Genomic DNA, 115,343 nt, shown 5'->3' on the forward strand with positions numbered 1-115,343 from the left:
CTACTTGAGATTAACACACTGGGCAAGTTTAACATGAATGGTGATTTCTCTGTAAAAGAAGGTGTATATAATTTTAAATATGCAGGTCTCTTTGATAAAGAGCTGACCGCAAGGCCGGGTGGGTATATCAGTTGGGCGGGAGACCCTACCAGGGCTATACTAAACCTTGAGGCAGTCTATAAAACACAGGCAAACCCATCAGTGCTTTTAGAAAATGCATCGTTTAACAGGAACATCCCTGTAGAGGTTGTTATTCAGCTTACCGGAAACCTTATGCAGCCGCAACACGAGTTCCAGATTAATTTCCCTAACGTGAGCTCTGTGGTGCGTTCTGACCTTGAGTACAGGCTTACCGACCCTGACATGAGGCAGAAGCAGGCGCTCTCACTATTATATCAGCGTGCTTTCCTCAGCCCTAATAACGCCAATTCACTTGCTTATGCACCACTTCTGGAAACAGCAAGCAGCCTGTTTAATGATATTTTGAGCGATGATGACAGTAAACTTCAGGTAGGTGTAAATTACGTTCAGGGAGAGCGTAACCCTTATGTAGAAACCAACAGCCAGCTTGGGGTAACCCTTTCTTCTCAGATTAGCGACAGGATAACGGTAAACGGACAGGTGGGTGTGCCTGTGGGAGGGGTAAATGAGTCGGCTATAGTGGGCAATATAGAGGCTCAGTTCCGCCTTAATGAAGAGAATACCTTCAAAGCAAGGGTATTTAACCGTGAAAATGACATTAACTTTTTAGGAGAGGGCATAGGCTATACGCAAGGTGTAGGTTTAACGTATGAAGTCGATTTTAATACACTGAGTGAGCTCTGGCAAAAGCTGTTTAAGGAAAAGCCGGAGGTGAAGCAGGATAATAACGATGGTACGGATATACCTGATTCTGAACTTTCTCCCGAATTTTTAGAGTTCGCAGAGCGCAGGAACAGGAAGAAGCCAAACACCGAAGAAAAAGAACCTGAACGCATCCCTGAAACGGATTAATCATTAATAAGACAATACTATAAAGGCAGCTTGATGTTAAATTTAGCTGTCTGTTTTATTTTAAAATGCTAAATAAGAGAAAAAACTTATTAACGAAAACGTTTGAAATGTTATAGAATTATTAATGGATTGCATTTACAGATAAATTTATTGTATTAAATTATTAATTTTACAATTAAATATTAAAAAATGTCTGTAAATATCAAAAAGGTAGGCGTGCTAACTTCAGGAGGTGACTCACCCGGAATGAATGCCGCAATAAGGGCCGTAGTGCGTACCTGCGCTTTTCATAATATAGAGTGTGCCGGTATATACCGCGGCTATCAGGGAATGATAGAAGGTGATTTTAAAGAGATGAACGCACGTAGCGTTAACAACATAATAAACAAAGGCGGAACAATACTTAAATCGGCAAGGTCTAAAGAATTCATGACAGCCGAAGGCCGCAAAAAAGCCCACCAGAATTTAGTAGATAATAATATAGATGCCCTTGTGGTAATTGGCGGTAACGGCAGCTTTACAGGCGCCCTTATCTTTAACTCTGAATATAACTTCCCTGTAATAGGCATACCCGGTACTATAGATAATGATATTTATGGCACCAGTTTTACGCTTGGTTATGATACCGCGCTTAATACCGTGGTTGAAGTTATAGATAAGATACGCGATACTGCCAGTTCGCACAACAGGCTTTTCTTTGTAGAGGTAATGGGGCGCGATGCAGGACATATTGCACTTAATGCAGGTATTGGTGCCGGTGCCGAGGAGATACTCATTCCTGAAGAAGATATGGGGCTCGACAGGCTGTTAGAATCATTAAGGAAGAGTAAGGCTTCAGGTAAATCATCAAGCATAGTGGTAATTGCCGAAGGCGATAAAATAGGTAAGAACGCCTTTGAGCTTAAAGATTACGTGGAAGAGAATATGCCTGAATATGATGTGCGTGTATCTATATTAGGCCACATGCAGCGCGGTGGTACCCCAAGCTGTTTTGACAGGGTACTGGCGAGCCGCCTTGGTGTAAAAGCTGTAGAAACACTGCTCGACGGCAAATCGAATTATATGGTGGGGCTTATCAAAGACGAAGTGGTGCTTACCCCGCTTGAAAATGCCGTAAAAGGCAAATCTTACATAGATAAAGAACTTATCCGCGTGAGTGATATTGTATCTATATAAAACAACGAAATAAAACTGTAAACTAAAATCACAAAAATGGCAAAAGTAAAATTAGGAATTAACGGTTTCGGCAGGATTGGCCGTATCGTATTCCGCGAAACAATAAACAGGGATAATGTAGAGGTAGTGGCAATTAATGACCTTTTAGAGGTTGACCACCTTGCCTACCTTTTAAAATATGACTCTGTACACGGTAACTTTAAAGGAGAAGTTGAGGTGAAAGACGGTAACCTTTACGTGAACGGTAAGCATATCCGCGTTACGGCAGAGAAAGATCCATCTGTACTTAAATGGGATGAGGCAGGAGTTGATGTGGTTGCCGAATGTACAGGTATCTTTACAACGCTTGAAAAAGCACAGCTGCACATAGATGGTGGCGCTAAAAAAGTGGTAATATCGGCACCATCGGCAGATGCGCCAATGTTTGTAATGGGTGTTAACCACGATAAGGCTACAGCTAACGATACAATAGTATCTAACGCATCTTGTACCACAAACTGTCTTGCACCGTTAGCTAAGGTTATTAATGATAACTTCGGCATTGAAGAAGGTTTAATGACAACTATACACGCTACAACAGCTACACAGCTAACTGTAGATGGCCCATCTAAAAAAGATTTCCGCGGTGGCCGTGCTGCATTGCTTAACATCATACCGGCAAGTACAGGTGCTGCCAAAGCGGTAGGTAAAGTAATACCGGAACTTAACGGAAAGCTTACAGGTATGTCTATGCGTGTTCCCGTAGCAGACGTTTCTGTAGTAGACCTTACGGTTAAGCTGAAAAAAGAAACTTCTTACGAAGAAATAATGAGTGTTCTTAAAAATGCTTCTGAAACCGATATGAAAGGCATACTTGGCTTTACGGAAGATGATGTGGTTTCTCAGGATTTTATATCAGATTCAAGAACGAGCATTGTAGATGCAAAAGCGGGAATTGGCCTTAACTCAACTTTCTTTAAGCTGGTTTCGTGGTATGACAACGAGTATGGCTACTCAAGCAAGCTAATAGATTTATCAGTGCATATCGCATCATTGTAATATATTTTTTAATTTATCCCGTCTTTTACAGGTAAAGACGGGATTTTTATTTTTTTGCAGAAAACAACTTAACATAACCCATACCTAAAAATACCAATACTTTAATATTGCGAACTTAACTTAACTATAAACTAACTCTCAATCATTATGAAATTATTAGTTGACAGTGGTGCTACAAAGGCTGACTGGATTGCGCTGGATGAGAACGGCGACAGGCTTTTTACCACACAAACGCTTGGCCTTAGCCCTGAGGTTATAGACAGGGAAGAAGCCATAGAGCGCCTTGAAGCACGTTTTGACATATATAATAACCGTAACGATGTAACCAGCCTTTTCTTTTATGGGGCAGGCTGCGGTACCGACAGGATGAAAAAATTCATGACAGAAATTTTTCAGGAGTTTTTCCCGAATGCCGAAGTTACCGTTAAGGAGGATACGTATGCAGCGGCCTATGCCACTAACCCTACTAACGAAAAAGCGATTATATGCATACTGGGCACAGGCTCTAACTGCAGCTATTTTGATGGCGAGGAGCTGCACCAGAAAGTTCAGTCATTAGGCTATATTGCAATGGACGATTGCAGCGGCAATCGTTTCGGGCGCGACCTTTTGCGTGCTTACTACTTCAATAAGATGCCGAAGGAACTGTCTGAAAAGTTTGAGAAGGAGTATAATCTTGACCCTGATGTTATAAAGCATAACCTTTATAAAGAACCGAACCCTAATGCCTACCTTGCCACTTTTGCAAAGTTTTTAATACAGCACAGGGAGCACACCTTTATTAAAGGTATTATTACAGATGCCATGCAGGTTTTTGTAGATAACTATATTACCCAGTATGATAATGCGCATGAGGTACCTGTACATTTTGTAGGCTCTATTGCGTTTTACCTGAAAGCAGAGCTTGCAGAGGTTTTACAGAAAAACAACCTTAAGCTGGGCAACGTGCTAAGGAGGCCAATTGACGGGCTTATAGAATATCACGAGCTAAACTAACTGCTATATTATATGGAAATAGCCATCATAGCACATGACGGTATGAAAGCCGGGATGGTTCAGTTCTTAAACAAGCATAAGGATATTCTCATAAACGAGAATATCCGGCTTGTAGCTACCGGGACAACCGGTAGTAAGGCCGAAGAGGCAGGTTTTACTGTAAACAAAATGCTGTCGGGTCCTTTGGGTGGTGATGCGCAGATTGCGGCACGTGTGGCAGAGGGCAAAACCAATATGGTATTCTTTTTTAAAGATCCGCTGGCAAGCCACCCGCACGAGGCAGATATCAATATGCTGATAAGGGTTTGCGATGTGCACAATGTGCCGCTTGCAACAAACCCTGCAACTGCTGAACTGCTGCTTCTGGCTATTTCACAGCAATCATAGAAATCTCTACATTTACATTCTTAGGCAGGCATGCCACCTGAACCGTTTCTCTTGCAGGAGCGGTTTTTTCATTAAAATAAGCACCATAAACGGTATTTATACGAGCAAAGTCGTTCATGTCGCTTATAAATATGGTAGCTTTTATCACGTTTTCAAAATCCATTCCGGCAGCTTCAAGTACCGCTTTCATGTTCTCCATAACCTGGCGCGTTTCATCTTCGATAGTGTCGGTTACAAGCTCTCCGTTTTCAGGATTAATAGCTATCTGTCCGGATGTATAAAGTGTGTTGCCGCTAAGTACAGCCTGGCTGTATGGTCCTATTGGTGCAGGCGCTTTTTCTGTAAATATAATTTTTTTCATAGTATGGTTAAAGTTAGTTTCCAAGTACACGGTCAGGCACCTGGCGCTTGTCATATTTAATATCACTAAGTACAGATGATTTTATCCCGATAAAAAAGCCCCAGTAGGTATTATCGCCAAACGGAACCCAGTTAAAATCCATACGCCAGCTAAGCAGGTCGCGCTCAAAGCGTAGCTGGGTAAATGTTACCCCCTGTTGCACAAAATCATAACCTGATGAAAAGCCCATCTTCCACCTCGGGGTTAAATCAATATTACCCGATACCATTATAGAGTTACCCGTTATTTTGCTTTGCCTGTTAGCGTTGCTGTAGGTGAGGGAATAGGCAAAGCGCAAATCCCAAGGCAGTTTTGCATTAAAGAAAGTACCTCCTGTCTTGTCTTCCGCATCGGCATCCTCGTCATCATCAAACATACTCTGTCGCCTGTCGCTCAGGTCAACCGCAGTACCAAATAGGTCATCTTCGCGCCCACCATTGCGTGCTGTCTGGCTGTCCCCGTCCTTACCTTTTCCTGTCTTGCCATCTTTGCTGGATACAGAATAGTTAACCGTAAAGTTGGCACTTGTCATCCTGAACAGGCTACCGCCGTTATCTATGTTGTAACGCTCAATCCTGTTACCATTATTATCTATTGCATAAGGGTCTAACGTAGTACCAAAGTTAATATTCATTTTTTGGTTAAGCAGGTTGGTTCCTGCTGTAATGCGCAAAGGCGACCATGCAAGCGAGTCGGCAGCTATGTTATATGTGGTGGCAAGGTTAAGGTTGTTAAGCAGCATTATTTTTTTAGGCTCTTCTGCTGTTTCGTCATCATTCCTCACTTTGGCTTCAAAGGTGTTGTTTACCGAAAGTCCTATGTTATTTGCGAGATTATTACCGGGTGCCCCAAACAGGCCGTTTTCAAATCTTGTATAATCCCTGTAATTTCCTGCTGCATCAAGCTGATAAGTATCCCAGTACTGGTCAAAAGCAGGGGTGTAGCTGTATGATACTGCCGGGCGCATAACGTGCCTTATGGCCTGTACTTTTTTATCTTCCCCGAAATTAAAAGTACCATATATAGTAGTACCTATGCTCGATGAAAAGTTATAAGTGCGGTAGCTGTCAAAACCTTTCAGGTCGCGTATTTCAGCCTCGTTAGTATTAGTGTTATAAAAGCGTTCAACAGTATTCATTACCCAGGTTTCCTGGTAATTTGTACCTGCCGATACACTAAAATATTTAAACACTTTAAAATTAGTGCTTAAAGGTATGCTATGCTGTAGGCCCGAACGCGCATCCCTGAACATTTCCGGCTTAAAGAACAGCGAATCGGTTGTGGTGATCCTGTTTTCTCCCCTCAGGTTATATTGCAGGTTTAAATTTTTGATGAATCCTTTTTTTGGCGCATCTGCCGGGGCAAAAGGGAAAATCCTGTCAACGCTTGCCTGTAAAGTAGGCAGCGTCATGTTTATAACCTCGGTGTTCGTATTCTGGCTATGTGTGGCACTTAGCGAAAAGTTAATTTGAGGTACTGTCTGGAATGTTTTGGAATACGATATTGATGACTGTAATGTGTTGTTAAGGCTTGCCCCAATATTGGCAAGGTTTTGCGACTGCCTGTAATACTGGCTGGAACCGAGGTTAACACTTGCAGCAAAACGCGAGTTAGGGTTGGCCTTGGCGTCCTGATTGTGCGACCATTGAATGTTATATTGTCTTGAGCGCGCATAGTCTGGGAAACCGCGTTCGCTCTGCACCGTATTTTCAAACCTCAGGTTAACGTTACCGCTAAACCTGTACCGTTTTGCATAGCTCGACTGAAAGCGCAAACCATAGCTGCCGTTGGTAAAATAATCTCCTAATACAGTTAAGTCATAATAATCGCTGAGAGCAAAGTAATATCCTCCGTTTTGCAGGAAGTAACCCTGCCGGTTATTCTCCCCGAATGTTGGCACTATAAAACCCGATTCAGCCTCGTCTGTCATCGGGAAAAAAGCAAACGGTAATGCCACGGGTGTGGGTACATCGGCAATAACCATATTGGTAAAGCCAACCACTACTTTTTTGTTTGGTACCAGCTTAATTTTGTCGGTATAAAAATAATATTCGGGGTTATCTATATTTTTAGAGGTGGTAAAGCGTGCCCCTTTTATAAAGTATACAGAATCGTTTTCTTTCTTGGTTATTTCACCCTTAACACGAAATTCCCCCTGATCGGTGCGTGAGTTCCAAACCCTTGCCTTTTTGGTTACTGTATTAAAATGTATCGAGTCTGCTTCCACAACATTTGTACCCTGCTTAAAATAGGGCATTTGGGTGTAGTTGCCTAATGAGTCTTTAATACGCCCGGCATACACCTCATTTTTTTCATAATTCATTTTTATGATACCGGCTTTCAACTCTATATCCTTATAATACAGCTCGGCTTCATTATACAGTGTAAGCTCTTTTGTTTCCTGGTTTAGCTCTTCATAGTCTTTTGCCACGCGGTGCACTTCGCCATCCAGTGCCGATTTGCTTCTTTTTACCGTGTCGGGAACTTTTACTGTGCTGTCTGCAGACTTTATTGCCTCTTCTTCCGTTTTAAGTATAAGGGGTTTATTAGTGTCATTTTTTTCCTGCGGAACGGTTACAGACTTTGGTGTTTCCTGTGCCCATAGTGCTGATGTGCCCACTGTTAGGAAAATTGCTGATAAAACGATATGGAGAAAGTTTGCGCGCAACTGTATTAATACTATTTTTGTAAAAAAGTGGCTTATTTTTTGGAGTGTCAAACTTACGATAATTTTGTGAAAATATTCCACCGATTGCATTTTAACACTTACACGTAAATTAACGCTTTAGCATAATGAAAGGGATTAAGGATATTAAACTGGCATTTGTAGTTTTTATTATATTCAGCAGCATTTGCCTGGGGCAATCCGGCTCTAAATTTAAAGTGGTGCTAGATGCCGGGCACGGCGGCAAAGACTATGGCGCCATATACCACGGCTTTGCCGAAAAAAACATTGCACTTAATGTCGCGCTAAAGGTAGGTAAGCTTTTAGAAAAGCATTCTGATGTAGAGCTTATTTATACCCGGAAGTCAGATGTTTTTATAGAGCTGAACGAAAGGGCCAACATAGCTAATGATGCAAAGGCGAATATATTTGTTTCAATCCACTGCAACGGCGCGGTAAACCAGTCGGCATTTGGTACAGAAACGTTCGTTATGGGTTTAACCCGTAATGCCAGTAACCTTGAGGTGGCGAAGAAAGAGAATGACGTGATTTACCTTGAGTCCGATTATAAGGTTAAATATAAGGGGTATGATCCTAATAAGCCTGAAACGGCAATAGGTTTTGAGATTATGCAGCAGGAATACTTAGACCAGAGTATAGACCTTGCGAGTAAGGTTCAGGATGCTTTTACGTATGACCTTAAAAGAAAGAGCAGGGGCGTTAAGCAGGCGGGCTTCCTGGTACTGAGGAATATTTACATGCCCCGCATTCTTATCGAGCTTGGGTTTCTTTCGCACAAGCCTGAAGGGGAATACCTTAATTCAGAAGCAGGGCAGGACAAGCTGGCAAAAGCCATTGCAGATGCAATACTGGCTTATAAGAAAGAATATTTCATACCACTGGCCCAGAGCACTGTTAAGCCTGAGCCTGCAAAAGTAATAAAGCCTGAACCCGAAGCAGAACCGGTGGCTGTAAAACAATCTAACGACAGCAAAGCAACTGCTGACGGCGTTATTTATAAAGTACAGATTGCTGCAAGCAGCAAAGACCTTGAAACAGTACCTTCTAATTTTAACGGGTTAGATGATATAAGTAAAGATACAAGCACATCCGTAATCAAGTATTTTTACGGCAGCACTGGCAGTTATGACCAGGCTAAAGAGTTGCAGGCGCAGGCCAAAGCAAAGGGCTTCGATTCTGCATTTGTAGTAGCCTTTGCCAACGGCAAGAAAATATCTGTGCAGGAAGCATTAAAAATTCAGGGTAATTCTAAACGATAGCATATCAATAAAGTAGCAGGTGTTTGGATATTATTAATTTTTTATTCACACTTGTATATAATTTATTATCCTACTTTTGTTAAAAAAACAGTCAGATTTTGAAAGTAACAAGAGAAGTTAAAACAGCAATACTGGTTATCGGCGCGGTACTGGTATTTATTTGGGGGTACAGTTATTTAAAAGGCAGGGATTTATTTAATTCCAGCCGTACATTTTATACTATATATGAAAACGTAGAAGGGCTTTCACCTTCGGCACCCGTTACCTACAACGGGCTTGTTATTGGTAAGGTAACCTCTATAACTCCGGAAGCAAAAGGAAAGCTGCTTGTAAAAATGCAGATAAGCAACAATGAAGTTTTTATTTCTGAAACCAGCAGGGCGGTTATGAACCAGCCAAGTATAGTGGGAGGAAAAGAAATAGCGATTTTAGCCGATTATAAAAACACCAAGCCTGCCGAAGACGGCGCTTACCTTGAAGGTACCGAAGAACCCGGAATGATTTCGAGTGTGGGGCAGCAACTGGCACCACTGCAAAACAAAGTTGAATCAACTGTTGTTACTGCCGATTCATTACTGCACAACCTTAATAATGTTTTTGATAATCAAACACAGCAAAACCTTCGCAGCAGTATTGCAGACCTTAGCAAAACCATGAAGGAGTTTAGCCGTGCCACTACATCATTAAACAACATGATTTCGGGCAACAGGGAAAAAATTGACGGCACTTTTGAAAACCTTGATAAAACTACTGCCAACCTTGCACAGATAACAGATTCTATAAATGCGGCAAACCTTGCGCAAACCGTAAGGCAGTTAGAGAGCACGCTGGCTAATGTAGATAACATTCTTAATGATGTGCAGTCGGGTAAAGGTACTCTTGGTAAGTTTATGAAAGACGAAGAGATGTACAACAACCTGAACGACGCCTCTAATGAGCTGAAGGAATTACTGGCAGACATAAAGAATAATCCGAAAAGATATGTACATTTTTCTGTTTTTGGAAGAAAAGGTACACCATATGTGGAAACAGAATAATAACTTTGCAAAAAGAAGTACAGGGCTACTATATATTTATGAGTTATATCGACAATATTTTATTTGTTTTACTCCTTGCGGCAGGCTTTGGTTATTTTGCAGTTAATGTAAAAAAACTTGTACGCAATATTAAACTGGGGCGTGATGCCGACCGTAAAGACAATCCTTCGGAACGCTGGTCTAATATGGCTATGATTGCCCTTGGGCAGTCTAAAATGGTACGAAGGCCGGTTGCGGGTATATTGCATATAATTGTATATGTAGGCTTTGTAATTATAAATATAGAGCTGCTCGAAATAATAATCGATGGTATATTTGGCACACACCGCCTGTTCTCTTTTATGGGAGGTTTTTACGGCTTCCTGATAGGATTTTTTGAGGTGCTTGCTTTTGCCGTTATTGTTTCAGTAGTAATTTTCTGGTTGAGAAGGAATGTGGTAAAGCTATGGCGTTTTGCACATGGCGACCTTAAAGGATGGCCGCATAACGATGCCAATTATATATTGTACTTTGAAACGGTGTTGATGATACTGTTCCTTACCATGAATGCTGCCGATTATTATTTGCAGGGTGTAGGGGCAGAGCATTACACGCAGGCTGGTGCATTTCCTGTTTCAGGGTTTATATCCCCTGTTTTTGAAGGTATGGCTACAGATACGGTAATATTAATTGAACGTGCTGCATGGTGGCTCCACATAATCGGTATACTCATTTTTATGAATTACCTGTATTTCTCTAAGCACCTGCATATACTACTTGCATTCCCGAATACCTACTATGCTAACCTTAAGCCTAAAGGGCAATTTGAAAACCTTGAATCGGTAACAAATGAGGTTAAGCTAATGATGGACCCGAATGCCGACCCGTTTGCCGCAGCGCCTGCACCTGCCGAAGGTGAAGTGCCTGCCAAGTTTGGCGCCAGCGACGTGCAGGACCTTAATTGGGTTCAGCTAATGAATGCCTATACCTGTACCGAGTGCGGCAGATGTACGGCATCTTGCCCGGCGAACCTTACCGGTAAAAAGCTGTCTCCGCGAAAAATTATGATGGATACCCGCGACAGGCTTGAAGAGGTAGGCAGGAACATCGATAAAAATAAGGGTACATTTGTAGAAGACGGTAAAACACTTTTGTTTGATTATATAACACCAGAAGAAATTTGGGCCTGTACTACCTGCAATGGCTGCGTGGAAGCCTGCCCGGTAAATATAGACCCGCTTTCAATCATCATGGATTTAAGGAAGTTCCTTGTAATGGAACAAAGTGCCGCGCCAACAGAGCTTAACGGCATGATGGCTAACATAGAGAACAACAGTGCTCCGTGGCAGTATAACCAGATGGACAGGCTGAACTGGAAAGAGGAAGCATAAAATGAATAAGGATAATACAGATAATAACCTGCTGGCGCATACAGAGAATGGCGAAAGTGTTAGTCCTGTATTGCCCGAGGGGATAAAAAATTATCTTATAGATATAGACGGTACCATTTGTGATGACATACCTAACGAAGAGCCGGAACGTATGGTTACCGCAGCCGTTTACCCTGATGCGCTGGAAACGCTTAACAGGTGGTATGATGAAGGGCATGTAATTTATTTCTTTACATCCCGCACAGAGGCACACCGCGCAATAACCGAAGAGTGGCTAAACAGGCACGGCTTTAAATACCACGGTATGATAATGGGCAAGCCCCGTGGCGGCAATTACCACTGGATAGATAACCACCTTGTTAAGGCTACACGTTACAGGGGCAAGTTTACAGATTTAATTGATAAAGAAGTTACCATACAGGTTTTTGATGATGGTAAACATGATACATAAAATATGAGCCAGGAAGAATTAAAAGTTCCCACTATGGCCGAAATGATGGCACAGGGGCAGCAGCCGGAAGTATTATTCTGGGTGGGCTGTTCCGGTAGCTTTGACGACAGGGCCAAAAAAATAACCAAAGCTTTTGTGCGCATACTAAACCGCGCAAACGTATCGTTTGCAGTATTAGGTACTGAAGAGGGCTGCACGGGTGATCCCGCAAAAAGGGCAGGAAACGAGTTTCTTTTCCAGATGCAGGCCATGATGAATATTCAGGTATTGGACGGTTATGAAGTAAAAAAAATAGTTACGGCATGCCCACACTGTTTTAATACTATAAAAAATGAATATCCCGGCCTTGGCGGAAAATATGAGGTTGTACACCACACACAGTTCCTTAAGTCATTACTTGATGAAGGCAGGCTTACAATAGAAGGCGGGCAGTTTAAGGGTAAAAAAATTACCTTTCATGACCCTTGCTATCTTGGGCGTGCCAATAATGTTTATGAAGCGCCGCGTGATCTTATAGAAAAGCTGGATGCTGAACTGATAGAGATGAAGCGCTCACGCCGTAACGGCCTTTGCTGCGGTGCAGGCGGTGCACAGATGTTTAAAGAGCCCGAACCGGGCAGGAAAGATGTAAACGTAGAGCGTACAGAGGAGGCGCTGGAAACCCAGCCGGAGATTATTGCAGCCGGATGCCCTTTCTGTAATACCATGCTTACCGATGGCGTTAAAGCCAAGAACAGGGAAGCTGATGTAAAAGTACTTGATGTGGCAGAGCTTATTGCCAATGCACAGGATTTATAAAAACAGGAGACAGAGATATGTATGTTCCGTTTGAAACATTACCCGAAGATGCGCGCATCTGGATATACCAGGCAAACAGGAAGCTTTCGGATGAAGAGGTAGCTGAAATTGAGCAGGCGCTACAGACGTTTACAGATGGCTGGGCGGCACACGGTACAGGGCTTGAGTCAAGTTTTCTTGTGCGCCACAACCGTTTTATAATACTGGCCGTAAACCAGGAAGTGCAGGCGGCATCGGGCTGCTCTATAGATGCATCTGTACATTTTATACAGGAACTGGAAAAGAAATATAACATAGAGCTGCTCGACAAGATGAATGTAACGTTCAGGCTTGGTGAGCACATTGCGCATAAGCCTCTTATAGAATTCCGCAAAATGGCTAAGAACAAAGCCGTTAGCCCCAAAACCATTGTGTTTAACAATCTCGTAAATACAGTAGGCGAATGGCAGGAATATTGGGAGGTACCTGCCGGGGAAAGCTGGCACAGCCGTTTCTTTTAAGCGGTTTTCCCTGCTAAAGCATTAAAAATCATCATTAACGGCTATTCGATAATGGTGATTTATTATTTTAAAACTATTTGATTACAATGCGGTTAACGGTTTTTTACTTATTGTTGTTCATACAGGTTGCTGTCGCCCAGCAACAGGTTAAGGTTTTTGAGGATTATAAAACCCCTGCCGAGAAAAAATGGGTAGACAGTATTTACAGCAGCATGACCTTTGAAGAAAGGGTAGGGCAGCTTTTTATGGTGGCTGCATACTCTAATAAAGATACCTCTCACATACATGGTATAGATAAGCTTGTAAAAGACTATAAAATAGGTGGCGTTATCTTTTTCCAGGGCGGGCCCGTAAGGCAGGCGCGGCTTACCAACCGTTACCAGGCAGAATCTAAGCTTCCGCTTTTTGTGGGTATAGATGCCGAATGGGGCCTTAGCATGCGTTTGGATTCAACCTATCGCTACCCGTGGAATATGACCCTTGGCGCTGTTCAGGACATGGATCTTATAGAGACGATGGGAGAGCAGATGGGCATGCAGTCTAACCGCATGGGCATACATTTTACATTTGCCCCGGTACTGGATATTAACACCAATCCACTAAATCCTATAATCGGCAACCGCTCTTTTGGAGAAAGCAAAAAAAATGTTACCGAAAGGGCGCTTGCTTATATGAAAGGACTGCAAAGCCAGGGCGTTTATGCAACCGGTAAACACTTTCCGGGACATGGCGATACCGCTGCCGACTCGCATTATTCATTGCCATATCTGCCTTTTTCAGTAGAAAGGCTCGAAGACCTTGAGTTTTATCCGTATAAAAAACTGATTGATGCAGGGCTTGCCAGTGTTATGGTGGCTCACCTTAATGTGCCAAGCATAGAACCAACGCCTAATTACCCTACCTCATTATCCTATAATGTTATTACTAAAATATTACAGGAGCAGATGGGCTTTAAGGGCTTGATTTTTACGGACGCCCTTAACATGAAAGGTGCCAGTAGTTTTTTACAGCCGGGCGCTATTGACCTTGAAGCATTTCTTGCCGGTAATGATGTATTGCTTTTCAGCGAAAATGTACCTGTAGCTATAGAAAAATTCAGACAGGCATACAGCAGCAAGGTGCTCACAGAAGACAGGCTGGCTTATTCCGTACGCAAAATACTTGCACATAAATACAGGTCAAGGCTTAACAAATACAAGCCAATTAATATGAATAATCTGTATGCAGATTTAAATGCCTACGAGTATGACGACCTGAATTACAAGTTATATGAATCGGCGGTAACGGTATTAAAGAATGATGCTGATATTGTTCCGGTTGAGGATCTTGAAAATGAAAATATTGCCTATGTAAAGTTAGGTGATGACAATGGCAACGATTACTTAACCACATTACAAAAATATACTGCAGTAACTGAGGTAAAAGAAGACACACTTCCTAAATTGATGCGTGAACTTGAGAATTACACTAAGGTTATAATCGGTTATCATAAAGCCGATGGCGCATGGAAGAAACATAACTTTTCGGATACAGAGCTTGCCTGGCTCGATACAATAGCAAAACACAAGAAAGTTGTGCTTACAGTGTTTGCTAAACCTTATACCCTGATGTCAGTAAAAGATTTTACGAATATTGAAAGTGTTATACTGGCATACCAAAATAATGCATTTGCCCAAACGGTAGCCGCCGAGATTGTATTCGGTGCTTTGGGTGCTAAAGGTAAAATTCCGGTAAGCATAAATAATGCCTTTGCTGTTAATGACGGCTTACAGACCCGTGAGTTAGGCAGGCTCGGCTTTACCACGCCTCATAATGTGGGTATGAACACCGCCATGCTCACAAAAATAGACCTCATTGCACAAAAGGCAATTAATGAGAAAATGACTCCGGGCCTTCAGGTGCTGGTGGCGCGCAAAGGCAAAGTCATTTACCAGAAATCCTTCGGTTATCATACGTATGATAATGAAATGCCGGTGAAAAATTCAGATATATATGATGTGGCATCTTTAACCAAGATACTCTCTACGCTGCCTGACCTTATGCAGTTATACGACAAGGGAGAAGTAAAGCTTGATGCCAAGCTGGGTAAGATGCTGAAGGAATTTTCACGCACCGATAAAAAGAATATCACACTTAAAGACATGCTGTTGCATCAGGCGCGTTTCCAGCCGTGGATGGCATTCTACCAGCAGACACTGGACAGCAACAAGCAGCCTGACTCTGCCTATTACAGGAAAACATATAGTACTGAGTTCCCGTACCAGATTGCGGAAAACCTTTATATAAGGCGTGATTATCCTGATACTATTATCGCTCAGATTGCCGACAGCAAGCTCCTGCGCAAAAAAGAATATAAGTACAGCGATTTTTCTTTTATCCTGCTTAAGGAATATATAGAACGTAAAACCGGTAAGCCTTTAGATAGGCTTAGTGATGCTGCTTTCTATAAGCCTTTAGGAGCTTCTTACACAACATATAACCCGCTGCGCAAGTTTGATATGTGCATTATCCCGCCAACGGAAGTAGATACTTATTTCCGCCACCAAACCATACAGGGTTATGTGCATGATATGGCTGCCGCCATGCAGGATGGTGTTGCGGGCCATGCCGGTCTATTTTCGAATGCCATGGATGTTGCCAAGATTATGCAGATGTATCTTAATAAAGGCGAATATGGCGGTAAACAATACTTTTCTAAAGAGACCTTTGATACCTTTAACACCTGCTACGCCTGCAAAGACGGCAACAGGCGGGGACTTGGTTTAGACAAGCCACAGATTGAGAAATCAGGGCCAACCTGCGGATGCGTAAGCAAAGAAAGTTTCGGTCACACGGGCTTTACGGGAACAATGGCCTGGGCCGACCCTGAAACAGAGATAGTATATGTTTTTCTTTCTAACCGAACTTATCCTGAAGCAGGTGAAAACCGGTTATCGAAGAACAATATAAGGGAAGATATACAAAAGATAATTCAGGAAGCGATAATGGATGAAACGCCGCAGACAGAACCTGAAGATAATAACACCAAATAGTTTATATGCAATCTGAAGCTGTTACACCACAAGATTACATACAGTCATTACCTGAAGACAGGCAGGCTGCCATGCAGCAATTAAGGCAGGTAATACAGGAAAATCTGCCGGAAGGTTTTAAAGAATGCATGGCCTATGGCATGCTTGGCTATGTTGTGCCGCATGAAACCTATCCGCCGGGCTATCATTGCAACCCTAAGACACCGCTGCCGTTTTTAAGCATTGCTTCTCAAAAAAACTTTATAGCACTGTACCATATGGGGCTCTATGCCGATAAGGAGCTTTATGAATGGTTTGTTGGTGAATATCCCAACAACAGTAAGTACAAACTTGACATGGGAAAAAGCTGCATACGCTTTAAAAAGCCGGAAGCCATACCGTATGAACTAATAGCTGAACTGCTTACTAAGATGACACCACAGCAATGGATTACACTTTATGAAGCAAATTATAAGCGCTGATTTTAGCAGGTTTTATATTACGTTAATTTCATATAAAAACAGGTTTAGCCTGTTTTTTTTATTTAAATTCGTTACTTTATTCTGATACGTTTTATGAAAATCGCAATAGTATGTTATCCAACCTTTGGCGGTAGCGGTGTTGTAGCTACAGAGCTGGGGCTGGAACTGGCGCGCCGCGGGCACGAAATACATTTTATAACCTACAGCCAGCCCGTAAGGCTAGCCCTGCTAAACCCGAATATATTTTATCATGAAGTGCACGTACCGGAATATCCGTTGTTTCTTTACCAGCCGTATGAGCTTGCACTTTCCAGTAAGCTTGTAGATATGGTTAAGCTGCACGGAATAGAGCTGTTGCACGTGCATTATGCCATACCGCATGCTTATGCAGGCTATATGGCAAAAAAAATGCTGAAAGAGCAGGGCATTAAAATACCGATGGTTACTACATTGCACGGTACCGATATAACCCTTGTGGGCAATCACCCGACTTATAAGCCTGCGGTAAGCTTTAGCATTAACCATTCGGATATTGTAACATCAGTATCGCAAAACCTGAAGGATGAAACCTACAGGCTTTTTGATATTAACAGGGATATAACGGTTATCCCGAACTTTATTGAAATCGATAAAAAGAAAACAGACATAACATCTGAGTGCCACCGCAGCATGATGGCTACAGAAACACAGAAAATAGTAACTCACATCAGTAACTTCAGGGAGGTAAAAAGGATACCCGATGTTATAAAGATTTTCAACCGGATACAAAAGGTCATGCCTGCCAAGCTGATGATGGTGGGTGATGGTCCTGAGAAAGCTCCTGCTGAACGTTTGTGCCGCGATCTGGGTATAACCGATAAAGTGATATTTTTTGGCAACAGCAGCGAAATTGATAAGATTTTGTGCTTTACCGATTTATTCCTGCTGCCTTCCCAAACAGAGAGTTTCGGCCTTGCAGCACTTGAGGCTATGGCCTGTGGCGTACCTGTAATATCGAGTAACACCGGAGGCTTACCTGAAGTGAACAGGGAAGGTTTTTCAGGCTATCTGGGTAATGTTGGTGATGTGGATTATATGGCACAAAAAGCCATATCTATTTTAAGTGATGATAATGTATTATATCAATTTAAGTCTAACGCTTTAAAAGTGGCACAGGAGTTTGATATACACCAGGTAATGCCGATGTATGAAAACCTGTACCGCAAAGCTTTAAAACAACCCGTATGAAACAGTTAACCTTGATATGCCTTATGGCGATAACACTTTTTAGCTGCAACACCAAAAAAGCAGCTACTAACGGAGAAGAATTTACAATACTCGCCCAAAACGGCTATGGAGGGCGTGATACAGAATCACACGAGCTTGTAAAAAATGAGCAGCAGTTTTTGGCACTTTGCAAGGAGCTTAACATAGAGACCATACCACAGGTAGATTTTACCAAAAATAATGTAGTAGCGGTATTTATGGGGCAAAAGAGAAGCGGTGGCTACAGCATCACTGTAGAGAAAGTAGTTGTAGATGACAATACCGCACAGGTGTTGGTTAAAAACACTCTTCCTGAACAGGGCGCTATGGTAACTATGGCGCTTACGGCACCATACTGCATAGCTGCCATACCTAAAACCGATAAGGTTACTGTTAAGGAAAATCCTGTATTGATAGAAAAATAAACTATTGCAGTTCTAATTCCGCATATACGGGCAGGTGATCTGACAAGTAGCGGCAGTTTTGAGAGTCGCTTAAAACAGCATACTTTTTCACCTCCATGCTTTTAGGTACAAAAATATAATCAATTCGCCTTGTTACGGGTTTAGTAAACTCAAAAGCGTTGAATGTGCCCTCGGGCCCAAATACAAGGCTTGCAACATCTTTAGTATCGTTAAGCTGTTGCTTTATAATGGTTACAGGCTCGCTGTCAGGTTTAAGATTGAAATCTCCAGTAAGCACAAAAGGCAGGTTATCTTTATTGACTTCTTTTATTTTTTGGAGGATTAGCTTTGCGCTTTCGGCTCTTGCCTTTTCACCCACATGGTCAAAGTGCGTATTAAAAACCCAAATCTTTTTACCATTTTGTTTATCCTGAAATAACCCGTAGGTACAGATACGGTTAAGTGCGGCATCCCATCCTGTAGAGGGTACATCGGGGGTTTCAGAAAGCCAGAAAGTAGATTGCCTTAGTAGCTTATACTTTTGGGTATTGTAAAATATAGCTGAATATTCACCTTTGTTTGCCCCGTCATCCCTGCCTACGCCAATGGCATCATACTGGTTATTGAACTGCGATAGAAGGTAAGCCATCTGGTTAGGCAGTGCTTCCTGAACGCCCATAAAATCGGGTTCATAAAACTTTACCTGCCCGGCAAGCTGCTCTTTACGGTTATCCCACCTGTTATCGCCATCGCCTGCATGATCCAGCCTTATATTGTAGCTCATTACCTTTATGGTTTGTGCCTCTGTAGCTGTAAAAGTAACTACTGTTAGAATCAGTGCGACAGACATATTTCGGGTAATAAATTTCATAACCGTCAGAAGTTTTATATCACAAATATAATTTTAGCAATTAGACCTGTATTACACCCAGGTTAAATTGTTTTTCTATCGGGGCGTGGTTGGCAGCCTCTATACCCATAGAAATCCAGGTACGGGTTTCCAGCGGGTCTATAATAGCATCCGTCCATAATCTTGCTGCGGCATAGTATGGCGATACCTGTGCATCATAGCGGGCTTTTATCTTGTCAAAAAGTTCTGCTTCTTTCTCAGGGGTAATCTCTTCGCCACGGGCTTTTAAAGAAGAGGCTTCTATCTGTAATAAAACCTTTGCTGCCTGTGTGCCGCCCATGACGGCAAGCTCTGCGCTTGGCCATGCAAATATAAGGCGTGGGTCATAAGCCTTACCGCACATGGCATAATTACCGGCACCGTATGAGTTACCCACTACAACGGTAAACTTAGGCACTACAGAGTTACTAACTGCATTTACCATTTTGGCGCCGTCTTTAATAATGCCGCCATGTTCTGATTTACTGCCTACCATAAAGCCTGTAACATCCTGCAGGAATACAAGCGGTATCTTCTTTTGGTTACAGTTGGCAATAAAGCGTGTAGCTTTATCTGCACTGTCGGAGTATATAACACCGCCAAACTGCATTTCGCCTTTTTTAGATTTTACCACTTTACGCTGATTGGCAACAATACCTACAGCCCAGCCATCTATACGAGCATACCCTGTAATAATGGTTTGCCCGTAACCAGCCTTATACTCTTCAAACTCGCTGTTATCTACCAGGCGGTTGATTATTTCCATCATATCATACTGCTCCGTGCGCGACTTTGGCAGTATGCCGTATATTTCTTTTGGGTCTGATGCCGGCTTTTGAGGCGCTGTGCGGCTAAAGCCTGCCGCGGTATAATCGCCTATCTTATCTACAATATTTTTTATAGTATCAAGTGCGTCCTTATCATCCTTTGCCTTATAATCGGTCACGCCCGATATTTCGCAATGGGTGGTTGCGCCGCCCAGCGTTTCGTTATCAATGCTCTCGCCAATGGCTGCCTTAACAAGATAACTACCCGCAAGGAATATACTGCCCGTTTTATCTACAATCAGGGCTTCATCACTCATAATCGGTAAGTAAGCCCCTCCGGCTACACAACTGCCCATAACAGCTGCAATCTGGGTAATGCCCATGCTGCTCATTATGGCATTGTTGCGGAATATGCGCCCGAAGTGTTCTTTATCCGGGAAAATTTCATCCTGCATTGGCAGATAAACCCCTGCGCTATCTACAAGATAAATAATAGGCAGCCTGTTTTCCATGGCTATTTCCTGTGCACGCAGGTTCTTTTTACCCGTTATGGGAAACCATGCCCCGGCTTTTACTGTAGCATCATTAGCAACTACAATGCATTGCTTTCCGCGAATGTATCCCATTTTTACCACCACACCACCCGAAGGGCAGCCGCCGTGCTCGGCATACATGCCATCTCCAACAAAAGCACCAATTTCTATACTTTCTTTTTTAGGGTCTAACAGGTAATCAATACGCTCGCGGGCTGTCATTTTGCCTTCGCTGTGTAGTTTGGCTATCCTTTTTTCACCGCCTCCCAGTTTTACCTGTGCCAGCTTACGCTTCATGTCAGAAAGTAACAGCTTATTGTGGTCTTCGTTCTTGTTGAAGTTGATATCCATGGTGTCTTGTGTAAATTTTATTGATATAACAATTATCGGAGTGCTAAAATACGAAAACGTTTGATATTGTTTTATACTGCATGCTAATACTTATAAAAATGCAAAGGAACCGCATTTGCAGTCCCTTTATTATTAATGCATTATGTAAATCTATCCTAAACCGAAAAATGAAAGCAGGTCCTGCTTGATTGCCGGGTTAACGGTTGCTGCGAGCATTACCGATATCAATAACCCTATTGTTGCATAAAGAAAATCCTTCCCGATAAGCCTCATTGCTTTCTTTTTGTGCTTTTTGCCTTTTTTTAAGCGGGCAAGGTTAATAGCAATTTCCCTTCCGCCGATAAGCCCCAGGAATACCCACGTAGTACTCATAGGTACTGTACTGATAAACAATTTGTATATAAGGATAAGCGCGTAGGTAAAGTCTATTAATGTTGCAGCACGCACATCTGATATGCGTACTTTTTCGCTCACTACCTGCTGAATTTTATCGCCCCTTAGGTAAAACAGTAACCCAAGCCCTAAAAATATTACCAGAGTAAATATAGAGAATTGCAGCACGTCAAGTTTTCTGGGTAGGAACACGGCAACGTTAGCGCCATCCTGCATTACCCAAACCGACCATAACAGCCCGCTTACCACCCATTGGGCAACCATCCAGCCGGGATGTATTTTCCTGCTCTTGAATTTTTTGCGGATATAGTTGTAGCCAAAATACCACACAAGTGCCGATACTATAAATGCTATAAGATAGCCCGATACACTTTTGGTAACCATTGATGTTATGCCGCTTGAAGATGAGCTGAATACACTTAGCATAAGGAAAGTTGTAGATACCGGCATACGCAGGCGGGTGAGTATCAGCAGCACGAGTGGCGCCATAAGCATAAAGAACGAAAAGTTTTCCGGGTGGGGGTACTCGCTGCTTCCATCGGGTTTTAGCAGCCGCTGGTAGGTAACATCACCGTCAAAAATTATCCAGCTTATGGTAACGGTAGCAATAAATATGACACCGGTGTAAAGCCATAAAATATACCATTTTCGCTGCTTATTGCTCTCTATAAATGTTCCTAAAGACTGTATGCTGTCATTAGATACTGTTGCATAGGCAGCCGTAAAGAAGCCTATCCACATGGCAACCTGTGGCTGTCCGTAAAAAAGAGCACTTAAAATAAAAATGCTGAAGATAATTATAAGGAATACCTTTTCATTAGAAAAACGCTCAATAACGCTTAAGGGCGGAGTTTTTTTCCTGTACTTCAGTTTCATCAGGCAGAACTTTTTAAGATTAATGCAAAGGTAGCCTTTTATTAACGGTATCTCCTAACATGATTTTTTAAGTAAATGTTAACGGCGGCTTTTGCCACCCGCAAAAAATAATCATAAAAAATTACCTTTAAATAGTTGCTAAACAATATGTTTTAGCCGAATTTTGTCGTTTTAGCTGTTTTCAAAAAAAATCTTTATATAACACTCGGTTTATTATTAATTAACCATTTGTTAACATTACATGGTTACATTTGCGCCATAAAAATATAACTAATGTCCATAAACAGTATCTTTCAGTTTCTTGTACCAAAGGACAGGAAATTTTTCCCGCTATTTGAACAGGCTACACAAAACTTAGTGCTTCTTGCAGAAAAACTTCATGAAGCTGTGAACACTCCAAAAGAAAAAAGGGAAGAATACCTTTTGGAAATAGAGCGTCTGGAAAATGTTATAGAGGGCATTGCGCACCAAACTAACCTTGAGCTTAGCCGTAATTTTATAACCCCTTTTGACAGGGAAGATATACATGCGCTTATAACGGCTATAGATAATGTTGCCGACTATATGTATGGTGCTGCCAACAGGATGCGTTTGTACCAAGTGGAAAAAATTACAAAGTCGATCAGGAAAATGACTGAAATTAATCTTGAGGCATGCCAACTTATACAAACAGCCGTAGCCGACCTTAAAGACATGAAGAACCTGAAAGGCATAGCAGACTGCTGCAAAAGGATTAACAAGCTTGAGAGCAAATCTGACAATGTTTTTGATAAAGCTGTTGCCGATATTTTTGAAAATGAAACCGATGCGCTTAACGTAATTAAATACAAAGAAGTTTTAGCGGCGCTGGAAACCGCAGCCGACAAATGCAAAGGCGTGGCAAATGTTTTAGAATCTATTTCTGTAAAGCATTCTTAATCACGTTTTTTCAACCTTTTTTATATGACGTTACTCATCATAATTATAGTTTTAGCTTTTGCGTTTGATTACATTAATGGTTTTCATGATGCTGCAAACTCAATAGCCACCATTGTTGCCACTAAAGTACTTACACCTTTTCAGGCAGTATTGTGGGCAGCTTTCTTTAACTTCCTTGCCTATTTTATTTCTAAATACATAATAGGCGAATTTAAAATTGGTAACACCATAGCCAAAACCGTAAGCGAAGATTTTATTACGCTCGAGGTTATTTTTGCCGGGCTTATAGCTGCCATAACATGGAACCTGCTTACCTGGAAACTGGGTATACCGTCATCATCATCCCACACGCTTATCGGCGGATTTATGGGTGCTGCACTGGCTCATGCCTTTACAGTAGATGGCGCCGACTTAAATACTGTTATCAACTATGCCAAGGTTATTCCTATAGTGCTGTTCATCTTTCTTGCACCGCTGATTGGTATGTTTGTAGCTTACATGCTAACCATACTGATACTTAATATTTGCAGGAAGGCAAACCCGTCAAAAGCTGATAAATGGTTTAAAAGGCTACAGCTTGTATCTTCGGCACTTTTCAGCCTAGGGCACGGTGCTAACGACTCGCAGAAAGTAATGGGTATTATTGGTGCGGCGGTAATTTTTTACCATACCAATATCGATTTAGACCCTAATTATATTGCTTCAGATAATCCATTTAAATACTTTGTAGAACATTATGCATGGGTGCCGCTAACGAGTTTCCTTATGATGGGCCTTGGTACTATGAGCGGGGGATGGAAGATTGTAAAAACGATGGGCTCCAAAATTACAAAGGTTACATCTCTTGAAGGTGTTGCCGCCGAAACTGCCGGTGCAATAACCCTATATACTACAGAGCATTTAGGTATTCCGGTATCTACTACCCATACTATAACAGGTTCTATTATAGGTGTTGGTGTAACCAAAAGGGTGTCAGCGGTTCGTTGGGGCGTTACCATAAGCCTGCTTTGGGCATGGATTTTAACCATACCTGTATCAGCAGTATTGGCTGCCCTTGTTTACTATCTTGTAAGTATTTTCTAAAAGAAATTATAAACCTTTTAGATGTGGCATAGTGTAATGTTATATTTGTATGTAACATTATATTATGCCACATTTTTTATTTTCAGGCATTTACAGATTTGTTGTGCCGTTACTGCTGCTCATGGCCTTTACAGCCCGTGCACAAAACCGAACGCTTTTTAATGCCAAGCGCCAGCAAACAATGGCGCAGCGCTGGGAACTTGACAGCGCATCACGACAAGGGACTTTCATAATTACACCCTACAAGGCGGTTTATGTATTACCTGCACGATGGTCGAGCAGCCCTAATGAAGACCCTGTGAGCGGTAACCCGTCTGAAGAGTATGATTATGACGGGCAGATTGACTACAACAATATTGAGGCGCGGATTCAGCTAAGCTTTAAAGTTAAGGTGTTAGAATCTATCTTCTGGGGTTATGGCGACCTTTGGGCAGCTTACACCCAAAAGAGCCAGTGGCAGGTTTATAATAAATCGCTCTCGCGCCCTTTCAGGGAAATAAATTATGAACCTGAGGTAATACTCAACTTCGCTACTAATTATCAAATACTGGGCTTTACTGGGCGTATGGCGGGTATTTCATTTAACCATACATCTAATGGTAAGGAAACTCCACTATCGAGGAGTTGGAACAGGGTTATTTTTCATGCAGGTTTCGAAAAAGATAACTGGCAGGTATTGATAAGGCCCTGGTTCAGGGTTAGGGGAGAGAAAAAAGAAGATGACAACCCCGATATTGAAGAATATGTGGGCAGGGGAGACCTGACCCTTATTTACAGTGCCGGGCGTAATTCATTCGCCTTTACCGGCAGCCATAACCTTAACTTTAACGAGCACACAAAAGGTTATGCAGAGTTGTCTTGGTCTTATGCATTAAAAGGAAACCTGAAAAGTTTTGTGCAGGCAGGATACGGTTATGGCGAAACCATGATAGATTATAACAACAGCCAGTTTACTATTGGTGTAGGTGTGTCGTTAATAGAGTGGCTGTGAAGAAATTCGGTTATTAGTCAATTAATTGTTGTGCCTGCCTGTGTACAGGAAGCTTAACGATAAATGTCGTGCCTCTGTCTTTACCGGCGCTAACAGCCTCTATAGTACCGTTATGCAGTTCTACAAACGATTTTGTTATAGATAGGCCAAGCCCGTTTGATGTTTCTTTGCCGGTGGGCTTAGAGCTTAAAACGGCAAACTTTGTAAACAGCTTGCTCATGTCTTCATTACTTAATCCCTGGCCTTCGTCTTTAACCATTATTTTTACAAAGCCTTTTTCTTCCGTAGCGTCTATAGATATTACAGAACCTTTGTAGCTGTACTTTATGGCATTGCTTACAAGGTTGTGCAGTACATCTGATATTTTTGCCTTATCGGCATATATAGACGGAAGGTTATCCTGGCAATGAAGCTCTATAATCTGCTGCTTTTTATTGGCAAGCAGCTCAAAATTATTAAGCAGCCTTACAAAAAGCTCCATCAGGTTAAGTTCCTCGCGCGCCAGTATCGGCTCTTTTTCCTCTTCCTGGGATTGTTTCAGCAGGTCAGAAAGCTTATTCTGGATGCGCATAACCGACGATTTTATCATTTCGCCCATTTTCTGTGCTTTGCCAGGATCTTTTAATATGATATCATTCGCCAGGTTTATAGAAGCCAACGGGTTTTTAATTTCGTGCAGAGCCATGCTCATCAGGTTTACCTGAGATTCTATGTTTTTGCGGTAGCGCAGCCTGTTCTCTAATTTATCAATCACCAGTTTGCTCAGCGATTTAAGCATTTCAAGCTGTTTTTTTGTAGCCTGCCTGGGTACGGTATCAGTCACGCAAAGCATACCCATATTATAGCCTTCGGGAGAGCGTAATGGTGCACCTGCATAAAACCGTATGCCGTTCTCGCAATTAACAAGTGGGCTGCAAAGCAAATCAGGGTGCTGGTGAGTATCGTTAAATACAGTTACCGACTCATTTAAAACAGCAATTCCGCACAGGTTTTCATGCCTGTCTAAACGTAATGTTTGAGGTAGTCCGCTTAAATTGGATTTCAGGAATATACGGTCGGTATCTACAAATGATATTATTGCATCGGGCGCATCAAAAATCTGAGCTGCCATTAAAGCGATATTATCAAAATTATCTTCAGGGTGTGTGTCAAGCACATGATAAGCATGCAACTTTTCTATTCGTTGTGCCTCAGCTTCGGCGGTATATTTTAAAGTGCTGCTTATCATTTTGTTACGAGGATTACCTTTACATCATATTCCACGGTAATCCACGTATCGAAAGTACAACAAAAAAATTATTGCTGCTAATTTTTACTTAATGTTGTAATAAAGTGTGTTAAAAATTATAAAGTATTTATTTTGCTGTTATCTTCATTTTTGCTGTGCAGGGGCAGCAGTACAAAGAATGAAGAGCCTTGATCTTTACCCGGGCTTTCGGCGAATATTTTACCTTTGTGCATCTCAACAAGCGACTTACAGATAGACAGCCCCAACCCGTTAGAAGTCTCTTTGCCGGTGGGTTTGGCACTTAGCTTGGCAAATTTGCGGAACAGTTTATCTATATCATCACTGCTAAGCCCCTGGCCCTGGTCCCTAAATTCAATGCATACCATACTGCCCTCCATCTTTACAATGATTTTTATTTCAGAATCCTGGTAAGAATATTTAATGGCATTGCTGAGCAGGTTAAAAAATACATCAGATATTTTTGCCTTATCGAGAGGTATTGTTGGGGTAGCAGGGTCAAATTCAAATTTAACCTGCTGGTTTTTGCGCCTGGCCAGAAGTTCGAAATTTTTTATAAGCCCGCTGATTAATTCTTCAAGGTTAGTTTCTTCAATATTCAGTTTCAGCTCTTCTTCGGTTTCTGATTGTTTTAGCAGTTCGTGCAGCTTGTCCTGCATTCTTAATACGCTCTCCTTTATCATGTCCGTCATAGGCTCAAGCCTTGTCGGCTCCTTCTTCATAACTTCATTTGCAAGCTTGATTGATGCAAGCGGGTTTTTAAGTTCGTGAAGTGTAAGGCTCATCAGCTCGTTTTGCGAGCGGAGCAGCTTTTTATAGCGGAGCCTGCTTTCAAGTTTATTTACTACAACCTCTGATAGCGATTTTAATATATTAAGCTCTACATCATTTAGCGGTGTCGTCCTGGGTTTAACATCCGCTACGCAGAGCGTGCCCAGTAAAAAACCTTCGGGAGATTTTAGTGGTGCAGCGGCATAAAAACGCACACCACCTTCACCACATATATAACCTTCTTTTAGGTAATCAATATCATGGGTGTCATAAAAAATGCTGAAGCCATCGTTAAGGATTGCCAGCGAGCACGGAAAGTTTTCGCGCGCAGCTATATTGCCCTGGAAATCGCTAATGTTCGATTTAAAAAATACCCTGTCTTCATCTACAAAAGTTAAAAAAGCATAAGGTGTTTTAAGCACCTGCATGGCAACAAAAGTAATTTTGTCGAAAGTATCTTCAGGATGGGTATCCAATACCTGATAGTCATACAGCTTTTTAAGCCTTAATTTTTCATTATGGGGTATTATGGTTTCAGGTACTGCAAACATATTTAAGAATAAATGTTAACAAACGTTAAAGCAACACCCTAAAGTACAACTAATTTTTAGAAAGAAACCGTGCTTTAGGGTGTTAAAATCTGTTAAATAAAAATTTATGCGGAATTATTCCTCTTTTTTCTGCCCCATCATCATTAAATAGGCTTTAAGGAATTCATCAATATCGCCATTCATCACAGCATCTACATCGCTGGTTTCATGAGCGGTACGTACGTCTTTTACCAGCTTGTACGGGTGCATAACGTAGTTGCGTATTTGAGAACCCCACTCAATTTTCATCTTGTTTGCTTCAATTTCGTCTCGCATTGCCTGTCGCTTTTTAAGCTCAATCTCATATAACTGCGATTTTAAGAGCTGCATGGCTTTTGTCTTGTTATCAAGCTGGGAACGGGTTTCCGAGTTCTCGATAATAATACCAGTAGGGTGGTGGCGAAGCCTTACGGCAGTTTCTACCTTGTTCACATTTTGCCCGCCCGCACCGCTGGATCGCATGGTTTCCCATGATATATCAGCAGGGCTGATTTCTATCTCGATGGTATCATCGGCAAGCGGGTAGACATAAACAGAAGCAAATGAGGTATGGCGCTTGGCGTTGCTGTCAAAAGGTGAAATACGCACCAGCCTGTGAACACCGTTTTCGCCTTTCAGATACCCGAAAGAAAATTCACCGTCAAACTCAAGGGTCACGGTTTTTATTCCGGCAACCTCGCCTGCCTGATAGTTAAGCTCTTTTACCTTATAGCCGTGCTTTTCGCCCCACATAATATACATACGCATAAGCATGCTTGCCCAGTCGCAGCTTTCGGTACCGCCGGCACCGGCTGTTATCTGTAAAACCGCGCTCATGCTGTCGCCTTCATCGCTAAGCATATTACGGAATTCCAGGTCTTCTAAATGGGTAACGGTTTGCTCATACTGTGCATCAAGTTCTTCTTCGGTGGCATCGCCCTCCTTAAAAAACTCATATACTATTTGCAGCTCTTCACCTAAGTTGTTGGCTTTGTTATAGTCTTCCACCCACTTTTTCTTAGAGCGCAGCTCTTTCACGATCTTTTCTGCCTCGCGGGCATTGTTCCAGAAATCAGGGGCAAAAGTCTTTTCTTCTTCGTTGGCAATTTCTATTAACTTCCTGTCGATGTCAAAGATACCTCCTCAGCGCACCAAGGCGCTCCATAATACCTTTTATTTGTTCGGTATTTGTCATAAATTCATGTAGTTTTGTATTGCAAAAGTAAGCCATCCTTTTCATAATATGGAAATAAATTTAATTAGCGACACGGTTACCAAACCCACACACGAAATGCTGCAGCAAATGTTCAGGGCTAAAGTGGGTGACGATGTGTATAAACAGGACCCTGCGGTAAACGAACTGGAGGAAACCGTTGCCGACCTGTTTGGAATGGAGGCTGCTTTGTTTTTCCCTTCGGGCACTATGGCAAACCAGACAGCTATTAAACTGCATACCAACCCGGGGGAGCAGGTTATATGTGATAAATGGTCGCATATTTTCCATTATGAGGGTGGAGGTGCATCGTTTAACAGCGGTGTGTCGTGCTGTCTTGTAGATGGCGACCGCGGCATGATAACTGCACAGCAGGTAGAGGCGGCTATAAACCCGCCTGATTTTTACCACAGCCCGCTAACAAGCCTTGTAAGTATAGAAAATACAACCAATAAAGGTGGCGGTGCCTGTTATGAAATAGAAACCCTGAAAGAAATAAAAGAGGTATGCAGGCAGCATGACCTGAAGTACCACCTTGACGGCGCGCGCCTGTGGAATGCACTAGTGGCAAAACGGCAGCACCCTAAGCAATTCGGGGAGCTGTTTGATACCATTTCGGTTTGTCTTTCTAAAGGGTTAGGCGCTCCGGTTGGTTCGCTGCTTGTAAGCGATAAAGAGACGATTAAGAATGCACTTCGGGTGCGTAAGATACTGGGCGGCGGCATGCGCCAGGCCGGCTACCTTGCGGCAGCAGGATTATATGCACTGCAAAACAACGTAGGCAGGCTGGAGAACGACCATAAACGCGCCAAAGAGCTTGGTGCTGTACTGGCACAAAGGCCTTGGGTTGAAAAGGTAGAGCCTGTAGAAACTAATATCCTGATATTTTCGGTTAAAGAGGGATATAGCGAAACAGCCCTGATAGAAAAGTTAAAGCAAAAAAATATTGCCATCAGTTCGTTGGGAAAAGGTAAGCTGCGAATAGTTACTCACCTGGATTATAAAGAGGTAATGCACCATTATGTGGTAGAGACACTGAGTAAGCTTGCGCTTTAAGTAAATAGGGATTAGGAATAGGCAATAGGGAAGAGCCAAGAGGGAAAAGGCAAGAGGGAAAAGGCAAGAGGGAAAAGGCAATAGGCAACAGGCAATAGTAGAAAGTAGTAAAGCTATTTAACTGAAATTAAATAAATATAAAACGCCCAATCAATTACGATTGGGCGTTTTCGGATTTTACTATTGCCTTATGCCTAATTCCTGATTCCTATTATTAAGAAAACATATCCAGCCCCGGTATGTTTGGCATGCCTTCTTTTGCTACCGCGCCAAGCTCAGCTTCATTAACAGCAGATGCTTTATCAAGGGCTTTGTTCATCACCATGATAAGGTAGTCTTCCAGTTGTTCTTTATCTTCCAGTAGTGAATCATCTACTGTAATGGCTTTTACCTGCCTGTTTGCTGTAAGAGTTATCTTAAGCAAACCATCATTGCTTTGCTCATCAACAAGTACTGTGTCGAGCCTTTTTTTAGTTTCTTCTATCTTTTGCTGGGTTTCTTTAATTTTACCCATCATTCCCATAATATCTCCAAACATTTTTACGAATTTTATTAAATGATTATATCACAAAAATATTAAATTGCGAGGTTATATGCTAATTCATTAAAAGAATGAAAAAACACTTATTTTTAAGCTGTGTTTGTGTTATTTTTGCCGCCAACGCGCAATCGAAAAAAACACCAATGACGGAAATACCCACTCCACCAAAAGCAGCTATAAAGCCAAAGAAATTAGAAAAGCACGGCGATGTGCGTACCGATAACTACTACTGGCTTAATGAAAGGGAAAACCCAGAAGTGATAAGCTATCTTGAGGCGGAAAATGAGTATTATGAAAAGATGACCGCCCATACCAAAAAGTTCAGGGAAGACCTTTTTGAAGAGATGAAGGCAAGGATTAAGGAAGACGATTCGTCTGTACCTTATTATTACAACGGCTACTACTATATTACACGCTACGAAAAAGGAAAAGATTACCCAATATATTCCCGTAAAAAAGGAAGCCTTACAGCCCCCGAAGAAATAATGTTTGATTGTAATGAAATGGCTAAAGGCCATTCTTATTTTCATTTAGGTGGTTTAAATGTAAGTGAAGATAATATCTGGGTGGCTTTTGGTGTAGATACCGTTTCGCGCAGGCAATACACTATTCAAGTTAAAAACCTTAAAACAGGAGAAATACAGCCTGTAAAAATTGAAAACACTACCGGTGGCTCTACCTGGGCAGGTGATAACAAGACTTTGTTTTACAGCCGTAAAGATCCTGTTACCCTGCGTTCAGAGTATATTTACAAACACAAGCTGGGGACCCCTGCTAAAGAAGACAAAGTGGTTTTTCATGAAGAGGATGAAACATTCGCGACATTTGTTTATAAAGAAAAATCAAAAAAATACCTTGTTATCGGCAGCAGCAGTACGCTGACTTCTGAATTCAGGATACTGGATGCCAAAAAGCCTGATGGCGAGTTTAAGATATTCCAGCCCCGCACACGTGGTTTAGAATACAGCATTTCGCATTATCAGGATAAATGGTATGTACTTACTAATAAAGACAAGGCAACTAACTTTAAGGTAATGGTTACTCCTGAAGGAAAAACCGGAAAGGATAATTGGAAAGACCTTATACCGCACCGTAAAGATGTATTGGTGGAAGACCTCGATATATTTAAAGATTATCTTGTAATTTCTGAACGTTCTAACGGGCTGAACAAAATACGCATACGCCCATGGAAAGGGGAGGAGTACTACCTGCCTTTTGAAAGCGAAACTTATACTGCGGGAACAGCGTCTAACCCGGACTTTGATACCGATATACTACGCTACAGCTACCAAAGCCTTGCAACGCCATCGTCTGTTATAGACTTCAATATGAAAACGAAGGAGAAGACTGTAATGAAAGAGCAGGAAGTGTTGGGCGGCAAGTTTGACAAAAACAATTATGTTGAAGAGCGTATTTGGGCTACTGCAAACGATGGTACTAAAATACCAATCTCTATGGTGTACCGTAAAGGAATTGAGAGAAATGGTAAAAATCCGTTGCTGCTATATGCCTACGGTTCTTATGGCGCAAGTATGGATCCTTACTTTTCATCTGTAAGGTTAAGCCTTTTAGACAGGGGCTTTATATATGCCATTGCGCACATACGCGGGGGAGAAGACCTCGGCCGTGAATGGTATGAAGATGGCAAGCTGCTTAAAAAGAAAAATACATTTACCGATTTTATAGATTGCTCTGAATTTGTTATAGCCGAAGGCTACACTTCTCCAAAACATTTATATGCCGAAGGCGGTTCAGCCGGAGGATTGCTTATGGGAGCAATTGTAAACATGGCGCCACAGCTATATAACGGCGTTATTGCACAGGTACCTTTTGTAGATGTGGTTACCACAATGCTTGATGACAGCATACCGCTTACCACAGGCGAGTATGATGAGTGGGGTAACCCTAATGACAAAGTTTACTACGATTATATGAAGTCATATTCACCTTATGATAATGTTACTGCACAGGCATATCCTAATATGCTGGTTACAACAGGCCTGCACGATTCTCAGGTGCAGTACTGGGAGCCTGCAAAATGGGTTGCAAGGCTAAGGGTTATGAAAACAGATGATAATGTGCTGTACCTCGATACCAATATGGAGGCAGGCCACGGCGGCGCTTCGGGCCGTTTTGAGGCGCTTAAGGAAGTAGCCAAAGAGTACAGTTTTTTGTTAGATTTAGAAGGAATTAAAAAGTAATTAAATTTTTTTTGTTAGATTTGCAAGGTTTTGAGGTTTAAAAACTTTGTGCACGGTTTACCTTGATTAACTTATTTTTTATGAAAGAAGAAATAAACGCCTATAATAATGTATTGGAATTAATTGGTAACACACCGCTGATTAAGATCAATAAAATTACCGAAGGACTTAAAGGAAATTTTTACGCTAAAGTAGAAGCTTTTAATCCGGGCCACTCCACAAAAGACAGAATTGCCTTATATATAATTGAAGAAGCCGAAAGAAGGGGAATCCTTAAACCGGGAGATACAATTATAGAAACCACTTCGGGCAATACAGGCTTTAGTGTGGCAATGGTAAGCATTATTAAAGGATATGACTGTGTACTTGCAGTAAGCTCTAAATCTTCTAAAGACAAAATTGATATGTTACGCGCCATGGGGGCAAAAGTTTATGTTTGCCCGGCACACGTTAGTGCAGATGACCCGCGCTCTTACTATAATGTCGCAAAAAGGCTTCACGAAGAAACAAAAGGTTCGGTTTACATAAACCAGTATTTTAATGACCTTAATGTTGATGCCCATTACAAAACCACCGGCCCGGAGATATGGGAGCAAACCAAAGGAAAAATAACCCACCTGATAGCCTGTAGCGGTACAGGAGGAACTATATCGGGCGCGGCGCGTTTCCTTAAAGAAAAAAATCCGGATATTAAAGTGCTTGGTGTAGATGCCTATGGCTCTGTACTTAAAAAATACCACGAAACAAGGGAATTTGACAGTGACGAGATATACCCTTACAGGATAGAAGGACTTGGCAAAAACCTTATACCAACCGCTACTGATTTTGATGTTATTGATAAATTCATTAAAGTATCTGACGAAGACAGTGCCCATGCTGCGAGGCATATTGCCAAAACAGAAGGTTTATTTGTAGGCTACACCAGCGGAGCTGCATTTCAGGCAGTAAAGCAGTATGCAGAACTGGGCGAGTTTGATGAAAAAAGTAATGTTGTGCTAATCTTCCCTGACCATGGTTCGCGCTACATGAGCAAAGTATTCAGCGATGAGTGGATGAACGAGCAGGGCTTTTTTGACAGTGTAAATCTTGAAGAAGCACAAAAAATTGAATTTATAAAGTAAGTAAGACAGAAAACACAATTATACAATCGGCCTCTTTTTAAGAGGCTTTTTTATTTATTTATATATTGGTACAGGCCGAATGACTAATTAAAACTTCAACAGGTTATAAAGGTTTTTTAACAACTATTATTATATTTTAAATGTTAAAGTTTAAGTTACACCTTGTATTTAACAAAATATTTATATTATATTTGGCTTATAATTAATTCAAAATTAACGTTTGCCTATAGACAAAACTACTTTTTAGAACCGGCTTGCCGGTATTTATCGAAAACCCAATTTCAAAACTAAAAAGTGTTGCTATGGCTAATGTTGTAATCCCGGACGCTGTGCTGGTTAAGAATTATATTTGCGGAGATGAAAATGCTCTTGCATCTTTAATTAACAGGCACCAATCAAAAATTTATGGTTTTATCTACTCTAAGGTAACCGACAGGGATATCGCAGATGATATCTTTCAGGATACTTTTATCAAAGTGATAAAAACATTAAAGGCGAACTCTTACAATGAAGAGGGTAAGTTCCTTCCGTGGGTAATGCGTATTTCGCATAACCTTATTGTAGATCACTTCAGGAGAAATAAGAAAATGCCGATGTTCCGTGAAACGGAGGAGTTCTCTATTTTTTCTATAATGAGTGATAACAGCCCTAACATTGAAAGCCGTATTATTACCGACCAGGTAGAAAATGACGTGCAAAGGCTTATTGAAGAATTGCCTGAAGACCAGAAACAGGTACTGCAAATGCGCATTTACCAGGATATGAGCTTTAAAGAAATAGCTGATGTTACCGGGGTTAGTATTAACACCGCGCTGGGCAGGATGCGCTATGCGCTTATGAACCTGAGGAAAGTAATTGAAAAAAATAATATTATTTTGACAAATTAGGCAATATAGGGCACGGGGTTGCGTTATGTATAAAACTAAACCAATAATTTTATATATGGCAAAACTCTACTCTAAAAAAAAATTAGAAGCTCCTAAAATGTTACCTAAAAAAGAGACTATTGATTTTATACTGAGCTACTCTAAAGCGCTTAAAATACTTAAAACTTCTAACGGAATGTTTGAAAGCGTTGCGAACTAACTAATAAGCCTCCTATTTACGGGAGGCTTTTTTGTAATACTCTTCAAGTACGGTTTTTCTGCCTATAGTGCGGGTTATAATATCTTTTTCAAGGTTCCAGCCACGTGCCGGGCTGTACTCGCGCCCATACCATATTATCTGCAAATGTAGCTTGTTCCACAACGCTTCAGGAAAAAGCCTTTTGGCATCTTTCTCGGTTTGCTCTACATTTTTGCCATTGCTAAAGCCCCAGCGGTACATAAGCCTGTGTATATGGGTATCTACCGGAAAGGCAGGAACACCAAAAGCCTGGCTCATAACAACACTAGCCGTTTTATGCCCTACAGCAGGCAGGGCTTCAAGGTCTTTAAAACTGGCGGGTACTTCGCCATTGTGCTTTTCAATCAAAATTTCAGATAGCCCGTGTATCCCCTTAGCTTTCATAGGCGAAAGACCCACAGGCTTTATAATTTCCCTTATTTCTTCTACAGATAGTTTCACCATTGCATAAGGGTTATCGGCACGTTCAAACAACAGGGGCGTGATTTGGTTTACGCGAACATCGGTGCTTTGCGCCGACATTAATACGGCTATCAGCAGGGTGTAGGGGTCTCTATGGTCGAGTGGTATCGGTACCGTTGGGTATATTTCGTCAAGAGTGGTTATAGCAAATTGTACCTTTTCTGATTTTGTCATTTTTCGTACATTTATGAAAACAAATATAATACTATGACAACATTAAAAAAAGGAGATAAAGCGCCTGAGTTTTCAGGTAAAGACCAGGATGGTACTACCCACACGCTTAGCGACTATAAAGGTAAAAAGCTTGTTGTATTTTTTTACCCTAAAGCGAATACACCTGGCTGCACCGCCGAAGCATGCGATTTGCGTGACAACTATGAACGTTTTCAGGCTGCCAACTATGCACTGTTAGGAGTTAGTGCTGACAGCGCAAAAGCCCAAGGAAAATTCAGGGATAAATTTAGTTTTCCGTTTCCGCTAATTGCCGATGAAGATAAAGAGGTTATAAATGCTTTTGGCGTATGGGGGCCTAAAAAATTTATGGGCAAAGAGTATGACGGCATACACCGTATCACCTTTATTATAAATGAAGAAGGTATAATTGATGATGTAATTACCGATGTAAAGACAAAAGCACACGCAGCGCAGATATTAAAATAAAAAATGCAGCCTCAGGCTGCATTTTTTATTTATTTAATACATCCTTGTGAAGCCGTTAATATTTAAGATAAATAATATGTGGTAATTTTATTAAAAACCATCATAATGACCACACTAAGGGCTTCTTCATCAAAATTTGAATTTATTGCCAAAGCAGGCTTTGTTGCCAAAGGAATTGTTTATTCTTTATTGGGTTTGATAACATTAATGGCAGCTTTTAATATCAACGGAAAATCTACCGGTGATACAGATAAAAACGGTGTGTTCAATTTTTTATACAGGCAACCGGGCGGGCAAGTACTGTTGGGTTTATTGGCTATTGGGCTGATATGCTATTGTATATGGAGGCTCATCCAGGCATTTAAGGGAAGCAGCAGCAACAGTGGCGATGATAAAAAGAAGGAATATGCCAAAAGGGCCCGTTATCTTTTTAGCGCATTAGCCTATGGCAGTATTACCTTTCAGGTGGTGCGGAAATTATTTATAAGTGCGTCTGCTGGTGGTAACGACAGTAAGGAAAGCATGGCAAGAGAGTTGCTGACAAAACCTTTCGGACAGGTGCTTGTGGGTATTGGCGCTCTCATACTATTAGGTGTAGGGATTTATCAGCTTTATTACGGGTATTCGGAGAAATATAAAAAGCACGTAGATAAGGCAGTTAATGAGAAAAGCAGGAAAGCTATGATGACGGCAGGTAAAATAGGCTATATGGCACGAGGGCTTGTATGGCTGCTATTAGCCTGGTTATTTTTAAAAGCGGCATGGGAGGCTAATGCTTCCAACGCCGGAAATACTTCTAAAGCATTTCAATTCTTGCAGGAATTATCTTATGGTGCCTACATGCTTGCTGCAATTGCATTGGGCCTTATATGCTATGGTACATTTAATTTTGTCAGGGCACGATACGAGAAATTTGTGTAGAAAGCCCCCGCTTATGGATTTTCTACTGTTTCATCAGTGTGTGCAGGTAGCAGCTTTTTAGGGTCGTAACCAAACAAGTGGTTTTTCTTAATAAGATCTGCAATACCTTCCGGCAGCATGTGCTCCCATCCGCTCTGTCCTTTATTGATCATTTTAAGCACTTCCCTCGAGAATATTTCCAGGTATTCTTCTTTAACCCCCGGAATATCTACCACTTTACCATTAAATTTAAAGAACTTATAAAGCTCTTTCATCCTTGGGTGTACTTTAAGGTTTTCAGAGTTTATAATAGTACCGTCTTCATCTTTCATTGGGTACAAAAATACCTTCAGGTCACGGTAAAACAGTTTACCAAATGCTTCCAGTATTCCTCCGCTAAGATGGCGGTAGTATTTTTCGTCAAAAATATCAATAAGGTTATTTACCCCCATTGCAAGCCCCATACGGGCTTTGGTATAGTTACTGAAGTATTCTACAACTTTATAATATTCCTGGAAGTTAGATATCATTACCGTTTGACCAATTGAGCAAAGCAGCTCGGCCCTGTCTAAAAAGTCGCGTTCATCAATCTCGCCTTCACTCCGCAGGTTAGATAGGGTAATTTCAAAAACAACAAGGGTTTTTTCTTTATCTACCTTATTTTCTTCGAGGAACATCTCATGCGATTTTTGCAGGATGTCCATGTTAACCTTTGTTACTGGACGGAAGCTGCCACGCAGTGCAAGTATGTTCTTTTTGTAAAGTACTGCCGCAGGCAAAACATTATGCCCGTCAGGGTTAAACATCACCGCATCGGTCATACCGTTCTTTACAAGCTGAAGGCTCATAAGGCGGTTATCTACATTGGCAAAGCGCGGGCCCGAAAAGTTGATGGTATCTATTTCAAGCTGGTCTTTATCAAGGTGGTCATACAGGTAGCGCAGTAGTTTTTTCGGGTCATTGTACTTATAAAAAGCACCATATATAAGGTTAACACCCAATATGCCCAGTGTTTCCTGCTGCAGCCTTGCATCATTCTCCTTAAAGCGGATGTGCAGTATTATTTCGTTATAATCTTCATCCGGCTCTACCTGATATTTTATGCCAACCCAGCCGTGGCCTTTAAATTGCTTTGCAAAATCTATCGTGGCTACAGTGTTGGCATAGCTAAAGAACATTTTATGAGGATGCTTCTCCCTTTTAAGCCTGCTTTCTATAATCTTAACCTCGTGGGTAAGCATTTTCTTCAGCCTGCTTTCGGTAACGTAGCGCCCGTCGTCTTCAACGCCATATATGGCATCGCTGAAGTCTTTATCATAAGCTGACATTGCTTTTGCTATGGTTCCTGAAGAACCGCCTGCACGAAAAAAATGCCTTACGGTTTCCTGGCCTGCGCCAATTTCAGAGAATGTGCCGTAAATATTTTCGTTCAGGTTAATGCGTAAAGTCTTGTCTTTTATAGAAGGTACGTGTTCTATGATTTTATCGCCCTTAAGGGTAATGTCTTTATCCGTTAACTTCATAGCTTATATGTTCTATTGCAAAGTTAAAGAATCAAAGACTCTAATAAAACAAATAATGTTATTTTTGTAAAAAAATCAGCTTATTTTGAAGGTTCGTTTTTTAGGTACAGGAACATCTCAGGGCATACCGGTAATAGGGTCTGACCACCCGGTTTGCCTTAGTAGTGATCCGAGAGACAAACGCCTGCGCGTAAGTGTGTGGATGTACTGGGAGGGCGCTTCTTTCGTTATAGACTGCGGGCCCGATTTCAGGCAGCAGATGCTGGTTTCAGGATGCAGCAGGTTAGATGGAATATTATTCACCCACGAACACGCCGACCACACTGCAGGCCTCGACGATATAAGGCCTTTTTTCTTCCGTCAGGGTGATATACCCATTTATGCCCAAAAAAGAGTAATAGAAAGCCTAAAAAAGCGTTTTGATTATATTTTTGAAGAAGAGGATAAATATCCGGGGGCGCCATCGGTAAAGATAAATGAAGTAAACGCAAATGAACCTTTTGCGATAGCCGACAAAACAGCAATTCCTGTTTTGGCTTATCATGGCTCGCTCGAAGTGCTTGGCTACAGGGTAGGTGCGTTTGCCTACCTGACTGATGTGAAACACATAGAGCCTGAAGAGATTGAAAAGCTTAAAGGTGTAAACGTTTTAGTGGTAAGTGCACTAAGGTTTGAGCCGCATGCAACTCATTTTAATATTGAAGATGCCCTTCAGTTGGTAAATGAAGTAAAACCTGAAAAAGCGTACCTGACGCATATAAGTCACCTGATGGGATTTCATGCCGAAGTTGAGGACATGCTTCCCGAAAATGTTTTTCTAGCTTATGATAACCTTGAAATAACTATATAATTACCCGATGAAAAAGAATTTATACCTGTACCTTTTCATTTTTTCGTTACTGATTAACATTTTCACCTACATGTATTTTAGTAACCGCCTTGCTTTTGAAGAGAAACATAATACATCGGTTTCAGGAAAAATAAAGAAGCTGGAGGACAGTCTTGCGGTGAATAGAGATCTTTTAGAGAGGGCAGATTATTTTTCGTTAAACCAAAACCTTAATGCCCGTAATTATTTCAGGGACCAGGATGCAGACCAGATAAGTATAAAGGTGAGGGACGGGCTTTACAAGCTCAACAATAATGAAGCAGGCAACCCGCTTATCAACTATCCTTCAATTAATAATGCACCTTTCCGTATTAATAAGATAAAAGTGCTGAATAACCGTTGGGTTATAGCCGATTTTACCGATGGTAAAATGTGGGGTGAAGTACTTATAAAATACTTTATTGAAGATAACGGCGAGGTTACTTATGAGCCTATAGAAACACTGGTGCACACACACAGCATGTATTAAATATTTTTGTACTTTTAGTTCCCAATTTTACCCGGATATGAAAAAGCTGTTAGCACTGGTTGCTGTAACCTTTTTGTTTTGCGCCTGCGATTTTATGCTGAAAGACCGTGAAGACGATAATGCTGTTGTGCCTGCAGATAAAAAAGTGATGCTGGGTACAGATAAAGACGCTAACGGCTGCGTACTCTCAGCAGGTTACAGGTGGTCGGTCATCCGTAACGAATGCATACGCGTGTTTGAAGAGGGTTATCGCCTTAACAGCATTGAGGAGCTAAAAAGTGAAGGCATATCTAAAAGTGCATTTATCATTTTTGAGGAAAACGGTAACCGTGCAGAGCTGTTCCTGCCTGAAGAAAATGTGGGTATACTATTAAAGCGCGAAAAAGAGGGGGCTCCTTATAAAAATAACGTATGGACACTGCAAACGCAAAACGGATACTCGCTGCTTAAAGGCGGAGTCTTGCAATATGCAGGTGCCGCTATAGAGGAACAACAAATAACAGGAGACGATAAAGAAGAAAGCTAAGTGTAAACTTAGCTTTCTTCTTTATATGAATATGTTAGAGCCGAAAATCAAGCCGTTTTCTCCATCCAACTCAGTAAATCATAAAAATTTTGCGGAGCTACACCGTGTCCAACCGGATATTCATGATACTCAGTTTCGATGCCTAAATTCCTGAAAAACTCAGGTGCTTTTCGCGCCCAATCTACAGGTATAACCTGGTCTGCCGTACCGTGTGATATAAACAGCTTTAATTTGGCAAGTTCATCTTTACTATACTCTTTACCTGCTATATCAGTATTAAGATAGCCGCTTAGTGCTGCAACCCTTTGTGTCTTTTTCGGATAGGTTAGCGCAACCGCATAGCTGAGTATGGCTCCCTGGCTAAAACCTATAAGCGTTATTTTTTCTTTATCTACAGGGTATGCCTCTATGAGCTCATCAATAAATTTTGCAATCAGGTCGCGTGAAGCTACAGCCTGTACCTCATCAGAAAATTTATTCATGCCTGCATCAAAATTAATGGCATACCATGCATTACCATAAGGAGGTAAGCTGTAGGGAGCGCGTGCCGAAACTATTAAATATTCATCCGGCAATTGTTCTGCAAACGAAAAAAGATCTTCCTCGTTACTGCCGTAGCCATGCAAAAGCAACAGTAGAGGGTTTTTGTCTTTTTTTACTTTTGGCTGCCTTACAAGGTGGTATAGTGATAAAGTATTCTGCATTATAAACCTTTAAAAATTTTTTGAAAAAACGGGCCCAAAACAGGCACAAGATACATTTGGCCCTGCACAGCGCCAATAAACCCATATATCCACAATATAAAGAAAAAAAGATAGAAAGCTGATGAAACCATCCAGCTGTCAAAATAGCCGATAGGATAGCCAAGGGCAAAAAATAATAATATAATACCCAAAGCCTGCCTTATGTGGAATGAAGCAAAAGTATTCTTCTTGTCGTTGTTCATCACTATTGCTATTACCGAACCGAAAATAGTAAGATAACTTACTATGGCTATAGTTTTTCCTTCTTCAACTGTATTAAAATTCATATCAGTCAACTTTTATAATGCTTTTAGATTCTATGTCAGTCCTTTTGTCGAATGTAACATCATAGTAAGCGGCTTTACCCTCTTTGCTGTTCAACTCAAGGGTTTGCCTGCCGTATTCAACATTATTTTTATCGAAAACCTTAAAAGTAAGTACATCATTAAAATCTTTCTCTGTGATTATGTAAATAACAAGCATGTTGTTATTACCAACAGAGTCTTTTTCTATCCGGTATTTACCAATGTTTATCCCTTTTTCTTTTAATGAATCCGAAAGTATAATTTTACTATCCAGTGTGCCATCCACACCTTCTGCAACCCCGTCTATAAACTCTGTAGCGGTTTCGCCCATAGCTTTCCCACTTTTATTTACTGTCTCTTTAGCTTTTTCGCAAGAAAAGACAGTTATAATTAATAGTAATCCGAGTAGCTTTTTCATACCATTACTTTTTCAGGATTAATTTTCCGTTATTGTAGATGCCATAGGCCTTACCTTTAAGTCTCTGTCCTAAAAAAGCAGAGTTTTTTGATTTAGAAAGTATATCTGTCTTTGTAAAAGTATACTCGACTTCAGGGTTAAAGAGTGTTAGGTTTGCTTTACTTCCCTCGGCAATAGTGTTGCCTTCAATCCCGAATAAAGCTTTACCGGCGGTCAGCTTTTCTATAACAGTTTCTAATGGCAGTACAGTTAGCAATACTCCAAAAGCACTTTCAAGTCCAATGGTACCGTCTTTGGCAAGGTCGAACTCCAGCTTTTTATTTTCTATATCAATAGGGTTGTGGTCAGATGTAATAACATCTATGGTTCCGTCAATCACGCCATCAATAAGCGCCTGCCTTTCTGTTTCGGGGCGAAGTGGCGGCGCAACTTTATAGCGTGTATCAAAGCCGGTAAGCATTTCATCTGTCAAAACCAAATGGTGTACTGCAACGCTGCACGTTACATGTAAGCCTTTTGCTTTTGCTTCACGCACAAGCTGTACCGATTTGCCTGTAGAAACGGTAGGTAGGTGCATTTTACCTTCTGTATATTCCAACAGGAACAGGTTGCGGGCTATCTGTAGTTCTTCAGCTAAAGCCGGTATGCCTTTAAGTCCGAGCTTTGTGCTTACCGCGCCTTCGTGTACAACCCCTTTGCCTTTAATCTTTTCATCGAGCGCATAGGCAATAACAAGCCCGTTAAAATCCTGTACATATTGCAGTGCAATCTTCAGGATGTTAGCATCGGCAATGGGTTTGTTATAATCCCCGAAAGCTACTGCCCCTGCATTCTGCATATCAAATAATTCGGCTATGTCCTTTCCTTCGCTTCCTTTTGTAAGTGTACCAATAGGGTACAGGCTTGTAGCGTGCCCGGCTGCTTTAGCTTTCAAAAAGTGTATGTCTGCCTGTGTATCGGCTATCGGGCTGCCTGTAGGCTGAAGGGCAATAGCTGTAAATCCGCTTAAAGCAGCGGTGTTTAAACCATTTGCAATGGTTTCACGGTCTTCAAAACCGGGTTCACCAAAACTTACAGAGCTGTCAAACCATCCTTGCGAAATGTGCAGGTTTTCCAGTTCCAGAACCTCAAATCCGGGTTCAGGTGTTATATCTTTTCCTATTTGCTTAATAATGCCGTTTTCAATTTTAATATCGGTTACAGTTCCGTTTAAAGCACTGCTTTTGTCTGTAACAACGGCATTTTTAATTAGTAGGTTCATTTTACAAATTTTTGAATAAGAAGTTCAAATAATAAAAAAATAAGCGTAGCTATTATAAACCACTTCCAAAGCTCATTGGCAGTACGTTCCGACTGTATATCGTTATATACTGTGGCTAAAGAGTCTGTAATGGTATAATCATTTAGTATCCGGCTGTTTTGCTGGTTAAGGTTGCTTTCAGTACGGGCATGGTTAAAGCTGATATCTTTCAGCTTTTCATTGCCTTTAAATACAGCATAATTTCCACTTTCTTCTGGGTAATCTCCGAAAGACAACTTTACCTTATTGCTGAGAACCTGCTGCATCGGGATGAAGTCTGTATTTTCATTGCGTACGGTTACAACCTCATCTTTAGAAAGTACTGCGTCAAGCAGCAGGCTTTCACCTTTGCCGATAGTTATAGCATTAATGCCTGTACGGCTGTTGTTTTGCGCCATGTTATAGAGCGTAGGCACAATAAGTGGGGAATTCCTGAAGTTACTGTTGTTATTGTTTAAAGGCGCAGCAAAAGCATATATATTGCCGAGTTTGTTAGTAGCAGATGCAAGGAAAGGTGAACCATCGGCATAAGATAATACCGCGGCACCATTATTAAGGGTAAATCCTGAATTGGTTTCAGGATACTGGAAGTTATCAGTCCTTTTTTCGAATGTGCTTTGATACAGCGGATGGCTAAAAGCTATTTTTGTAATCTGTTTTTTTGTGTTTACAGGCCCTGAGTAGTTAATACCCGCTATGCCTGTAGTAAGGCTGTTGAGGTTTAGAGCAGTAGCTTCCTTAGCGGGAATGATTAGTATGTTACCGCCTTTTTCATAGAACGATTTAAGCGTTGTGACAAGCGACTGCGGAATTTCCTGTAGTTCGTTAAGGATTATCGCATCCTGCTTTTCCAGCGCGTTGTAGTCGAGGGCACGCAATTCTGAGGCTGTAAAATTGAATTCATCTTCAGTATAAATGCGTTTGAGGAAATTATTTTGTGCCGCTTCGCCTATGGCAGTAACATTCAATTTTTCAGGGTTAGAAATGCTGAAAAAGTAAGTATTGTCATAAACAAGGCTTTTATCATCAATGCTTACATAGCCATGAAAATCGGCCTTTGGTATTGTAAATGCAGCAGTTTGCTTTGTATCACTAAAATTTACAACAGTTTTAGCTGTAAGGTTTTTACCGTTATACAGTGCTATAGGTATTTCATTATCAACCTCTCCGTAAGCCTGTAGCGTAACGTTTATCTCATAAAAGTTATCCAGTACCTGGGCAATATAAACGCTGTCAACAGAAACATTTACTATATTCTCCGCTTCGGGTGTAATAAAGTAAACGGGGCTGTCGGGGCTTAATGAGCTTATATCTTCCGGGCGCAGGTTTACGGCATCAGTAATGATGACAATATCCCTTCCCGCAGAAGGATTTTTAGCCTGTGCTTTAGTAAGCAGGAAATCAGGGCGGAAAGGCACATCTGTGTACTTAAGGTTTTGCAATTCTTTCTGCACCGAACGCGAATCGGTATCCCAGTAAGCAGATGTATTTGTAATTACAGAGAATGTTTTATCATCCGGGGTGCTTTCCAGTATATCCTGTACAGCCCTTTTTAATAGTTCTCCCTTGCTGCCTTTGGCCTGCATACTGAAAGAATTATCAAGCAGTATCACCATTTCATTCCCCTTGTTAGCATCTCCAGCCGCTTTAAAATAAGGCTGGGCAAATGCAATGATAAGGCAGGTTAGCAGAAATAGCCTTGTAAAGAGCAGCAGCCATTTTTTTATGACAGAGCTTTTACGGGTTTGCATGCTTAACTCCTTTAAGAACTTAACATTGGTAAAGTATTGCTTTTGAAAACGCCGCAGTTGAAATAAATGCACCACAATGGGTATAACCAGCAGGAAAAGGAAGTAAAGGATTTCCGGGTGTTTAAACTGCATTCTGATTTTAAGTTTGTCAAAAATACTAATTTTTATTCTAAATATGCCAAGTAATTGCGGGGTGTAATGCAAATAAGGCTTTAATTACCTATTTTTGTTTTAACGACCCAAACCACTTACAATGAAATTTTACCGTTTACTCATTTTATTAGGGATTATGAACGCAAACGCTCAGGAAAAATATAACCTTATTGTGGGTACCTATACCAACCAATGCGAGAGCAAAGGCATATATGTGTATGATTTTGACGCCGCAACTGCCGAAACCAAACTGAAAGACAATACCAAAGGTGTTATTAACCCAAGCTACCTCACTGTATCGGCAGATAATAGCTTTGTGTATAGCGTTAATGAAAACGGGGGGGAGAGTACAGTAAGTGCATTTAAATATGACCCTGAAAACGGCAGGCTTAAGCTTTTGAATAAGAAAGATGCTAAAGGTGCAGACCCATGTTATATAATTAGTGATGAGAAAAATGTTATTGTTGCTAACTACAGTGGCGGCAGTATAGCGGTTTTTAGTCGTAACGCCGACGGCAGCCTTAAAGATGCAAAACAGGTAGTAAACCACACAGGCAGCAGTGTAACCGAAAGACAGAAAAGCCCGCACGTGCACATGGTCTGTTTTTCGCCTGACAGGCGATATGTACTGGCCAATGATTTGGGTACCGATAAAGTATATGTCTATAAGTACAACCCTGATGGAGGGGCGCAAACACTTGTTTTAAAAGAAGCCAAAGATGTAAAAAAGGGCAGTGGCCCCCGCCATCTGGCTTTTAACCCTAACGGAATTTTTATGTACCTGCTCCACGAGCTTGATGCAACATTAACTGCTTTCAGCTATAACGCCGGTAACCTTACCGCGATACAGGAAACTACCGTAGCACCCACTGACAGGGTTGTGCAAAACGGTGCGGCTGACATCCATATCACAAAAAGCGGCAGGTTCTTGTATGCCACCAACAGGGGAAACGCCAACAACATAACCGTTTTCCGGGTACACGCTAACGGAAAGCTTGATATGGTGCAGCAGATAAGCACTATGGGAGAAGCACCCCGCAATTTTACTATAGACCCAACGGGCAATTATGTACTGGTGGCGAACCAGAACAGCAATAATATAGTAATATTTAAGAGGGATAAAGTAACAGGTATATTGCAGGACACCGGCAAAAAAATTGAAGTTTGCCAACCCGTATGCCTTGTGTTTACAGATAATAAACCCATCAGGGAAAAGAAGTAATATTATTTACCTTTTTTCTTTTTTGCTGCACGCTTAGCCTCAACAGCTCGGTTTCTTGGAGCTGTTTTTCGGGGGGTGCGCTTGCCGGGACCGCCAAGGTTTACTTTCTTGTTTTTATCTTTCTTGTCATGAAAAGCTTCTCCGCCTTCTTGCTTAGGCTTTTTTAATAGTTGCTTTACTTTTTGTTTGGTTTTCTCAAAATCCAGCAGCTTTTCTTCAATTTTTACATTTTCAGGAAGTTGAAGCAGCTCAAGTTCTTTCTCCATCAGCAGTTCTGTTTCTATTTGCTGCTCTTCTTCTTTAGGGCTTATCATGCTTATGGCTGTACCTTCGGCATCGGCCCGCCCGGTACGGCCAATACGGTGTATATATTGCTCGGGCACATCAGGAAACTCTATATTAATAACATGGGTAATGCCCGAAATATCAAGTCCGCGTGCCATAACATCAGTGGTAACAATACCTCTTAGCTCGCCTTCCTGAAATGCAGCCATAGTGTTAAGGCGGTAATTCTGTGATTTGTTGGAGTGTATTACACCAAACTGGCCTTCATATTCTTCTTCAAGGCTTTCTATAACCAGGTCGGCAGTACGTTTGTTATTTACAAAAACCAGCACCCTTTGCAGCTCATCGCTTTGTAAAAGCACTTTCAGTAGATTAAGCTTGGTAAGGAAATTAGGTACATGGTAAGCCTGTTGTTTTATCTTTTCAAGCGGTGTGCCCGATGGTGCAAGCGATACCTCTTCAGGAAAATCAAAAAAATCATTCAGCATTTCATCAACTTCATCCGTCATGGTTGCAGAAAAAAGGATGTTCTGCCTTTTCTGCTTCATCATTGAAAGTATTGAGGTTACCTGAAAGCGGAACCCAAGATTCAGAATTTCATCAAATTCATCTATTATCAGTTTTTGCAGGGCATCAAAACGCACCACTCCGTCAAGCGCCAAATCCATTATGCGTCCCGGTGTACCCACCAGTATATCTACGCCTTCATATACCTTATTTTTTTGGGTATTTATGTTTACACCACCATATACGCCCAACACACGTACCGACATATATTGTGTAAGCTTTTCTGTTTCTTCCGCTACCTGTACCACAAGCTCACGTGTGGGTACTATAATTACCACACGGGGTGTATCAGTCTTGGCGAACTTCCATTGCTTTAGTACCGGCAACAGGTAAGCAAATGTTTTACCTGTACCTGTTTGTGCAATACCCATAATATCGCGGCCCGAAAGTATAACAGGCATAGCACGCTGCTGTATAGGTGTAGGGGTGGTAAAGCCAAGCTCATCTATTGCTTTTTGTAAAGATTTGGGCAGGTCGAAGTCCTCAAAAGTTGCCATAGCATTTATTTTGGGCAAAGATAATAATTAATAGCAGATACGCTTCTGTAGCTTTTTAACCTCATTTTCACTTTATTATATTTTATAAAAGCTAATTTTAAAGTTATGGAAGACATAAAACTATACATAGATTATATTGCCCGTTTTACGGAAGCAGCAGGTATAATAACTATAGTTGCGGGTATGGCTATGGCTTTAATCAGGTTCCTGTTTATAAGGCAGGGCATAACACCGCGCTCTTACCGTTTGCTTCGGCAGGAACTGGGCAAGGCTATACTGCTGGGGCTCGAAATACTGGTAGCGGGAGATATCATATCTACCGTTGTTACAAACCCTACCATGCAGCAGGTGCTTATACTGGCTGTTATAGTGCTTATCCGTACGTTTTTAAGCATATCTATAGAAGTTGAGATAGAGGGCAGGTTTCCGTGGCAGAAACGTACTGATAATTAAGTAATTGTTATTTAACAAAACCTTTGTAAAAAACTATTCTCCCAATAGTATTTTAGCATAACTAAAAATGTATTTATGCCTAATCTTTTAACCATAGGACATGTATCTGTAGCTTCAATACGCAATTATCTGTTTGAAAAGCGCATTGATAAAGGCGACTCTATAGTGCTTAACCCCGCAGACTATGAGCATTTGCTTGAAGACATAAAACACTCAGGTGAATCTATAGATATACCGTTAAACGTTTTAGGCGTACTTATAGTTAAAGATAATGCCGCCGAAGTACCGGCCGGTAAAATCAGGGTTATAAAAAACGAGAGTATGTAGTTAAGTTTGTATCCTTTATACATTGAGAGAAAAAAGCTTCGAAGTAGTGCCCGAAGCTTTTTTTGCTTTTATACCTTACAGATATTTATTTTTCAGGTAATGGGCTATTAGAATAGTTCTTATTATATATAACCTGATCAATTGTAGAAATAGACAGATTATTAAACTCAGCGCTGATAATTTTTTTAGCGTCATGGCTTTTCATTTTTAGGTTTTTTAGTTGGTGGTACCGCTCCACGATCTTCCTGTTTCTTTCCTTCAGAAGGTCACTTACTGTCATAAAATTATTTTTTTGCAATAATTTTCTTTATATTTATAAAGATAAATATAAGAAAATAAATCGAAAAAGCGATTATAATTCTACAAATATATCATTAATTTTGAAAATGAAAAATTATATAGGCCTAAATATTAAATATTTGTGCGAAAACAATTTTTTGTCGCAGGATGAATTCGGCGCTAAGTTCGGTTTAAAGAAGAGTGTGGTAGGAACCTATGTAAGGGGAGTCTCATACCCGAAGATTGAAGTGATGCAGAAAATATGCGAAGAATATAACCTTACGCTGGATGAATTAGTTAATGAAGACCTGTATATAAAATTTAAAGGGCATACCAAAGGCAGCCTGCCAAAAGCCGCCGAACCCGCAATTGTTTATGACAGTGAAAGGGAAGCACTTTTAAAAACAATTGAGGCGCAGAAAGAAACTATTGCCGCCATGAAAATTACCATAGATACCTTATTGCAGAAATAGTTTTTTTGGGCTATATTTAATAAAAAATACAGCCATGAAAGAACATTTTAAAACAATACTGGAAGCTTTTGAAAATGCGGGGATTGAAGTTAATAAAGCCGAATTCAGTATTACAGAATACTCCCTTAATACCAACCTGAGCTTTAAATTCAGGAACCTTGACGAGTTTTTAGAGTTTTTACACCTTTCCGCACCATCTGACGATGAGCGCGCAGAAACTATTAATGCCGTACTTATAGAGGAAGGCATAGACCCTGACAGCTTTTTTTACGTAAACTTTTACAGCCCTAAAGTTGCCGAACTTTAATTGCCTCAGCAAATGGATATAGGATACCTGAAGATAAAGATTGATATTAAGGCAGAGCACGACGAACTTAAAAAGAAGTTCGAGTACCGCCGAAAAGAACTCAAGAAGGAAGAGGTAAAGAATATTTTTGAAGGTTTTAAAGATTATTTTAAGGCCGACGGAAATTTCAAATTCAAAGAAAATGAGCACAGTGTTACTGCAGAGTACAGGGAACACGGTATAACGCTGGATATGGATATCTATAAGAACATAGACAGCCCCGGTTTTGATATGGAAGGTTTTATACGCACCTACGAAAACGAAACTTTTGATTTTGAAGTTGAGGCGGTGTGCAGCAAAGAGATATCAATGAACCCTGCAGGTATAAGCGGGCAGGAGAAGCTATTGCACGATACTGCCTATTTTAAAGATTTCCTGGAAGGGGTTATACACTATAAATTTAAGTATCGCATTAAGGGCCGCGAACAGGAATATTTTAGTATTCAGGAGCTTATGCAGGCACTTTAATGTTATCTTTTTCATTAATTAACGGTAAAAGACCTTAATCAGCCTTAATTTTGTTTACTTTTGTACTGCATTACAGGTATAAGAGTGATTACATTTTTTGTAATGATTTTAAAATCACGGGCAATAAAGCAGGTAATTTTATAATACACTTTTAAAACCATAGTATTTGCCTAAAGGTGAAGGTTTATGAAGTTATTCTCATTTATATTGTCTGTAGTTGTATTTTTCGTGGCGCTGTACTATTTTATAGAAGAGCTGCCGCAACTGCAAACGTTTAATGACGGTATATACATAACCCTGCTCGGCATTTTAATGGCAATATGTATAACAGGCGTTTTTATTAATTCTGATTTTTTGGTAAGGAAACGCAAAAGCAGGATTATCCTTTTTGTATCGAACAGCTTTTCAAAAAAAAATAAAAAATAAACTCCGGTAACCAGCCGGAGTTTATTTTTATATTGAATTACTTACTATTCACCGTTTTTATCTACAACCGGCCTGTTTTCCCTGTTGGCAAGTTCCCACGCTGTGGCAAAGGCAAGCTGTGCCCGCTTTGCAAGCAGGTCATATTCTATTTTATCAGGTGTATCACCCGGTTTGTGATAATCAGCATGCACACCGTTAAAATAGAAAATGATAGGTATGCCGTGTTTAGCAAAGTTATAGTGGTCTGACCTGAAGTAGAAACGGTTTGGGTCGTTCCTGTCATTATACCTGTAGTCCAGCTCCAGCTTAGTATATTTTTCGTTAGCTGCCTCGTTTATATTATGCAGTTCAGTACTCAGCCTGTCAGAGCCGATTACATATACATAATTGCCGTTATCTTTATGATCGTCATCGCGGCGGCCTATCATATCAATATTTAGGTCGGCAATAGTATTTTCTATTGGGAAAAGCGGATTTTCTGAATAATAGCGTGAACCGTGCAGTCCATGTTCTTCACCTGTTACATGCAAAAACAGGATTGACCTTTTAGGCCCGTAGCCATCTTTTTTTGCCTGCATAAACGCCTGCGCAATTTCCAGCAATGCCACAGTACCCGATCCATCATCATCTGCGCCGTTATATATCTCGCCGTTTTTCATGCCTACATGGTCATAATGGGCAGAGATAACAAGTATTTCTTCAGGCTTTTCGGTACCCTCTATAAAAGCCCAAATATTTTCCGAATCATTCAGTTTAGGCGAAAATGCCCTTGCCATAAATGCGGATGGTACAGGCTGGTAAAAATTCTCGGCGCCTTTTGGGTATGATATACCGTTTGCCTCATACTGGCTTATAAGGTAACGCCCTGCTTTCTTTTGTCCTTCGGTACCTGTATTGCGGCCTTCCATTTCGTCTCCCGCAACAATAAAGAGGTGTTTTTTTAAATCAGCAGGTGTTATGGTGTTCATGTACTTAGCCACATCTGCCTTAGCAGGGTTTTTTTGAGCAATCTGCGAGCTGCTGCACGACAATATAAACAGCGCCAGCGGCAATGCAATAATTTTTTTCATAGTTTAGATTTTATATGAGGCATACATTGCCGCGATTATAAATAATGCAAGAAAAAATATCGTATTTATCAATAAAAGTAAAAAACTTTTTAATAAAGATATCCCAATTTTCTCTTTATAAAAATTATATCTTGACTTAAACAGATAAAAGATGGCATAGATAATATTTAAAAAATATAAAATGATTGTAATGGCATCTACAATATCATCTGTTAATACAATACTCAATATAAATAAAAATATCTCCAGCAATGTTACTGATAGTAGAAGAAATGAATAAAAATGTAGTGTAAATATACCGTGGTCAAAAAAATACCATCTTGTTTTACCATGAAATACCCATAGCCAAAATGCAAAAATGGGGAGATAAATAAACAGTACTTTCGGTAACAGGGGTACAAATTCCTTTACAAAGCCTTTTTTACTACTATCAATTTCTCCAAGCTGCCGTCCCTTTTCTAACTGTTTTTTTTCGAACCAAAGCTCAAAAGCATTAAACTTTTCATCTTCAGGAAGTGTTTTATGTACCGAGTCGAGCTGCTGAGGAGTATATATCTTTTTATTGTTTATAGTAAGGTGATACCTTTCTTCGGTATTGGCTTCAGTATTATCCTGTGATAAATCGGGCCCTTCATCATCTATAGAACTAACAGCAATAAAAAAGGTAACAAAACTTATAAAAATATACAGTTTAACCGGCGGTACAAACTTTTGCCTTTTTCCCGACAGATATTCTTTTGTAAGCCTGCCGGGGTAAAACAGCAAATACTTTATTGTTTTCCAGAAAGCGCCGTCATAATGCGTAAAGTCTTCTATAAAATGCGCTACCAGTGCACCAAAGGTTTGCCGGGTTTCTACATTTTTTTGCCCGTATTGCGAGCAGTAGCTTTTATCTACAATATACCCGCAGTTCTCGCAGGTCTTATCATCGCGAAGGCGGCCATGTCCCATTGGTTATATTTCAATTGGTTATCGGCATAAAAATAGGAATTTAATTAAAATGAAAAAGAGGCTGTCTCAAAAGTGTCATTCTGAACGAAGCGATAGCGAAGTGAAGAATCTTAAATAGCTGATTTCAATTAAGATTCCTCGTATCGTCGGAATGACAAAGTGCCGGAAAGTGCATTTTTGAGACAGCGCCTCTAAATTAATTGTCCGCTTTCTCTAAAGGAGGTGGCGGGTTAAATCTGTCAGGATAGTTAACTATTGCATCCATCATAAGATCTCGAAGGATTTCCGGGCCAACTTTAAAAATTGCGATTCTCAATTTTCTATGATATTCTTTATTCTCTTCAAACTCTTTTTCTTCAGCCATTTTAAAAGCATCCCATTCCTGCTGTGCTTCAAAAACACTAAAGAAATCTGTTTGAGCAAGATTCTCTTCAATCCAGACAATCGGATCGGGTTTCAATAAAGACCGTTTATCGCTTTTTAGGTTTGTTTTATGATAGAAGTTTCTGAGCAACCTCATATGCTCTTGATAGATTTCAGAATCTAATCTTTTTAAATAAAGTACTTTCAGTTCATTATAGGTCGCAGTATATAAGCTGTCTTTTACGGTTGTCTCCTGAGCTACCGTAGTATTGACTGATAGCATAAATAATGTCAAAGCAATTAATTGTAGTAATTTCATATATAGTTGGATTTGTTTTACTCCTCAAATGTTTCCTTCAGGAAAAGTAAAAAGTGTTTCCAGCTTCGCCTGTCGGCCTGTTCGTTATATGCAGCGCCTTTGCTGTTATCGTTACCGGCTTCTTTTTCAGTAAAGGCATGAACGGCATTGCCATAGTAAATCATTTGCCAGTCGGCGTTGCCATCGCGCATTTCCTGCTGAAAAGCGAGAATGTCCCCCTGCGGAACATAAGGGTCATCAGCACCGTGCAGAACTAAAACTTTTGTTTTAATCTTCTTATTTTCCCTCGATTTATCTTTGCCAAGCCCCCCATGGAATGATACTACACCACGCACAGCCATCTGAGCGCGAGCCGCTTCAAGCGCACCTGTGCCGCCAAAGCAATAGCCGATAACAACAATATCTTCGGGGTTGGCGCCAAATTTTATAAGCTGCTCCATCGCCAGCTTTATACGCCTTTGGTAATCTTCAGGATGGCTTTTATAATAACCCGACTGTTCACCAGCCTCTTTGGTATCCTTCGGATAGTTGCCCTCGCCATAAATATCTGCTATAAAAGCATAGTAACCTAACCCTGCCAGTTCCTGAGCCACACGCTTAGAGTGGTCGCTTATACCTTTCCAGGCAGGTAAAATAAGTATACCCGGTGTTTGTGGTGTTTTTTTGGCAGGAGCTATTGCAAAGCCGTTAAGCTTTTGGCTGACATCAGTATAGGCTACTGCTTTAAGCTGGGCGTTGGTTTGTAGTGCCATAAAAGTAAATATGATTGCAAATGATATAGGTAGTTTCATAGAATTATAGTTAGAAGATTGAAAGATATAAAAAAGAAAGCTTTCATACAGTGTATAAAAGCTTTCCGTTTCATTTTAATAATAGTTATGTATTAAGCATGCTGCTTTTCGTGCTTACCTTCTTTTATTTCCTCGACCATCTTTTTGTTGAAGGCAGGCAGGTCGTCAGGGTTACGGCTTGTTACAAGCCCCTGGTCTACAACAACTTCTTTGTCTGTCCATTTAGCTCCTGCATTTTCAAGATCTTTCCTTACAGAGTGGTAAGAGGTCATTTCCCTTCCTTCCACAACTTCTGCATTAATCAGTATCTGCGGGCCGTGGCAAATTGCCGCTACAGGCTTTTTAGCTTTAAAAAAGTCCCTTACAAAAGTAAGTGCTTCCTCATTTGTGCGCAGCTGGTCCGGATTAATAACACCACCCGGCAGTACAAGCGCATCATAATCGCTGCTGCTTACTTCGCTAAGTTTTTTATCTACAGTATAGGTTCCGCCCCAGTCTTTGCCTTTCCATGCTTTAATAGAACCGCTTTCAGGGCTTATAATGTGTGCTGTCCAGCCTTGTTCTTCAAGATGTTCTTTTGGCGATTTAAGCTCGCTTTCTTCAAATCCGTTGGTTGCCAGTATTGCTACTTTCTTGCTCATGATTTTACGTTTTTTATGGTTATAGAATTTAACTATTTCAAAGTTAGTCATAGCTCGCTTTAACATGTTCTAATACAGTACTAAAGTTGTGCTAATGTTTGTTAACCCCTTAGCTGATTGTAGTAATTTTAGGATAAAATCTTTTAGCTATGGATGATATATTTGAGTGGAAACGACTGTTGTTTAACGACCTGCCTGTAGCTTTTTTACTGGAAGTACTTTTCAGGACCTGTATAATGTTTATCATAGTACTGCTCACGCTAAAGTTTGCAGGAAAGAGAGGTGTAAAGCAGCTTTCGGTTTTTGAAGTGGTAATCATTATTTCATTAGGTTCTGCTGCGGGTGACCCCATGTTTTATGAAGATGTAGGGCTTATACCGGCACTTACCGTTTTTATAACCGTGCTGCTTATGTATCGTTTAGTAACCTGGATGCTGGGAAAGAGCAAAAGGTTCGAGAACTTTATCGAGGGAAAGGTAAAGTGTATTATAGAAGACGGGCAGTTTTCTTTACAGAGCTTTAAAAAAGAAGACCTTGCGCTTGATGAGTTTTTTGCTGAACTGCGCCTGCGCTCTATAGAACATCTTGGGCAGGTTCGAAATGCATATATAGAAACCAACGGGGCTATAAGCGTTTACTTTTATGAAGATGAAGATGTGAAGTATGGGCTGCCGATACGCCCTCAGCTTTTTGCCATGAAAAGTAAAGATATCCCGAAATCAGGTACCTATGCCTGTACTTTTTGTGCCAATGTGCAACAGCTCGAGCCTGTACACGCTAATTGTACCGTTTGTGGCCGTGAGGAATGGATAGAGGCTATAAAATCGAAGCGGGTAGTATAAAATATAAAAGCACCGCTTAGTGCGATGCTTTTGAACTATCTGTGGGAAGTTATATTAGCCTCTTGTTCTTGAGTTATTAGACTGCCTTACAGGTGCAACACTGCCTCTTGATGAAGAGCCTGAACCTCTTACTGTAGATGTATTGTTACTTCTTGAAGGAGCACTTTGCCTTACGGCGGGTGCACTGCTTCTGGCAGGTGCTGCACTTCTTACAGATGGTTGCCTGCTGCTTTGTGCGGGTGTACTGCGTTGCACAGCATTATTTACCCTTGTAGTGTTCCTGCTGCTTTGCATAACCGGGTTGTTGCTCCTTCCACTTGAAGGGGTGTAGCTTGGCTGCCTTGTTGCAGTACTGCTGCTTCTTGATACTGTAGGCACTGTTGCCCTGCTGTTATTATCATTCTGCACCCTGTTAACACTATTCCTGTTTATGTTAGAACTGCGTACAGTATTATTAGTGTTCGAAGCATTTACAGTCCTGCTGTTGTTGTTCCTGCTGCTGCTCACATTATTTCTTGATGCGCTGCTGTAGCTGTCGCTGTTATAGCTGCTCCTTGAGTTAAGGGCATTTCTTGAGTTTACACTGCTCCTGCTTTGTTCCAGCGCGTAGCGGTTGTTAACCTCTGTACGCCTTGAGAAAGAGTTGTTAGGGTGCATACGCTCATAAGCATTAGCCCTCCTGCTGTTGTGCAGTGCCACAGCACGGCTGCTCCTTCTTGAATTTACGTAATAATAGCTGTTCCTGTTATTAATGTAAACATTTACATGGTTCCTGTACCTGTACACAGGGCACGGCGCCCAGTAATTATAATATACAGGGTAGTAACCCCAGTACCACGGTGAATAATAAGGGCGGTAACTGCTAACCCAGAATATATCGAATATTAATGGCCTTGATACATATACGGGTTCATATATATAGTTAGTACCGTACATATAAACATCGCCCACTACCTGAACCTGTACGTTATTGTGCCTGTCCCTTTCTACCTCAATGGTTGCCACATCCTGAAAGGTATCAATACCTAAAACGGCCTGTAGTATTATAAGGTGGGTGTTGTTTTCAGTAGCTTCAATAACCCTTAAATAATCTACCCTGTTATCCCCGTTAAGGTCAAGGTTGCTTATCTGCATGCTTGGGTCATTAAGCCTTCTTTCAAAATCTTCAAGATCGCGTGACTCACCAAATATCGAAGCAACCGCTTTAAGGTTAAGGTTATCACTTATATCATAGCTATTAGCCCTCACAGTTGTTACGTCCTGTGCAAAAACGTGGCCTGCAAATAAAAAAGCAAACAGGGCTATATGGTTAAAAATCGTTTTCATCTTGTGTAGGTTTATACCACTAAATATTTAGTTTTGTTGTGTAACAGCAAATATCCAATTACTGTGCCAATAATTATTTTGTACTTTTATCAATACAAAAAGAGCCCAAAAATAAGGTACTTTTGCAATAAATAAATTGTATGGAAATCAGAAAAGCAGGCCCTGCAGATACAGCACTTATAAACAGCCTTGCTGCAATGGTATGGGAACCTACCTACCGCGAAATACTTACCAAAGCGCAGCTGGACTATATGTTTGAGATGATGTACAGCCATGCCTCTTTGCAGGAGCAGCTACAGCACAAAGGGCATCAGTTCCTGCTTGCGCAGGAGGGAAGTAGTTTTTATGGTTTTGCATCATACGAATTGAACTGTAAACCCGGCGCTACCAAAATCCATAAACTATATGTTTTACCCGAAAGCCAGGGCAGGGGAGTGGGAGCACTTCTTTTAAAGGCCATTGAACGCGAAGCTGCCGCAGCAGGCAATACGGCTATTACACTTAATGTAAACCGTTTTAATAAGGCATTTCATTTTTATACTAAAACAGGGTTTACAAAAACGGGCGAAGAAGATATACATATAGGCAATGGCTACCTGATGGAAGATTTTATTATGGAGAAGCAATTGCATACTTTATAATAATTTTCTGTAATTATTAAGATACCAATAACATAGCTTCAGGTTTATTAAGGGTAAATTTGGTTTATTACTAATTTTAAATCCTAACAACCATGATTACCCAAATACAGGGGCTGCCGCAAAATATGGTAGGCTTTCGTAGCGAAGGCGAAGTAACCAAAGAAGATTTTGAGCCCGTAAAACTAAAAGTTTCTGAACTGGTAGAACGTACAGGGAAACTTAACTACCTCCTATTCTTAGACAACTCACCTAAAGATTTTACACTCGGTGCCTGGCTTCAGGATGCATTGCTGGGCATACAGAACATTACTAAATGGAACCGTGCCGCTATTGTTTCTGACTCTGATGCTGTAATAAAATTTACTGACGGTTTCAGCAAAGTAATGCCGGGTGAGTTTAAAGGCTTTACAAAAGCAGAATATGATACTGCCGTTAGCTGGGTATCAGGAGAAACAATTGTATAATCAGGAAAACAAAAAAAAGCTATGGGAGATAAAAAAGACTTATTCAGTAACGAAGCCATTAGTAAGATTAAAGAAATGGCAGAAGACATTAAGATGTGCATGTTTTGCACAGAACTTTCGGTAAGGCCAATACCAACAAGGCCAATGACCGTACTGGAAGTAGATGACATGGGCAACCTTTGGTTTATAAGCTCATCTAAAAGCAACAAAAATTTCGAGATTAAGCATGATGATGACGTGCAACTGATATTTGCTAAAAACTCAGATTCACATTATCTGTCAGTTTTCGGAAAAGCGCTTATCTACAAAGATAAGTCGCATGTAGAGGATATATGGACACCTGTTGCAAACACCTGGTTTGAGGAAGGTAAAAATGACCCTGATGTAAGCGTTATAAAAGTAGAGCCTTCGGATGCCTATTACTGGGATACCAAATATGGCAAAATGGTTAGCATGCTGAAAATGGCTGCTGCAGCCGTAACAGGCAAAACAATGGATGATGGCGGAGTAGAAGGAAACCTTAATGTTTAAACATATTTCACTCTAAATAGTAAAAAGCCCTGTAATAAATTTGTTACAGGGCTTTTTCATTTATAAAAGTAATTGACCATTACTTTTCTTCATCGGTGCATTCCTCATCAGGTATATTAGGGTCTGTTAGGCAACTCCTGTTCTGCAGGGGGATAGCATCCACTTTTTTTTCTACTTCTTTTTGTTCCACGTATACTGCATATTCAGAAGGGCGTATCCGTATTCCCACAAAATTGGCGTAAGCCCTTGTGAATTCAGCACCAAAATAAAGTATTGCGGCTGTAAAATATACCCACAGCAAAATTATGATGATAGAGCCTGCAGCACCATAAGGTGAGCCTGCCGCAGTCTTTTCTATATAAAGGCTTATCAGGTAGCGGCCCAGCATAAAAAGGCAGGCAGTAAACAGAGCACCGGCCCTGACGTCTTTCCATGCAATCTCGGCATCAGGCAGTACTTTAAAAATTACTCCGAATAATACCGAGATCACTAAAAAGCTTAGTGCAATACTAATTACCTGCATCAAAACTATGGTAATATCCGGAAAATATTCGTGCAGCATATTTCCCAGCGCAGCAATTACACCATTTACTATAAGTGTAACGATAAGCAAAAAGCCGAGCCCTATGATAATTGAACCCGAGCGCAGCCTGTCTTTTATCAGCTTAAGCCATCCTTTTTTAGGCTTTGCCTTAATCCTCCATATTATATTGATTGAGTCCTGAATTTCCCCAAAAACGGTTGTAGCACCTATTATAAGTGTAATAGCCCCTATAATTACAGATAAAGTAGTTTCACCTGATAATTTAAGATTACTGATTACCTCCTGCACCTGGGCAGCAGCCTTGTCGCCGATAAGCCCGTGTATTTCTGCAAACACGCGGCCTTCTATAGCTTCATTACCCCAAATAGCACCTGCTAAAGATATAATGAGCAATAACATAGGGGCAAGTGAGAAAACAGTATAATATGACAAGGAAGCGCTTAGCTTTAATCCTTTGTCTTCCATAAAGCCGATACCGGCATCTTTAAGTATTGTAAGGGTGTCTTTAAAGAATTTTTTGCTGAATATATACATATTACAGTTATTGGTTAAAGCATAAAAATAATCATACAGCTATGCAAAAACTATAATATTAACAAAATACTAAAACTATTTTACTGGAAAGTTATCTTACAAAATGTGTTTTGCCAAATGTTTGCTAAAATTAAAATGAGTGGTACTGTTACATTGCCTGATATGCTTAAAATACGTAACTTTATATGAGTAAAAAGCCGCTTTTGGCATCACAAAACCAAAAATTATTTCCATGAAAATAGTAATAATAGGAGGGGGCTTTGCAGGCATCAACCTGGCAGAGGGCCTCGCAGGAAATAAAAACTTCAAAGTAACACTTGTAGATAAGAATAATTATAATTTTTTCCCACCATTAATATACCAGGTTGCCACAGCCTATTTAGAGCCATCCAGTATAAGCTATCCTTTCCGAAAGCTTTTCAGGAGCAGGGGCAACGTGCAGTTCAGGTTAGGCGAATTGCTGCGTGTAGATACGGCAGGAAACAAAGCAATACTTCATAACGGCGAGATAGAGTATGATGCCCTCGTTTTTGCAACAGGAGCCGAGACCAATTATTTCGGTATGGAGAATGTGCAGAAAAACTCCATCCCTATGAAAACGCTTAATGATGCTATAGAAATGCGCAACAAGCTGCTTCAGCGTATGGAAAAAGCAGCTATTTGCAACAACAGCCGCGAACGCCGCAAGTACCTTAACATAGTTGTTGCGGGAGGTGGGCCAACCGGTGTTGAGGTATCAGGTATGTTTGCAGAAATGAAAAATGGTATTTTGCGCAAGGAGTATCCTGAATTAAGCACAAGCGCCAGCAACATCTACCTTGTTGATGGCGGCGATGCACTACTGGGGCCTATGAGCAAAAAATCGCAGCAGGATACTTACAACGCTTTAAAGAAATTGGGTGTTATTATAAAGCTGAATACACGGGTAACTGATTTTGATGGTGATACCGTCCATCTTTCGAACGGAGAAACAATTAGCTCTAAAAACCTTATATGGGCTGCCGGGGTTTCTGCTAAGATATTTGACGGATTGCCGAAAGAGAGCTATGGCAGGGGCAGGCGCCTTGCAGTGGATGAATTTAATAAAGTAGCCCATACCAACAATATTTATGCTATTGGCGATACCTGCATTCAGCTATCTGACCCTGAGTGGCCCGATGGGCATCCGCAGGTTGCACAGGTTGCAATACAACAGGGCGAACACCTTGCTATGAATTTTAAGCGCATGATTAAAGGGGAGGCATTAAAACCTTTTGATTATCATGATAAGGGTTCTATGGCTATTATCGGTAAAAATAAAGCAGTAGTTGACCTGCCCAAACCCAAGATGCATTTTAATGGTTTTATAGCATGGCTGATGTGGCTATTTATCCACCTTATGTCACTCATCAGCTACAGGAACAGGATTACTACTTTCTGGAACTGGATGGTAGCCTACTTCTCTAAAGACCAGTCGCTGCGCATGATAATAAGGCCTGACAAAAGGCAAAAGCAAACCGCTGACAAAGAATCAGTTAAAGTATAGCTGTTTCGTTATTACAAATTACTACAACTTTAATTAATTCTCTTATACAGGTTATCCTTTTAAATTATGTAATTAAAAAGGATAACCTATTGCAAGGTTAAACACAAGGTTTTCCCTGCGCCAGTATTTACCGCCAAAATCAACTTCGTCAAGTACCCATCTGTCGCCTTCGGGCAGCCATGGCTTTCGTATCGGGAAAGCCAGGTCGGTACGTAGTACAAGGAAGGATAGGTCGAACCTTAAACCAAAGCCTGTACCAACGGCAAGCTCTTTATAAAAATCTTTTGAAAATTTTGCTCCGGGTGCAATGTTTTCACCGTTTAAATCTTTACGCTCATTCCACAGCCAAATATTTCCGGCATCTACAAATAATGCGCCTTCAATAATTTTATACAATTTAGCCCGGTATTCGGTATTTAGTTCCAGCTTGAGGTCGCCGCTTTGATCAGGTAAAAAGCCATTCTCATCTATATCAGGGTCACGGTAACTGCCCGGGCCTATAGAACGTGCCCTGAAAGCCCTTATACTGTTAGTACCACCTACAAAGAACTGGCGCATGAATGGTAGTTCTGACGAGTTACCATAAGGTACTCCAATGCCTACAATTATCCTGCTGGCAAGTTTAGAATTCCTGCCAAGCCTCAGGTAGTGCCTAAAATCATGCTCCATTTTCACAAACTGGCTAAAGGGTACATTAAGTATATTTATTGTATCACCTTTTTTTACATTGGCGCCGGTAGCAAGGCCTGCAATAGTACCTGCAAGGTCTAAAGAGCCTTTGTAATAAAATGTATGGCGCTTAAACTTACGCATAGTATTGGTATAAGTATAAGAGTAAGTAGGGCCAAATATCAGCTGCTTATCTATTACCCTTTGCAGTGAAGGATTGTCAGCTATCTGACTCCGATATTCATCAGTTACATTTGCAGGGCTAACATAGTTTACATCCAGCGCATTTAGCTGGTGTTCTTTATATATGTTTTCTTTCCACAAATAGCCAAACTGCCCCCTGAAGGAGTTTAATGAATACAGCTTTTGCCTGTTTTGGTATTCATAACTAACCAAAGCCCTTGTTTTAGGTACAAAGCCACTTGAAGAATGCACCTCAAACGGAGTTATGAACCGAGGCCACACAAGGCTTGCCTCGCCACCCACCCGGTACACGTTATAGCCCTTATTCTGCCCGGAGACCTGTACTTCAAGTCCTCCGAAAACACTTAAAGTTAATAACTCTGCCGCGCGGAAGGTATTGCGGTTGCTCCAGTTAACATTTAGCTCTGTACCATTATAATTTGCCGAGTTTGTTTTGGCAAGTGCCTCTACACGGATTGATTTTTTCGGTAGCGGGCTCAGGTAATAGTAGGTATCAAGCGCATTTGTGGTATCGGCAGGATAAAATTCATTTTTCACAAATTTAAACACACCAAGGTTAACCAGCCTGTTAAGCGACAGGTTATGGTCTTTGCGGTTATAGATATCACCCTTATGAAAATACAGCGAACGGTCGAAAATGATTGGACGGAAAGTATTTTCAGGGTCAATTATTTTAAAATCTTTATACTGCTGTACAGAGTCTAAAGGTGGCCTTATGGTGTCCTGAAGATTGCTTATAGAATAATTGGGATATATGTATATGTTGTTAATAGTATAGGGTTTGCGTGCTTCTTCAGGTGTTTCCCTTTTTACGGTTACAAACATATCTACTTGGCGGTCGCCTACAGTACTGTCTGCCTGAACCAATATGTAATCAGGATTAAAATAATAATAGCCTTTGTTTTTTAGCAGCCTGTCTATTCTTTCGCGTTCCGCCTTAATTACATTCAGGTCGAAAGGGTTACCGGGGCGCAGCAGGCTCCAGCGCTTTAATTTGGCAACGGCTGTATCTATACGGGTAGAATCTTCAGGAAAGGTCACATTCCTTATTTTATACTGCCTGCCCAACTCAACCGTATATTCAACTTCTGCCCTGCGGTTATGCGAAGTAGAGTCAGATTCTGTCCGCGTTTTAAAATATCCTTTGTTTTCGGCATAATTCTCCAGAAGGTCGGCATTATAATCCATATCCACCTGGCTGAACAGTACAGGAGGTTCCCCCACCTTATTACGCAGCCAATAACGGAAGCCTTTATCTTTTTTTGGCTCTCCGGCAAGATTATAAAAATAAAGCTTAACCCGCATGCCAAGTATTTTACGGTTAGGCCTCGGGCGCAGCAGGTCTTCCATTTCGCTTTCCAGCGCCTTCCTGTCTTTTTTAGATATAACGGTGTCTTTTACATTTACCTCGCTGCCCACATAAAGCATCTCGCCTTCGGGCAGGTATTTGGTATTGCTGCAGCCGTAGCTAAGCACAAGGGCAGTTATAAGGTAATAAACTATATGGCTATTCTTCATCTTTAGTAGTGTTTGGCGGCAAGTCTTCATTCTCCTCTTTGGCGGCTTTTTCTTTTTCAGATTCTTCCTTCTCGCGTTTACGGCGTTCTCTTTCCCTTTGCCTCATGTCTTTTTCTTCTTCGCTGCGTTGAAAGAGCTCCCTGAATTTATCATAATCCATAGTGATGATAAAGGCCACGCCTGTCTCTACCACCTGTCCCTGCAGGGCAACCTGATATTCGTTCTTGCGGTAAGCCCTTACCATATACCTGCCGTCTTTGGTAAGCTCATAATCCACAGATACATCTCCGGCTATATTGGTTGTTTCTTCATTAGCCTGTTGCGGGCCTTCCAGCCCGAAGCTGCTGCCCACAGTTACCTTGAGCCTGTCATTAAGCAGCCTCTTAGAAATACCCACGTTAAGGTCGGTACGGTTTTCACGTTGCCCGGTTGTATAGTCTTCCGTAGATTCTAAATCAAAATTAAGTTCAACACCGCTAATAAGGTCAGATGCCAGGTTGTTTAGCTGCTGCGATAAAATTTTACTCACACTCTGGCGGGCAAGTGCTTCACCGCTTGTACCGGTTTCGCTTGCAAACGGGTTCTCGCCAATAAAACGGTTAAGCAATAACAAAGCAAATACCTGCTTGTTAAGCTCTGAAGGCTCTTGGCGCAACTGCTCCAGCTTGGCGCGGCTGTTATTAATAATATTGGTTGATACATTATAATTGCCTTCCGGTAGTACGATATCAAATGACAGTTCGGGCGAGAGCAGCTCTCCCTCCATTTTTAGGAGTGTATTGAAAGGTATTTTTTGTTTATAGGTATTTCTTTCAGATTGCGAAACGTTTAGCTGCCCGTCAAGAAGGTCCAGCGGGGCGGCTTCTGTTTGATACACGGCAGTTATGTTAATATTAGCTTCTGTAGGCTCGCCCGTCCAGAGAATATAACTTCCTTCCTGTATTTCAAATTTTCTTTTCAGGAAGTTAAAAGTCATTTCATAAGCACCCTCAGTAAATTCATAGCGTCCTGTAAGCGTAGTCTTGCCCGATGGGTCAATTCCGCCTGTTAACTGTGCCTCACCCTGAAGCCTTAAAAAGTCGCCGTTACCTTTATCAATAATCAGGTTAAGCTCTGCTTCTTTCACAATTTCTATGGCTACAGAAACATCCATGCCCGTAACGTCTGACTGGTTAAAGTCTTCCTCCATTTTAAGCCTTTGCTTAATTTCCAGGTTATCCTGGTCAATAAACTCTACGATGCCTTCACGGTCGGCAATAGAAGGATCCTGCTGTGGCAGCACAACCGTAAATTCGGTATCTTCATTTATACGAAGGTTACCATCTACCACGGGGCTTTCCAGTGTTCCGTTTACGTTTATATTGGTATCGATTATCAGGTTACCATAATACAGGTCGTTATCTTTGGCTGTAGAATTAACTACCCTGAAATTTTCTGCATTTACATTTAAATCAAAGCCAAATTCGGTATAATTGGTAGTGGCAATATTACCATTTATTTCGAGCAGGTTATTATCGGTATCCTGAACCTTAAAGCTGTTAAAGCTGATGCCGCTATCGGTAAAGCTAATGTTGTCGTTTATAGATTCATAACGGGCATTTAACGGTGTAACCAGCAAGCCAACATCATTAAATTTAAGGTTGCCGTTTACATTAGGGGCTGTTGCAGTTCCTGTTACCCTGAAGTTACCGCTAAGGTAGCCTTCGCCTTCTTTAACGTTGCCAAATGTAAATGCCTGCACACTGCTCATGTTTAGCTTTTGTATGTCAAGGTCCATATCAAAATTGCTGCCCGCAGTATTATAGGTACCGTTTAAATTTACCTGGTTACCGTTACCTGTAATGGCAACATCTGCCGTGTAGGTGTTAGCTACCTCATTGTTTACCTGAATACGCACATTACCTACAGTGTCTTTACTAACAGCAAGATTTTCAATTGTCAGGTCAGATGTAAATTCCATCTCTGTATTAAGGTTCCTAAGCTGGGCAGTACCATCTATATTACCTTTTATCTTCAGTTCTTCTTTCTGGATGATGTTGGTAAGTGTTTCAATCTCAAAATTGCTTAGTGTAACATCAAGCGGTGCGCCCGGCTCTTCTGAAACCGACTGCAACGCTATAGAGCTGCCTTCGCTGCTCATCTCAAAGTTATTGGCATAAATACCACTTTCACCAAAACGGATAACGTTATCGGCGGCAATGGCCCACGGCTCATAATTGAGTGTAAGCCCTTCCGGATCGAGAACAATTTCAGTATTACCCTCTGCAGCCCGCATTTCTCCCGCTATCATATACTGTTCTTCTTCTTTGCGGCCTACAATTTCTAACCTGTAGGTTAGCGTGTTATCTACAATTGCACCTGCAACGATTGTTTTCGGAACTTTAAACTGCTCGTTCTCCACACCATTTACCCGCACATTATAAACAAGCGCGCTGTCCTCGTTCTGAAGGTTTACTACCACACCCGAAATAGTATTGGCGCCATAAACAATGCGCGGAATTACAGCATTAACACTAATACTGTCGTACTCGCTGTTATATTTACCAATTATGTTGATGGGTTCTATACGCTCAAGCTGCGGTAAAAGTTTGTTCAGGACAGGGTCATTAGTTACATGAACCATAAAATTAAAACGCTGCGGTTTTGTTTGCTGCCTTGCTGCACCCGGGTTGGTGTTATAATATTTGGAAAGCGTATTAGAAAGTGCCGTTGGCACTTCTGTAAGTGAATATTTTCCTGTCATGTAAGCATCTACAATCTGCGAGCTTATCAGCAAAGAGTTTTTCTCTGCGGTAGATTCGGCTATTATATTGACAGAGTCCAGCCCAAACTGCTCTTCGGCATTGGCAAACATAAAATGGTGCAGGCTTATTTTACCGTTAAGATTGTCAGGGTCAGAATCGGTTATATCGGCATCTACATTACCTCTTAGCTTTAGCGGCCCTGCGTGCAGGTTTAGCTTGTTGAGGTCGGCTATATCTACATTAAGCCTTATTTTTCCGTTAGGATATTTGTCTTTAAATCCACCACTCGCAACAAGGTCAAACTCCAGGTTGGGGTCGGCCATATCGGCTGTAACCTCAAATGCTCCGTTATTCACACTGCCGTCAATATCAAGGTTTCGATACGTGTAACTGTTGAATTCGGCTTTTGCCAGTGTTCCTTTTAAAGTAGCATTTGCAGTCTGTGGGTTAAGCCCTGTGCCTTTCACATCTGCTTTAAGTGTAATCCTTCCTAAAGAATCGTTACTGATAAGGCGGCCTACATCAAAATTTTGTATATCTATGTTTGCATCATATTTTTCGTAGTGTTTGCGGCGCTGGTCAAACGTAGCCCTAATGCGCGCATTGCCCATGCTGCTGCCAAGGCTAAGGTTGGTATTGAAGTTGTTTAAAGTACCTTTAAATATAGCCCTTGCCGAAAGGCTTTGAGGCAACTGTATGTTAGCAGGTATAGTGCCTTTGGGTACAAAACCTTTAATGTCTTTGGCGGTAGTCCGCAGCTCACGAACATTCATCTCAAAATAAGCGCTTTGCGCATCAGGCAGCCCTTTAATCCTCCCACTGGCAGCAAGGGTAGTGCTGCCAATACCCCTGATTTGAAGATTTGCTATCCTGAGGTCGCTTACCTTTCCTTCTACATCACTATTTATGTACAATACACCGTTAGGGTTATCTTTAAACGGGTTAGTGTCAGCAAGGGTGGGAACAAAAGTCAGCACATCTTTAAACCCAATGCGGCTCCCGTTCAGGTTCGCATCAATTTTCAGTTCGCCAATATTTTCCTGTAATGAAGCTATGGAGGGATATCCTACAATGATTCTTTCTTTAAGCAGCGTTTGCGGGGTTTCTAGGTACAGGTTTTCGAGCTTTGCGCTTTCAGGGCCATAATAAAAATCAGTTTGCAGTTTTTTAATTAGCAAACCACTGTTAGCTTCGCTTACACTAACGTTATCAAGTTTACCGGAAATTACGTCTGTAGTATATGATAAAGCCTCGCCTTCAAGGTTAAAATCCTTTATATCAAGATGCATATAGTCAATACCTTTGGCAACAGGAGCAGTATTCATATTATTGAACCTGAAGTTTACATCTTTAATATCAGTATTTGCAAGCTTAAACTTCCATTGCGCCGAAGCAGCTTCAGGGCTTTCTTCAGGCAGTTTCTCTACTGCTTCTTTTTCTGTTTTACCTAACGTAAGCTGCCCTTTAACGCCGTTAAGCTCAAAGTTTTCAAGGTCTATCAGTTGATTTTTCAGGTCTATGGCATTAACCTCTGCTATAAGTTCTTTAAGTACAAATCTTGTATCGAGCCTCGTGCCGGCATTATCATAGCCAATATCAATATTTGCAAGATTTATATTACCTAATTTAATTCCCAAATCAGGTTTGGATGAGGCTTCTTCCGCTACTTTTTGCGTGCTTTTTGCAATTTCATCAACCATCCCCTGTTCAAGTGTTAGCCTGAGCCCGTCAAGGTTAATTTCCGGTACTTCAAACTGCATGTTCTCAAGATCGAATTTCTTTACATGCGTATCAAAATGCCCTAAGTTAGCTGCTATATTGTTTTTGGTAATGGCATCGTTATAGGTAATCCTGATACGGTCAAGCTCAATATTATCCAGAGAAAAAGTCATTGGGGCAGATGTAGTGTCTTTGGGTTTGCCTGTGTCAAATGCCTTTATAATATAATCAAAGTTAAAAACCGAATCTTTATTGCGCTTTACATTGGCTACAATACCTTCCAGTTCTACAGAATTAAGCTCTACTTCGTTGCTTAAAAGCTTAAAGAGGCTGATATCAACCTTTAGTTTTTCACCTGCCAAAAGCGTATCGCCCTCCTGGCTTTCAAAATAGATACCTTCGAGAATTACTTTTTTAGGAAGCCCTATTTCTATTCGGCCGATTTGTACTTCTGTACCTATTTTGTCTTCTAAATAACTGACAGCTTTATCTTTAACTAAATTTTGTACGTAAGGCACCTGCAATAAAAGTACTATCAGCAGGAATAACCCGATAACCGATCCTATTATCCAGAGCAGTACTTTACCGCTCTTTCGTAAGTATTTCTTAACCTTTGTGTTCATTCACCCTAAAAGTATAGATAATTAACATTTCGGAGTTTTAAAGTTATGCTAAAAAAAATCTTACGGATTTGTTAATTATATTAGATATGTTTAACAGTATATAGTAACAGATATTGGTTAAATTTACAGTAATGAAGTTTTATATAAAAAATATGGTTTGCCCCCGCTGTGTAGCAGCGGTTACACAAATTTTTAAAGGTCTTGATTTAGAGCCAGAAAGTATTACTTTGGGCGAGGCAGAAACTAAAAAGGAAGCCGGCCCCGAGCAGTTAGTATTACTTCGTGAACGACTGAAAGAACAGGGTTTTAAATTGCTTGGCGATACTAAAGATATGGTGGTAGAGCGTATAAAATCTGTTATCATAAATCATATTCATCACTCTGATGGAGGTGCAGTAGTATTTTCTGAACTGCTGGCTTCAGAGCTGCATAAAGATTATTCGGGACTAAGCAAGCTTTTCTCGGCACATGAAGGTATCACCATAGAGCATTTTATTATTCTTCAGAAAACCGAAAAGGTTAAAGAACTGCTGCTTTATAATCAGCTAACCCTTAGCGAAATTGCTCATAAACTTGGCTATAGCAGTGTATCTCACCTTTCGGCACAATTCAGGAAGGTAACCGGTATAACACCAACAGAGTTTCGCAAAAGCGGAGCAAACTCACGAAAGCCGCTTGATGCGGTTTCCAAAAATCTGTAAACCGTTTCCTTAATTTTGTAACGCCACTTACACCTGTGCATCCGAACTTTGTATTATTAATATAAAGTAATGGATAAATCTGATAATATAGTTTATTTACCTTTAGAAGGCGTTGACAGCGAACACTGCGCCCTTATTGTAGATAATGCCCTTGATGAGGTTAAAGCTGTTACCGCACACCACGTAGAGCTTAATAACAACAGGGCGGTTATTACAACCACAGACGCACCTACAGCATTACCTGAAGCCGTTAAAAAAATACGCAGCCTGGGTTATGATGTAACTACTGTTAAACAAAGTTTTCCTGTTACGGGTATGAGCTGTGCCTCTTGTGCGGCATCAAGCCAGGATGTGCTTATGATGCAGCCGGGCGTGGTTAATGCGGCCGTTAATTATGCCAATGGCAACGGAACAGTTGAATATATTCCAACCATTACCTCTCCCCAAAAACTGAAGTCCGCACTGCAATCTGTAGGATATGATCTTATTCTAAATGAGGGTAATGAAGCAACAGATACTATCGAAGCAATACAGCAAAAGCATTATAGCCAACTTAAGAAACGCACTTTTTGGGCCATAGCGCTTAGTGTGCCTTTGGTGGTTATAGGCATGGTACCATCGCTTATGGGGATGTGGTGGGCCAATTATGCCATGTGGGCATTGGCAACTCCTGTTGTGTTATTTTTTGGCAGGCAGTTCTTTTCAGGTGCTTACAGGCAGGCGAGGCATAAATCGGCCAATATGGACACACTTGTTGCGGTAAGTACCGGTACGGCTTACCTGTTCAGTGTTTTTAATACGCTTTTTCCGCAGGTATGGCATAACAGAGGCCTGCACGCCCATGTATATTTTGAGGCCGCTGCTGTGGTAATCGCTTTCATCCTGCTGGGCAAGTTGTTGGAAGAAAAAGCAAAAGGCAGCACATCATCAGCCATAAAAAGCCTGATGGGGCTGCAGCCGAAAACCGTTACTCTAATTACCCAAACAGGACAGGAGGAAGTGCCTGTTGCCGATTTAACTATCGGTGATAGAATTCTGGTTAAACCAGGTGAAAAGATTGCAGTAGACGGCGAGGTGATTTCAGGCGGCTCTTTTGTTGATGAAAGCATGCTTAGCGGTGAACCCATAGCGGTAGAAAAAACAAAAGGCAGCGCTGTATATGCAGGGACAATTAACCAAAAAGGCAGCTTTACCTTTAAAGCTCAAAAAGTAGGCAGCCAGACGCTGTTATCGCAAATTATAAAGACCGTGCAGGATGCACAAGGCAGCAAGGCGCCCGTGCAGCGCCTTGTAGATAAAATTGCCGGTATCTTTGTGCCTGTAGTAATTATACTGGCACTGATAACACTTGCAGTATGGCTTATTTTTGGCGGAGAAAACAGCCTTACACACGGTTTACTTGCCATGATAACCGTTTTGGTTATAGCCTGCCCGTGTGCGCTCGGGCTAGCCACACCTACAGCTATAATGGTTGGAGTGGGCAAGGGGGCACAAAACGGCATACTGATTAAAGATGCACAAAGCCTTGAAACTGCCAAAAAAGTAAATGCCGTAGTGCTGGATAAAACAGGTACCATAACCGAAGGTAAGCCAAAAGTAGTAGCTGTTAAATGGTTTGCTGAAGAAAAAGAGGAGTACACGGATATATTATATACCATAGAAAAATCATCTGAGCATCCGTTGGGCGATGCCATTGCCCGTTACCTTAGCAATAAGGCACAGTTTATGAACAATGTTACAATACAGAACATAGAAGGCAGGGGAGTAGAGGCTACTTATAATCGCAAGGTTTACAGCATTGGCAATAGTGCGCTAATAATGCAACGCGGTATAAAAGTACCTGATTCGGTTAACAGATGGATACAGGAAAGGCTTATTAAAGCCAACACCATAGTATTGTTCTCTGATGATAATGAGGTGCTTTGCGGTATAGCTATAGCCGATACCATTAAAGGTACTTCTGCAAAGGCTATAAAGCAGTTGCAGGATAAAGGGATAGCGGTATATATGCTTACAGGTGATAATAACGAAACGGCTGCCGCTGTTGCCAAAGAAACAAGAATAACACACTATCGCGCTGGGGCTTTACCGCAGGACAAACTTGAATTTATCAGGCAGTTGCAGCAGCAAGGCAAAACAGTTGCTATGGTAGGAGATGGTATTAATGACAGCGCCGCGCTCGCGCAGGCTGATGTGGGTATAGCTATGGGCAAGGGTAGTGATATTGCTATGGACGTAGCTAAAGTTACCCTTATTTCGGGCGATTTACTTAAAGTGCCACAGGCAATACGTTTATCGGCGCAAACGGTAACTACCATTCGGCAGAATTTATTCTGGGCTTTTATTTATAATGTGATAGGCATACCCGTTGCGGCCGGCGTGTTATATCCTGTTAACGGGTTTTTGCTAAGCCCGATGATTGCAGGTGCGGCAATGGCGTTGAGCAGTGTTAGTGTGGTTAGCAACAGCCTGCTTCTTAAAATGAAAAAGATATAAACTATTTAAAATATGGAAAAAGAAATGAAATTTAAAACCAGTATTAACTGTGGCGGTTGTGTTGCCAAAGTTACTCCTCTCCTAAACAATAAAGAGGAAATTAAAGAGTGGAGTGTAGATACCGATAACCCTGATAAAATTTTGACTGTTGTAGCAAATGGTGCTACACAAGACGAAGTTATGGAAACGGTTAAAAAAGCAGGCTTTAAAATAGAACCTGTAAACTAAACATCAAAGCCGGGAACTTCTTTAACCTCTCCGGGTTGTAAATTTCCCAGATGAATATTCCCTATCCGTACCCTTACCAGGCGCAGTGTAGGGAAACCCACAGCAGAGGTCATTTTCCGTACCTGGCGGAATTTGCCCTCTGTTACTGTTATAGCTACCCATGATGTGGGGCCGTGGCGTTCATCCCTTATTTTTTTGCTCCGTTCCGGTAGTTGTGGGGCGTCAATTTTTTTTGCCAAGCAGGGCAGGGTAGTATAACGGATACCTTTAAAGCCTATTTCTACACCTTCCTGCAACTGCTTTATAGCTTCAGGGGTAATGAGCCCGTCAACCTGTGCATAATATTCCTTTACTACTTTTTTGCTGCGTACAATTTCGCTCATCATGCCATCGGTGGTTAGCAGCAGCAACCCTTCGGAATCTTCGTCGAGCCTGCCAATAGCCATTGTCCCTTCAGGGAAATCATAAAATTCACCGAGCAGCTTTTTATTCCGTTTAAGGTTATAGATAAACTGGCTAAGGTATCCATAGGGTTTATAGATGATATAATGATGGTGCATGTTAGTTAGGCTTTATTACCCGTGTCCACGTACTGTCCAATGCCTGAAGTTTTTTGTACAGTCCCCACTCATGTAAAGCGCCATATACCACTACAATTTTATCATTCTCTTCTTCCATTATTCCTTTAGCCAGGCTTTCCTCCCTGTAGCCCCTTATAATGGCATTAACCTGGTCATCAGGTTCTTTGCCACACTCATATTTTTCATGAGGGCGAAGGTTGTAATCGCATGGGTTTAACATTATTTCTCCGTACCTCGATTCATATTCGGCAATTAGTTTGTTAAATGGTACATCCTGAACACGGTCTTTACTAAAGTCGGCTCCCATTAAACGGGGGTGCGGCTGATTTATAAGCCCCTTTCTGTTTTTAAATCTCCTTCCCATAAGCCTGTTATTTACAGTGTCAAGATATCCGATGGTATCAATATTTACACCTACCATCTTACGGAGTTTAAGGTTAAGGATTTTCTTCTGTTCATCAGTTAGTGAATCTTTTGTCTTTACACTTTCATATAATACAATATATCCTTCATTATGCAGGCTGTCAGTCAGCCTGTGCACGTCATCATAAAATTCCTTTAAACCTATATGGTGCATTGGTATAAACACCATAGTCTTTTTGTTATTAGTAAAAGCTTTCGGCTCTGCTTTGGTATCATATGCTCCAATAGCCCGCAAGCTCAGGTTAAGGCAGGAAGTGCAAAGTATAAATAGTAGTGCCGTAGTAATTAATAGTCTTGGTTTCATACTTTAATATTAATGATTGTAAATATAAAAAGTTTGATAAATAATGCCGGCAGTTGCTCATGCCTTTTTATCAGATAATAAGTATTAAACCTGTTTTTAGTAAAGAAAACTTAATAATGCGGTAAAATTTTTCTGGAACTAACTACCGAGATTTGCTCCGCTAATTTTACCCCATGAGTATATTTAATAAAAAAGAGAAGAAACTGAAAAAGGAACTTTATAAGCGCTACCTTACAGATTATAAGGATATTTTAAAAGAGCTTTCTGAATTATATGATGATCTTAAAGAATCGTATGCTACCACAGATTCTGTTGCAGAAGACTTTACAACTTTTGCCGAAAGCATTACCACTAAGCTAACCCCTGAGGAGGCTGAAAGGCTACAACAGTTTTCTATAGAACTTAAAAAAGTGGATAAGTGTGCCCGTGATGCGGTGAGGGATGTGCGCGATGTATTGCGTGCACATAAGAAAAGGCTGAAAGAGCTTCAGAATGAAATTAGATAGCCCTGCCGCTTTTTGAAAGGCAACAGGGCATTTCACACCCCGAAACTAAAATGGATTTATTTCACGTTATCGTTTGTAATTTTTAGTGTTTCAAATGTAAACAGTGATTGTAAGTAAAAAAATACCCATAAGTGGGTATTTTTTAAAGTAGCTAAACAAAAAAATCCCCGCATTGCGGGGATTTGATATAATGTACAGAAGAGTAAATTATCTCCTTCTTTCTTTGATCTTGGCTTTTTTACCGGTAAGATCCCTGAAGTAGAAGATACGTGCCCTGCGCACTTTACCTCTCTGGTTAAGTTCAATTTTTTGTAAAGCAGGCATGTTGATAGGGAAGATACGCTCTACACCTACAGAACCTGACATTTTACGGATGGTGAAGGTTTGCGTCATACCAGTACCTCTTTTCTGGATAACAACACCTTTAAAGAACTGAGTCCTTGTTTTTTCACCTTCTTTAATTTCGTAGTACACAGTAATTGTGTCACCTGAATTAAACTCAGGAAAATCTTTTTTTGCTACAAATTCTTCTTGTACGAATTTTACTAAATCAGACATGATTTCTAAAAATTAATAGTTTGAATCAGAGCAACATACACGCATTTCGTCAGAGGTTGGTCCGAAGTGGGTGCAAATGTACTAAAAATTTCTTTCGGGCAAAATTTTTTTAGAAGAAAGTGAGGAGTAAAAAGGCAAGAGGCAATAGTAAAAAATTCACTATTTCGGTCTTTTACCACAGTTTTTTTAATTTTGGCTTTTCGCTTTTGCCTATTGCCTACTGCCTACTCCAGCAAATCCGGCCTTCTGTTTTTGGTATGCTCCAGTGCCATGTCTTCTCGCCATTTATCTATATTAGCAGAATGCCCGCTAAGTAATACATCCGGCACTTTCCAGCCTTTATATTCGGCAGGGCGGGTATATACCGGCGGCGCCAGCAGGTTATCCTGAAAACTGTCGGTAAGCGCAGAGGTCTCATTACTTAATACGCCAGGTATAAGCCTTATAATAGCGTCTGAAAGCACCGCCGCGGCTAGCTCGCCACCCGATAGTACATAATCACCTATTGATATTTCACGGGTAATAAAGTGATCGCGCACGCGTTGGTCAACACCTTTGTAATGCCCGCACAATATTATTATATTTTGTAATAAAGACATTTGGTTAGCTATGCCCTGGTTAAGGGTTTCGCCATCAGGCGTCATGTAAATAACCTCGTCATAGTCACGCTCGCTTTTCAGTTTACTGATGCAGGCATCTATGGGTTCTATACTCATTACCATACCTGCGCCACCGCCAAACTGGTAATCATCTACATTTTTATGTTTATTGGTACTGTAGTCCCTAAGGTTATGCAAGTGTACTTCTACAAGCCCTTTATCAATCGCACGTTTTAAGATAGAGGCTTCAAACGGGCTTCTTAAAAGCTCGGGCAGTACAGTAATTATGTCGATTCGCATTGTTTAATATTTAAGCCTTCAGCGGTAAGCTTTTAGCTATTAGATAATAAATAACATTGGATATGTGTGTAGCGTGGCTGAAAATTGACAGCTACTACACCCCAAACTGTCTTAAATGGTGGTCAAGGTGTTTCCATTGCAGATAATCCCATTCCTGCATTGTCATTTCACCAAAAAAGGGATGCTTGGTATTTTTAATGGAAGCATGGCCTTCTTCAGCAAATTTTTTTACAAGTAGTATAAGTTCTGCTTTAGCTTTTTCAAAATCAGGCTCATGGGTAATTTTGAACTGCTTTACTGTTGGCAGGTCACGTGCAAAAGGCTGCGGCTCGGATAGCTTTTTCTTCATCATCTTACCGAACAAAAAACTCATCAGGTTAGGCTTAAGGTTAAGCTGACCGTATGATACTTTTATGGGCTGCTGGCAGTGCTCCAGCATCTGGCTTACTGTCATTTTGCCCCACTGCGAAAGTGTAATTGGAGTCAGTTTTTCAACACGTTCTATCAACAACCTGTTCCCGTCTTTATCAAACACGCTTTGCATATACTCAAATTTTGTGGTAAAAGTACTCATTTATGATATTCAAATTTACACTTTTGTTATGATTTACCCGATGTGCAGGTAGGAATATTATTCGTAAATTTGCCGTTTACAAACAAAAATCACAACTGATGGAAAACGGAATTTACGCAAAATTCAATACTTCAAAAGGCGCTATACTGGTAAAGCTTACACATGATAAAACTCCCGGTACGGTGGGTAACTTTGTAGGCCTTGCAGAAGGTAATCTTGAAAATAACGAAAAACCGCAGGGTAAGCCCTATTATGACGGGCTTAAGTTTCACCGTGTTATACCTGATTTTATGATACAGGGCGGTTGCCCGCAGGGCAGCGGTACAGGTGGCCCCGGTTACAACTTTGATGATGAATTTCACCCGGAGCTTAAACACAGTGGCCCCGGCGTACTGAGCATGGCAAATGCCGGCCCCGGTACTAATGGTTCGCAATTCTTCATTACGCATGTAGAAACGCCGTGGCTTGACAACAAGCATACTGTTTTTGGCCATGTGGTAGAAGGGCAGGATGTAGTGGATAGCATCGCTCAGGGTGATAAAATAGAAAGCCTTGAAATTATCCGCGAAGGTGATGAGGCTAAGAACTGGAATGCCGTAGAGGCTTTCCGTACTTTTGAAGGTTCACGCGAAAAACGCCTTGCAGAAGCCAAAAAAAGGGCTGAAGAACAACTTGATAAACTTGCTGCAGGTTTCGACAAAACCGAAAGCGGACTTAGATATAAAATAATTCAGAAAGGCGACGGTAAAAAAGCTGAAAAAGGCAAAAAAGTATCAGTACACTACAAAGGTGCGCTTGACAACGGACAGGTTTTTGACTCATCATACCAAAGAAAACAGCCGATCGAGTTTCAGCTTGGCGTTGGCCAAGTAATTACCGGATGGGACGAAGGTATTGCACTGCTTCAGGTGGGCGATAAAGCACGCTTTGTGATTCCTTCTCACCTTGGTTACGGTTCCCGTGGTGCAGGTGGCGTAATACCGCCGGATGCAACTCTTGTTTTTGACGTGGAATTAATGGATGTTAAATAATCCTGCAAAAATAAATACTAAAGCCGCCTTACTTACAGGCGGCTTTTTTAATGGAATACTTTTTGAAAGAAGTTGTTATAGTAGTATTTTTACAGATATTTATTTATGATGCGATATTTAGCCATACTATTTTTGCTGCTTTCTGTAAGTGTGCAGGCCCAGTTCGGGCAGATGCACTGCGGATATGATTTTACATCTTACGTAGTGTTGGATGTGCATGAAGCAGGCAAAACCGAAAATATAAAAAACCTGCGTATTACGGTTGTTGACAGCCTTGGGCGTGATGTTATCAATGCCAATAATGCCTACAGCTTTAAAAATGCCAATAAGCCGCTTGAGTTTTACCTTAATTACCGTATTGGTGATGATAACAAACGGCTGGCTGAAGGTGTAACAGCACAAAAAGAGCGTTGGTTTTTCCCGTTTGCGAAAGATAATTATCTGCTGTCTGTTGCCAATACTTTTCCCGCCGACCGCTTTAGCATTAAAGTTGAAGATATAGATGGTGATGAGAATGGCGGCAGGTATAAAACCGTAACCATACCTTTATACAGCTATAATATGTATGTGCTCTGCTCTAACGACAGCCAGCAGGCAGCGGTTAAATTCGGGCGTAAAATGAATAAGCCCATTGATATTGTCTTAGAAAGGGAAACCCCATAATCCCAAAGGGAAATAATTTACCAAAATACCAATGTACTAATGTGTCAATCCACCAATCCATTGTATTTATAATTGACTAATTATCAAATTAACATGTTAACCTGGGAAGAATTTGAGAAAACAGAAATGCGGGTTGGGACAATTATTGAAGTTAATGATTTTCCCGAAGCGCGAAAGCCTGCATACCAGCTTACCATAGATTTTGGGGAAGCAATAGGCATACGCAAATCATCTGCGCAGATAACAAAACGCTACACAAAAGAAAACCTTACCGGCAGGCAGATAATAGCTGTTGTAAACTTTCCTAAAAAGCAAATTGGCAAATTCATGAGTGAATGCCTTGTCCTCGGGGCTGTAGGGCAGGAGGGCGATGTTGTACTGCTATCGCCAGATTTTAAGGTAGAGAACGGCCTGCGTATAGCTTAATATAAAAGTAGAACTGCTCCAAAGAAAGAATTCTGGAGCAGTTATTAATTATACAATCTCAGCGCTCAGGCCTGCTTCAAGCAATTGTGTGCATTGCGGCTCCAGCTCTTTATACTCTCCTGTCTTTACGGTGCATTTACCTTTATAGTGCACAATTATAGAGCATTGTTCGGCCTGCTCAGGGGTGTGGTCGCACACTCTTATAAGAGTGTCAATTACGTGGTCAAAAGTATTTACATCATCATTATACAAAACAATTTCGTTGTTAGAAGCAAGGCCTTCTTCAAGCAGTACTTCTTCCGAAACTTTTTCAATAGTACTCATAACATTGGTAATTAATAATCTAACTGCTAATTTACATATTTTAGGGCAACCCAATTATTTTTTTTCAGCTTTTTTGCCAGTTTCAGGCCCTTTGCCGCACACGATTCATCTATAAAGGGGATGTCTTCTTCATAAAATCCGCTAAGGAAAAGCATACCGTCGGGGTTAAGGCAATCGGCATATTGCTGCATATCGTTCAGCAGTATGTTACGGTTGATATTGGCAATAATAATATCATATTTTTTGCCTTCCAGCAAAGCTGCATCGCCTTCATAAACCGATATATGCTTGCAGTTATTACGCTCTGCATTTTCAATTGAGTTCAGGTAGCACCAGTTATCAATATCTATGGCATCAATGGGTTTTGCACCCTTCATCTCCGCTAAAATAGCAAGTATGGCAGTACCGCAGCCCATATCAAGTGTTTTTTTGCCTTCAACATCATTTTCCAGCAGGTGTTGCACCATCATAAATGTAGTTTCGTGGTGCCCGGTGCCAAAGCTCATTTTAGGCTCAATAACAATATCATATTGTGCATCTTTCTTTTCATGAAAAGGAGCCCTAACATAGCAAACCCCATCAATATCAATGGGCTCAAAGTTTTTCTCCCATTCCTCATTCCAGTTTACCTGGTCAATTTCTTCTTTGGTATAGGTAACCTTAAAATCATCCGACTTCAGTATCATAATATCATCAAGCAGGCTTTCATTCCAAAACTCCGACTGTATGTAGGCAGATACACCATCTTCCGTTTCTATAAAACTTTCAAAAGGGGTTTCGCCCAGTTCGGCAATTAAAATTTCTGCCCCGAGTTCTTTCGGGTTTATGGTAAAATGAAAACCTATATAGGAAACTGACATAATTAAATTTTTCGCAAAAGTACTATTAACTACTCTTGGCTTCAAAAAAATTAATGGTAAGTTTGCGAAAATTTAATCTTGGCGACATTTTCATGACCCGCCGCATTACAACACACAACACTAAAATGAAAAAAATACTGCTGCTGTTTTTTTTATTCTCAACTCTTTCTTCTGTTGCACAGGTAACAATAGAGCGTACCAAAACCAACAACGACCTTAAGCTTTCGGCGTTGCCCTACTACAGCTATGGCCGGGGTCTTGGGCTTACCTCACCCGACAGCCTTTTTCAGTTCAATATCCGTTTCCGTATGCAGAACAGGATGACCTACCTGCAGGAAGAAGATACAGAAGGGGCTATAGACGGGCAGATACGCCGCCTACGCCTGCGCTTTGACGGTTATGTTGGCGACCCTAAGTTTTTATATGCAATACAGCTTTCTTTTGCACCAGGCGATGTGGGCGAAGTGCAGGAAGGGGAAAATGTAAACATAATACGCGATGCTGTCTTGTTTTACAGGCCCAACAGGCACTGGAGCATTGGTTTCGGGCAGACAAAACTGCCGGGTAACCGCCAGAGGGTAAACTCATCAGGAGCCTTACAGCTAACTGACAGGACTATTAACAACGCACGCTTTAATATAGACCGTGACTTTGGTTTCCAGGTGCATAACTTAAATGAATCATTTGATAAGTTCTCTTATAACTTTAAGGCAGCCGTAAGTATGGGAGAGGGCAGGAACTCTACTGAAGATCCTGATAACGGATTGGCTTATACGGGTAAAGTAGAGATTTTTCCTTTGGGCGCTTTTACAAGAGATGGCTCTTATTTTGAAGGCGACCTTGTTAGGGAAGCCACCCCTAAACTTCTGTTTTCGGGGGCTTACCAGTTTAATAATAAGGGAAGGCGTACACAAGGACAGCTCGGTACAGAACTATACGATAAACGCGATATGCAGTCCATATTACTTGATGCCATGTTGAAATACAGCGGCTGGTCTTTCCAGACAGCCTATATGCAGCGTATAGCAGATAACCCTGTTACGTTTAATCCTTTGGATGAATCAGACGTGCAATATGTATTTACCGGGCATGGTTTTGATTATCAGCTTAGCTATATTTTTCCGTCAGATTATGAAATTATTGGCAGGTTTTCTACGCAGCGTGTTGAAGATGACATTCATTTTTACACCCCGCACACCAACCAGTACAGCCTCGGCTTAACAAAATACATCTGGGAGCACAGTTTTAAAATGCAGGGCGAATTTACACTTAATGACATGGAGTATTTTAACGGCTCTAACAGGCAGGACTGGTACATCCGTTTTCAGGTTGAAATAGGTATATAACTACTTCTATATCGTTATAATTGCTAAATTTGCAGTGTTATAATAACTTACAGGTATGTTACAGGCAGAAAGCACAACCGTTACCGGCACATTAGAACAATATTTCAATAAATTCAGGCAAAACATTATTGGCATAGACCAGGAGTTTGACTCGCCTTATGGCAGAAAAAAAATTGTTTATACTGACTGGACTGCCAGTGGCAGGCTGTATCGCCCGATAGAAGAAAAGCTTATTAACGAATTTGGCCCATTTGTAGCCAACACCCATACCGAAACTACAGTATCGGGTACGGCAATGACAAATGCCTACCATGAGGCGCGACATATCATTAAACGCCATGTTAACGCCGGGCCGGATGATATCCTGATTACAGACGGATCGGGCATGACAGGGGTAATCAATAAGTTTCAGCGCATACTTGGCCTTAAAGTCCCTGAAAACCTAAAGCCTTACACACAGGTTCCGGATGAGAAAAGGCCGGTTGTTTTTGTAACCCATATGGAGCACCACAGCAACCAGACATCATGGCTGGAAACTATTGCCAAAGTGGTGGTAATACCTGCCTGCCCCGAAGGGCTTATATGCCTTGACAGCTTCGCGGAACTTTTAGAAAAGCACAAAGACCATACACTCAAAATAGCATCGGTAACAGCCTGCAGTAACGTTACCGGCATCAAAACTCCTTACCACCAGATAGCTAAAATGATGCATGGATACAATGGTGTCTGTTTTGTAGATTTTGCCTGTTCTGCCCCTTATGTTGCGATAGATATGCATCCGGGTTGCGATGAAGACTCAGCACTTGATGCCGTATTCTTTTCACCACATAAATTTTTAGGAGGCCCGGGTACATCGGGTGTGCTCATCTTTAATAAGAAGCTGTATAAAAATATGGTACCCGACCATCCCGGTGGCGGTACCGTTAGCTGGACAAACCCGTGGGGAGAGCATAAATACCTTGATAATATTGAGGAACGCGAAGATGGAGGTACTCCCGGATTTTTACAGGTTATAAAAACTGCGCTTGCCATTAAGCTTAAAGAGCAGATGGGGGTACAGAATATTTTACAGCGCGAACAGGAAATTGTTGATTATGTTTTTGATGAACTGGGCAGCGTGCAGAATATAAATATACTGGCACCACAGCACCGCAACAGGCTTGGGGTAATATCATTTTTTATAGACAGCCTGCACTTTAACCTTGGGGTAAAGATACTTAACGACAGGTTTGGCATACAATCGCGAGGAGGGTGCAGTTGTGCCGGTACTTATGGGCATTACCTTTTGCATGTAGATGAAGAAAAATCGAACTACCTGACCAATAAAATTACAGAAGGCGATTTAATACAAAAGCCGGGATGGATACGTATGTCTATACACCCTACCACAACAGATGCCGAGATAAGGTACGTATGCGAAAGTATTAAGGAACTCGCGAAAAATCATGAGGAATGGGGTAATGATTATCATTACAACAGAGCCACCAATGAGTTTATCCATAAGAATGACACCCATCCGGCAACAGCAAATATAAAAGACTGGTTTAGTTTATAGCAGGAGGGTCATTTTTGCGGTGTTTAAAGCGCTTGTGCGTCCATAGGTAATATTCGGGTGCTTCGCGTATATCATCTTCCAGCATGCGCATAAACATGTCGCTAATCTCATAATTTGGCAGGTCTTTAGGGTTACCATCAAAAGGTATAAAACGTGCCTTATAGCGCCCCCTGCCGGTTTTACTGCTTTTAACAAACAGTATATTAAGGTCTAGTTTTTTGGCTAATATTTCCGCACCCACATGCACAGGCACTTCCATATCAAAAAACTTACCCCAGTAAATAGTACTGGTAAGTTTAGGCGACTGGTCGCTTAAAAAACCGTAAAAGCCTAAAATACCTTTGCGCCTGTGGTCGCGCATAGCAGGTATTATCCTCCGTGTATCAATAAGTTGTGCATCAAACCTGCCACGCAGTTTCTTTACAAGCCTGTCAAAATATTTGTTGCGTATTGTTTTATAAATGCCGAAACCTTTGTGCGTTGTTAACTGCCTGTTCATTACCAGCATCCATTCATAGCTGCAATAATGTGCACACAAAAAGGCAACACCTTTGCCACGTGCTTCCATTTCTTTAATAGCTTCTGGGTTTTCTATTACAAAACGCTTTTGGATCTCTGTTACGGGTACTGTAATCGTTTTTATCATTTCTACAAGGGTATCGCAGAAATGGCGGTAAAATTTCTTTTCTATTTTAAGGCGTTCGGCAAAATTAAGTTCAGGCAGTGCCAGCAGCAGGTTTTTGCGTACAGTGCTTTTCCTGTATGCAATAATGCGGTATATTAAGATATACAAGCCGTCAGATAAAAAATATAAGACTCTGAACGGGAGTAAGGAAACCAGGTAAAGGAGCGGGTATAATATTATATATGCTAAAAACTGCATTTTTTATGCAAATATACTTTTTATTATTAATTAAACTTTTGTTATGATTTTTCTTTACTGTTATACGTAATCAATAACTAAATTTACAGAAAAATACTATTTAATGGATATAAATATTGTACTGCTGATAATTATAGCTGTGAATGTTCTGGTTAGCTTTAAAGGTTTTAATGACATATTATTCTTCAGGAAATATGAATTCCACATTGGGAGCATAAGGGCAGGAGAGCAGTACCGCATGTTTACAAGTGCTTTTTTGCATGCAGATGTTATGCACCTGGCATTTAATATGATTACGCTTTTCTTCTTTGCCCCGGCTGTTATTTACTACATGGGTGTACTGTCATTTGTACTGGTATATTTCGGCAGCCTTGTTGCGGGCAGTCTGTTTACGCTTTACTTTCACCGTAATGACTTTTCTTACAGGGCCATAGGCGCGTCCGGCGCGGTGGTGGGTATAGTATATTCTGCTATTCTTTTTAATCCAGATGCAAATCTGTATCTGTTTTTTGCATTACCCATACCTTCCTATATTTTTGGGATAGGATATCTGCTATACTCAATTTATGGCATGCGTGCTAAAAATGATAATATTGGGCATACAGCCCACTTTGGCGGTGCTATGGCGGGTTATCTGATTACACTTGCACAGGCACCCGAATTAATTTTTTCGCAAACCTTTATGGTTATATTGCTTGCTGTGCCTATTATCCTGCTGTTTATTTTAGAAAAAAGCGGCAAGCTTTAAAAATGGCATGCGTTTTGAAATTCTTACAGAAAAACCCATAAATAAAAACAAACTATGAAAAAGATTATTGCAGTAGTATTACTGATGACAGCTGCTTATACAAGCGCACAGACTGTAACCGCAAATGCCCCAAGGCAGATAAGCGTATCAGGTGAAGGTAAAGTAATGGTTAAACCCGATGAGACAATTATTACCATCGGGGTGGTTAACAATGGTGCAGATGCTGCAGAGGTAAAAAAGGCCAATGATGCAACTGTAGATAAAGTTATTAAGTATCTGAAAAACTTTAAGCTGCCTGAAAAAGATTACCAGACACAGCGTGTTTACCTGAACAGGAACTATGATTATGAGAAAAAGCGCCATTATTTTACTGCTTCACAAACCATAACTATACACCTGCGCGACCTTAGCAGGTATGATAATATGATTATAGGATTAACAGATGCCGGTGTTAATAACATTCAGGGGATAGAGTTTAAAACCTCTAAACAGGAGCAGTATGAAAGTGAAGCGCGTGTAAAAGCAGTTGCTGACGCCAACAAAAAAGCGGAAGATTACGCAAAAGCGCTTAACCTTTTTGTTGGTTATGCCCTTGTAGTTAATGATAATACCCAAACCAACTACCCAAGGCCTATGTATGCTATGGAAATGAAAGCTATGGCTGATAGCGGGGCACAGGAAACACTTGCATTAGGTGAGATAGAAATAACAGCTAATGTTAGTATTACTTATGAGTTGTCTATTAACAATATCAAGAAATAACTAATACTGATTTCAAATAAAAAACCAGGCTATAAACCTGGTTTTTATTTTCTGTGGGGAGAGCAGGATTCGAACCTGCGAAGACATAGTCAGCAGATTTACAGTCTGCCCTCGTTGGCCGCTTGAGTATCTCCCCCCAAGCATCAGCTCATTTGCTGATTGCGGTTGCAAATATAATGCTGTTTTTTTAGTAAACAAATATAAATATCCCTAATTTCCTGCTTTTGCAGATTATATTTTATAACTGTTTGAAGATAAGCAATAAAAAAATCTCCTTTTCAGGAGATTTTTTTATTATCAGGCTATAGTGCCATATTATTTAGCAAGAAGTTCTTTTACTTTAGCTTTCAGCTGGTCGCCCCTAAGGTCTTTTGCAACAATATTGCCTTCAGCATCCAGCACAAAAGTAGCAGGTATAGACTGCACACCATATTGTTTAGCAATAGGGTCTTCCCAAAACTTAAGGTTAGAAACATGGTTCCATGTAAGTTTATCATCAGCAATGGCTTTTTTCCATGCATCAGCTTCTTTATCAAGAGATACGCCTATTATATTAAGCCCCTGGCCGTGTAGCTCATTATACATAGCCACAACATTTGGGTTCTCCATGCGGCACGGCTTGCACCATGAAGCCCAGAAATCGATTATAGTTACTCTGCCCATTGCATCTTTAAGCGACATCATTTTTCCGTCAGGCGTTGCAGCAGAAAAATCAGGTGCTTTTTTACCTACACCAACGTTTTCTTTTGCTTTTTCCTGCTCTTCTATTTGCTTAAAGGTATCGCCAAGCTCTTTACCATCTTTTGTGTTTTTTACAGATTCATCAAGGCTGTTATAAAGCTCTTTAATTTCTGCCTGGTCAGCATCCGCACTGCTCATAAGCTGCCTTATTATAAAAATGTTGATATAAGCTTTCGGGTTGTCTTTCACAAACTGCTTATTTGTTTTTTCTACATCGGCCATAAGGTTTTTGTATTCCTTATTAAGCCTGTTCATGGCAACAGTATCATTTGTTTTACGGGCTTCCATCATTACAGGAGTATTATCCTGCTGAAACTTCATCACCTTTGCAGTATTAGCTTTTGTCTTGTCGTAATACTCGTTTAGTTTATCATTATTAAACGTACCTGATTGCACAGACCTGTAAATACTGTCTTTATTTACTTTGATGTTTATACTTCCGTTCTCTAATATAAAGTTAGCCTTTTCCATTGGCTTAGTTTCAAATGAAAGGAAATGCAGCGAAGGCTCTTCTGTAGTGCCTTTAAAAGTGAATTTACCGTTTTCAACAACAACAGTATCTACAGGCTCAAAACCCATAGCGCCCTGTTTTTCCAGTACAACTTTTTTGCCGTCGAAATCGCTGCCTTCAATACTACCTGTAATTTCATACTCATTGTCTGCCAGTTTGTTGCAAGATATTACTGCTGCTGACAGTGCAAGGAACAAAAAGAATTTTTTCATATTTTTTATCTGATTAATTTGCTGCAAAAGTATTTAATTTTTGGTACGTTGCAGCTTCGCATTCAAATTGTTTTATGCAGGCTGTCCTGCGGGTGTTGTTATCTTTACACCGGTCTGCTTAATACCCCCAAAGCCTTTTTCTACATTAATCATGTTATGGTAACCGCGTGCCTTTAGAATAGATGCCATTATTACCGAACGGTATCCGCCTGCGCAATGCAGGTAAAAATCGCCATTTGCGGGCACCTCTGCAAGTTGCTCGTTCACAAAATCAAGAGGTATGTTTACAGCCCCCTCAACATAACCGTTGCCATATTCGCCCGGTTTGCGGCTGTCGATAACAGGTAAGTTGTTTTCTGCCAGCCCTTCTGCAAAAGCTTCAGGAGATACAGAGCGTATGGTATCTGTTTCAAAGCCTGCATTCACCCATGCTTCCATTCCGCCTTCAAGGTAGCCCAGGACATTATCAAAACCGACACGGCTAAGCCTTGTTACGGCTTCTGTTTCCTTTCCTTCGGGCACAACAAGCAGCAGAGGCTGGTTTACATCGCGTATAAGCGCACCTACCCATGGGGCAAAATTGCCGTTTAAGCCAATAAATATTGATCCCGGTATGTGCCCTTCAACAAAATCATCCTGTGGCCTTACATCCAGCACTATTGCGCCCGTATTTTGTGCCAGTTCCTTCAGCAGGGCAGGGGTAAGCGGTTTTAGCGCTTTATCCATTACAGCATCAAGGCTTTCGTAGCCTTTAATGTTAAGCATAACATTTTGCGGAAAATATGCAGGCGGTGCGCCCAGCCCATCAAGCAGTTCTTTGATAAACTCCTCTTTGGTCATATCTGCCCTTAGGGCATAATTAGTTTTCTTTTGGTTGCCGAGTGTATCAGTAGTTTCCTTGCTCATGTTCTTGCCGCATGCACTTCCTGCACCGTGGCTCGGGTATACTGTAATATCATCCGGCAGCGGCATAATTTTATTGCGTAAGGAATCATAAAGATGCGAAGCAAGCACTTCCTGCGTAAGCTCCTCTGTAAGTGATTGTGCAAGGTCGGGCCTGCCAACATCTCCAATAAAAAGAGTATCTCCGGTAATGATGCCGTGCAATTTGCCATTTTCGTCACTTAGCAGGTAACAGGTGCTTTCCAGCGTATGCCCCGGCGTGTGTATCGCTTTAATACTGTAATCGCCAACTCTAAAGACTTCACCGTCTGTTGCAATATGGGCTTCAAAATCGGGTTTGGCGGTTGGACCATATATTATTTTAGCACCTGTCTTTTTTGCAAGGTCTAAATGCCCTGATACAAAATCGGCATGAAAATGCGTTTCAAAAATGTATTTTATGGCTGCATTATCTTTTGCTGCTTTCTCAATATAAGGCTGTACTTCCCTTAGCGGGTCAAAAATAGCGGCTTCGCCGTTGCTTTCAAGGTAGTAGGCGGCCTGCGCGATGCAGCCCGTGTATATTTGTTCAATTTTCATTTTAAACTTCCAGGTTTATTTACGCAAAGATACCAAAACCAATGTAATGGTTGCAGTGTTACATAACTGTTTGTGAATGCTGCTGATAATTAGCTTCTTAGCGATTGTATTGCATAATGTGAAATTGAGGATTATCTATTTATGCTGTTTTCTGATTTTGTTAAATTATGGCAATCATAATTTTTGTAATCAAATTTTAAAAATTTAATAATTACAGCATTAAACTTATCATAAACTTGATATATATTTGTATGCTTTTTTTAAAGCCAACACGGTTTATAAATACAACGTTGTAAATTTAATTATGGCAACAGCAGTTAAGCCCCGCGTGGGCATGTATGAAAATGTAAAAAACCAGTTTGAAAAAGCTGCGACGGTTATGGGACTGGACGAAAGCGTTAAAAAGATCCTTTCTATAACCAACAATGAAATAGTGGTGCATTTTCCTGTAAAGATGGATAATGGAACTGTAGAGGTGTTTACAGGCTACCGCGTTCAGCATAATAATGCTTTAGGCCCTTATAAAGGAGGGTTAAGATACCACCCTACAGTAGATATTGATGCCGCTAGGGCACTTGCTACCTGGATGACATGGAAAACATCTTTGGCAGGCCTGCCTTATGGTGGCGGTAAAGGTGGTATACAGATAGACCCTAAATTATACTCACAGTCAGAACTGGAGCGTATAACAAGGAGGTTTACTTATGCGTTAGGTGACAATATTGGCCCTGAGCATGACATACCTGCACCGGATGTAAATACTAATGCACAGATGATGGCATGGATTGCCGATACCTACATGAGTACAAAATCTCCTGCAGAGCGTTCTAAAAATCAGCACGTGGTTACAGGTAAGCCTGTAGGTTCGGGTGGTTTGGAAGGCCGCGACAGGGCAACCGGTTTTGGTGTTGTGGTTACGCTTGAAAGCTGGGCAAAGGTTAAAGGCACTACGCTTGAAGGCAAAAAGTATATCGTTCAGGGGTTTGGTAATGTAGGCTACTGGGCTGCACACTTTATGCACAAAAATGGTGCTATACTGGTGGGGGTACAGGATGCTACTGGCACTATATATAACGCTGAAGGTATAGACCCGGAGGCATTATTGCGCTACCAGGCAGAAAACGGCACTATAACCGGCTATAAAGGCACTCAGGACTATGATACCGATACTTTTTTCGGGATTGAGTGTGATATTGTTATACCTGCTGCACTTGGCAACCAGATTACAGCCGATAACGCAAACAGCATTAAAGCGCAGGTAATTGCCGAAGGCGCTAACGGGCCTGTAGATACTGATGGTGAGGTTATACTTTTAGAAAATGGTATAGATATTATACCGGATATTCTTTGCAATTCTGGTGGTGTAATAGGCAGTTACTTTGAGTGGCTTCAAAATCGTAATGGTGAGATATGGAGCATGGATGATGTAATTGTGAAACTAAGGAAGAAGCTTGAAGAAGCTTTCAATAAAGTAATAACAACATCTGTACAATACCAGACAGACTGGAGGACGGCAGCCTATATACAGGCGCTTACGCGTATTGAAATGGCATATAAGCAAAGGGGTATTTTCCCTTAATAAAAAATAAACATGCAATTAAAAGTGTCCTTAAAACGGACACTTTTTTTGTTTATCTTTGTGTATAAGCCTTTTACACCATGAAAAAATTACTACTACTTTCGGTACTCATGGCGGCTACGGCAGCCTCTGCACAATATACCAATGCACTGCATTTTAAAGATACTACTGAAGAAAAGCCGCAACAGTTTTCTTCAGGCAATATGCCTGATGTGCTTTCTGCAGCTGTAAAGCAGGTATTTGAAAAGCACGAAACATCGCCTTTTTCAATAGGATTTAGTATGTATGGTACTGCATACAGGAATATCTTTTCATTTTATTATGAAGTTACGGGAGACAGGACTAACTACGGCTTTAATACTATATATGTTGGGCATAACGACAGGCTGTACTATGATGGCTACAGGCCAATAATAATAAGTATGCCCGGTGCAGGTATAGATCTTGATAACATCAATTACTTCGGCCCCGGCTGCAGGTAATCATAAAAAAGGCGGAACAATTTGTTCCGCCTTTTTTATTATCCTCCCATATATTCATCGTCTCCGCCGCCCTGCTGGTCACGCTGCTCGCGTTGCCTTTCATTCTTTTTCATATTAAAGCGATAGGTGAATGACAGGGTTACCTGCCTTTCCCTCCATTGCATTTCGCTGTAGGAATCTACCTGAGGCAGGTTAGTGTACATCCTTCTTTTACGTGAGTTAAAAATATCGCTAACGTTTAATGACAGTGTAGCCCTTTCATTAAGTATATCTTTACTGATTGCTGTATTGGCAGAAAAAATGCCTAAGCTGCGGCCCTGTGCGTTATCCTGTGGGCCCCTGTAATCGGCATTGAGCTGCCAATCTATTTTTAAGGGAAGGCTTATTTTTGAATTAACCCTTGTAAACCAGCTGTAAGCGGTATTATCAAAGTTTTGTGTCACTACATTACCTTCAAAGTCGGTATAGGTATAATCTCCATCGGTCTCATTCCTGAAAAAGTTGAAGTTACTGTTTATCCTCCACCACCTGTAAGGGTTGTAATTAATGTTAAACTCAAAACCAAAGCGGTATTCTTTGGCAAGGTTAATGGGCGTAGTAAGGATAATAGGTGTCCTTATGTCTGCTCCGCCAATAACTTCTATAACCTCGTTGTTTTCACCTATAACATCTTCACCATCTACAACCTGTGTTACAAAGTCGCCGGACTCCCTTCTTACAAACTGGAAAGAATCATCTGTTATATTAATATAAGCAGAAGTGCTAAAGGTAAGTTTGCCCCATTTTTTAAGATAGCCTAAATCAAAAGCATTTGTCATAGAAGGATCTAAATCAGGGTTACCTGTAAATATATTAATGTTGCTGGCAAGGCTTGAGAATGGATTAATAAAGCGTCCTCTCGGCCTGTTAATGCGTCGGCTGTAGCTTATGCTTACATTGCTGCTTTCTGAAAACTCGTACGTCAGGAATGCGCTCGGGAAAAAGTTGTTATATCTTTTATTGTTATAATCACTTGCATTTACAAGGTTTACATCAATATCACTGTCTTCCCACCTTAACCCAAGCAGGTATGAGAAATTACCAATTTTAGAACCGAACTGTGCATAAAATGCATTTACCTTTTCTTTATATTCCAATAGGTTGGTAAAGTTAGGGTTAGTTACCCAGACATTACCCTGCAGTTCTTCAGCTTTAGAGTCGGTAACCAGTTCGGTAAAGCTGCCGCGGTATCCTGCCTCAAATTGGTTCCCTTCCCCAAACGGGTAAACATAGTCGGCCTGAACCAGTTGCCTGTTTTCATCTTCATCATTAAGCGTACGCTCAAATGTGTTATCAGTTTCAGGAGTTGCGGTATTCAAGACAATATCATCAATACGCGCAGTTTCATAATCGGTATTCTTGGCAAACGATGCATCTATACGAAGTTCATGACCGTCATTATTAAATTTTTTGAGTAGGTTGGTAGAGAACTGTACGTTATCATCATTTTCATCCTCAACATTATAACGAAAACGGGTTTTATCAAAATTGCCGTTGGCATCAAAATAATCAAAATAGGTGCTGGTAGGGTTATCTCCTTCGCTGCTCCTTACATTAACTGAGTTAGTCCATGTAGTACTTTCATCAAGGAAAAGTTCAATCCCGAACCCTCCGTTAAATCCTTCGCTCTGGCGCAGGTTATCCCTTCGCTCATCAACAAAGCTTGTGGTGTTACCGTCACCGTCAAAATATTCGGCATCTGTAAAGCTGTTGCCCGGGCTTTTCCTGTAATTATAGCCCAGGTTAGAAAAAAGGTTAAAATTTTCGCTCCTGAAGTTGAGGTTGGCACTAACACTATGGTTGGCAGGGTCTCCCACAGAGGCGATAACAGAACCGTTAAATCCGTTTGCTTTGCCCTTTTTCAGGATAATGTTTATAATACCACCGCCACCTTCGGCATCATAGCGGGCGGAGGGGTTGGTTATAACCTCTACTTTATCTACAGAATCTGCAGGAAGCAGCCTTAGCACTTCCGCAACATTGGTACCTGCAAGGTTAGAAGGGCGACCGTCTATTAGTATGGTAACACTTTCGTTACCCCTTAGGCTCACGTTACCTTCAACATCTACGGATACCGAGGGCACGTTATCCAGCACATCGCTAACGGTACCACCCCTTACAATCATGTCCTGTCCCACGCTGTAAACTCTTTTGTCAAGCTTAATATCTACAGTGCTGCGTTCTGCAACAATTTCTACTTCATTAAGCAATTTTGCATCAGGCGCCATGGCAGTAATGCCTAAATCGGTATTGCTGCTTACCTGCCTGTTTTGTATAGCAGTAGATTTAAAAGATATAAAATCGAATTTAATGTTGTAAGTACCGGGAGCCACTTCTATACTATAACGTCCGTTAACATCGGTAAGCCCGCCATTAACGGTAACATTATCTGTTGTTTGTATGGTTACGGTTGCAAATTCGAGCGGTTGTTTGGTTTCCTGTTCTATAACTGTACCGGTTACAGTTACTTTATTTTGTGAAAAAGCTACAAGAGGAGTAATTAAGGCGAATAAAAATAATAACGTTCTAAAATTTTTCATGAATTATTTTGTGTAATGATATCGGCGTGTTTGACCGCTAAAATGATGCAAGGTTTAATTTACAAAACCTAAAACTTTGTTAAAGTATCTCTTTGATTTTATCGGCAGGCCTTGCTATAACAGCTTTATCGTTGTGTACAACAATAGGACGTTCTATAAGCGCAGGGTGCATAACCATTGCATCAATTGTTTGTTCATCAGTAAGTTGCTTATCTTTATAGGCTTCTTTCCAAACCGTTTCTTTTTGCCTTACCAGGTCTATAGGGGCTATGCCCAGTTTACTGATAATTTCTGTGAGTTCCTCTTTGCTTAAAGGTTCATTTAAATATTTTACAATTGTAAAGGGCTGATTTAAAAGTTCCAGCATCTGCAAGCCTTCACGCGACTTGCTGCATCTTGGGTTATGGTATATGGTAATCATGTTTCTTTTTTGCAAAGAAAGCCATTATAACCCGAAAATCGAAGTATATTAGTGCAAACAAATTATACGTTACCTTATGTTTATAGCACAGGCATATACCAAAAATTTTGATATTGTAAAGTACTTACCTATACCTGTAATTTTCCTTATTATTATCGTGCTTAACTATGTTCTTCTTGCAGTAATGCCTGTAAATGTAGAGCAGATAATGCGCGACCAGATTGCTCAAAAAGGAGAAAACCGTGTTTTTGCTGAAACACTTGCACCACTGGCTTTTTTCCTGGTAGTACTGTTGGTTTGGGTAAAGTTTGTGCACAAGCAGAGCATAACAAGCCTTACCACATCAAGGTACAGGATAGACTGGGGGCGCATAGGCTTCTCTTTTGTGTTGTGGGGCGGTATAACTGCCGCACTTACAGCCATAGCTTATTTTGCCACTCCCGAAGATTTTCAGCTTAATTTTCAGCCCCGCGCTTTTGCCATACTTGCAGTAATAGCAATTATATTGGTACCCATGCAAACCAGTTTTGAAGAATACCTGTTTCGTGGCTACCTTATGCAGGGCATTGGCGTTGCCACAAAAAGCAGGCTTATACCGCTTGTGGTAACATCGGTATTTTTCGGGCTTATGCACATAGCCAACCCCGAAGTGGGGAGGCTGGGCTATATCTTATTGCTGTATTACGTGGGTACCGGTTTCTTTTTGGGTATCATTACCCTGATGGACGACGGTATGGAACTGGCGCTTGGCTTTCATGCCGCCAATAATCTTATATCGGCGCTGCTGATAACATCTGACTGGACTGCTTTCCAGACACCATCTGTATTGAAAGATATGTCAGAGCCCTCTGCCGGCTATGATATATTGCTGCCGCTTGTAATAATTTATCCGATTCTTTTATTTATCTTTAGTAGAAAATACAACTGGAACGGCTGGAGTGAAAAACTGACGGGGCGTGTTGTATTGCAAAAGCAAGACGAAACTAACTAAACAGAACGGAATTATGAACAGGCCTGATTATCATTTTGTGCACAGCAGCTTTAAGCTGAACGGCTTTCATTTAACAGAGGACGACCTTTGCCGTATTGCATACAGCTTTATAAAAGAAGGTGAACCGTTTGAAAGGGCGGTAGGAGATTTTTTGCTGGACTGGTTCGATAAGAATGATTATATAGTAATGCAGACGTCCGGCACTACGGGCGAGCCAAAACCCATACGTGTAGAAAAGCAGGCTATGGTAAATTCGGCACTGGCTACGGGGGCTTTTTTCGACCTTGATCCCGGTATTAAAGTACTGCACTGCCTGCCAACACAATATGTAGCAGGGAAGATGATGCTGGTTCGCGCTTTTATTCTCGGATGGGAGCTCGACCTTGCAGAGCCTACATCATATCCACTGCGCCGCGCCGATGCTGTTTATGACTTTTCGGCTATGGTACCATTGCAGGCCCAGCACTCGCTGGACAAACTGCACAAAGTGAAGAAACTTATTTTAGGCGGAGCAAAAGTAAGCAGCGCGCTTGCGGCACAGTTGCAGCAAATACCTACAGAAATATATGAAACTTATGGCATGACCGAAACCATTACCCATATTGCCGCGAAGCGGGTAGGGGAAGAGGCTTTTACCGTACTGCCTAATATAAATGTGAGCGAGGATGAAAGGCATTGCCTTGTTATTGATGCTTACACATTATGTGATGAACCTGTTGTAACCAATGATGTGGTTAAGGTTATCAGCGAAAACCAGTTTATCTGGCTGGGCCGTTATGACAATGTTATAAACAGCGGCGGCGTAAAGCTTTTCCCGGAGCAGATTGAGGAAAAACTTTCTGCTTATATCGACAGGCGCTTTTTTGTAAAAGGCGTTCCGGATGAAGAGCTTGGCGAGAAGCTTGTACTGGTGGTAGAAGGCGATGCATATGATATACCCGCTTCGGTATTTAAAAAGCTTGGCAAGTTTGAAAAGCCAAAAGAAATACTGTTTGTAGAAAAATTTGCTGAAACCAATTCAGGCAAAATTATACGCGAAAAAAGTATGGCCGTGGCTTAGTGCTTTTCAACAGTAATAAAAAATTCATTTGTTTTGACCTCGACATCGTCGAGGTCTTCTACTTTATCAATATATTTTTCATCCCATATTGTAGTAGGCATAAGGCGTATTTCTTTACCATCTACCATAATATCTACAGGCATTGCAAAACCTTCTACATCAGTTTTCCATCGGCATCCAAAAAGCCCCTTAAACATTTTTATCTCTAAAACTGGTATATCTTTGTGGTTTAAGTACTGCCTGAAAACAGGCGTAAGGTTAATGCCGCTTTCTTTATTAAAAAAGTTTATAACAGTTTCTGTATCTATTACCTGCTTGCGGTAAGTATTGGCATATTTTAAAAGCATGTCCCACCATTTGGCATCATTATTAACTATGTGCCTTATTGTATTAAGCATTAATGCTCCTTTAAAGTACATATCTCCCGAGCCTTCTTTATTAACACCGAATACTCCTATAACGGGTTTATCATTCTGCACATTCCTGCGCTGCCCGTTAATATACTTCATTGCCTTTTCATACCCATAGCGGCACTCTATATAAACAGATTCCGTATAGGTGGTAAAGCTTTCGTGTATCCACATATCGGCAATATCTTTACTGGTAATGCTGTTGCCAAACCATTCGTGCCCGCTTTCGTGTATGGTTATGTAATCAAACAACAGGCCTACTCCTGTAAAAGAGAGGTCGCCACCCATGTAGCCCTTCCTGTACTTATTTCCATAGGCTACAGCGCTTTGGTGTTCCATACCCAGGTAAGGTGTTTCTACAAGTTTATAGCCATCTTCATAAAAAGGATATTGCCCGAACTTTTCCTGAAAGCATTCAAGCATTGGTTTTACTTCTTCAAAATGCTTAATTGCCTTCTCTTTATTGTCTTTCAGCACATAATAGTCAAGGTCGAGTCCGTTAAGGTTGTCGTGTATATGCGCGTAGTCGGCAATGTTAACGGTAATGTCATAATTATTAATGGGGTTAACAACTTCCCAGTCCCATCGGGTATAGCCGTTGCCTAAGTCTTTACTGCCCTTAAAACGCCCGTTGCTGACATTCATGAGTCCGTTAGGTACTGCCACTTTAATAGTTGCGCCGTTATCAGGCTCATCTGTCTGATGGTCTTTTACCGGGTACCAAAGGCTGGCGCCTGTTCCCTGAACGGCAACGCCAACCCACGGTTTACCATTGTTATCTTTGTTGAAAACAAAGCCGCCATCCCACGGGGCATTGCGTGCTACAACGGGTTTACCGCTGTAATAAAATTTTAATTTCTCTTTGTTGCCTGCTTTAAGCTCATTTGGAAAGCTGATAAATACAGCATCATTATCCCGTTTGTAGTCCAGTTTTTTGTTGTTATGAATAATGCTGTCAACCTTCATGTTCTCAAAAAGGTCAAGCTGTATGCGTTTTGTATCGTCTAAAACCTCAAAGCTGATTTCATTATACCCGCTGATGTATTTTTTATCAGGATCTATTTTTATATCCAGTGCATAATGCAGCACATTAAATGCTGTACGCTCAGGGCGCAGCCCTCCCTGCAGGCTGTCACGCCTTGTATATGTTTGTGCCTGTAAATATGTTATGCTTAGCAGTAAAAGCGGTATAAAAATCTTTTTCATAATTACCTTTCATATAAGAATTTAAGAATAACATCCATACGCTCCTGCCATGATTTTTCATTATGGGCCGCTCCTTTAAAGGTAAGCGTAACCCAATCAGTTCCTTCTGTATATCCTTTCTCGCGCATAATGTCATCTACTTTTTCCTGATGGATGCTGTAATACTGGTCTAATGTTTCTGTACCGAGGTCGAAATAAATGCGGTGGCTGCCGGACTTCGGCAGGTTTTGGTTGATGTATTTTCGTATTGCCTCAGAGGGGCTCATATAATCATTGTTGAACAGCACCGGCCAGTGGGTAGATACACAGGCTGCCTGCCCAAATACTTTAGGATATTCACAGAGGGCATAAAGCGATATAAGCCCGCCCATGCTGCTTCCGCAGATGGCTGTGTTGGCTCTGTCAAAAAGGGTGCGGTAGTTTTTATCTATATATGGCTTTAGTTCTTTTACGATAAATTTAAGGTATTCATCAGCATAAAAATTAGTATTGCTGCCTCCACGCTCGCTGTTTATTTTTTGCATGGCCTCCTTATCGGCAGCGGTGAGGTATTGTCCTGCTTTTTCGGGGAAATACTCAAAATAACGTAGCGGGGTGCACCATGAGGCAACAATAATTACCGGAGCTATACTACCACTGTCTATAAGCTTGCGGGCAGCGTTATCTGCTTCCCAGGCTATATTGCCCATAGCCGTTTCAGGATTAAAAACATTTTGCCCGTCGTGCATGTACAGCACCGGAAATTTTTTATCAGGATTGGTATAATACTCTTTTGGCAGCCATATTTCTACATTGCGGCTCATTACATAATCCGACTTAAAATCATCTATTTTGATGAGTTTATCCTGTGCTGCCGCGCTGAAGCATATCATTACCAGTAGTATGTTTGTAATAACTATTTTCATAAAAAAACCTGCTGTTTATGCAGCAGGTAAGGTAATAATTTTTCTTCAGATTTTTTAGAAACCAATCCTGAAGCCTAAATAGGCATCTGCCTGGTTGGTGTCGCCCAGCGCGGCTGAAAGTATAGAGCCGGAACCCATAAAGAATCCGCCAAGCCTGAATCCGATACCGGCTGTAAAATCGGATACTTCGTTAAATGAAAGGGGCGTATAAGCTTCAAAGAATTTGGTAGAATAGCGCGGTGTAAAGCTAACAATGTTCTGAACAACTATCTGGTCGTTCTCCCCATCCTCATTTAGCTTTTGCTGCACATAACCCGTGATGAACCACTTCTTGTAAACATTCACATCCGCATAAGCAGTAAGCATGGCAGGCAGTTTTACTTTAAAATCTCTTGCTCCGCCAGTCCTGGCAAGGTAACCGCTTGCAAGCAGTATGTCTTCAATTTCTTCTATACTTTCGGCGTCTTCAAACTGGTTAAGGTCTAAAGATTGCCCTTCGGGTACATCAAGCGTGTAGTTTGTTGACTCATTATTATCATCTTTAAACGTCATGCTGCCCAGGTTTTTAATGGCAAGCCCTGCATTTATTTTATATGTGGTAGAGTCTATAGCTTTCCATTGGTAATTAACCCCTATGTCAGTGCTCAGGCCATTAAGCCCACCCGCAAAGAATTCTGTAAAGTTACCGCTGTCGCTGAAATCTCCTGCAAGAGAACCCGAATAAGCAAAGTTAACCTGCGCCTGTGCATTGGTTAAAGCGACATCGCCGAAGTTATTGGTTATTGTACCGCTAAACCTGCTTGTCGACATGTTGGCGTAAGTGCCGGGGAAAAGCAGGTTAAAAGTCACACCTGCACTAACGCTGTGCCTTTCGTTATTAAAAAGCTCCCTTGCGGCTGAGAGCCCTATTTCGCCCCATGAAACACCTGTGGCGCGCTGACTGTCGCCATCCAGTATCTCATATACTTCAGATATACTTTCTACACCGCCGTTGGTAACAGCGTTACCCAGCGTGGTGTTAATATCTACTAATGATGCTTTTACATTAGCCGCAGATGATATACCAAAAGCCCATTTATTTACTTTCATGGCAAAGGCAGGCCCCAGTATTTCGGCATCTATTCGCATATTAAGCGGCTCATTACCGGCAAAAAGCATCTCTTCAAAATCATCATTTCCGCCCACAAGGTCGCCAAAGGTCATTTTGTTATTTGCGGCATTAATGCTGAAGTTAAAGATATTAACTTCATAAGTACCCTGCATGTTGGTAAGCTCTGCCGGGTTAAGGTTGGCATTTAACAGGCCTACCCGCCTCGAGGTACTTATGCCCGAATAATGCTCTTGGGCAAATGCGGCTGTGCCTAACATTGCCAGTGTTAAGAGTAGTGTTTTTTTCATTTGTAGTAAGTGTAATGGGTTAATTAGGTTTTGTTAATTTCGTATAAAGTTAGTTAAAATAACAGTGATGCACAGTACCCGATTTAGAATTTATGCGGTACAGTTGAGTATAATGCAAATTTCAACTATAGTTTATAAAGTGTAAATACCCTTTAAAGGGTATTTACAAACGAGCTCCAGACAGCATCATCCGGTGTCGGGGCAACAATAACTATTTCTTCCTTCTTTACCGGGTGTATAAAAGAAAGCCGCCTTGCATGAAGGCTTATGCCCCCATCGGGGTTACTTCGGGTAAAACCATATTTAAGGTCGCCTTTTATGGGGCAGCCTATCGCGGCAAGCTGGGCGCGTATCTGGTGATGACGGCCGGTGTGCAGGTCAACTTCCAATACGTAGTAATTATCCAGCTTACCTATAACAGTATAGGTGAGGCTTGCATATCGACTGTTGGGCACTTCTTTTATATGTGCCTTGCAAACATTTTTTTTATTGTTACGGGTTATGTAGTGTACCAGTGTGGCGTGTTCCTGTTCAGGCTTATTTTTTACAATTGCCCAATAGGTTTTCTGCATTTCGCGCTCTTTAAACATAGCGTTTAAGCGCTCCATGGCTTTAGATGTTTTTGCAAATATCACAAGGCCGGTAGTAGGCCTGTCTAAACGGTGAACAATACCCACAAATGCATTGCCGGGCTTGTTATATTTTTCGCGCAGGTATTCATCAACAATTTCGCCAAGTGGCTTATCTCCCGTTTTATCGCCCTGCACAATATCGCCAACACGTTTGTTTATGGCTATTATGTGGTTGTCCTCATACAGGACATCTAAATTATCTTTAGTTGAAAGTAAACTCGCCATTAAAAATTTTCAAATTACCGAAAATTAATACTGCTCTTTTTCGTTAGGAAAATCCTTCGCCTTAACATCAGTTACATATTGTGATATGGCCGTTGTCATGCCATCGAATAAATTCATGTACCTGCGCAAAAAGCGAGGGCTGAATTCATTGTTCATGCCCAACATATCGTGTATAACAAGTACCTGGCCATCTACTCCGCCACCTGCTCCGATACCTATAACAGGTATAGATATGCTTTCAGCCACCTTTTGGGCAAGGCTTGCAGGAATTTTTTCTAACACAACGGCAAAACAGCCAATACGCTCCAGCATTTTGGCATCTTCCATAAGCTTTTCGGCTTCTGCATCTTCTTTTGCCCTTACGGTATAAGTACCGAATTTATAAATAGACTGGGGTGTTAAGCCCAAATGCCCCATAACAGGTATGCCTGCGTGCAGTATTTTTTTGATAGAGTCTTTAATTTCGCTGCCGCCTTCCATCTTTACGGCGTGTGCGCCGCTTTCTTTCATTATCCTGATGGAAGAACGCAACGCTTCTTTAGAATCAGACTGGTAGCTCCCGAAAGGTAAATCTACAACTACGAGCGACCTTTGTATAGCCCTTACCACAGAAGAAGCGTGGTATATCATCTGGTCCAGTGTTATGGGGAGCGTGGTTTCATGCCCCGCCATTACGTTAGAGGCAGAATCGCCTACAAGTATTACATCTACCCCTGCAGTATCTACAATTTTTGCCATAGTATAATCGTAGGCTGTAAGCATAGATATTTTTTCGCCATTGGCCTTCATTTCAGTCAGCGAGCGGGTAGTAATCCTTTTATAATCTTTTTTTGCTGTAGACATAACCAGTATTTAAGGCAGTAAAAGTACTAAATTACGGGCAATGCCAGCCCATTTTAATCATTAATTAGGCATTGTGGTAACTTTTAGATATGTTTAGCTACTTATTGTATAAAACAAAGTAATGAATAAGCTTTTAGTATTACTCACGTCGCTGTTTATGCAATGCGCTTTTGCACAGGATGCTGCCATACGCAGAACAGTTGATACTTTTTTTGAAGGGCTGCACAAAGCAGATACGCTCAAAATGCAGTCAGTTTGTTCTGATAAATTGGTTTTGCATACTGTTTATGAGAAAGGAGGCAATAATGTGCTGATAGCCGAAGACATTAAAAACTTTTATAAATCGATAGCCGAATTACCTCCGGGATTTCAGATTTATGAGCGCCTGCTGAGTTTTGAAGTAACATCAGACGGACTTATGGCAAATGCGTGGGCTCCCTATGAGTTTTACATCAACGGCAAGCTAAGCCACAGCGGTGTAAACTCATTCAGCCTTTATAATGATAACGGGCAATGGAAAATAACTTATATTATCGATACCCGTAAAAAGCCCTAAAGCTGATTAACAGTCTGATATATTTACCGCAACGGCAAGCCCGCCTTCGCTGGTTTCTTTATATTTATTGTTCATATCCCTTGCGGTTTCCCACATGGTGTTAACCACTTTATCTAAAGGCACCTTTACGTTTTTAGGATCTGTTTCCAAAGCAAGTTCGGCAGCATTGATGGCTTTAATTGCGCCCATAGTGTTGCGTTCTATGCACGGTATTTGCACAAGTCCCCCAATAGGGTCGCAGGTAAGCCCTAAATGGTGTTCCATAGCTATTTCGGCAGCTATAAGGCACTGCTCCGGGTTACCACCCATAAGTTCGCAAAGCGCTGCCGCAGCCATTGCAGATGACACGCCGATTTCGGCCTGGCAGCCGCCCATTGCAGCCGATATGGTTGCCCCTTTCTTAAAGATACTGCCTATCTCACCCGCAACCATAAGGAACTGCTTAATCTCTTTTTCGCCCGCGTTGTGGTTTTCTATTACCATATAATACATAAGCACGGCAGGTATAACACCCGCGCTGCCGTTGGTTGGCGCTGTAACCACACGTCCCAATGATGCATTAACCTCGTTAACCGAAAGTGCAAAGCAGCTTACCCACTTTAATATCTGCCTGAACTTAACTTCTGTTTTACGGATTACCTGCAGCCACTCCCACGGGTTGGTGTAAGGCAGTTCGCCAATTAGGTTTTTGTGCATATCAAAAGCCCTGCGGCGCACTTTCAGCCCACCGGGTAATATGCCCTCTGTATGGCAGCCAATGTACATACACTCCAGCATGGTGTTCCATACACGCATTAGTTCATGGTGTATTTCTTCTTCACTGCGTATCGATTTTTCGTTTTCGTAAACAATCTCGGATATGCTTTTGTTCTCCTGCCTGGTGAAGTTTAAAAGGTCGTCAGCCTTATCGGTAGGGAAGGGGAAAGCACATTTAATGATTTCTTTTTCTTTGGCAACAGTGCGTTCTTCTTTAACCACAAAACCACCACCTATTGAATAAAAGGTAGATACATACTGTATTTTGCCTGCCGTTGCCGTAAAAGTAAGCCCGTTAGCGTGAAACGGTAAAAAGTTTCGGTTGAATACTATATCAACAACGGGATTAAAATCAATCTCACGACTGTTATCAAGCTTCAACTTATTGTTGAGGTTAATACCGTCTATAATACCTTCAATATCTTCTACAGGAACATATTCAGGATCTGCACCGCTAAGCCCCAGCATAACGGCAAGGTCGGTAGCATGGCCTTTACCCGTAAGCGAAAGCGAGCCGTAAAGGTCTACCTTTACGTGCGTAACGTTATCAAAGATACCTTCTTCATGAAGCTCTCTTAGAAGACGTTCTGCGGCGCGCCATGGCCCAAGTGTGTGCGAGCTTGAAGGGCCCACACCAATTTTAAGCATATCAAAAACTGAAATACATTCGTTCATAGCAATACTATACTTTTTTGCAAAGTTACATTATCTGTAGTGCGCAAAGGTAACTAAATTGCTAATACTACAACGATTGAGTGCTAAAATTGTTGATGCTTGAAATTATGGTTCTTTAACGATTTGAATAGTTATAGGATATACATCTCTTAATCTATAATTTTCACTACCGGGAAAACGATAAGATATACCAGAAATTTTAACGATATTACCTATTTTTAAGCGATTAATATGGTCAATTGCGGTTTCATCCATAGTATTGCCCTGTACTATAAAACCTTTATCTTTCGGAAAATAAACTTCAAAGCTATTAATGGTTTCTTTAATGTCTTCCTTATCTCTTACAAAATCATTGAAACTTATAGTAATTATTGCGTTTCGTAATTCTTCTTTGGTCATCAGTACAATACAATTGTAGCAGTTTTGACCATTAATCAGGCCAATCGGCCCTTTAATATCTCTGACTTCAAATGTTTTTGTTTCCGTGAGGGTTTTATTTTCCGGCATTATAGCCTTAATAGTAATGGTTGCTGTATCACCTGATATACCGGTAACATTAAAATTATAATTACCGATACTATCCTGTTTGATAAGCCCATGTGCAGATGCAGTAAAAGATATTGCACCAGGTACAGCTATTTTTATTGGGTTTTCTATCCCACGGAATAAAATGCTAGTCCGCTCCGAAGAAATCACAGATATATTATTATCTGTTTGGGCAAAAGTGTATAAGGATAACAGCAGTAGCAGTATTAATATTTTTTTCATGTTACAGTGTATTTATACAAACATAAACAAAAAAGCCTCCCGATAAGGAGGCTTAAGTTATGGACTAAATAATCTTTTAGTTCACTATTATCTTTTTTGCTGCCGATTGCCCACCCGAAGTCATTTTCAGGATATAAAAACCGTCAGGAAGGTTTTGCAACTGATAAGTGTTGTTAACCGCTTTTGGCTTTTGTATTTGCTGTATCAACTGCCCGTTAAGGTTTATCAGCTGTATCTCTTCAAGATTGGTTTCGCTGTAAATGTTTATCTCATTGTTTGCTGCAGGGTTAGGGTAAACAGTAAGTTTAGCCTCAAAAAAGCTGTCGGTAGCGTTAATACCCCAACGGTCCTGCGCTACTGGCCCACCCCATATTAGGGTTGCAAGATAAGGGTTGTCTATAAAAGGGTTACGGTTGCCCTGTCCCCATGCATTGTTGGCATTATTTAAATAAATGTTCCTGTTATCTTCATATTCAGAAACCGGGTCTTCGGCATTCCACTGCAATAAGATTGCAGGCATATTTGGGTCGCTTGTAACAGTATTACCCATAACTGCATTGGTAGGTACACATTGGTTAGGATACCTTAAATACATATACATAAGTATCCTTGCCACGTCACCTTTCCATTCATCACCCGGATACCAGCCGCTACCGGAGTTCCCTGAATTACCTGAACCTGTTGTATAAAGCTTGTTACCACGTTGCCCATTGCGGTCAACATCACAAGCCCTTAGGTGGTGCGCATCAGCTCCTGCACCTTCCTGACCTAAATCGGGTGTGCCAAGCGATTGCGGATAAACGTGCTCCCTGTTCCATTCACAGTTAGGATCACCACCGTTGTTGTTGGCATTCCTGCGCCTGTGGTCGTCATCGTTTGAAGATCCTGCAGGGCAAACACTTTCGCTAAAGCCGTAAAGTAATAACACAAACCCCGGATTATCCGGATCCTGGTCTGTAACCTTAAGCGCATTCCAGACACCCGGAGAGTAGCTAAGTTCGTTAATATGTGTAGTAGTTATTTTAGTGGATAGGGCATTTTTTAAAGCCATGCCGCTCTGGTTAAAGTTAAAACCGTTGTAGTAGGGGGTAGCGGGAGCACCATCCTGTGCAAATACCACACTCGCAATAAGCCCCAGTGCTAAGGAGTAAATTTTTCTCATAAATATAAAAATAGGGCGGTAAATGTAGGGCGATTTATTTAAACCACCCTTACATTTAACACCATTAGGTAAATTCTGTTATTTTTTGCGCTCTAAAAGCGCCATATAAAAGCCGTCAAAACCTGACTCTGATGCCAGTATACTCTGGTCTTTTACAAAGCTGAACTGCTTTCCTGTTTCTGTAGTAAGGAAATGCTGTACCTGCTCCTGGTTTTCAGAAGGGAGCACAGAACAGGTTGCATATACCAGTTTGCCGCCCGGTTTTACTATTTTAGAATAACTTTCCAGTACTTCGGCTTGGGTTTTTTTAATATTGTCAACAAACTCCGGTTGCAGTTTCCATTTGCTGTCGGGGTTGCGCTTTAAAACACCAAGCCCGCTGCATGGTGCGTCTATAAGCACCCTGTCGGCTTTTTCGTGTAGTTTCTTTATAACTTTTGTGCTGTCTATGATGCGGTATTCTATATTAAAAGCACTGTTGCGTTTTGCGCGGAGCTTTAGCTGCTTCAGCTTGCTTTCATATAAATCCATTGCAATAAGCTGCCCCTTGTTTTCCATTAAAGATGCCATGTGCAGTGTTTTGCCGCCGGCACCCGCGCAGGTATCTACCACACGCATACCGGGCTCTACCTCAAGAAAGCGCGCCACAAGCTGTGATGAAGCATCCTGCACTTCAAAAAGCCCGTCTTTAAAAGCCTGTGTTAAGAAAACATTGGCGCGTTCTTTAAGTACCAGTGCATCCGGATATTCTTTAATAAATAAGGTCTCGATACCTGAATCCATTAAAATGTCGCGCAGTTTTTCTTTAGTCGTTTTGAGGGTATTTACCCTGAGTATAACCTGTGCCTGCTCGTTTTGTGCTGCTATCTCTTTTTCCCATTTCTGCTCACCAAGTTCTTTTACACCAAGCTCATCCATCCAGTCGGGTATAGATTCCCTGTATTTCCTTATCTTGCTTAGCTCATCAAAACGGCCTTTTATACGGCGGAGTGGTGTATCTTCAAAATATTTCCAATCAGGCAGCTTATAGCCCCTGAGTACTGCCCAAACGGCAAACATACGCCACAGGTTGTCACGGTCATACGGTTCCTTAACTTCTGCAATTTCAGCATAAAGGCGTTTCCACCTTACAATTTCATATATGGTTTCGGCTACAAACTTCCTGTCGGCACTTCCCCAGCGCTTGTCTTTTTTAAGTGCCCTTGCTACCACCTTATCGGCATACTCACCTTCATTAAAAATGGCGTTGAGCGAATCTATAACCGTAAAAACTAAATTCCTGTGTAATCTCATTGTAAAAAATTGAGGGGCAAAGGTACTGAAATTTTGAGAGATAACCGTACTATGTTTTGCTGTACCTGTTTAAGAATGCCGAAGGTGTTTCTCCTGTTTTCTTTTTAAAAAGGCGCGAAAAGTAAGCATAATCTTCATACCCCAGCATATAGGCTATTTCATTAAAGTTTTTCTTTTGCAGTACCAGCTCTTTACGTGCTTCGAGCAGAACCCTGTCCTGTATTACATCAGTAACGGTTTTGCCTGCCACAGCCTGTGTAATGCGGTTGAGGTGTTTTGGGCTAATGTGCAGCATTGTGGCATAGGCAGCGGCTGATTTTTCGGTTTTATAATTACTTTCTATAAATTGCTCCAGTTGCCTGAATTTTAAATAGTAGCCATTTTGGTTAGCCTGCGCTGAAGGATTGTTTTGTAGATAGAGCCTTGTACCTTCTATATAGACCAGGTTAATAAGGCTTAGCACCTTTTGCCGCTTTAATATTTTCTCGTCGAGATTCTCATTATATACCTGCTCGAAAAGCGATTTTATGCTCTTAAAATCATTTCCTTCTAATTGCAGCAGGGGTAAATTATGCATACTGTAAAAGAACGGAAAGCGGTTTATGGTTGCCTGTGTGTATTGCAGGTCGTAAAAATCCTGCGTATGGAAGAAAACAAAACCCTTAACATCTGCCGAAAGCTCCCAGTGATGTGTTTGCCCCGGATTTAAAAAGAAGAGGCTGCCGGGGGTAACATCATAAACAGAGAAATCTACCTCATGTATACCCGAACCATGCGTAAAAAGTATGGCAAGATAAAAATTGTGTGAGTGTGGCAGCACAATATCTTTATGGTTGGTTATAAGGTGGTCTTCCAGCGTGTTAGCATAGAAACCATCGAGGCTGCTTTGCCTCGGGAACTGCCCTATATTAAGTATCGCAACTTTTTTCATCTGAATGAATTGTGTCTTAAAAGTACAAATTTTTGCGTAGATATTATATTGAGTTACCTTTAGTTCTGCCGTAAATTTGCTGTATAAAAATTTTAGGTATGTCTCAGTTTAAAGATATAATAACAGAAAAATGCCCTGTGTGCGGCGAGGGGCATGTGTTTGCCAAAAAAGGCAACCCTTTGTTGTTCAGGATGCCGAAGATGGAAAAAGACTGCAAGGTATGTGGCCATAAATTTGAAATTGAACCAGGCTTTTTTTATGGGGCTATGTATGTGAGCTATGCAGTGACCGTTGCCGAAATGGTTGCTGTATTTGTTATCGCACAGTTCTTCACATCAGATATTAAAATAATGCTTGGGCTTATTGCCGCTACAGCTGTTTTGCTGAGTACGTTTAATTTCAGGCTGTCGAGAATGCTGTGGATGTATATGTTTGACAGCAGGCGAAAAGAAACAGCAGGCTAATATTTAATATATTATAAACCGATTCCGGCACAGGGCATACAGCTTTGCGCCGGAATTTTTATATTATATTAGCATGACTAAATATAGAGTATGAAAAAGTATTTTATCGTGATTGCAATGCTGGCACTTTTAAGCTGTAAAAAAGAAGATGAAAAAACCGTTTATAAACCCTCGTTTGCCACAGTAGAAGTAGATACGCTATTACAAGATAAAATAAGCATACGCGCCCTGGTTACAGACGGTGACAAAGCCTGGTATGCCGGCAGCGAAGGTAAATATGGTTACGTATCGTTAAGCGGAGGTAAAAGCCTTAACGGTGTAGTGGCTAAAGATTCTGTTTTACCTGAATTTCGTTCTATAGCCCAAAATAAATCGGATATTTTTATACTGAATGCCGGTACTCCTGCCATGCTTTATAAAATATCTAAAGATGGCAGGGCGGTGCGTAAGGTATATACAGAAACAGGAGAGAAAGTTTTTTATGACAGTATGCAGTTTTATAATGATACAGATGGCATTGCAATGGGCGACCCTACAGACGGCTGCCTTTCTGTAATAGTAACAGAAGACGGAGGCGGAAACTGGCGTAAGATAAGCTGTGATGTTTTACCTGAAACTACTGAAGGTGAAGCTGCTTTTGCGGCAAGCAACACCAACCTTATAATTGAAGGAAATAACACATGGATGGTTTCAGGTGGAAAAAAATCGCGGGTATTCTATTCGGCTGATAAAGGTAAAAGCTGGAAAGTTTATGATACGCCAATTGTGCAGGGAAATGAAATGACGGGTATTTTTTCTGCTGATTTTTATGATGATAAAATTGGCTTTGCTGTAGGTGGTGATTATGAGAAACCTGATAAAAACTCAGGGAATAAAATTCTGACAGTTAATGGCGGGAAAGACTGGCAGTTAGTAGGTGAGGGCACAGGCTTCGGATATGCATCCTGTGTGCAGTTTGTGCCGCAAAGTAACGGTAATGAACTTATAACCTGCGGGCCATCGGGAGTGTTTTACTCTTTTGACCGTGGCACCACATGGAAAAATGTTCATGATGATAAAACCCTGCACACACTCCGCTTTACAGATAATAAAACAGTAATAGCAGCAGGGCAAGGCAAAATAATACGAATTAGGCTACAGTAACTGTTTTAGCATATACTTAAGATTATTGCTTTTTATTTACATTAAATTAGCAGTAAAACTTTTACAGAGTATGCAAGATATAGCAGGCAGGATTAAATTCTGGATACGGTATAAATATAACCGTATTGTAAACAGCATCGCATTTTACCCGGCATTTATATCTTTGATATTCCTCATTTCATCATTCCTTTTAATCAGTTTTGACTTTTCTGATTACGGAAAACAGCTCAAAAGCCAGCTACCGTGGTTAAGCCTGCGCGATGCCTCTACAGCCCGTAACATTATAGGTGTTGTGGCAGCGGGAATATTATCGCTCACGGTTTTTAGTTTTTCTATGGTAATGATTGTTCTCAATCAGGCTGCATCACAAATGTCTAACCGGGTGCTTAATAAGCTGATTGGTAACAGGTTTCAGCAGATGGTACTCGGCATTTATATTGGTACCATTGTATTTGCACTTTTCCTGCTTACTACAATAAGGGATATAGATGAAGGTATTTACATACCTGCTATAAGTACTTACCTGCTTATAGTGGTAGCAATATTCGATATTTTTGTATTTATATATTTCCTCCATTATATTACGCAGTCGGTTAAATATGAGGTAATTATACACCGCATTTATACTGAGACCTACAATTCTTTAATGCACCACTGCAAACTGGAGCAGGAACCCGAAAAAATATCAGACAATGGTTTCGATTTTAATATTGAAGCACCAAGGGGTGGTGTATATGAAGGGTTTGACAGGAAAGCATTACTGAAAATTTGTAAACAGGAGGATATTAAAATTTACATACCTAATATTTCCGGAACCTATTTGCTGAAGGGCATACCTCTGATAAAAGTTAACAAAAGCATTAACAGTAAAGAAACCATTGAAGATTTGCAGTCGGCGCTGTTCCTGAATCAGGATGAAACTATAAGTAATAACTTTTTTTACGGCTTCAGGCAACTGACGGAAATTGCCGTTAAAGCGCTAAGCCCGGGCATAAATGATCCGGGTACTGCATCTATAGCGTTGCGTTCTTTGTTCAGGTTGTTCACGCATCGTTACTGCTTTCATCCTGAAAATGTGGTTACAGATGAAGAGAACACTGCAAGGATATATATTACTGAACCCGACTTTACTACCATTTTTGAAACCACAGTATTACCAATATGGGACTATGGTAAAAACGACAGGATTATTCAAAATGAAATGAGTCTGCTTCTTAAGCAGTTTTTACAGTTATACAGAAATGAAAGAATAGAGAATTTTTTGAAGCAGGTTAATGAAAAAACGGAATAAATTATTCTTTTTCTAATTCAGCCAGTTTCTTCGGAATGTCTCTTTGTATATATTCACCCATCATCCTGTAAAATCTGCCATCAGGTAATATAATCATATAATTACCACATATTAAACCATACATAAAATATTTATTTATTACCCCCTCTTTGTCTTCAAAAACTTTTTTAGAATCATAAACAAATCCTTTAGCAGTGATATTAAATCTTGCGTATTTAGGGTTTTTCTTAATGAAACGCTTGTAGGTATAATCGGTAACATAGTTATCTATGCAGTCGCTCTCTGAATATTTGTTTGGCTTTGCAAAAAAATGTATTATCAGGGTTTGGCTTTTATCAATAGAATTTCCTGTTAAGCCCGATAATGCCTCCCTTATTTCTTTTACCTGCTCTGGCTGCAACGTACCGGTCTCTTCTCTTAAAACAAGTTTTGCTACAATTGCAGTATCACTTTCTATAAAACCGTAAACGTAGCCTTCAGACAATTTTGCTTTAAATGCTTCAAGATTTGTTATATCACCATTTTCATTCAATAAATATTCTTTCTTTTGCGCCTGAGACAGGGCTTGAATTGTAGTAAAGAATAGCAAAGTAAGAAATAGACTTTTCATGATCTTGAAATTTATGGTATCTGGTTTATATATCCAAATCAAATGCCTTTCTTAGTAATTCGATTGTAGGATTAAGCGCTTTAAGTTTTTCAAATTTTTCCTGTGGAGTAAATGCATGCCGTGTAGAAGCCACTTCATTTACATGTGTTTCTATAACAATATCATGATTGTGCAGTTTACCACGAAGGTAGCCCAGCAATTCAATCTTGTTATTATCAAAGTCAACCTTACTGCCCTCAACGGGTAATTCCAGCCTTATGGTTACGCCGTCTTTATCCAGCACCGGGTCATTAATCTGCATATAGGTTGCCATAATTTTCTGTCCGGTATCGCTAAGGCGCTGTGCAAACTTATTCCACATCAGCAGCATATCGGTTTCTGTAAACGGTTCGCGTGGCAGCTCGTCATGCTTTTTTAATTCGGCTTTCTGGGTTTCCTGCAGCTCCCGTTTCATTTTAATGCTCGAAAGCGAAAACGCCGAAACCTTTGGCCTGCCATCATCCTCGGGTATTTGTATAACGGGTGGCTTTATTATTTCAGGAGCATCAACCTCAAGTTTATTCACGGGTAACGGAGAAATACCTTCGGGCTTTTCAGGTACTGCCGTATTAGCTGTTACTACAGAAGATTGATTTTCTGTAGGCTTAGCAGGTGTGCTATCGGTAAAATAATGTGTGGGAATTATAAATTGGTCAGCTTTTTTTTTTCTCCGTCAAAGGTGACAGAGGCAAGCTGCATAAGGCATAGTTCTACTAACAGCCTTTGGTTTTGGCTGGTTTTGTATTTAAGGTCGCAATCGTTGGCAATATCAATTGCCTCCAGTAAAAACTGCTGGCTGGCCTTTTGCGATTGCTGTGCATACATGGCCTGAGCTGTTTCTCCTGCTTCGAGCAGTACCAGCGTTGCGGGTGTTTTACATACCAATAAGTCTCGGAAGTGCGATGCAAGCCCCGCCACAAAGTGGTGTGCATCAAAACCTTTGGCAAGTATGTCGTTAAAAGCAAGCAACAGTTCCGGTATTCGGTTTTCAAGTATCAGGTCGGTTACCTTAATGTAGTACTCATAATCAAGTACATTAAGGTTTTCTGTAACGGCCTGGCGAGTAAGGTTGTTGCCGCAGTAGCTTACTACCCGGTCAAAAATAGAAAGCGCATCACGCATGGCGCCATCTGCCTTTTGGGCTATAATGTGCAGTGCATCGTCTTCAAACGTAATGCCCTGGCTTTTGGCTACCTCTGCAAGGTGTTCTTTGGCATCCTTAACCGTTATCCGCTTAAAATCGAATATCTGGCAGCGCGACAGTATGGTAGGTATTATTTTATGCTTCTCTGTAGTGGCGAGTATAAATATGGCATGCCTCGGCGGTTCTTCCAGCGTTTTAAGGAAGGCATTAAATGCCGCCTGAGAGAGCATGTGCACCTCATCTATAATATAAACTTTATACTTACCGGTTTGCGGCGGTATCCTTACCTGGTCTATCAGGTTACGGATGTCATCTACCGAGTTGTTGGAAGCCGCATCCAGCTCAAACACATTAAAGGCAAAATCTTCATTCGGGTCGTCATAACCTTCCTGGTTTATTTTGCGGGCCAGTATGCGTGCGCAGGTTGTTTTGCCCACACCACGCGGGCCGGTAAATAACAATGCCTGTGCTAAGTGATTATTCTCTATGGCGTTAAGCAGCGTATTGGTAATAGCCTGCTGGCCCACAACATCCTTAAAGGTTTGCGGGCGGTATTTACGGGCTGATACGATGAATTGTTCCATAGTGATATATGCAGGGCAAATATACTAATTTAAAATTGCAGGACGGTAAGATTTGAAAATTTGAAAATTTGAAAATGGTTTAACAGGAGCGGGTGGTATTACAATTGGAAAATAATTTCCAAATTGCCACATTTTCAAATTTGCAAATTGCCTATGCGATTACCTCTGCAATGTTTTCATTGCTTAAAAGATTAAGCAGTGCCCTTTCCTCGGCATTGAGGTCGCCATTTTCGGATTCATCCTCGCAAATGTATTTGGATATGTTCCCGTTTTCGTATGCGGCAATTACAGTGGGGTGTACATAATATTTTTTGCAGACCGAGCGGGTATTGCCCAGTTTTTTTGCCACCGAATCAAGCACTCCTACAATTTTCTTTTTGCAGTCGGTCATGCTGGTATGGTCGCCTGCTTCATAAAAAGCACACAATGCGTTGAGGCTGCCTGCCCACGCTCGGAAGTCTTTTGCGGTAAAATCTTCGCCTGTAATTTCTTTAATGTAATTGTTTACATCTGCAGAGCCAATGCTGTGGTGGGTACCGTCATCATCATAATACTGGAAAAGCTCATAACCCGGCACTTCTTTACATCGCTTTACCAGGTTTGCCAGCCTGCGGCTTTGCAATTTTATTTTATGCTTAACGCCCTTTTTGCCCGTAAATTCAAAATTTACGGCTTCGCCTTTAAACTTTACATGCTTATCGCGGAGCGTAGTAAGCCCGAATGAACCATACAGTTTTTTATAGGCATCATTACCAATACGGATATTGGTAAGTTCTATGAGCTTCACTACAAGTGCCACCACTTTTTCGTAGGGTAGTCCCTTGCGCTTAAGGTCGGCTTCTACCTGTTTGCGTATGGCAGGCAGTGCATTGGCAAAGCGACGGAGCCTGTAGAATTTAGACTGGTTACGTATTTTATTCCACTCGGGGTGGTAGCGGTACTGTTTGCGCCCGCGGGCATCGGTGCCCGTTACCTGAAGGTGTCCGTGCGGGTAGGGCGATATCCATACATCCTGCCATGCCGGGGGGATAACCAGTTTTTTTATCCTGTCCAGCACTTCCTTTTCTTTTACCGTGTTGCCCTCGTGGTCTTTATAGGTAAAGCCGCTGCCTTTACGCTTCCTGTAATAGCCTTTATCAGACTGCAGGGCATAGCGCAAACCAGCGGCTTTGGCGGTAACCTTAGGGTCACTGCCTATTTTTTCGAGTTTTTTCTGTAACCTGTTCATTTAGCCCTCTGGCTATTCGTCATTTCTTCCTTTAATACTCATTTCGTGCAGCATCATCGCTGCGCTTTTCTCGGTATAGGCGCCGTGGCTTGCTACAAATACACCTTTCTCGCCGTCTTTAGATTGTATGCCGTAAACCGTAGCCTCATCGCCCGGGTCGGTTTCGCCCTCGTAGCGGTAAATGTGCTCTATGGTAAAATCTTCGCAGTGATTTACTATGCGCTCTTCCTCAAGGTTAAAATCTGTTGTAAATCCTTTTTGTGCCAGCTCTTCAAGTGCTTTAGATACTGTGGCATAATGATACATCTGTCTGTCCATGTGTGTAGTTTTTAAAGAGGTTTGTTTTACAGTATTAAAATTACGGCTTTAGAAATTTGGCTGCTGCCAACGAAATGTTAAGTTTTGTTTGTCCGATGCCCGTTGTATGATGTCCGATTGTAGATGATGCGTAACTCTCTCCAAAGCTAATAGACCTAAATTACTTCAGACATCCGACACCTGACCTCCGACATTAAGAAAACAAAATTCCCTTTCGACTTTCGACTTTCATCTTTAAGGCTAAAAAAACTATCTTTGCCCCGCAGGCCGCCTTATCGCTGCTCCCGCTTCGGCGCGGGGTGGAGGAAAGTCCGGACACCACAGGGCAGCATAGCGGGTAACGCCCGTCACTGTGCCGCAAGGCGCGGGAGGACAAGTGCAACAGAAAGTATGTACAGGTAATGCTGTAGTGAAACCAGGTAAACTCTATGCGGTGAAATGCCAAGTATACCGGCAATTAAGGGCTGCCCGCCCAATGCCGGAGGGTAGGCAGATAGAGCGTAACAGCAATGTTGCGCCCAGATAAATGATAAGGCTTCTAAATTTATTTAGTTGACAGAATCCGGCTTACAGGCCTGCATTATTTTTAAAAATTACTGAAATACTAAATTTATCAATTACGGGTAAACTTTCCTGGTATTGAATAAATACTATCATTACAATCTGTGGCAAATTCAGGAAAGAATTTTTTTTGATATTGACAAGATGTAATTGAAGAATCCAAAATAATTATATTTCCATTAGCGATAGCCGAGAGTTCATATATTAGTAAATCATTTACAACCTGTATGATTATTGTATCACCCTTAACTATTATGTCATACACACCTTCGGAATTTGATTCAAGTAAATTATATGTTTTGTGCCGGATTTCTAAATCAACATATTCATGAACTGACGTTATTCTGCTAATCCTGTACCACCTAACTTTTACATTCTTACCTTCGAAAACTTTTTCATTCAGGTGTTTATCGCATGATACGAACATTAAGACCAACGATGCTAAAAATAAATTTTTCATTGTACGTATAAAATTCTACAATTCCTCAACATCAGGATCTTCGTTAATAGCTTCTTCGGTTTCGTCCTTATCAAACTCAAAGAACGAAAAAATACTGCCGCCATACTTTTTGCTAAACGACCAGTTCATCATGTGTTCCAGCGTGGTGTGCCTGCTGTGCTCTATAATCATCATACCGTCTTCCTGCAACAGGTTGTTGTCAAATACCAGCTTAACAACCTCTTCAAACTTTTGCTGCTCAAAGTGGTAGGGCGGGTCGGCTACAATAATATCATAGCTGCTGCTGTGCCCGGCAAGAAATTTATATACATCGGCCTTAACCGCCATGATGTTTAAGACGAACTCCGCTGCAGTCTGCTTGATGAACTTAATACAGCCAAAGTCGGCATCTACGGCAGTAATAGCCTCTGCGCCCCGCGAACCGAACTCGTAGCTGAGGTTACCCGTGCCGGCAAAAATATCAAGCACCTTAAGCCCTTCAAAATCAAAACGGTTGTTCAGGATATTGAATAGCGACTCCTTGCTCATATCGGTAGTGGGGCGAACGGGCAGGTTTTTTGGCGGACTTATGCGGCGGCCTTTATATTTTCCTGATATTATCCTCATGCGTTGTATAGTATAAAATGTTGGAGGGCATCTTGTTGTGTAATGCCAAATTTATCCTGGAGCGCTGCCGGCTCATATATAGAAACATATCTTATGTATTTGTAGGCAAGCGCAAAGCAGTCGTGCTGCTCATCTGTTTTACCCAGTAAAAATACTTTTACCGTTTCGGGATTCAGCAGCAGTTGCTCCATGGTAAACAGCAGATAATATAAAAAGTCTTCGGGTGTGGCATACTCAAAAGCGTTATACAGCAACAGCTTTTGGTTTCGCGCTACCACAATTTCAAAATGCGTGTCCTGCACATGAACGTAAACCTGTTTTTCATCTACGTTTTTAGAGGCATCCAGCAGTTTAGCAACCAATATGCTGTTTGCATTTTTATAATCAAAGCTGCCAAACCTGTCCAGCAGGTAATTGTTAATGTTCATTAAGGGCACATACACATTGCTGAGCTCATAATTGGGCAGGGCATCAAAGGCAAAAATATCGGTCTCAAAAACTTTGGTATTGTATTGCAGGTAACTGCCTAAAAAATTTTCGTCAAAAAGCGCATCGGGCACAAAAGTATTAAAGCAGTTGTCGTGCAGTACCAGCACCTCGTCATACTCCATTTTCAGTTCCGGGTGGGTGGTAAACAGCTTCCATAACTCTTCCTCTACAGGCTGAAATTTACTGAAACCCATGCTGTGCGTGTGGCTTATGCTGTTGCCGAGGGTATCGATACAGCAAAAAGAGGCACCGTGCATGCCAATTTGTAAAACAAGTTTTTTATAATTTTTTGTAGTTATGGGGTGGCTCATGAGCAATTGGTTTCAGCACAAATTTACATCTTTTTACCGATTAGCGGGGCTACTCGTTTAAATCATGCTAT

General features: G+C 41.1%; 115 protein-coding genes, 1 tRNA gene and 1 other RNA gene (1 of these 117 running past the window's edge). 60 read left to right on the top strand and 57 right to left on the bottom strand.

Annotated elements, in window-relative coordinates:
- The 5 genes from KJK34_RS01290 to KJK34_RS01310 all read left to right on the top strand — a co-directional run.
- Positions 1-993, top strand: the final stretch of a protein-coding gene (locus tag KJK34_RS01290) for a translocation/assembly module TamB domain-containing protein (protein WP_236937556.1). The gene continues 3,441 nt to the left of window position 1, outside the view; only the last 993 of its 4,434 coding nucleotides appear in the window; its start codon lies beyond the left edge, outside the window; it ends in the stop codon at positions 991-993.
- Positions 994-1,182: 189 nt separating this feature from the next.
- Positions 1,183-2,169, top strand: coding sequence for a 6-phosphofructokinase (gene pfkA / locus KJK34_RS01295; protein WP_223052035.1), 987 nt, complete (start codon positions 1,183-1,185; stop codon positions 2,167-2,169).
- 36 nt (positions 2,170-2,205) lie between these two features.
- Positions 2,206-3,207 (top strand): type I glyceraldehyde-3-phosphate dehydrogenase, encoded by a 1,002-nt coding sequence (gap, locus tag KJK34_RS01300; RefSeq protein WP_223052036.1) that lies wholly within the window; start codon positions 2,206-2,208, stop codon positions 3,205-3,207.
- Positions 3,208-3,354: 147 nt separating this feature from the next.
- Positions 3,355-4,203: a BadF/BadG/BcrA/BcrD ATPase family protein gene (locus KJK34_RS01305; RefSeq protein ID WP_223052037.1), complete on the top strand. Its 849-nt coding sequence runs from the start codon at positions 3,355-3,357 to the stop codon at positions 4,201-4,203.
- A 12-nt stretch (positions 4,204-4,215) separates the two neighbouring features.
- A complete protein-coding gene (locus KJK34_RS01310; protein WP_223052038.1) occupies positions 4,216-4,590 on the top strand; it encodes a methylglyoxal synthase in 375 nt (124 codons plus the stop codon).
- Here the strand turns inward: KJK34_RS01310 and KJK34_RS01315 are convergent.
- Positions 4,571-4,951, bottom strand: coding sequence for a RidA family protein (locus tag KJK34_RS01315; RefSeq protein WP_223052039.1), 381 nt, complete (start codon positions 4,949-4,951; stop codon positions 4,571-4,573). The genes KJK34_RS01310 and KJK34_RS01315 overlap by 20 nt on opposite strands.
- 13 nt (positions 4,952-4,964) lie before the next feature.
- Positions 4,965-7,748: a putative LPS assembly protein LptD gene (locus KJK34_RS01320; protein WP_223052040.1), complete on the bottom strand. Its 2,784-nt coding sequence runs from the start codon at positions 7,746-7,748 to the stop codon at positions 4,965-4,967.
- A gap of 35 nt (positions 7,749-7,783) precedes the next feature.
- Between KJK34_RS01320 and KJK34_RS01325 the strand changes: the two genes are divergently transcribed.
- From KJK34_RS01325 to KJK34_RS01370, 10 genes are all read left to right on the top strand, one after another.
- Complete coding sequence (locus tag KJK34_RS01325; protein WP_223052041.1) at positions 7,784-8,935, top strand: N-acetylmuramoyl-L-alanine amidase family protein; 1,152 nt, start codon at positions 7,784-7,786, stop codon at positions 8,933-8,935.
- Positions 8,936-9,033: 98 nt separating this feature from the next.
- Positions 9,034-9,972: an MlaD family protein gene (locus KJK34_RS01330; protein ID WP_223052042.1), complete on the top strand. Its 939-nt coding sequence runs from the start codon at positions 9,034-9,036 to the stop codon at positions 9,970-9,972.
- A 38-nt stretch (positions 9,973-10,010) separates the two neighbouring features.
- Positions 10,011-11,342, top strand: a complete 1,332-nt coding sequence (locus KJK34_RS01335; RefSeq protein ID WP_223052310.1) for a 4Fe-4S dicluster domain-containing protein — start codon at positions 10,011-10,013, stop codon at positions 11,340-11,342.
- 1 nt (position 11,343) lies between these two features.
- Positions 11,344-11,793: an LNS2 domain-containing protein gene (locus KJK34_RS01340; RefSeq protein ID WP_223052043.1), complete on the top strand. Its 450-nt coding sequence runs from the start codon at positions 11,344-11,346 to the stop codon at positions 11,791-11,793.
- A gap of 3 nt (positions 11,794-11,796) precedes the next feature.
- Positions 11,797-12,591, top strand: coding sequence for a (Fe-S)-binding protein (locus KJK34_RS01345; RefSeq protein ID WP_223052044.1), 795 nt, complete (start codon positions 11,797-11,799; stop codon positions 12,589-12,591).
- Positions 12,592-12,608: 17 nt separating this feature from the next.
- Positions 12,609-13,091, top strand: a complete 483-nt coding sequence (locus KJK34_RS01350; protein ID WP_223052045.1) for an ABC transporter ATPase — start codon at positions 12,609-12,611, stop codon at positions 13,089-13,091.
- Between the two features lie 86 nt (positions 13,092-13,177).
- Complete coding sequence (locus KJK34_RS01355) at positions 13,178-16,123, top strand: serine hydrolase domain-containing protein (protein ID WP_223052046.1); 2,946 nt, start codon at positions 13,178-13,180, stop codon at positions 16,121-16,123.
- A gap of 5 nt (positions 16,124-16,128) precedes the next feature.
- Entirely contained in the window at positions 16,129-16,584 is a 456-nt protein-coding gene (locus KJK34_RS01360; RefSeq protein ID WP_223052047.1) for a DUF1801 domain-containing protein, read from the top strand.
- Between the two features lie 93 nt (positions 16,585-16,677).
- A complete protein-coding gene (gene bshA / locus KJK34_RS01365; protein WP_223052048.1) occupies positions 16,678-17,811 on the top strand; it encodes an N-acetyl-alpha-D-glucosaminyl L-malate synthase BshA in 1,134 nt (377 codons plus the stop codon).
- Positions 17,808-18,254, top strand: a complete 447-nt coding sequence (locus KJK34_RS01370; protein WP_223052049.1) for a protease complex subunit PrcB family protein — start codon at positions 17,808-17,810, stop codon at positions 18,252-18,254. Before bshA ends, KJK34_RS01370 begins: the two co-directional genes overlap by 4 nt.
- Before the next feature lies 1 nt (position 18,255).
- Here the strand turns inward: KJK34_RS01370 and KJK34_RS01375 are convergent, their stop codons facing one another.
- The 3 genes from KJK34_RS01375 to KJK34_RS01385 all read right to left on the bottom strand — a co-directional run bounded on the left by KJK34_RS01375 (position 18,256) and on the right by KJK34_RS01385 (position 22,042).
- Entirely contained in the window at positions 18,256-19,104 is an 849-nt protein-coding gene (locus tag KJK34_RS01375; RefSeq protein ID WP_223052050.1) for an endonuclease/exonuclease/phosphatase family protein, read from the bottom strand.
- Between the two features lie 40 nt (positions 19,105-19,144).
- Positions 19,145-20,773 carry an acyl-CoA carboxylase subunit beta gene (locus KJK34_RS01380; RefSeq protein ID WP_223052051.1) on the bottom strand — a complete coding sequence of 543 codons (1,629 nt, stop codon included), beginning with the start codon at positions 20,771-20,773 and terminating at the stop codon, positions 19,145-19,147.
- 150 nt (positions 20,774-20,923) lie between these two features.
- Positions 20,924-22,042, bottom strand: coding sequence for a hypothetical protein (locus KJK34_RS01385; protein WP_223052052.1), 1,119 nt, complete (start codon positions 22,040-22,042; stop codon positions 20,924-20,926).
- Positions 22,043-22,315: 273 nt separating this feature from the next.
- On the opposite strand from KJK34_RS01385, the gene KJK34_RS01390 reads away from it, so the two are divergent.
- The 3 genes from KJK34_RS01390 to KJK34_RS01400 all read left to right on the top strand — a co-directional run bounded on the left by KJK34_RS01390 (position 22,316) and on the right by KJK34_RS01400 (position 25,034).
- A complete protein-coding gene (locus KJK34_RS01390) occupies positions 22,316-22,960 on the top strand; it encodes a DUF47 domain-containing protein (protein WP_223052053.1) in 645 nt (214 codons plus the stop codon).
- A 24-nt stretch (positions 22,961-22,984) separates the two neighbouring features.
- Positions 22,985-24,043: an inorganic phosphate transporter gene (locus KJK34_RS01395; protein WP_223052054.1), complete on the top strand. Its 1,059-nt coding sequence runs from the start codon at positions 22,985-22,987 to the stop codon at positions 24,041-24,043.
- Between the two features lie 64 nt (positions 24,044-24,107).
- The gene (locus tag KJK34_RS01400) at positions 24,108-25,034 is read left to right on the top strand and encodes a phospholipase A (protein WP_223052055.1); all 927 of its coding nucleotides are present in this window, start codon (positions 24,108-24,110) and stop codon (positions 25,032-25,034) included.
- 13 nt (positions 25,035-25,047) lie between these two features.
- Here KJK34_RS01400 and KJK34_RS01405 read toward each other — a convergent pair whose 3' ends face one another.
- The 3 genes from KJK34_RS01405 to prfB all read right to left on the bottom strand — a co-directional run bounded on the left by KJK34_RS01405 (position 25,048) and on the right by prfB (position 28,815).
- Positions 25,048-26,262 carry a GAF domain-containing sensor histidine kinase gene (locus KJK34_RS01405; RefSeq protein WP_223052056.1) on the bottom strand — a complete coding sequence of 405 codons (1,215 nt, stop codon included), beginning with the start codon at positions 26,260-26,262 and terminating at the stop codon, positions 25,048-25,050.
- A gap of 116 nt (positions 26,263-26,378) precedes the next feature.
- A complete protein-coding gene (locus KJK34_RS01410; RefSeq protein ID WP_223052057.1) occupies positions 26,379-27,602 on the bottom strand; it encodes a GAF domain-containing sensor histidine kinase in 1,224 nt (407 codons plus the stop codon).
- Between the two features lie 114 nt (positions 27,603-27,716).
- Positions 27,717-28,815 (bottom strand): peptide chain release factor 2 gene (gene prfB / locus KJK34_RS01415; protein ID WP_223052058.1). Its coding sequence is split into 2 segments (ribosomal slippage): positions 27,717-28,751 and positions 28,753-28,815, totalling 1,098 coding nucleotides; the frame shifts between segments, so codons are not numbered across the junction.
- A 48-nt stretch (positions 28,816-28,863) separates the two neighbouring features.
- On the opposite strand from prfB, the gene KJK34_RS01420 reads away from it, so the two are divergent.
- Positions 28,864-29,889 carry a threonine aldolase family protein gene (locus KJK34_RS01420; RefSeq protein WP_223052059.1) on the top strand — a complete coding sequence of 342 codons (1,026 nt, stop codon included), beginning with the start codon at positions 28,864-28,866 and terminating at the stop codon, positions 29,887-29,889.
- Positions 29,890-30,103: 214 nt separating this feature from the next.
- Here KJK34_RS01420 and KJK34_RS01425 read toward each other — a convergent pair whose 3' ends face one another.
- Positions 30,104-30,427 carry a YbaB/EbfC family nucleoid-associated protein gene (locus tag KJK34_RS01425; protein WP_223052060.1) on the bottom strand — a complete coding sequence of 108 codons (324 nt, stop codon included), beginning with the start codon at positions 30,425-30,427 and terminating at the stop codon, positions 30,104-30,106.
- A 74-nt stretch (positions 30,428-30,501) separates the two neighbouring features.
- Here KJK34_RS01425 and KJK34_RS01430 point away from each other — a divergent pair, with 74 nt between their 5' ends.
- The 4 genes from KJK34_RS01430 to KJK34_RS01445 all read left to right on the top strand — a co-directional run bounded on the left by KJK34_RS01430 (position 30,502) and on the right by KJK34_RS01445 (position 34,838).
- Entirely contained in the window at positions 30,502-32,631 is a 2,130-nt protein-coding gene (locus KJK34_RS01430; protein WP_223052061.1) for a S9 family peptidase, read from the top strand.
- A gap of 80 nt (positions 32,632-32,711) precedes the next feature.
- The gene (gene capA, locus KJK34_RS01435; RefSeq protein ID WP_223052062.1) at positions 32,712-33,752 is read left to right on the top strand and encodes a cysteate synthase; all 1,041 of its coding nucleotides are present in this window, start codon (positions 32,712-32,714) and stop codon (positions 33,750-33,752) included.
- A 302-nt stretch (positions 33,753-34,054) separates the two neighbouring features.
- Complete coding sequence (locus KJK34_RS01440; protein ID WP_223052063.1) at positions 34,055-34,639, top strand: RNA polymerase sigma factor; 585 nt, start codon at positions 34,055-34,057, stop codon at positions 34,637-34,639.
- A 55-nt stretch (positions 34,640-34,694) separates the two neighbouring features.
- A complete protein-coding gene (locus KJK34_RS01445; protein WP_223052064.1) occupies positions 34,695-34,838 on the top strand; it encodes a hypothetical protein in 144 nt (47 codons plus the stop codon).
- 12 nt (positions 34,839-34,850) lie between these two features.
- Here the strand turns inward: KJK34_RS01445 and KJK34_RS01450 are convergent, their stop codons facing one another.
- A complete protein-coding gene (locus KJK34_RS01450; protein WP_223052065.1) occupies positions 34,851-35,513 on the bottom strand; it encodes an endonuclease III domain-containing protein in 663 nt (220 codons plus the stop codon).
- A 33-nt stretch (positions 35,514-35,546) separates the two neighbouring features.
- Here KJK34_RS01450 and bcp point away from each other — a divergent pair, with 33 nt between their 5' ends.
- Both bcp and KJK34_RS01460 read left to right on the top strand, forming a co-directional pair.
- The gene (bcp, locus tag KJK34_RS01455) at positions 35,547-35,999 is read left to right on the top strand and encodes a thioredoxin-dependent thiol peroxidase (RefSeq protein ID WP_223052066.1); all 453 of its coding nucleotides are present in this window, start codon (positions 35,547-35,549) and stop codon (positions 35,997-35,999) included.
- Positions 36,000-36,104: 105 nt separating this feature from the next.
- The gene (locus tag KJK34_RS01460; RefSeq protein ID WP_223052067.1) at positions 36,105-36,920 is read left to right on the top strand and encodes a DUF1206 domain-containing protein; all 816 of its coding nucleotides are present in this window, start codon (positions 36,105-36,107) and stop codon (positions 36,918-36,920) included.
- Positions 36,921-36,931: 11 nt separating this feature from the next.
- Here the strand turns inward: KJK34_RS01460 and KJK34_RS01465 are convergent, their stop codons facing one another.
- The gene (locus KJK34_RS01465; RefSeq protein WP_223052068.1) at positions 36,932-38,422 is read right to left on the bottom strand and encodes a TonB-dependent receptor; all 1,491 of its coding nucleotides are present in this window, start codon (positions 38,420-38,422) and stop codon (positions 36,932-36,934) included.
- A gap of 85 nt (positions 38,423-38,507) precedes the next feature.
- On the opposite strand from KJK34_RS01465, the gene KJK34_RS01470 reads away from it, so the two are divergent.
- The 3 genes from KJK34_RS01470 to KJK34_RS01480 are packed head-to-tail and all read left to right on the top strand — an operon-like array spanning position 38,508 to position 40,306.
- Positions 38,508-39,272, top strand: coding sequence for an MBL fold metallo-hydrolase (locus KJK34_RS01470; protein ID WP_223052069.1), 765 nt, complete (start codon positions 38,508-38,510; stop codon positions 39,270-39,272).
- Between the two features lie 7 nt (positions 39,273-39,279).
- Positions 39,280-39,780 (top strand): hypothetical protein, encoded by a 501-nt coding sequence (locus tag KJK34_RS01475; protein WP_223052070.1) that lies wholly within the window; start codon positions 39,280-39,282, stop codon positions 39,778-39,780.
- Between the two features lie 37 nt (positions 39,781-39,817).
- On the top strand, positions 39,818-40,306 hold the full coding sequence (locus tag KJK34_RS01480) for a hypothetical protein (protein ID WP_223052071.1): 489 nt from the start codon (positions 39,818-39,820) through the stop codon (positions 40,304-40,306).
- Positions 40,307-40,353: 47 nt separating this feature from the next.
- On the opposite strand, the gene KJK34_RS01485 is transcribed toward KJK34_RS01480, so the two are convergent.
- Genes KJK34_RS01485 through KJK34_RS01505 form a run of 5 tightly spaced genes read right to left on the bottom strand, consistent with a single transcriptional unit; the run spans position 40,354 to position 44,955 of the window.
- Positions 40,354-41,010 carry an alpha/beta hydrolase gene (locus KJK34_RS01485; RefSeq protein WP_223052072.1) on the bottom strand — a complete coding sequence of 219 codons (657 nt, stop codon included), beginning with the start codon at positions 41,008-41,010 and terminating at the stop codon, positions 40,354-40,356.
- Positions 41,010-41,336 carry a DUF4870 domain-containing protein gene (locus KJK34_RS01490; protein WP_223052073.1) on the bottom strand — a complete coding sequence of 109 codons (327 nt, stop codon included), beginning with the start codon at positions 41,334-41,336 and terminating at the stop codon, positions 41,010-41,012. The genes KJK34_RS01485 and KJK34_RS01490 overlap by 1 nt, the downstream gene beginning before the upstream one ends.
- A gap of 1 nt (position 41,337) precedes the next feature.
- On the bottom strand, positions 41,338-41,772 hold the full coding sequence (locus tag KJK34_RS01495) for a hypothetical protein (protein ID WP_223052074.1): 435 nt from the start codon (positions 41,770-41,772) through the stop codon (positions 41,338-41,340).
- Positions 41,773-41,776: 4 nt separating this feature from the next.
- Positions 41,777-43,033, bottom strand: coding sequence for a dihydroorotase (locus tag KJK34_RS01500; protein WP_223052075.1), 1,257 nt, complete (start codon positions 43,031-43,033; stop codon positions 41,777-41,779).
- A complete protein-coding gene (locus KJK34_RS01505) occupies positions 43,030-44,955 on the bottom strand; it encodes a vWA domain-containing protein (RefSeq protein WP_223052076.1) in 1,926 nt (641 codons plus the stop codon). The genes KJK34_RS01500 and KJK34_RS01505 overlap by 4 nt, the downstream gene beginning before the upstream one ends.
- Positions 44,956-45,076: 121 nt before the next feature.
- Between KJK34_RS01505 and KJK34_RS01510 the strand changes: the two genes are divergently transcribed.
- On the top strand, positions 45,077-46,198 hold the full coding sequence (locus tag KJK34_RS01510) for a lactonase family protein (RefSeq protein WP_236937557.1): 1,122 nt from the start codon (positions 45,077-45,079) through the stop codon (positions 46,196-46,198).
- Positions 46,199-46,200: 2 nt separating this feature from the next.
- On the opposite strand, the gene KJK34_RS01515 is transcribed toward KJK34_RS01510, so the two are convergent.
- Positions 46,201-47,547 carry a DEAD/DEAH box helicase gene (locus KJK34_RS01515; protein ID WP_223052077.1) on the bottom strand — a complete coding sequence of 449 codons (1,347 nt, stop codon included), beginning with the start codon at positions 47,545-47,547 and terminating at the stop codon, positions 46,201-46,203.
- 105 nt (positions 47,548-47,652) lie between these two features.
- Between KJK34_RS01515 and KJK34_RS01520 the strand changes: the two genes are divergently transcribed.
- From KJK34_RS01520 to KJK34_RS01545, 6 genes are all read left to right on the top strand, one after another.
- Positions 47,653-48,000 (top strand): DUF1622 domain-containing protein, encoded by a 348-nt coding sequence (locus KJK34_RS01520; protein ID WP_223052078.1) that lies wholly within the window; start codon positions 47,653-47,655, stop codon positions 47,998-48,000.
- Between the two features lie 75 nt (positions 48,001-48,075).
- Positions 48,076-48,327 carry a hypothetical protein gene (locus tag KJK34_RS01525; protein ID WP_223052079.1) on the top strand — a complete coding sequence of 84 codons (252 nt, stop codon included), beginning with the start codon at positions 48,076-48,078 and terminating at the stop codon, positions 48,325-48,327.
- 386 nt (positions 48,328-48,713) lie between these two features.
- Positions 48,714-49,079, top strand: a complete 366-nt coding sequence (locus KJK34_RS01530) for a helix-turn-helix domain-containing protein (protein WP_223052080.1) — start codon at positions 48,714-48,716, stop codon at positions 49,077-49,079.
- A 34-nt stretch (positions 49,080-49,113) separates the two neighbouring features.
- A complete protein-coding gene (locus KJK34_RS01535) occupies positions 49,114-49,386 on the top strand; it encodes a hypothetical protein (protein ID WP_223052081.1) in 273 nt (90 codons plus the stop codon).
- Between the two features lie 12 nt (positions 49,387-49,398).
- Positions 49,399-49,893, top strand: a complete 495-nt coding sequence (locus tag KJK34_RS01540; protein WP_223052082.1) for a hypothetical protein — start codon at positions 49,399-49,401, stop codon at positions 49,891-49,893.
- 186 nt (positions 49,894-50,079) lie between these two features.
- A complete protein-coding gene (locus tag KJK34_RS01545) occupies positions 50,080-50,319 on the top strand; it encodes a hypothetical protein (protein WP_223052083.1) in 240 nt (79 codons plus the stop codon).
- 44 nt (positions 50,320-50,363) lie between these two features.
- Here the strand turns inward: KJK34_RS01545 and KJK34_RS01550 are convergent, their stop codons facing one another.
- The 5 genes from KJK34_RS01550 to KJK34_RS01570 all read right to left on the bottom strand — a co-directional run bounded on the left by KJK34_RS01550 (position 50,364) and on the right by KJK34_RS01570 (position 54,454).
- Positions 50,364-51,389: a M28 family metallopeptidase gene (locus tag KJK34_RS01550; RefSeq protein ID WP_223052084.1), complete on the bottom strand. Its 1,026-nt coding sequence runs from the start codon at positions 51,387-51,389 to the stop codon at positions 50,364-50,366.
- Positions 51,390-51,392: 3 nt separating this feature from the next.
- Positions 51,393-52,340: a DUF3667 domain-containing protein gene (locus KJK34_RS15180; protein ID WP_236937558.1), complete on the bottom strand. Its 948-nt coding sequence runs from the start codon at positions 52,338-52,340 to the stop codon at positions 51,393-51,395.
- Between the two features lie 196 nt (positions 52,341-52,536).
- Positions 52,537-53,022 (bottom strand): hypothetical protein, encoded by a 486-nt coding sequence (locus KJK34_RS01560; RefSeq protein WP_223052085.1) that lies wholly within the window; start codon positions 53,020-53,022, stop codon positions 52,537-52,539.
- Between the two features lie 17 nt (positions 53,023-53,039).
- Positions 53,040-53,813 carry a dienelactone hydrolase family protein gene (locus KJK34_RS01565; RefSeq protein ID WP_223052086.1) on the bottom strand — a complete coding sequence of 258 codons (774 nt, stop codon included), beginning with the start codon at positions 53,811-53,813 and terminating at the stop codon, positions 53,040-53,042.
- A gap of 92 nt (positions 53,814-53,905) precedes the next feature.
- The gene (locus KJK34_RS01570) at positions 53,906-54,454 is read right to left on the bottom strand and encodes a type 1 glutamine amidotransferase domain-containing protein (RefSeq protein ID WP_223052087.1); all 549 of its coding nucleotides are present in this window, start codon (positions 54,452-54,454) and stop codon (positions 53,906-53,908) included.
- Between the two features lie 149 nt (positions 54,455-54,603).
- On the opposite strand from KJK34_RS01570, the gene KJK34_RS01575 reads away from it, so the two are divergent.
- Positions 54,604-55,296: a DUF421 domain-containing protein gene (locus tag KJK34_RS01575; protein ID WP_223052088.1), complete on the top strand. Its 693-nt coding sequence runs from the start codon at positions 54,604-54,606 to the stop codon at positions 55,294-55,296.
- Between the two features lie 54 nt (positions 55,297-55,350).
- On the opposite strand, the gene KJK34_RS01580 is transcribed toward KJK34_RS01575, so the two are convergent.
- Positions 55,351-56,622: a hypothetical protein gene (locus KJK34_RS01580; RefSeq protein WP_223052089.1), complete on the bottom strand. Its 1,272-nt coding sequence runs from the start codon at positions 56,620-56,622 to the stop codon at positions 55,351-55,353.
- Between the two features lie 140 nt (positions 56,623-56,762).
- Between KJK34_RS01580 and KJK34_RS01585 the strand changes: the two genes are divergently transcribed.
- The 3 genes from KJK34_RS01585 (at position 56,763) to KJK34_RS01595 (ending at position 58,258) form a co-directional block, all read left to right on the top strand.
- Positions 56,763-57,263: a GNAT family N-acetyltransferase gene (locus tag KJK34_RS01585; RefSeq protein WP_223052090.1), complete on the top strand. Its 501-nt coding sequence runs from the start codon at positions 56,763-56,765 to the stop codon at positions 57,261-57,263.
- Positions 57,264-57,355: 92 nt separating this feature from the next.
- Complete coding sequence (locus KJK34_RS01590) at positions 57,356-57,727, top strand: SpoIIAA family protein (RefSeq protein WP_223052091.1); 372 nt, start codon at positions 57,356-57,358, stop codon at positions 57,725-57,727.
- Between the two features lie 21 nt (positions 57,728-57,748).
- Complete coding sequence (locus KJK34_RS01595; protein WP_223052092.1) at positions 57,749-58,258, top strand: pyridoxamine 5'-phosphate oxidase family protein; 510 nt, start codon at positions 57,749-57,751, stop codon at positions 58,256-58,258.
- Between the two features lie 79 nt (positions 58,259-58,337).
- On the opposite strand, the gene KJK34_RS01600 is transcribed toward KJK34_RS01595, so the two are convergent.
- Entirely contained in the window at positions 58,338-59,336 is a 999-nt protein-coding gene (locus tag KJK34_RS01600) for a YihY/virulence factor BrkB family protein (protein WP_223052093.1), read from the bottom strand.
- 232 nt (positions 59,337-59,568) lie between these two features.
- On the opposite strand from KJK34_RS01600, the gene KJK34_RS01605 reads away from it, so the two are divergent.
- Positions 59,569-60,861, top strand: coding sequence for an NAD(P)/FAD-dependent oxidoreductase (locus KJK34_RS01605; protein WP_223052094.1), 1,293 nt, complete (start codon positions 59,569-59,571; stop codon positions 60,859-60,861).
- Between the two features lie 72 nt (positions 60,862-60,933).
- Here KJK34_RS01605 and tamL read toward each other — a convergent pair whose 3' ends face one another.
- Positions 60,934-63,252: a translocation and assembly module lipoprotein TamL gene (gene tamL / locus KJK34_RS01610; RefSeq protein WP_223052095.1), complete on the bottom strand. Its 2,319-nt coding sequence runs from the start codon at positions 63,250-63,252 to the stop codon at positions 60,934-60,936.
- The gene (locus tag KJK34_RS01615) at positions 63,242-68,338 is read right to left on the bottom strand and encodes a translocation/assembly module TamB domain-containing protein (RefSeq protein ID WP_223052096.1); all 5,097 of its coding nucleotides are present in this window, start codon (positions 68,336-68,338) and stop codon (positions 63,242-63,244) included. Before KJK34_RS01615 ends, tamL begins: the two co-directional genes overlap by 11 nt.
- 131 nt (positions 68,339-68,469) lie before the next feature.
- On the opposite strand from KJK34_RS01615, the gene KJK34_RS01620 reads away from it, so the two are divergent.
- The 3 genes from KJK34_RS01620 (at position 68,470) to KJK34_RS01630 (ending at position 71,763) form a co-directional block, all read left to right on the top strand.
- Positions 68,470-69,039, top strand: coding sequence for a helix-turn-helix domain-containing protein (locus tag KJK34_RS01620; RefSeq protein ID WP_223052097.1), 570 nt, complete (start codon positions 68,470-68,472; stop codon positions 69,037-69,039).
- A gap of 69 nt (positions 69,040-69,108) precedes the next feature.
- Positions 69,109-71,535, top strand: a complete 2,427-nt coding sequence (locus KJK34_RS01625; RefSeq protein ID WP_223052098.1) for a heavy metal translocating P-type ATPase — start codon at positions 69,109-69,111, stop codon at positions 71,533-71,535.
- A gap of 12 nt (positions 71,536-71,547) precedes the next feature.
- Positions 71,548-71,763: a heavy-metal-associated domain-containing protein gene (locus KJK34_RS01630; RefSeq protein ID WP_223052099.1), complete on the top strand. Its 216-nt coding sequence runs from the start codon at positions 71,548-71,550 to the stop codon at positions 71,761-71,763.
- Here KJK34_RS01630 and KJK34_RS01635 read toward each other — a convergent pair.
- Positions 71,760-72,323, bottom strand: a complete 564-nt coding sequence (locus KJK34_RS01635) for a pseudouridine synthase (RefSeq protein WP_223052100.1) — start codon at positions 72,321-72,323, stop codon at positions 71,760-71,762. The two genes, KJK34_RS01630 and KJK34_RS01635, sit on opposite strands and share 4 nt — an antisense overlap.
- Position 72,324: 1 nt before the next feature.
- Positions 72,325-73,071 carry a hypothetical protein gene (locus KJK34_RS01640; RefSeq protein WP_223052101.1) on the bottom strand — a complete coding sequence of 249 codons (747 nt, stop codon included), beginning with the start codon at positions 73,069-73,071 and terminating at the stop codon, positions 72,325-72,327.
- Positions 73,072-73,244: 173 nt separating this feature from the next.
- On the opposite strand from KJK34_RS01640, the gene KJK34_RS01645 reads away from it, so the two are divergent.
- Positions 73,245-73,577 (top strand): hypothetical protein, encoded by a 333-nt coding sequence (locus KJK34_RS01645; RefSeq protein WP_223052102.1) that lies wholly within the window; start codon positions 73,245-73,247, stop codon positions 73,575-73,577.
- Positions 73,578-73,784: 207 nt separating this feature from the next.
- Here KJK34_RS01645 and rplS read toward each other — a convergent pair whose 3' ends face one another.
- The 3 genes from rplS to KJK34_RS01660 form a co-directional block, all read right to left on the bottom strand.
- Complete coding sequence (rplS, locus tag KJK34_RS01650) at positions 73,785-74,135, bottom strand: 50S ribosomal protein L19 (protein ID WP_223052103.1); 351 nt, start codon at positions 74,133-74,135, stop codon at positions 73,785-73,787.
- A gap of 224 nt (positions 74,136-74,359) precedes the next feature.
- On the bottom strand, positions 74,360-75,034 hold the full coding sequence (gene trmD / locus KJK34_RS01655) for a tRNA (guanosine(37)-N1)-methyltransferase TrmD (protein ID WP_223052104.1): 675 nt from the start codon (positions 75,032-75,034) through the stop codon (positions 74,360-74,362).
- Between the two features lie 94 nt (positions 75,035-75,128).
- The gene (locus tag KJK34_RS01660) at positions 75,129-75,608 is read right to left on the bottom strand and encodes a DUF1569 domain-containing protein (protein WP_223052105.1); all 480 of its coding nucleotides are present in this window, start codon (positions 75,606-75,608) and stop codon (positions 75,129-75,131) included.
- Between the two features lie 98 nt (positions 75,609-75,706).
- Here KJK34_RS01660 and KJK34_RS01665 point away from each other — a divergent pair, with 98 nt between their 5' ends.
- The 3 genes from KJK34_RS01665 (at position 75,707) to KJK34_RS01675 (ending at position 77,728) form a co-directional block, all read left to right on the top strand.
- Positions 75,707-76,639 carry a peptidylprolyl isomerase gene (locus KJK34_RS01665; RefSeq protein WP_223052106.1) on the top strand — a complete coding sequence of 311 codons (933 nt, stop codon included), beginning with the start codon at positions 75,707-75,709 and terminating at the stop codon, positions 76,637-76,639.
- A gap of 105 nt (positions 76,640-76,744) precedes the next feature.
- The gene (locus tag KJK34_RS01670) at positions 76,745-77,302 is read left to right on the top strand and encodes a peptidase associated/transthyretin-like domain-containing protein (RefSeq protein WP_223052107.1); all 558 of its coding nucleotides are present in this window, start codon (positions 76,745-76,747) and stop codon (positions 77,300-77,302) included.
- Positions 77,303-77,395: 93 nt separating this feature from the next.
- Positions 77,396-77,728, top strand: coding sequence for a tRNA-binding protein (locus tag KJK34_RS01675; protein WP_223052108.1), 333 nt, complete (start codon positions 77,396-77,398; stop codon positions 77,726-77,728).
- 48 nt (positions 77,729-77,776) lie between these two features.
- Here KJK34_RS01675 and KJK34_RS01680 read toward each other — a convergent pair whose 3' ends face one another.
- The gene (locus KJK34_RS01680; protein ID WP_223052109.1) at positions 77,777-78,052 is read right to left on the bottom strand and encodes an ATP-dependent Clp protease adaptor ClpS; all 276 of its coding nucleotides are present in this window, start codon (positions 78,050-78,052) and stop codon (positions 77,777-77,779) included.
- 26 nt (positions 78,053-78,078) lie between these two features.
- Positions 78,079-78,912 carry a 50S ribosomal protein L11 methyltransferase gene (gene prmA, locus KJK34_RS01685; protein ID WP_223052110.1) on the bottom strand — a complete coding sequence of 278 codons (834 nt, stop codon included), beginning with the start codon at positions 78,910-78,912 and terminating at the stop codon, positions 78,079-78,081.
- A 125-nt stretch (positions 78,913-79,037) separates the two neighbouring features.
- Here prmA and KJK34_RS01690 point away from each other — a divergent pair, with 125 nt between their 5' ends.
- Both KJK34_RS01690 and KJK34_RS01695 read left to right on the top strand, forming a co-directional pair.
- Complete coding sequence (locus KJK34_RS01690; RefSeq protein ID WP_223052111.1) at positions 79,038-80,258, top strand: porin; 1,221 nt, start codon at positions 79,038-79,040, stop codon at positions 80,256-80,258.
- Positions 80,259-80,313: 55 nt separating this feature from the next.
- Positions 80,314-81,813, top strand: a complete 1,500-nt coding sequence (locus KJK34_RS01695; protein ID WP_223052112.1) for an aminotransferase class V-fold PLP-dependent enzyme — start codon at positions 80,314-80,316, stop codon at positions 81,811-81,813.
- On the opposite strand, the gene KJK34_RS01700 is transcribed toward KJK34_RS01695, so the two are convergent.
- A complete protein-coding gene (locus KJK34_RS01700) occupies positions 81,803-82,696 on the bottom strand; it encodes a lysophospholipid acyltransferase family protein (protein WP_223052113.1) in 894 nt (297 codons plus the stop codon). The two genes, KJK34_RS01695 and KJK34_RS01700, sit on opposite strands and share 11 nt — an antisense overlap.
- 103 nt (positions 82,697-82,799) lie before the next feature.
- On the opposite strand from KJK34_RS01700, the gene KJK34_RS01705 reads away from it, so the two are divergent.
- On the top strand, positions 82,800-83,444 hold the full coding sequence (locus KJK34_RS01705; protein ID WP_236937560.1) for a rhomboid family intramembrane serine protease: 645 nt from the start codon (positions 82,800-82,802) through the stop codon (positions 83,442-83,444).
- Positions 83,445-83,498: 54 nt separating this feature from the next.
- Complete coding sequence (locus KJK34_RS01710) at positions 83,499-84,206, top strand: SIMPL domain-containing protein (RefSeq protein WP_223052114.1); 708 nt, start codon at positions 83,499-83,501, stop codon at positions 84,204-84,206.
- Between the two features lie 54 nt (positions 84,207-84,260).
- On the opposite strand, the gene KJK34_RS01715 is transcribed toward KJK34_RS01710, so the two are convergent.
- From KJK34_RS01715 to KJK34_RS01725, 3 genes are all read right to left on the bottom strand, one after another.
- Positions 84,261-84,342: transfer RNA gene (locus KJK34_RS01715), tRNA-Tyr, on the bottom strand.
- Between the two features lie 179 nt (positions 84,343-84,521).
- Positions 84,522-85,670 carry a TlpA disulfide reductase family protein gene (locus KJK34_RS01720; protein ID WP_223052115.1) on the bottom strand — a complete coding sequence of 383 codons (1,149 nt, stop codon included), beginning with the start codon at positions 85,668-85,670 and terminating at the stop codon, positions 84,522-84,524.
- 72 nt (positions 85,671-85,742) lie between these two features.
- Positions 85,743-87,152 (bottom strand): MBL fold metallo-hydrolase, encoded by a 1,410-nt coding sequence (locus tag KJK34_RS01725; RefSeq protein WP_223052116.1) that lies wholly within the window; start codon positions 87,150-87,152, stop codon positions 85,743-85,745.
- A 304-nt stretch (positions 87,153-87,456) separates the two neighbouring features.
- Here KJK34_RS01725 and KJK34_RS01730 point away from each other — a divergent pair, with 304 nt between their 5' ends.
- Together KJK34_RS01730 and KJK34_RS01735 are read left to right on the top strand one after the other, a co-directional pair.
- The gene (locus KJK34_RS01730; protein WP_223052117.1) at positions 87,457-88,731 is read left to right on the top strand and encodes a Glu/Leu/Phe/Val family dehydrogenase; all 1,275 of its coding nucleotides are present in this window, start codon (positions 87,457-87,459) and stop codon (positions 88,729-88,731) included.
- Between the two features lie 80 nt (positions 88,732-88,811).
- Complete coding sequence (locus KJK34_RS01735) at positions 88,812-89,213, top strand: hypothetical protein (protein WP_223052118.1); 402 nt, start codon at positions 88,812-88,814, stop codon at positions 89,211-89,213.
- 38 nt (positions 89,214-89,251) lie between these two features.
- Here the strand turns inward: KJK34_RS01735 and KJK34_RS01740 are convergent, their stop codons facing one another.
- Both KJK34_RS01740 and arsC read right to left on the bottom strand, forming a co-directional pair.
- Positions 89,252-91,792, bottom strand: coding sequence for a TonB-dependent receptor (locus tag KJK34_RS01740; RefSeq protein WP_223052119.1), 2,541 nt, complete (start codon positions 91,790-91,792; stop codon positions 89,252-89,254).
- Between the two features lie 79 nt (positions 91,793-91,871).
- Positions 91,872-92,213 (bottom strand): arsenate reductase (glutaredoxin), encoded by a 342-nt coding sequence (gene arsC, locus KJK34_RS01745; protein ID WP_223052120.1) that lies wholly within the window; start codon positions 92,211-92,213, stop codon positions 91,872-91,874.
- Positions 92,214-92,289: 76 nt separating this feature from the next.
- Between arsC and KJK34_RS01750 the strand changes: the two genes are divergently transcribed.
- Both KJK34_RS01750 and KJK34_RS01755 read left to right on the top strand, forming a co-directional pair.
- Positions 92,290-93,204: a CPBP family intramembrane glutamic endopeptidase gene (locus KJK34_RS01750; protein WP_223052121.1), complete on the top strand. Its 915-nt coding sequence runs from the start codon at positions 92,290-92,292 to the stop codon at positions 93,202-93,204.
- Between the two features lie 13 nt (positions 93,205-93,217).
- Entirely contained in the window at positions 93,218-94,264 is a 1,047-nt protein-coding gene (locus KJK34_RS01755; protein ID WP_223052122.1) for an AMP-binding protein, read from the top strand.
- On the opposite strand, the gene KJK34_RS01760 is transcribed toward KJK34_RS01755, so the two are convergent.
- The 5 genes from KJK34_RS01760 to panB all read right to left on the bottom strand — a co-directional run bounded on the left by KJK34_RS01760 (position 94,261) and on the right by panB (position 99,883).
- Positions 94,261-95,880 (bottom strand): M1 family metallopeptidase, encoded by a 1,620-nt coding sequence (locus KJK34_RS01760; protein WP_223052123.1) that lies wholly within the window; start codon positions 95,878-95,880, stop codon positions 94,261-94,263. The genes KJK34_RS01755 and KJK34_RS01760 overlap by 4 nt on opposite strands.
- 2 nt (positions 95,881-95,882) lie before the next feature.
- A complete protein-coding gene (locus KJK34_RS01765) occupies positions 95,883-96,785 on the bottom strand; it encodes an alpha/beta hydrolase (protein WP_223052124.1) in 903 nt (300 codons plus the stop codon).
- 54 nt (positions 96,786-96,839) lie between these two features.
- A complete protein-coding gene (locus KJK34_RS01770; RefSeq protein ID WP_223052125.1) occupies positions 96,840-98,183 on the bottom strand; it encodes a hypothetical protein in 1,344 nt (447 codons plus the stop codon).
- A 152-nt stretch (positions 98,184-98,335) separates the two neighbouring features.
- Positions 98,336-99,040 (bottom strand): RluA family pseudouridine synthase, encoded by a 705-nt coding sequence (locus tag KJK34_RS01775; protein WP_223052126.1) that lies wholly within the window; start codon positions 99,038-99,040, stop codon positions 98,336-98,338.
- A 24-nt stretch (positions 99,041-99,064) separates the two neighbouring features.
- Positions 99,065-99,883 (bottom strand): 3-methyl-2-oxobutanoate hydroxymethyltransferase, encoded by an 819-nt coding sequence (gene panB, locus KJK34_RS01780; protein WP_223052127.1) that lies wholly within the window; start codon positions 99,881-99,883, stop codon positions 99,065-99,067.
- 121 nt (positions 99,884-100,004) lie between these two features.
- Here panB and KJK34_RS01785 point away from each other — a divergent pair, with 121 nt between their 5' ends.
- A complete protein-coding gene (locus KJK34_RS01785) occupies positions 100,005-100,439 on the top strand; it encodes a nuclear transport factor 2 family protein (protein ID WP_223052128.1) in 435 nt (144 codons plus the stop codon).
- A gap of 6 nt (positions 100,440-100,445) precedes the next feature.
- Here the strand turns inward: KJK34_RS01785 and KJK34_RS01790 are convergent, their stop codons facing one another.
- From KJK34_RS01790 to KJK34_RS01810, 5 genes are all read right to left on the bottom strand, one after another.
- Complete coding sequence (locus KJK34_RS01790; protein ID WP_223052129.1) at positions 100,446-101,870, bottom strand: L-serine ammonia-lyase; 1,425 nt, start codon at positions 101,868-101,870, stop codon at positions 100,446-100,448.
- Between the two features lie 105 nt (positions 101,871-101,975).
- Entirely contained in the window at positions 101,976-102,638 is a 663-nt protein-coding gene (locus tag KJK34_RS01795; protein ID WP_223052130.1) for a GldM family protein, read from the bottom strand.
- A 76-nt stretch (positions 102,639-102,714) separates the two neighbouring features.
- Positions 102,715-103,800 (bottom strand): endonuclease, encoded by a 1,086-nt coding sequence (locus tag KJK34_RS01800; RefSeq protein WP_223052131.1) that lies wholly within the window; start codon positions 103,798-103,800, stop codon positions 102,715-102,717.
- 78 nt (positions 103,801-103,878) lie between these two features.
- Positions 103,879-105,093: an RsmB/NOP family class I SAM-dependent RNA methyltransferase gene (locus KJK34_RS01805; RefSeq protein ID WP_223052132.1), complete on the bottom strand. Its 1,215-nt coding sequence runs from the start codon at positions 105,091-105,093 to the stop codon at positions 103,879-103,881.
- Positions 105,094-105,142: 49 nt separating this feature from the next.
- A complete protein-coding gene (locus KJK34_RS01810) occupies positions 105,143-106,024 on the bottom strand; it encodes an AraC family transcriptional regulator (protein ID WP_223052133.1) in 882 nt (293 codons plus the stop codon).
- Positions 106,025-106,122: 98 nt separating this feature from the next.
- Between KJK34_RS01810 and KJK34_RS01815 the strand changes: the two genes are divergently transcribed.
- From KJK34_RS01815 to KJK34_RS01825, 3 genes are all read left to right on the top strand, one after another.
- Positions 106,123-106,488 carry a DUF983 domain-containing protein gene (locus tag KJK34_RS01815; RefSeq protein ID WP_223052134.1) on the top strand — a complete coding sequence of 122 codons (366 nt, stop codon included), beginning with the start codon at positions 106,123-106,125 and terminating at the stop codon, positions 106,486-106,488.
- 90 nt (positions 106,489-106,578) lie between these two features.
- Positions 106,579-107,631, top strand: a complete 1,053-nt coding sequence (locus KJK34_RS01820) for a WD40/YVTN/BNR-like repeat-containing protein (protein WP_223052135.1) — start codon at positions 106,579-106,581, stop codon at positions 107,629-107,631.
- Positions 107,632-107,701: 70 nt separating this feature from the next.
- The gene (locus KJK34_RS01825; protein ID WP_223052136.1) at positions 107,702-108,922 is read left to right on the top strand and encodes a DUF2254 domain-containing protein; all 1,221 of its coding nucleotides are present in this window, start codon (positions 107,702-107,704) and stop codon (positions 108,920-108,922) included.
- Position 108,923: 1 nt separating this feature from the next.
- On the opposite strand, the gene KJK34_RS01830 is transcribed toward KJK34_RS01825, so the two are convergent.
- The 5 genes from KJK34_RS01830 to KJK34_RS01850 form a co-directional block, all read right to left on the bottom strand.
- Positions 108,924-109,532, bottom strand: coding sequence for a hypothetical protein (locus KJK34_RS01830; protein ID WP_223052137.1), 609 nt, complete (start codon positions 109,530-109,532; stop codon positions 108,924-108,926).
- 25 nt (positions 109,533-109,557) lie between these two features.
- Positions 109,558-110,097 carry a DUF8439 domain-containing protein gene (locus KJK34_RS01835; RefSeq protein ID WP_317196853.1) on the bottom strand — a complete coding sequence of 180 codons (540 nt, stop codon included), beginning with the start codon at positions 110,095-110,097 and terminating at the stop codon, positions 109,558-109,560.
- 116 nt (positions 110,098-110,213) lie between these two features.
- Positions 110,214-111,299 carry a DNA polymerase III subunit gamma/tau gene (gene dnaX / locus KJK34_RS01840; protein ID WP_223052138.1) on the bottom strand — a complete coding sequence of 362 codons (1,086 nt, stop codon included), beginning with the start codon at positions 111,297-111,299 and terminating at the stop codon, positions 110,214-110,216.
- A gap of 151 nt (positions 111,300-111,450) precedes the next feature.
- Positions 111,451-112,527 (bottom strand): DNA topoisomerase IB, encoded by a 1,077-nt coding sequence (locus KJK34_RS01845; RefSeq protein ID WP_223052139.1) that lies wholly within the window; start codon positions 112,525-112,527, stop codon positions 111,451-111,453.
- 12 nt (positions 112,528-112,539) lie between these two features.
- Complete coding sequence (locus KJK34_RS01850) at positions 112,540-112,845, bottom strand: hypothetical protein (protein WP_223052140.1); 306 nt, start codon at positions 112,843-112,845, stop codon at positions 112,540-112,542.
- Between the two features lie 259 nt (positions 112,846-113,104).
- On the opposite strand from KJK34_RS01850, the gene rnpB reads away from it, so the two are divergent.
- Positions 113,105-113,431: RNase P RNA component class A (gene rnpB / locus KJK34_RS01855), an RNA gene on the top strand.
- Positions 113,432-113,458: 27 nt separating this feature from the next.
- On the opposite strand, the gene KJK34_RS01860 is transcribed toward rnpB, so the two are convergent.
- The 3 genes from KJK34_RS01860 to KJK34_RS01870 are packed head-to-tail and all read right to left on the bottom strand — an operon-like array spanning position 113,459 to position 115,272.
- A complete protein-coding gene (locus KJK34_RS01860) occupies positions 113,459-113,866 on the bottom strand; it encodes a hypothetical protein (protein WP_223052141.1) in 408 nt (135 codons plus the stop codon).
- 15 nt (positions 113,867-113,881) lie between these two features.
- Positions 113,882-114,472, bottom strand: a complete 591-nt coding sequence (rsmD, locus tag KJK34_RS01865) for a 16S rRNA (guanine(966)-N(2))-methyltransferase RsmD (RefSeq protein WP_223052142.1) — start codon at positions 114,470-114,472, stop codon at positions 113,882-113,884.
- A complete protein-coding gene (locus KJK34_RS01870) occupies positions 114,469-115,272 on the bottom strand; it encodes a DUF3822 family protein (RefSeq protein WP_223052143.1) in 804 nt (267 codons plus the stop codon). The genes rsmD and KJK34_RS01870 overlap by 4 nt, the downstream gene beginning before the upstream one ends.
- Positions 115,273-115,343 lie beyond the last annotated feature (71 nt).

The organism is Flavobacterium coralii (assembly GCF_019891545.1).
In the GTDB taxonomy this organism is placed as follows: domain Bacteria; phylum Bacteroidota; class Bacteroidia; order Flavobacteriales; family Flavobacteriaceae; genus Flavobacterium; species Flavobacterium coralii.

Coding starts and splice junctions, on each gene's coding strand:
- KJK34_RS01495 (WP_223052074.1), bottom strand. CDS start 41,772: ATGAAAAAGCTACTCGGATTACTATTAATTATAACTGTCTTTTCTTGC.
- rsmD (WP_223052142.1), bottom strand. CDS start 114,472: ATGAGGATAATATCAGGAAAATATAAAGGCCGCCGCATAAGTCCGCCA.
- KJK34_RS01375 (WP_223052050.1), bottom strand. CDS start 19,104: ATGAAATTTATTACCCGAAATATGTCTGTCGCACTGATTCTAACAGTA.
- KJK34_RS01640 (WP_223052101.1), bottom strand. CDS start 73,071: ATGAAACCAAGACTATTAATTACTACGGCACTACTATTTATACTTTGC.
- bcp (WP_223052066.1), top strand. CDS start 35,547: ATGACAACATTAAAAAAAGGAGATAAAGCGCCTGAGTTTTCAGGTAAA.
- arsC (WP_223052120.1), bottom strand. CDS start 92,213: ATGATTACCATATACCATAACCCAAGATGCAGCAAGTCGCGTGAAGGC.
- KJK34_RS15180 (WP_236937558.1), bottom strand. CDS start 52,340: ATGGGACATGGCCGCCTTCGCGATGATAAGACCTGCGAGAACTGCGGG.
- KJK34_RS01335 (WP_223052310.1), top strand. CDS start 10,011: ATGAGTTATATCGACAATATTTTATTTGTTTTACTCCTTGCGGCAGGC.
- KJK34_RS01520 (WP_223052078.1), top strand. CDS start 47,653: ATGGAAGACATAAAACTATACATAGATTATATTGCCCGTTTTACGGAA.
- KJK34_RS01350 (WP_223052045.1), top strand. CDS start 12,609: ATGTATGTTCCGTTTGAAACATTACCCGAAGATGCGCGCATCTGGATA.
- pfkA (WP_223052035.1), top strand. CDS start 1,183: ATGTCTGTAAATATCAAAAAGGTAGGCGTGCTAACTTCAGGAGGTGAC.
- KJK34_RS01385 (WP_223052052.1), bottom strand. CDS start 22,042: ATGAAACTGAAGTACAGGAAAAAAACTCCGCCCTTAAGCGTTATTGAG.
- prmA (WP_223052110.1), bottom strand. CDS start 78,912: ATGTCAGTTTCCTATATAGGTTTTCATTTTACCATAAACCCGAAAGAA.
- dnaX (WP_223052138.1), bottom strand. CDS start 111,299: ATGGAACAATTCATCGTATCAGCCCGTAAATACCGCCCGCAAACCTTT.
- KJK34_RS01505 (WP_223052076.1), bottom strand. CDS start 44,955: ATGCAGTTTAAACACCCGGAAATCCTTTACTTCCTTTTCCTGCTGGTT.
- KJK34_RS01705 (WP_236937560.1), top strand. CDS start 82,800: ATGGATATAAATATTGTACTGCTGATAATTATAGCTGTGAATGTTCTG.
- KJK34_RS01360 (WP_223052047.1), top strand. CDS start 16,129: ATGCAATCTGAAGCTGTTACACCACAAGATTACATACAGTCATTACCT.
- KJK34_RS01860 (WP_223052141.1), bottom strand. CDS start 113,866: ATGAAAAATTTATTTTTAGCATCGTTGGTCTTAATGTTCGTATCATGC.
- KJK34_RS01550 (WP_223052084.1), bottom strand. CDS start 51,389: ATGAAAAAAATTATTGCATTGCCGCTGGCGCTGTTTATATTGTCGTGC.
- KJK34_RS01845 (WP_223052139.1), bottom strand. CDS start 112,527: ATGAACAGGTTACAGAAAAAACTCGAAAAAATAGGCAGTGACCCTAAG.
- bshA (WP_223052048.1), top strand. CDS start 16,678: ATGAAAATCGCAATAGTATGTTATCCAACCTTTGGCGGTAGCGGTGTT.
- KJK34_RS01510 (WP_236937557.1), top strand. CDS start 45,077: ATGAAATTTTACCGTTTACTCATTTTATTAGGGATTATGAACGCAAAC.
- KJK34_RS01740 (WP_223052119.1), bottom strand. CDS start 91,792: ATGAAAAATTTTAGAACGTTATTATTTTTATTCGCCTTAATTACTCCT.
- KJK34_RS01700 (WP_223052113.1), bottom strand. CDS start 82,696: ATGCAGTTTTTAGCATATATAATATTATACCCGCTCCTTTACCTGGTT.
- KJK34_RS01420 (WP_223052059.1), top strand. CDS start 28,864: ATGGAAATAAATTTAATTAGCGACACGGTTACCAAACCCACACACGAA.
- KJK34_RS01345 (WP_223052044.1), top strand. CDS start 11,797: ATGAGCCAGGAAGAATTAAAAGTTCCCACTATGGCCGAAATGATGGCA.
- KJK34_RS01695 (WP_223052112.1), top strand. CDS start 80,314: ATGTTACAGGCAGAAAGCACAACCGTTACCGGCACATTAGAACAATAT.
- KJK34_RS01530 (WP_223052080.1), top strand. CDS start 48,714: ATGAAAAATTATATAGGCCTAAATATTAAATATTTGTGCGAAAACAAT.
- KJK34_RS01575 (WP_223052088.1), top strand. CDS start 54,604: ATGGATGATATATTTGAGTGGAAACGACTGTTGTTTAACGACCTGCCT.
- KJK34_RS01775 (WP_223052126.1), bottom strand. CDS start 99,040: ATGGCGAGTTTACTTTCAACTAAAGATAATTTAGATGTCCTGTATGAG.
- KJK34_RS01310 (WP_223052038.1), top strand. CDS start 4,216: ATGGAAATAGCCATCATAGCACATGACGGTATGAAAGCCGGGATGGTT.
- KJK34_RS01805 (WP_223052132.1), bottom strand. CDS start 105,093: ATGAGATTACACAGGAATTTAGTTTTTACGGTTATAGATTCGCTCAAC.
- KJK34_RS01585 (WP_223052090.1), top strand. CDS start 56,763: ATGGAAATCAGAAAAGCAGGCCCTGCAGATACAGCACTTATAAACAGC.
- KJK34_RS01730 (WP_223052117.1), top strand. CDS start 87,457: ATGGCAACAGCAGTTAAGCCCCGCGTGGGCATGTATGAAAATGTAAAA.
- KJK34_RS01565 (WP_223052086.1), bottom strand. CDS start 53,813: ATGAAACTACCTATATCATTTGCAATCATATTTACTTTTATGGCACTA.
- KJK34_RS01635 (WP_223052100.1), bottom strand. CDS start 72,323: ATGCACCATCATTATATCATCTATAAACCCTATGGATACCTTAGCCAG.
- KJK34_RS01690 (WP_223052111.1), top strand. CDS start 79,038: ATGAAAAAAATACTGCTGCTGTTTTTTTTATTCTCAACTCTTTCTTCT.
- KJK34_RS01750 (WP_223052121.1), top strand. CDS start 92,290: ATGTTTATAGCACAGGCATATACCAAAAATTTTGATATTGTAAAGTAC.
- KJK34_RS01645 (WP_223052102.1), top strand. CDS start 73,245: ATGAGTATATTTAATAAAAAAGAGAAGAAACTGAAAAAGGAACTTTAT.
- KJK34_RS01485 (WP_223052072.1), bottom strand. CDS start 41,010: ATGCAGAATACTTTATCACTATACCACCTTGTAAGGCAGCCAAAAGTA.
- KJK34_RS01480 (WP_223052071.1), top strand. CDS start 39,818: ATGAAAAAGCTGTTAGCACTGGTTGCTGTAACCTTTTTGTTTTGCGCC.
- KJK34_RS01450 (WP_223052065.1), bottom strand. CDS start 35,513: ATGACAAAATCAGAAAAGGTACAATTTGCTATAACCACTCTTGACGAA.
- KJK34_RS01355 (WP_223052046.1), top strand. CDS start 13,178: ATGCGGTTAACGGTTTTTTACTTATTGTTGTTCATACAGGTTGCTGTC.
- KJK34_RS01675 (WP_223052108.1), top strand. CDS start 77,396: ATGTTAACCTGGGAAGAATTTGAGAAAACAGAAATGCGGGTTGGGACA.
- KJK34_RS01870 (WP_223052143.1), bottom strand. CDS start 115,272: ATGAGCCACCCCATAACTACAAAAAATTATAAAAAACTTGTTTTACAA.
- KJK34_RS01795 (WP_223052130.1), bottom strand. CDS start 102,638: ATGAAAAAAATATTAATACTGCTACTGCTGTTATCCTTATACACTTTT.
- KJK34_RS01600 (WP_223052093.1), bottom strand. CDS start 59,336: ATGTATATATTCAGCAAAAAATTCTTTAAAGACACCCTTACAATACTT.
- KJK34_RS01390 (WP_223052053.1), top strand. CDS start 22,316: ATGTCCATAAACAGTATCTTTCAGTTTCTTGTACCAAAGGACAGGAAA.
- KJK34_RS01440 (WP_223052063.1), top strand. CDS start 34,055: ATGGCTAATGTTGTAATCCCGGACGCTGTGCTGGTTAAGAATTATATT.
- KJK34_RS01595 (WP_223052092.1), top strand. CDS start 57,749: ATGGGAGATAAAAAAGACTTATTCAGTAACGAAGCCATTAGTAAGATT.
- KJK34_RS01315 (WP_223052039.1), bottom strand. CDS start 4,951: ATGAAAAAAATTATATTTACAGAAAAAGCGCCTGCACCAATAGGACCA.
- KJK34_RS01410 (WP_223052057.1), bottom strand. CDS start 27,602: ATGTTTGCAGTACCTGAAACCATAATACCCCATAATGAAAAATTAAGG.
- KJK34_RS01590 (WP_223052091.1), top strand. CDS start 57,356: ATGATTACCCAAATACAGGGGCTGCCGCAAAATATGGTAGGCTTTCGT.
- KJK34_RS01540 (WP_223052082.1), top strand. CDS start 49,399: ATGGATATAGGATACCTGAAGATAAAGATTGATATTAAGGCAGAGCAC.
- KJK34_RS01475 (WP_223052070.1), top strand. CDS start 39,280: ATGAAAAAGAATTTATACCTGTACCTTTTCATTTTTTCGTTACTGATT.
- KJK34_RS01465 (WP_223052068.1), bottom strand. CDS start 38,422: ATGAAGTTAACGGATAAAGACATTACCCTTAAGGGCGATAAAATCATA.
- KJK34_RS01395 (WP_223052054.1), top strand. CDS start 22,985: ATGACGTTACTCATCATAATTATAGTTTTAGCTTTTGCGTTTGATTAC.
- KJK34_RS01370 (WP_223052049.1), top strand. CDS start 17,808: ATGAAACAGTTAACCTTGATATGCCTTATGGCGATAACACTTTTTAGC.
- panB (WP_223052127.1), bottom strand. CDS start 99,883: ATGTCTACAGCAAAAAAAGATTATAAAAGGATTACTACCCGCTCGCTG.
- KJK34_RS01625 (WP_223052098.1), top strand. CDS start 69,109: ATGGATAAATCTGATAATATAGTTTATTTACCTTTAGAAGGCGTTGAC.
- capA (WP_223052062.1), top strand. CDS start 32,712: ATGAAAGAAGAAATAAACGCCTATAATAATGTATTGGAATTAATTGGT.
- KJK34_RS01340 (WP_223052043.1), top strand. CDS start 11,344: ATGAATAAGGATAATACAGATAATAACCTGCTGGCGCATACAGAGAAT.
- gap (WP_223052036.1), top strand. CDS start 2,206: ATGGCAAAAGTAAAATTAGGAATTAACGGTTTCGGCAGGATTGGCCGT.
- KJK34_RS01755 (WP_223052122.1), top strand. CDS start 93,218: ATGAACAGGCCTGATTATCATTTTGTGCACAGCAGCTTTAAGCTGAAC.
- KJK34_RS01430 (WP_223052061.1), top strand. CDS start 30,502: ATGAAAAAACACTTATTTTTAAGCTGTGTTTGTGTTATTTTTGCCGCC.
- trmD (WP_223052104.1), bottom strand. CDS start 75,034: ATGCGAATCGACATAATTACTGTACTGCCCGAGCTTTTAAGAAGCCCG.
- KJK34_RS01445 (WP_223052064.1), top strand. CDS start 34,695: ATGGCAAAACTCTACTCTAAAAAAAAATTAGAAGCTCCTAAAATGTTA.
- KJK34_RS01785 (WP_223052128.1), top strand. CDS start 100,005: ATGAATAAGCTTTTAGTATTACTCACGTCGCTGTTTATGCAATGCGCT.
- KJK34_RS01515 (WP_223052077.1), bottom strand. CDS start 47,547: ATGGCAACTTTTGAGGACTTCGACCTGCCCAAATCTTTACAAAAAGCA.
- KJK34_RS01770 (WP_223052125.1), bottom strand. CDS start 98,183: ATGAAAAAAACACTACTCTTAACACTGGCAATGTTAGGCACAGCCGCA.
- KJK34_RS01400 (WP_223052055.1), top strand. CDS start 24,108: ATGCCACATTTTTTATTTTCAGGCATTTACAGATTTGTTGTGCCGTTA.
- KJK34_RS01710 (WP_223052114.1), top strand. CDS start 83,499: ATGAAAAAGATTATTGCAGTAGTATTACTGATGACAGCTGCTTATACA.
- KJK34_RS01830 (WP_223052137.1), bottom strand. CDS start 109,532: ATGAAAAGTCTATTTCTTACTTTGCTATTCTTTACTACAATTCAAGCC.
- KJK34_RS01545 (WP_223052083.1), top strand. CDS start 50,080: ATGAAGTTATTCTCATTTATATTGTCTGTAGTTGTATTTTTCGTGGCG.
- KJK34_RS01760 (WP_223052123.1), bottom strand. CDS start 95,880: ATGAAAAAGATTTTTATACCGCTTTTACTGCTAAGCATAACATATTTA.
- KJK34_RS01815 (WP_223052134.1), top strand. CDS start 106,123: ATGTCTCAGTTTAAAGATATAATAACAGAAAAATGCCCTGTGTGCGGC.
- KJK34_RS01535 (WP_223052081.1), top strand. CDS start 49,114: ATGAAAGAACATTTTAAAACAATACTGGAAGCTTTTGAAAATGCGGGG.
- KJK34_RS01800 (WP_223052131.1), bottom strand. CDS start 103,800: ATGAGAAAAATTTACTCCTTAGCACTGGGGCTTATTGCGAGTGTGGTA.
- KJK34_RS01380 (WP_223052051.1), bottom strand. CDS start 20,773: ATGGATATCAACTTCAACAAGAACGAAGACCACAATAAGCTGTTACTT.
- KJK34_RS01305 (WP_223052037.1), top strand. CDS start 3,355: ATGAAATTATTAGTTGACAGTGGTGCTACAAAGGCTGACTGGATTGCG.
- KJK34_RS01500 (WP_223052075.1), bottom strand. CDS start 43,033: ATGAACCTACTAATTAAAAATGCCGTTGTTACAGACAAAAGCAGTGCT.
- KJK34_RS01630 (WP_223052099.1), top strand. CDS start 71,548: ATGGAAAAAGAAATGAAATTTAAAACCAGTATTAACTGTGGCGGTTGT.
- KJK34_RS01790 (WP_223052129.1), bottom strand. CDS start 101,870: ATGAACGAATGTATTTCAGTTTTTGATATGCTTAAAATTGGTGTGGGC.
- KJK34_RS01660 (WP_223052105.1), bottom strand. CDS start 75,608: ATGAGTACTTTTACCACAAAATTTGAGTATATGCAAAGCGTGTTTGAT.
- KJK34_RS01825 (WP_223052136.1), top strand. CDS start 107,702: ATGCAAGATATAGCAGGCAGGATTAAATTCTGGATACGGTATAAATAT.
- KJK34_RS01325 (WP_223052041.1), top strand. CDS start 7,784: ATGAAAGGGATTAAGGATATTAAACTGGCATTTGTAGTTTTTATTATA.
- KJK34_RS01560 (WP_223052085.1), bottom strand. CDS start 53,022: ATGAAATTACTACAATTAATTGCTTTGACATTATTTATGCTATCAGTC.
- KJK34_RS01765 (WP_223052124.1), bottom strand. CDS start 96,785: ATGAAAATAGTTATTACAAACATACTACTGGTAATGATATGCTTCAGC.
- KJK34_RS01850 (WP_223052140.1), bottom strand. CDS start 112,845: ATGGACAGACAGATGTATCATTATGCCACAGTATCTAAAGCACTTGAA.
- KJK34_RS01670 (WP_223052107.1), top strand. CDS start 76,745: ATGATGCGATATTTAGCCATACTATTTTTGCTGCTTTCTGTAAGTGTG.
- KJK34_RS01735 (WP_223052118.1), top strand. CDS start 88,812: ATGAAAAAATTACTACTACTTTCGGTACTCATGGCGGCTACGGCAGCC.
- tamL (WP_223052095.1), bottom strand. CDS start 63,252: ATGAAGAATAGCCATATAGTTTATTACCTTATAACTGCCCTTGTGCTT.
- KJK34_RS01665 (WP_223052106.1), top strand. CDS start 75,707: ATGGAAAACGGAATTTACGCAAAATTCAATACTTCAAAAGGCGCTATA.
- KJK34_RS01720 (WP_223052115.1), bottom strand. CDS start 85,670: ATGAAAAAATTCTTTTTGTTCCTTGCACTGTCAGCAGCAGTAATATCT.
- KJK34_RS01460 (WP_223052067.1), top strand. CDS start 36,105: ATGACCACACTAAGGGCTTCTTCATCAAAATTTGAATTTATTGCCAAA.
- KJK34_RS01680 (WP_223052109.1), bottom strand. CDS start 78,052: ATGAGTACTATTGAAAAAGTTTCGGAAGAAGTACTGCTTGAAGAAGGC.
- KJK34_RS01570 (WP_223052087.1), bottom strand. CDS start 54,454: ATGAGCAAGAAAGTAGCAATACTGGCAACCAACGGATTTGAAGAAAGC.
- KJK34_RS01810 (WP_223052133.1), bottom strand. CDS start 106,024: ATGAAAAAAGTTGCGATACTTAATATAGGGCAGTTCCCGAGGCAAAGC.
- KJK34_RS01525 (WP_223052079.1), top strand. CDS start 48,076: ATGCCTAATCTTTTAACCATAGGACATGTATCTGTAGCTTCAATACGC.
- KJK34_RS01615 (WP_223052096.1), bottom strand. CDS start 68,338: ATGAACACAAAGGTTAAGAAATACTTACGAAAGAGCGGTAAAGTACTG.
- KJK34_RS01725 (WP_223052116.1), bottom strand. CDS start 87,152: ATGAAAATTGAACAAATATACACGGGCTGCATCGCGCAGGCCGCCTAC.
- KJK34_RS01820 (WP_223052135.1), top strand. CDS start 106,579: ATGAAAAAGTATTTTATCGTGATTGCAATGCTGGCACTTTTAAGCTGT.
- KJK34_RS01320 (WP_223052040.1), bottom strand. CDS start 7,748: ATGCAATCGGTGGAATATTTTCACAAAATTATCGTAAGTTTGACACTC.
- KJK34_RS01405 (WP_223052056.1), bottom strand. CDS start 26,262: ATGATAAGCAGCACTTTAAAATATACCGCCGAAGCTGAGGCACAACGA.
- rplS (WP_223052103.1), bottom strand. CDS start 74,135: ATGTCTGATTTAGTAAAATTCGTACAAGAAGAATTTGTAGCAAAAAAA.
- KJK34_RS01490 (WP_223052073.1), bottom strand. CDS start 41,336: ATGAATTTTAATACAGTTGAAGAAGGAAAAACTATAGCCATAGTAAGT.
- KJK34_RS01605 (WP_223052094.1), top strand. CDS start 59,569: ATGAAAATAGTAATAATAGGAGGGGGCTTTGCAGGCATCAACCTGGCA.
- KJK34_RS01580 (WP_223052089.1), bottom strand. CDS start 56,622: ATGAAAACGATTTTTAACCATATAGCCCTGTTTGCTTTTTTATTTGCA.
- KJK34_RS01425 (WP_223052060.1), bottom strand. CDS start 30,427: ATGTTTGGAGATATTATGGGAATGATGGGTAAAATTAAAGAAACCCAG.
- KJK34_RS01620 (WP_223052097.1), top strand. CDS start 68,470: ATGAAGTTTTATATAAAAAATATGGTTTGCCCCCGCTGTGTAGCAGCG.